The organism is Paenibacillus beijingensis, assembly GCF_000961095.1.
Lineage (GTDB): Bacteria > Bacillota > Bacilli > Paenibacillales > Paenibacillaceae > Paenibacillus_O > Paenibacillus_O beijingensis.
Genome location: NZ_CP011058.1, coordinates 3,740,243 through 3,855,585 on the forward strand (window position 1 = coordinate 3,740,243; position 115,343 = coordinate 3,855,585).

Below are 115,343 nucleotides of genomic sequence, written 5' to 3' on the forward strand. Positions count from 1 at the left end.
TTCCACTTTCGCTTCCAATTTAGCTTTCGCTTCCATTTCCACTTCTTCACCCCGCTTACGCATAATGGAGTACATGCATACATTGAATTTGTAAGCTGCTGCAAGCCCGCCTTCCCGGGAAGTTTTACTTGCTTGATCCCATTGTATAGCTCATAATCGATAAATAAAAATATATCTTAATCTATATCTTATATGCCTTTAAGTATATAAGCCTATGCTTACGAAGTGGTTTTGCCATTCGGCAAAACCTTTAGGAGGAAAAGACATGGAACTGCTGCAGCTTGAGTATTTTCGCACGGTTGCGAAACTGGAGCATATGACGAGGGCGGCGGAGCAGCTGCGGATCGCGCAGCCCGCTCTCAGCAAGACGATCGCCCGGTTGGAGAAAGACGTGGGCGTACCGTTGTTTGACCGCCAAGGCAGGCAAATTCGGCTCAATACGTTCGGCAAAGCGTTTTTGGATAAAGTGGAAGCGGCGCTCACCTTATTGGAAGAGGGACGGAAAGAAGTATCCGAGCTCGCCGGACTGGAGCATGGGAGCATCCACCTGGCGACTTCGACCCTGGAGCGGCTGTCGGAGCCTTTGAGCGCTTTCCTATCCCTTCACCCGAATGTCAACTTTCGGATCACGCAGGCTTCAATGGAAGAAATGGCGGATCTCCTTGAAGCTGGAGAGGTGGACGTCTGTTTTACGGCTTTGCCCATTGAAAAACCGGAATTCAGCGCATTGTCCGTCATGAACGAAGATGTTTATCTGGCCGTTCCTGCGGGACATCGCTTGGCCGGGCGTCACAGCATTTCCTTAATCGAGGCGGCGGGTGAACCGTTTATCGGATACAAAGAAGGTTTTCCTTTCCAAAAAATGAACGATGCTTATTTCCGTGAAGCGGGGTTTACGCCAAATTTCGTCTGCCGGGTAGACGAACCGGCCGCCATTGCCAGTCTTGTCCGCGCCGGGCTTGGCGTCGCGCTGGTCGGAGGATGCGGAAGGGACGGGGCTTCTCCGCTTACGCTGCTGTCCATTGAATCCCCCGTCTGCCAGCGCCAATTTCAAATCGTATGGCATAATAAACGTTACCTGTCTTTGGCGGCCCGCAAGTTTCGCGATTATTTGGTTCAATATTTTGCCGAACACCTCCAAAGTGACAAAAACGTCACTTCTCTTTCTGTAACATCGATGGATCGTCAGTCGAACGCGGTCTATAGTTGAGGTAACAGAAGAGGGAGGGAAAAAACATGCAGGCCGTCATTCAAACGAGAAATCTGACGAAAAGCTATGGCAAAACACCGGTCTTGAAAAATATCGACTTGACGATTGCAGCGGGCGAATTTACCGCCATTATGGGACCGTCCGGCTCGGGCAAATCGACGCTGATGAATGTGCTGTCGACGATTGACCGGTTTACGGGCGGAGACGTCTTGCTGGACCGGCAGTCCTTATTGGATCTGAACAAGAAGGCGCTGCGGCGGTTTCGCCAGGAGCGTATGGGTTTTATTTTCCAAGACTACAACCTGCTGGATACGTTAACGGTGAAGGAAAATATTTTACTGCCGCTCTCCTTGCGCAAGTTTGCAGCAGATGAGATGGAGAACCGATTAAGACCGATCGTGCGGACTCTCAATATCGAAGAAATTCTCGACAAATATCCAAGCGAAATTTCTGGAGGCCAGAAGCAGCGTGCGGCATGCGCCCGGGCGATTATTACGAAGCCGGCAATCGTGTTCGCGGATGAGCCGACGGGCGCGCTCGATTCCCGGTCTGCGACACAGCTGCTGGAAGAGCTGGCGAGCTTGAATAAAGCGTTTCAAACAACGATTCTGATGGTCACCCACGATGTCTATGCGGCGAGTTACTGCAAACGGGTTATTTTTCTCCGCGACGGGGCGATTGTAAACGAGCTCTACGCCGGCGAGCAACCGCAGAGCGCGTTCTATGGCCGCATTCTTGAAGCGCAGAGCTTATTAGGGGGCAAGCTGCGATGAGCCTTCTTGATTTAACGCTGCGAAATGTCCGCCGCAACTTCCGCTTGTACACGATTTACCTGTTTTCCATGATCACGGGGGTCGTCATTCAATTCACGTTTTCGTCTCTTATGTATAATCAAGATATTTTGGCTGCGCTTGAAAATCGCCAAAACTTTCAAACCGGTGTCAGAATTGCGTCCGTTGTCATGTTTCTCTTTATCATCTTGTTCATCTTGTATGCCAATTCATTTTTTATGAGGCAGCGCAAAAAAGAGTTCGGCATGTATTTGCTGTACGGCATGAACGAGAGACAAATTACGCGGATGTTTTTCTATGAAACGTTATTCATAGAGGCGGTTTCACTGCTCGCGGGGATGATACTCGGAGGCTTATTATCGAAATTATTCGGCATGCTGCTCATGAATTTGATGCGGTATGACCAAGTCATCTCCTTGTCGTTCCCGATCCAGGCTGTCGGTTCCACGGTTGCGCTATTTTTGCTGCTTGCAATCATCATCAGCATCCAGACTTATTTCGCCGTCCGCCGCGTGCAGCTCATCGAATTGTTCCGCGCCAAGGAAAAGATGGAGAAGCCGATTCCGTCTTCGAAGGCGATGGCGCTGCTTTCCTTATTTCTGCTCGGTTTGGCTTTTGTCCTCATCGGCAGCGGCAAAGGTTCGGCAGCATGGCAGGAGTATACGACGGCCAGCCTGATTGCTTGCACCGTCGGAATTATCGGCGGAACTTATTTGTTCTTCCGGCAGTTTGCCGGCTGGCTGCTGCAGGCTGTAAACCGGCGCAAGCGATACTATGAAGGCAATACGCTGCTCTGGACCTCTTCGCTTCGTTTTCAAATGCGGAGCAATACGTTGAATTTAACATTTATTTTGTTGTTCAGCTCCGTCATTGTGTTGTTAACGTGTTTTGTCGCGATTAACTATGCGGTTCAATTCGAAGCGGTTGGGAAAAATCTGCCCAACGACATTGCTTTCGAGTCCAGGGAAAGCGCAACGAATGAGAAAATTAACCGCATCATCAACGATTCTGGGCATGACATTCAATATCATCGCACCGTGGAAGGTTTGGCGGCTGAACCCCGATCCGCGATGGATGAGGCCTTTGAAAATCCTGACTATTTCACGCCGGATATATTGCTCGTTGCGGAACGAACGTATAACGAGATCGTCGCCCTGCGCGGCGACAACCAGCGTGTGCAGCTTGAGCGGAATGAAGCGGTGGCTCTGTCGCAAGGGACGGATTTCGCGAAAACGTTTGAGCCCGGCCGGCAGACAAAGTTCAACGTGATGACCGGGGCGGAAACGGGGTCTGAAACCGCATTGCATCTTATCGAGCAAAAAGATTACGCTTTTCTGGGCTGGGCCACCGACCCTGTAACTTCGATGGTGAAAAAACCGGCTGTACTTGTCATTTCGGACGAGACCTATCAGGGACTGAAGGGTAAAGCGGACGTAAAATCTTTCGAAATCTACCAGATCCGGGATGCCGAAAGGGCGGAAGAGTTGTCGAGGCAGCTGCATGCGCTTGTCACTGCGACTCCGGAGACGTACTACTCTTCTTTCGCGGACGTCTATTCCAAGCAAATTGAAGGGTCCGCCTTGATGCTGTTCGCAAGCGCGTTCCTTGCGTTAATCGCGCTTTTTGCTCTCGCCAGCGTGATCTATTTCAAGCAGCTGCGGGAAGCGACGGAAGCCCGGCACCAATATGCGACGCTGCGTAAAATCGGTGTGGGGAACGGGGAAATGAAAAGCGTGATCCGCAAGCAGTTGTTGTTCGTATTCTCACCGCCGCTGGCGCTGGGGCTGATGAACAGCTGGTTCATTATCAAAACATACATTTTGGATTCCGTAAAGGACTTCCCGAATCTGACCGGGATGGTCTGGGGCATTATGGCCGTCTATTTTCTGATTTACACTTTGTTCTACCTGTCTTCCACCAATCTTTATTATAAAATCGCAAGCGGGGAGCATGCATGAGCAAAGCCAAACGCAGCGGCCGCCGGGGGTCACTGCGTTTGGCTTTGCTGCAATATATTCAAATAAGGATCGTTATTTTTAGGGAAATGAATGACCATCTCGGTAAACGAACCGACCTCGGAGGTACACGTAATATAGTGCCCCAGCTTCCTCGAAAGCTCCTGCGCCAAATACAGCCCCATTCCCGTCGATTTCATATGGGTTCGGCCGTTGGTTCCGGTAAATCCGCGGTTAAAAATACGGGGGAGATCCTTGCGGTCGATGCCGATTCCATTGTCCCGGATGACGAGCAGTTTTTCCTGCGGGGTTACCCGTGTCACAATCGATACTTCCCCGTGATTTCCCGTGTACTTCAAGCTGTTCGTAACGAGCTGGTGGACGATATATTGCAGCCATTTCGAATCGCTCTGCACGACCGCCCGCTCTACGTCAAGCGAGATCCGGATTTTTTTGGAGATGAACGAACGGGAATGACTTTTGACGACTTCTTTAATTAAAGGCTCCAGGTCGCAGTTGATCAACTCGTAGTCTTGATTGAAGCTGTCGAGCTTGGCGTAATACAACGCCTGATCCACGTAATGCTCCACTCGTGAAAGCTCTTCTTCCAGGCTTTTGGCGTCTACTTCCGTTTGCCGCATCAAGCGCATGACGGAAATCGGAATCTTAATCTCATGGAACCAGGAAACAATAAAATTATAATATTCATTCTGTTTGGCCTGGACTTCATTCAAGGCCCGAATATGAGCCTTCTCCATCTTTTCCATTGCCTGATGATAGGCTTCGGCTTCAAGTGAGAGCTGCTCGCTGTCCTCATCGTTCATATGCCGGATCGCATGCACATTTTTTCTGTAACGATGAAAGAAGAACCCGGCCACCAGCAGCAGATGGAGGATCAGGGCATACCCAATACTGTCCCAATGCCACCACATGTGGGACTCCATATAAAAAACAGCTGTTGCAATCAGGAAGCTTGCCGCATACAAGAGGAGATAGGATTGCTCGTATTTGAGAAAACGCCAAAATCTCATTCGATGATATACCCCATTCCTTTGCGGGTGACGATAAAATCATCGAGCCCAATGTCGGCGACCTTGCGCCGCAAGCGGTTTACATTGACGGTTAACGTATTGTCATCGATAAACTGCTCATCATGCCAGAGCGCCTGCATCAAATCGTCCCTTGAGACGATCTTGCCGATATTGCGCATCATAACCTGCAGAACGATAAATTCATTCCGCGACAGCTCCGTCGTCCTGCCCCCATATTGAACGGAGGAGTTCGACAAGTTGAACGTCAGTTCCCGGTGCTTCAATTGCAACGTTTCATCCTGATACGTATAGTTGCGCCGCAACAGCGCGTTTACTTTGGCTACGAGGACATCTAAATCGAACGGCTTCTGCACGAAATCGTCGCCGCCCATGTTGATCGCCATAATGATATCCATATTTTGATTTCGGGAAGACAGAAAGATAATCGGCACCTTCGACACCGACCGGATTTGCTGGCACCAGAAAAAACCGTCATATACCGGCAAGTTGATATCGAGCAGTATCAGGTGGGGCTGATATTTGACAACATCGTCCTTCACCTGTTCAAACGCCGTCAATTCAATGACCCCGTACTGCCATTTTCGAAGCGTGTCCGCCACGATCGTTCTGATTTTCTCATCGTCTTCGACGAGCATGATTTGAAACAGAGCAACTTCCCCCTTTCGAAGGGAGACCGAATTTTTTCCAGTATAGCATCTAAAGCAGGCGGTTTTCTAGCAAGAGGGCACGGGGGCTGCGGACATCGCGCATACCGGTCTGAGCGGCTCTACTCGAAGGGAAAAAATGGTTGACATCGAAAATGGCAAAAGCTATATTGGGCCAAGTACGATCCTGCACTTGAAGCCCGAATCTCGGGCATTGAAACACAACGAATCGATTATATGGCGGCCTTGCATCGCACGGAGGGGATGGAAGAGTCTGAAGCGGTGGGCCGGGCCCGGTTGATCTACTTGGCTTATTTGGGCTAAAGAAATGAAATTTGCAGGTTCAGCGATTATGGGAGGTAACCGACATGGCGGGATTCATGATGTTCTCTTCTGCTATTATTCTCGGATTGATCAGCCTGCTCCATTATTATTGGGCTTTTGGAGGAAGATGGGGCGTTCACGTCGTCATGTATGCAAGGGAGGGGGAACATCAGCCCGCCCATTATCCCGGAGCGGCCGCAACGATCATCGTGGCGACGCTTATTTTGCTCGCCGGTTTCCTTCTTCCGATACAAGGCGGGTATGTTCCATCCATCGAAGCAAACCTGTGGACGCGCTCGGGCTGCATCGTCTGTGCTTTCGTATTTGTCGTCCGGGCGATTGGGGAATTCAAGTATTTAGGTTTTTTCAAAAGAGTCAGGCATTCGGCCTTTTCCAAGTACGATACATGGTTGTACAGTCCGCTCTGTCTCTATCTCGGAATAACGTTCGTGTTGATTTTGGTCTAACAAAGAAGTTTTCGCTGCAGGTTCGTTAATTTGCTATAACAGATGCTATAATAATAAGAAATTCAAATGAGGAATGTTGAAGCCCGTGAAATATTTCTGTGAAACAGGTGATCGAACGATGGAAAATGACCCGAATAATCGGCTTATCACGAGCTGGCTAACTTTAACGCAGATCCAAATGAACATTGCAAATGAACTGGAAGCCGCCTTGCAGGAGGAATATCATCTATCGCTAAAAGAGTTTTATTTGCTTTTATTTTTATCCGAGGCTCCCGATAAAAAGCTGAGATTGCAGCAGTTGGAGACGATGGTCGGGTTAAGCCAGAGCGCCATGTCCAGACTTGTCAGCCGATTTGAAGCAAAGGGCTGCGGAGCCTTGCAACGGCACATTTGTGACGATGACCGCAGAGGCGTTTACACTTCTTTGACCCGAATAGGGGAAGAAAAGCTCGAAAAAGCTTTAGTTACCTTCAAAGCGGTCCTTGAAAAACAGCTGTCGGAAGTCGAGATGCAAAGCCTGCTGCAGCAGTTCATCCATCTGAACAGCAGATAGTCGCTTTTGATTCGGCGTTTCGGTAAGCGTCTCTCTTCCTTGACCTTGACAACAATGAGCCCAGTCCACGCTTGACGGGTAAATTGAACTATGCTAATTTATATGCATGTGCATACATTATTTAAGTGTATGAATCGAATCCATGGAGGTTTCGCTATGAACCATTTATTTACCCCTTACAAGTTGAAAGGATTGGAACTGAAAAATCGGGTCGTTATGCCGCCGATGTGCCAATACTCCGTCACAAGCAAGGACGGCATCGCGACGGATTGGCACTACCAGCACTATGTAAGCCGGGCAATTGGCGGAGCGGGCCTTATTATAATCGAAATGACGGATGTGGAGCCTGACGGCCGGATTACCGACTTTGATTTGGGATTATGGTCGGACGATCATATTCCGGCATTAGCCCGGATTGTGGAAGCTTGTCATCAGTATGGAGCCAAAGTCGGCATCCAAATCGCTCATGCCGGCCGTAAAGCGGAAGATGCCGCAGTTCCGGTTGCACCGTCGGCCGTACCTTTTAACAGTGAATTCAAAACCCCGAGAGCTCTTACGACAGATGAAGTAAAGCAAATGGTTGAAAAATTCCGCCTGGCCGTCGAGCGTGCCGTAAAAGCCGGAGTGGACGTGATCGAGCTTCACGGTGCGCACGGATACTTGATTCATCAATTTCACTCCCCATTAACGAACCAAAGAACCGATGAGTACGGTGAAGACTTGACGAAATTCGGCAAAGAAGTCATTCAAGCGGCCAAAAGCGTCATGCCGGCCGATATGCCGTTGATTATGCGCGTTTCCGCCCGGGAATATGTAGAAGGCGGATATGGAATCAAAGAGAGCACCGCATTTTGCAAGGAATATCAAGAAGCCGGTGTTGACATGTTGCACGTCAGCGCGGGAGGAGAGGGAGCAATCGCCGCTCATGGGAAACCGGGAACGCATGTCGCTTATCAGGTTCCGCTTGCAAGAGAATTAAAGCAATCGCTGCAAATTCCCGTTATTGCGGTAGGAAGATTGGATGAACCGGTGCTTGCGGACGCTGTGATCGGCAACGAAGATGCCGACCTTGTCGCCGTCGGCAGAGGGATGCTGAGAAATCCATACTGGACCTTGGAAGCGGGGGTAGCACTTAAGAAAGAAACGAGCATACCGAAGCAGTATGTGTTTGGCTTCCCAAAAAATTGACGGAACGAACCACAAATTGACAGCTTTGCAGTAAACGTGTAAGATTAAATTGTATTATTCCAACCGGAGAAATAAGGAAAAAATTTTCGGCTGACCAGAACACTGGAGACTGAAAGGACCCGCCAAGGGATCCTGCAGTCTCTTTTTTGCGTTGGACGATAAAGGAGAGAGTCTATGACCGATCGGCAGGAGAAAGAGAAGCGGTGGAGATTCGATACGAAGCAGGTGCATGCCGGTCAATTGGCCGATCCAGTGACAGGCGCGCGTGCGGTTCCCATCTATCAGAGCACGTCGTTTGTTTTCAAAAATACGGAGCATGCGCGTGCGGTGATCAACTTTGAAGAGCTCGGCAACACGTATACGCGGATCAGCAACCCGACGAATGAGGTGCTGGAGCAGCGCATCGCGGCTCTGGAAGGAGGCGTGGGAGCGCTGGCCGTCGCATCCGGTTCTGCGGCCGTTACCTATTCGATCTTTAATATCGCCGGAGCCGGCGACGAAATCGTTTCTGCCAGCACGCTGTACGGCGGCACCTTCAATCTGTTTGATGTGACGCTGCCGAAGCTCGGCATTACGACGCGATTCGTCCAACCCGATGATCCGGAAAATTTCCGCCGTGCGATTACGGACAAGACGAAGGCGCTGTTCGTCGAATCGATCGGAAATCCCGGGCTCAATATCGCGGATATCCGCAAAATCGCCGATATCGCGCATGAGCACGGCATTCCGCTGATCGTTGACAATACGTTCGGGACGCCATACCTGATCCGTCCTCTCGAGCATGGCGCGGACATCGTCGTCCATTCCGCAACGAAGTTTATCGGCGGACACGGGACGTCCATCGGCGGCTTGATCGTGGATGGGGGCACGTTCGACTGGACGAACGGCAAGTTTCCGGGCTTTACGGAGCCTGACAAGAGTTATAACGGCATCCGGTATGTGGAGAAGTTTGCCGAGCTTGCCTTCATTACGAAGGTAAGAGTGCAATTTCTGCGCGATATCGGCGCGGCGATCAGTCCGTTCAACTCGTTCCTGCTGCTGCAGGGACTCGAAACGCTGTCGCTGCGGGTGGAGAAGCACCTTGCGAATACAAAGCGCATCGTGGCGTATTTGGAGCAGCATCCGGATGTGGCCTGGGTCAATTATCCGGCTCTTCCTTCCAGTCCTTATTACGCACTCTCGCAAACCTATTTTCCTAAAGGCCCGGGCTCCATCTTCACGTTCGGGTTGAAGGGCGGTTACGAGACGGCCAGCCGCTTTATTAACAGCCTGGAGCTGTTTTCCCATCTTGCGAATGTCGCGGATGCCAAGTCGCTGGTTATTCATCCGGGCAGCACAACCCATGCGCAGTTGACTCCTGAAGAGCAGGCCGCCGCAGGCATTTCACCGGATTTGATCCGGTTGTCCATCGGCATCGAGGATCCCGACGACCTGATCGACGATCTGGAGCAAGCGATCCGCAAAGCAGCTCTGCCCGTTGAAGCAGCAGGCACCTAACACGGACCAAGCGCCTCCCGCATCATCGTTTGCGGGAGGCGCTTGGTGTTTACCGGGTCAGGCTGCCGGCGGAATTTCGGTTGACGGGAACCGGGAGCCCGATATGCTCCCGCAGCGTGCGGCCTTCGTATTCCGTGCGAAACAGTTCCCTCTCCTGAAGAAGAGGAACGACCTGATTGACGAACTGGTCGAGCCCTTCGGGGAGGACGGGAGCCATAAGCATGAAGCCATCCGCCGCTCCTTCCAGAAACCATTGTTCGAGCGTATTGGCAATTTTCTCCGGTGTGCCAACGAGATGATCTCCGCTGAAGGAGCCGATTATGAGGGAGTAGAGTTCGCGAAGCGTCGGATTTTCTCTGGCGATGACCGGCTGGTGCTTGCCGTAATCGGGGTTCGCCGCCCGCAGCGTATTCAGTCCGGCCTCTTGGGCGGTCGTTTCGGGGTTGAAGCGGCTGAAGTCCACCTCCTTGAAATAGTCCGCCAGGAAGCCGATGATCGTTTCCTCCGGCAGAAACGCTTCGATCCGCTTCTGCTTGGCCTTTGCTTCTTCTTCCGAAGCGCCGATGACCGGTGAAATGCCCTGCAGGACGTATACGTCGCCTGGATTGCGCCCGGCCGCGGCGACCTTTTCTTTGAACTCTTTGTAATAGGCACGCGCATCCTCAAAGTTGTATTTGATTGCAAAAATAACTTCCCCAACCCGCGCCGCAAAAGCTTGACCGGACTCGGAATTCCCTGCCTGGACGAGCACGGGGTGGCCCTGCGGCGAACGGGCGATATTGAGCGGCCCTTCCACCGCGAAAAATTCGCCTTTATGGCGGATGCGGTGAAGCTTGGCCGGGTCGAAGAAGCGTCCGCGCGCTTTGTCGAATACAAAGGCGTCATCCTCCCAGGAATCCCATAGGCCGCGCACAACGTCCACAAATTCATCCGCTCTGCGGTAGCGGTGCTCCAGCTCAAAGTGGGTATCCGCTCCGAAGTTCCGTGCCGTATTGCCGGACAAGTCGCGCGTGGTGACGATGTTCCAGCCGGCTCTGCCTTTGCTGATGCGATCGACGGACATGAACTGCCGCGCGAGATTGAAGGGCTCGATATACGAGGTTGAGGCTGTAGCGACCAGACCGATGCGGGAAGTGGCGCCGGCCAGCGCCGCGATCAGGGTGATCGGCTCGAACCGGTTGAGGATATTGGGATGAGACTGTTCATTGATGGCAAGGCTGTCGGCCAGGAAGGCCATATCGAATTTGCCGCGTTCGGCGGTTTGGGCCAATTTGGAGTAGTATTCGATGTCAATGCTTGCGCCGGGATCGGCCTCTTCCAATCGCCAGGAAGAAGCATGCATTCCGGTGCCTACCAAATAAGCTGATAATTTCATTTGTCTCTTGCGTGCCACGTTGAACACTCCTATCAGGCGGGATGATTACAAAAGAAAAGGAGACACTCTCCGCAGCATGCGCAATCGAAAGTGTCTCCAGTTCCTCTGGTCGGACCTAATTGTCACTGTAAGAGTTAAATCCGATCTTGTCAACCGGAATTATGGAAAATGGCGGTTGACGAGTAAGAAAGTAATATGTTAGTATAGCTAGCATAAAAACCCATTAATCTAGTCGGGATAATACAAATTGCATTGACCAGATAACTGGAGATGTCGGATGCTGATGAGCGCTCATTAGCCCGGCATCTTTTTTTTGTGATTGTGTTGCAGTTATGCCCGCAGTAAAAAAAGCTTGGGAGGGTGGAGAAAGCGAGTACGTTCGATCATTCCGTTCATGTCGAAAGAAATGTGCCTGTACCTATGCGTGACGGCGTCAAGCTGTACGCGGATATTTATCGTCCGGCAGCAGACGGATCTTATCCGGTGCTGCTGCTGCGGACGCCCTATAACAAAGAAGATGCGCAAACGATGAATTTCGCGCATCCCGCCTGGTACGCCCGGCACGGCTACGTCGTGGTCGTGCAGGATACGAGAGGACGCTGGAGCTCCGAGGGCGACTTTCATCCTTACGAGGCCGAAGCCGAGGACGGATACGACACGATCGAGTGGGCGGCGAAGCTGCCTGGCGTCGTCCCGAAGGTTGGCATGTACGGCTTCTCCTACGCCGCGGCCGCCCAGTGGCAAGCGGCGATAACGAAGCCGCCTCATCTGCGCGCCATTGCGCCCGCAATGATCGGCTCGGATTCGTACCAGGGCAAAGCATACCGCAACGGCGCGTTTGCGCTGGCACTGACGCAGTCTTGGGTGCTGTTCGTGGCCCAGGATACGGCGCTAAAGGCTCGGCGCACCGATTGGGCGTCGGAGCTGTCCGCGCTCTATACCGGCATCCATGCTTTCTACAAGAGGCTTCCGTTAAATGATCCGCCGGAAGCGGTCAAGGCGCTGGCTCCGTACTATGAGCAGTGGCTTGAACACAGGACGCGCGACGATTTCTGGAAGAGATCCTCCTTGAGCGATCATTATGACTCGATTAACGTGCCGGCGCTGCATGTCGGCGGCTGGTACGATATTTTCATCGACGGAACGATTGAGAATTTCAACGGGATCCGCAGGTACGGGACGGACGCGGCAAAAGACGGCCAATATTTGTACATCGAGCCGTGGTTTCATATGCCATGGTCCCGCTATGTCGGGGAACTGGATTTCGGTCCGGAAGCGGTAAATCGCATTGATGAGCTGCAGCTGCAGTGGTTCGGCCGCTGGCTGAAGGACGAGGAGCCCGAGGCGCCGGCAGCGAGGGTCCGCTACTTCCTGATGGGGAGCAATACATGGAAGGAAGCCGAGACGTGGCCGGTTCCGGGTGCGGAGACGAAAGATTATTATCTGCACAGCCTTCGTAAAGCGAACTCCGTCAACGGCGACGGTTCGCTCAGTCAGGAGCCGCCAGGAGAGGAATTTCCCGATCTGTACGTGTACCATCCATCCATCCCGGTACCCGCGCTCGGCGGCCGGTCGGGCGCCGTGCCCGATTTGACGCCGATGGGACCGAGAAACCAGCTTCCGATTGAAGTCCGCAACGATGTGCTCGTCTATACATCGGCTCCCCTTGAGCATGATCTTATCGTCACCGGCGAGGTTACCGTTCAGCTGTACGCCGCGACGACGGCGGAGGACACCGATTTTGTCGCCAAGCTGGTCGACGTTTATCCGGACGGGAGGGCGGTCAATATTGCCGAAGGCATTGTCAGAGCCAGCTTCCGGAGCGGGCTCGAGCGGCCGGAGGCGGTGCCGCCGGATCAGGTTCTGATCTACACCATCTCGCTCGGTCCAACGGCCAATGTATTCAAGCAAGGCCATGCGATCCGGCTCGACGTGACCAGCTCGCTGTTTCCGACCTTCGACCGGAACCCCAATCGGCTGATGAATCCCGACGAGGCGACGGAAGCGGATTTTGTAACGGCCACCCAAACGATTTATCATGACGCCCGTTATCCTTCCAAGCTTCAATTACCGGTCATCGCAGACTTTAAAGGGGGTGAAGAAGGGGGATGACGGTGTCTTTTATCTGGTTTGACCTCGGTTATACACTCGTCTATCAAGAAAGAGAAGCCGTCTACCGGCGTTTCCTCCTGGAGCAGGGCATCGAACTTTCATTGAATCAAATCGAACGGGCGTACCATGAGACCGACAAGCTGTTCATGCGGAAATACCCCGGCGCGCTCGGAAAGGAGCTGAGCAGCTTTTATCCGTGGTACCTCGGCGTGCTGAACTACAGGCTGGGCTTAAGCTTTCCGCTGCAGGAGCAGGTTTCGCGCCTGTCTCAGCTGCAGGACGGGCATGCCGGCTGGCGGGCGTACCCTTTTTCCTTGCAGGTGCTGCAGGCGTTGAAGGAACGCTCGCTCGGCATCGGACTGATCAGCAATTGGGATGGAACGGCGAGAACCGTACTCAAGGAAACGGGGCTGCTGCCCTATTTCGACCATATCGTCATCTCTTCGGAGGTACATAAAGAGAAGCCGGACGAAGCGATCTTCCGCATGGCGCTGGAAGAGGCGAAGCTGCCTCCGCAGGCATGTCTGTATGTCGGGGACAACTACTACGACGACGTCGTCGGCAGTGCCAAGGTCGGCATGTCCAGCTTCTTGATTAACCGGTTCGGCGCCCTCGGCATCGAAGAGCTGGATGGAGTGAGGACAATTGCATCCATCCAGGAGCTTCCGCATTTGCTTGATTCGCAAACAAAAATTATTTCCTGACCACGCGCGTATGAAGCGTGCACTTTATTTTACGGAAAAGGAAGGAACCAACCATGAAACCTATCGTCAACACAAAAATGTTCTTTACTGCGCTTACGATCGCGCTCGTCGTTCTCGTGCTCTCTGCCTGCGGCGGCAATACCGCAACGAGCGGCAATAATGAAAAGCCGAGCACGGATACAGCTGCATCGAATACGAACGCAAAGTCCGGGAATGAAAGCACGGCCGAACTTGTCAAATCGGAACCCGGCGGAAAGAAAGAGGGCGGCAGTGTCGTCGTTAATATTCCGCAGGACCTGGATTACTTGGACCCGCAGCTTGCCGTAGCGGCAGGGACGTCCGAAGTGCTGTTTAACGTCTTCGAAGGACTGCTGAAGCCAAACGAGAAGGGGGAGCTGTATCCGGCCGTCGCCGAATCGTATGACGTTTCGCCGGACGGATTGACGTATACGTTCAAGCTCCGCGGCGGCGTCAAATTCCACAACGGCCAAACCGTTACATCGGCGGACGTCAAATTCTCGTATGACCGGCTCGCTGGAACCGGAACCGGGAAACCGCTCAACCCCGCTTTCGGCAGCGTGCAGTCGATCGAGGCGCCCGATGCTTCCACCGTCATCATCAAGCTGAAAGAGAATAACTCCTCGTTTCTGACCGCCCTGACCGCCGCCATCATCCCCAGCGGCTATGAGGACAGCAACAAAAATCCGATCGGCACGGGACCGTTCAAGTTCAAGGAATATCTTCCGGGCCAGCGGCTCGTCGTGGAGAAGTTCGCCGATTATTACGTCAAAGGCGTGCCTTCGCTCGATCAAGTGGAGTTCCGCATCATTACCGATCCTGAGGCTTCGCTGCTTGCGCTCAAATCCGGCGAGGCCGACATTTATCCGCGGATCGGCACCGAGAAGCTGGAGGAGCTCGGCGACAAATTCACGGCGCTGAGCGCTCCGCAAAACTTGGTGCAGTTGATGACGTTTAATATCGACCGCAAGCCGTTTAACGACATTCGGGTCCGGCAGGCGATCAACTACGCGGTGGATAAGGATGAAATCATTCAAGGGGTAGCGCTTGGCAAAGGGACGAAGCTCGGCTCCAATCTCAGCCCGGTGCTGGCGAAATATTACCAGGAAGGGCTGGAGAACACCTACGCCCCCGACATTGAGAAGGCGAAAAGCCTGCTTCTAGAAGCCGGCTTCAAGGACGGTTTCGAGACGACGCTGTCCGTGCCTTCCAACTACCAGTTCCATGTCGATACGGCGCAGGTCATCGCCCAGCAGCTGGAGAAGATCGGCATTAAAGTGAAGATCGAGCCGGTCGAATGGGCGGTTTGGCTGGACCGGATTTACAAGGGGCGCGACTACGATTTGACGATTATCGGTCTGGATGGCAAGCTGAACCCTTACGACATTTTGAACAAGTATTTATCCGATGCGCCGAACAACTTCTTCAACTATAAGAACACGACGTTCGACCAGACGCTTAAGGCTGCGGTTACGGAGGTCGATGACGCCAAGCGGGTGGATCTCTATAAAAAAGCGCAGACGATTTTGACGCAGGACGCGGCGGCTGTGTACATCATGGATCCGAATCTGAACGTGGCGCTTAATAAGAAGCTTGCCGGCTATAAGCAGTATCCGCTGTACGTACAGGATCTGTCTACCGTGTACTTCACGGAGTAACGGGCCAGCAAAGGAGAACCGGATGAATTATTATGTACGCCGCCTGCTGACGCTGCTGTTGACCATCCTGTTTGTGATGCTGCTAACGTTTGCCGCATTCCGTATCATTCCCGGCAATCCGGCGTTGGCGATTCTCGGGACGGAAGCGACCGACGCGCAGATTTCCCTGCTTGAGTCGAAGCTGGGAACGGACCGGCCGCTTCCCGAACAGTTCGCGCAGTGGGTGGCCGGCGCTGCCCGGCTGGACTTCGGCGAGTCGCTTCGCTTTTCGAAGCCGGTGACGGAATTGATCGCGAGCCGTCTGCCCGTTACCGTTTCGCTGGCTGCGCTCGCACTCCTCATTACGGTAACCGTCGCCGTTCCGCTTGGGATTGCCGCTTCGCGGGCACGGGGCAAAGCGCTCGATATGCTGATCTCGATCGGCTCGCAGCTCGGTCTTGCCGTTCCGTCGTTTTGGATGGGCATCCTGCTCATTCTCGTTTTCGGACTCTCGCTCAAATGGTTCGCCGTCAGCACCTATGTTCCGTGGTCGGAAAATCCGATCTTGGCTTTGAAATCGTCCGTTCTCCCTGCCGCCGCGCTAGCTATTCCGCAAATCGCAATCGTGGTCCGCTACCTGCGAACGACGATGCTGGAGGAGCTCAGCCTTGATTATGTCCGAACGGCAAGAAGCAAAGGGCTTAAGGAGGCGGCCGTAATGTATCGGCATGTGCTCAAAAATGCCCTTCTTCCCGTCATTACGGTGATCGGCATTAACTTCGGGGAAGTGCTGGCGGGCAGTCTGGTCATCGAGCAGGTATTTACGTTGCCGGGCATCGGCAGCCTGCTCGTTACGGCGATCGGCAACCGGGACTATCCGCTTGTGCAGGGACTGGTCGTGCTCATTGCCTTCATCGTCATTGCGATCAACTTTGCCGTCGATCTTTCCTATCGCTGGCTTGATCCGAAAATACGCTTAAAGTAGAGGCACGCCATATGAGAAACAAAAGCTACAGTCTTGTGCTCGGGGTTGTGCTGATCGCAATCCTCGCCGTCATGATGCTGATCAGCCTCATCTATACGCCCCATCCCGTGAATGGGATGAATATCCGGGAGCGGCTGCAGGCGCCGAGCCTTCAACATTGGCTGGGAACCGATAATTTCGGCCGAGACGTCTTCAGCCGCGTGATGGTCGGCGCACAGACCGCTTTCGAAGTAGGCGCCGTATCGGTCTGCATTGGTCTGGCGGGCGGCTTCCTGATCGGGACGCTTGCCGGCTACGCCGGAAAATGGGTCGATGAGCTGCTGATGCGCGCAACCGATGCGCTGCTCGCATTTCCCGGAATCCTCCTGGCGCTGCTGCTCGTCACGATATCAAAGCCGAGCCTGTTCCAGACGATGCTTGCGATTGGCATTTTGTCGGTCCCATCGTTTGCCCGCGTTATCCGAAGCGGCGTGCTGCAGCATAAAGAAGCGGAGTACGTCAAAGCGGCGCGGGGTCTTGGAGCCGGCCACGCCAACCTGATCTGGATCCAGATTGTGCCGAATATCGCGTCCTCGATCGTGACGACCGCGGCGCTCAGTTTCTCGACGGCGATTCTGGTCGAAGCGGCGCTCAGCTATTTGGGCCTTGGCGTACAGCCGCCCGATCCGAGCTGGGGCCGGATGTTAAATGAAGCGCAGAGCTACCTCGCCAAAGCGCCGTGGTTTACGCTGGCGCCGGGACTGCTGATTACGCTGACGGTGCTCGGCTTCAACCTGCTCGGCGACGGGATTCGGGATCTGAGGGACAAAAGGAGCTAGAAGGTGATTCATATGACAGATGTGACTGATGTGACAGATGTGACAGATGCGGCGGCAACCGAAACGGAAACACCGCTGCTCGACATTCGGAATTTGCAGCTTGAGCTGCAGCGGACCCGAGGTGCGGATGTTGCGGTGCTGGATAGGGTATCGCTTACTGTCGGCCGGGGCGAAACGGTCGGCATCGTCGGCGAATCGGGCTGCGGCAAAAGCGTGCTGTCGCTGTCGGTTCTCGGCCTGCTGCCGAGCGCCATGCGAATCAGCGGCGGGGAAATCTGGTACGAGGGGCGGCATCCGCTGCACCGTATGACCGATCGGGATATTCGGGCCTTTCGCGGCAACGAAATCGCGATGATCTTCCAAGATCCGATGAGTTCGCTCAATAACGGCTTAACGGTAGGCTATCAAGTAACCGAAGCGCTGCGGCTTCATCTGCGGTATTCGCGGAGGGAAGCAAAGGAACACGCCGTCAGGCTGTTCCGTAAAGTGGGGCTGCCGCGCCCGGAGTCGCTGCTGCATGAATATCCTCATCAGCTTTCCGGCGGTATGCGCCAGCGGGTCATGATTGCCATCGCCATCGCCTGCAATCCCGGCCTGCTTATTGCGGATGAGCCGACGACGGCGCTCGACGTGACGATTCAGGCGCAAATTCTTGACCTGATGCGTCAAATCCGGGAGGAGGACGGAACGTCGATCCTGCTGATCTCCCACGATTTCGGCGTCATCGCCGACATGTGCGACCGGATTCTGGTCATGTACGCAGGGCAAATCGTGGAGGAGGGAACGGCCCGCGATCTGTTCGACCGGCCGCTTCATCCGTATACGATCGGCCTCCTGCAGTCGATTCCGACGCCCGCGAAGAAAAACCGGCCGCTCCATTCCATCGAGGGAACCGTTCCTGCGCTGCACGAAAGAGGAACGGGCTGCCATTTCGCTTCCAGATGTGCGCATGCGACGGAGCGCTGCCGGACGGAGCAGCCGGAGCTTGTGTTCGATCGGGACGGCCATGCCGCGCGCTGCTTCCTCGTTGCAGCGGAAGGAGGGAATCGCCATGCGGCAGTCTGAGCCGCTGCTCGAGCTGAGCGGCATTACGATGTCGTACACGGGATCGGCTTCGCTGCGAAAGCGGCAGGTGCTGCGGGCGGTGGACGACGTTTCGCTCACGATACACGAAGGCGAAACGTTGGGGCTCGTAGGCGAGAGCGGATGCGGAAAATCGACAACCGGCCAAATCGCCGCCAGGCTGCTGCCCCCAAGCGGCGGCAAGCTGCTGTATCGCGGCGAGGATGTGTCCAAACCGGCAGCGGGGGCTGCTTCGCGGACGCTGCGCCGGCGGATTCAATATGTATTTCAGGACCCGTACACTTCGCTCAATCCTCGCTTTACAATCGGCCGGCTGCTTGGAGAACCGCTGCAGATCAACCGGCTGTGCAGCAGGAAGGAACGGCTGCGCAGAGTGGAAGAGATGCTGGAGATAATCGGGCTGGACGCCTCCTACATAGGCCGTTATCCTCACGAGCTGAGCGGCGGCCAGCGTCAGCGGATCGGCATCGCCCGCGCCTTGATGCTGAATCCCGAATTGCTTGTGCTGGACGAACCGGTATCGGCGCTCGACGTATCCGTCCAAGCGCAAATTCTCAACCTGCTCAAGAAGCTGCAGCGGGAGCTGTCGCTTACCTATCTGTTCATTTCGCATGATCTGAACGTCATTCACTATATGAGCGATAAAGTCGCCGTCATGTACTTGGGCAAAATCGTCGAGATCGCCGATGTCGACTCCCTGTACAGCGATCCTCTGCATCCTTATACGCAGGCGCTCGTGTCTTCCATTCCGGCGGACGACCGGCACGCGAAGCGGGAGAAAATCATTCTGAAGGGCGATTTGCCAAGTCCGCTCGATATTCCGGCAGGCTGCCCGTTCCAGACCCGGTGCGCGCATGTCCATGAACGCTGCCTCGCGGCTGCGCCTTCATTGAAGGAGACGGCGCCCAGCCATTCGGTCAGCTGCCATTTATATGGTTAAGCATCGACGGAAAAAGGAAGGGCTGGACCCTAACAAGGTTTTAGCGGTATCAATCAAGCCCTTCAGCTTCAAAAGCGAAAAACGAACCGATCAAGGGGTATCCTTGGTCGGTTCGTTTTTCGTCTACTGTCTGCTTTTTATCGCACATCGTCCATACATACCCGAATTTCACGCCTCTTATTTGGGACTAGCTCGTTCATGTGAACAGTTATTAGATAGTCACTTTTTGGTTCATCAATAGAGCGTCTTTGTCGATTCCAGCGTGAAGGGCAGCAGTTCGTCCGTGCGGCCATCCCGAACTTTGGCGGCCCAGGCGGGATCGTGCAGCAGTGCCCGGCCGACGGCTACCAGGTCGAATTCGCCGCGTTCCAACCGCTCGAGCAGGCCCCCAAGATCGGCTGGATCGGCGCCCGCTCCTTGGTACATCTTCGTGAATTCGGCATCCAGTCCGACGGAGCCTACGGTGATCGTCGGTTTGCCCGTCAGCTTCTTGGTCCAGCCTGCGAGATTCAGGTCGGACCCGTCAAACTCGGGCTCCCAGAAACGGCGGGTCGAGCAGTGGAACAGATCGACGCCGGCTGCGGCGAGCGGTACCAGGAACTGCTCCAGTTCATCCGGCGTGTTCGCTAATTTTGCTGTATAATTGTTGCTTTTCCACTGGGAAAAACGAAGCACGATCGGGAATTCGGGACCTGCGGCTCTCCTGCATGCTTCGATGATTTCGACCGCGAAACGGGTGCGGTCGGCCAAGCTTCCGCCGTAACGGTCCGTGCGCCGGTTCGTTTTCTCCCAGAAAAATTGGTCGATCAAGTAACCGTGTGCGCCGTGCAGCTCAATGCCGTCGAAGCCGATCCGTTTGGCGTCGGCAGCCGCCTGCGCGAAAGCGGCGACGATATCGGCGATTTCCGTTTCGGTTAAAGGCTCGGATACTTTCCCGCCCGTCAGATCGAGTCCGGACGGACCGATTGGAGGCGCTTCGGGATTCGGCTGGCTTCCGACTTTGCGGGTCGTGCCCACATGCCACAGCTGCGGAATGATGCGGCCTCCCGCCTCGTGAACGCCGGCTACGACGCGTGCCCAGCCGTTCAAGGCGGCTTCCCCGTGAAAATTCGGCCAGTTCGGGCTTGCTGCCGCAGCCGGATGATTGATCAGCGTTCCTTCGGTTACGATGAGACCGACACCGTTCTCGGCACGGCGGCGGTAATAATCGGCTACGTCCGCTCCCGGCACTCCGCCGGGAGCGAAGCCGCGGGTCATCGGCGCCATCACGATCCGGTTGGCCAGTTCCAAACGGCCTGTCCGGAATGGCTCGAACAACGGACGAACCGAAACGGCGCTATTCGAGCGGTCTAGGTTAGACATGTGTATCCTCCTTTTATGACGCGTTCACCTCGAAGCCCTGTCCTCCATTACGATACCGATGCAGAAGAGAACTCTGTTGCAGACATGAATCACAGCGGTGATAAAGTTAGATTACCACGAAACCATACCAAATTAATAGGATTACATGGTGAAATATAATAGAAGCCATCGGGCGGTTAATCGTATCGCTAATCGTATCGTTGGATTGGAACTAGATTGGAACTGCAGGTGACAGGCAGCTCCTTTTTCCAACACGTCCGATTTATAAATATATTTATAAATAGTCCGAAATAATCTAATTTGATTTATAGAAAAGCAATAGATACGATAGGGTTGTTGAGACAAATCCGTTTCTTCATAAACCTATTTTGAAAGCGAGCTGTTTAAAATGGAATTAAACTTAAAAGATAAATTAGTTCTTGTTACAGGATCGACTGCCGGAATCGGCAAAGCGATCGCCATCAGTTTTCTGAAGGAAGGAGCCAAAGTAGTTGTTAACGGCCGATCTGACGAAAATGTAAATGCAACGGTAAGAGAGCTTTCTGCACTTGGAACTGTTTATGGAATAAAAGCAAACGTCGCCGATAAAGCGGAAAGTGATGAACTCATCCGCAAAGTGGACGAAATCGGAAATTTGGATGTGCTCGTCAACAATACAGGCGTTTTTACCGTAAAGCCTTTTGTCGATGTGACGGATGAGGAATGGCTCGAGTACTATCAAATCAATGTCATGAGCGCTGTCCGGTTGTCCAGGGCTTTCCTGCCGAAAATGATCGAGCGCAATGCCGGAAGAATCATTAACATTGCAAGCGAAGCCGGAATCAAACCCTATCCGGAGCTCGTTCCTTACGGCGTATCCAAAACGGCCCTCATCACCTTGTCCAGAGGTTTGGCGGAAGTGGCAAAAGGGACAAATGTCACGGTCAACTCCGTTCTTCCGGGCCCGACGTGGACGGAAGGGTTCGGCACATTCATTACGGATCTTGCCAAAGAAAACAACAAAAGCCTCGATACCTTTATTGAAGAATACTTTAGAAACGACCAACCGTCTTCGCTGATTCAACGTTACGCAACGGTGGAGGAAGTCGCCGATACGATCGTCTTCCTCGCTTCCGATAAAGCATCGGCCATCAACGGCGCAGCTCAAAGAGTCGAGGGAGGAATTATCCAAAGTATCCTATAATCAGGAGGATCACCGATGAATACATTTCAATTTATCAATCCTGCGAAAATTCTGTTCGGCCGCGGCCAGGTGGCCAAAATCAAAGATGAGATTCCGGAGTACGGCCGGCGCATTTTGCTTCTTTATGGCGGAGGAAGCATTAAGAAGAACGGTCTCTACGATCAAGTAACTCGCGCTTTATCTGAAATTCCGGGCGCCCATGTGGTGGAATTGAGCGGAGTGGAGCCGAATCCGCGCCTGACAACGGTAAACAAGGGAATTGAACTTATCAAACAAAATGATTTGGATTTTATTCTCGCTGTCGGCGGGGGAAGCGTAATCGATTGTGCCAAAGCGATCGCGGTCGGCGTCCACTACGAAGGCGATGTATGGGATATTGTGACGAATAAGGCAATCCCGACGAAAGCCGTTCCGATCGGCACTGTCCTGACCATCTCTGCGACCGGATCTGAAATGAATGGCGGTTCGGTTATTACCAATTGGGCGGAAAATGACAAGCGCTTTTTCGTCTCCAATCATACGTTTCCCAAATTCAGCGTGTTAGACCCGGAGATCACCGCTTCCGTGCCGAAGGACCAAACGGTATACGGCATTGTAGATATCATGTCCCATGTTTTTGAACAATATTTCCATGATTCATCCAAAGCCCCGTTGCAGGAACGCTTTGGCGAGTCCATCCTGCAGACGACAATGGAAGCTGCGCCCAAACTGATCGACGACCTTCATCATTTCGAGTACCGGGAAGTCATCATGCTCAATGGAACCTTCGCACTAAATGGCATTTTATCCATGGGCATTGAAGCGGATTGGGCCACTCATATGATCGAGCATGCGGTCTCGGCCGTTCATGATATTCCCCATGGCGGCGGATTGGCGATCTTGTTCCCGAATTGGATGGAATTTGTCGCTGCGAAAAAGCCGGTAAAAGTCGCTCAACTCGGGATCCGAGTGTTTGGGATTGAAGCTGAAAACAGAAAAGATTCCGACTTGGCAGCTGAGACGATTCGCAAACTGCGCGAGTTTTGGAGTTCGCTGGGGGCTCCTTCCAAACTGTCCGATTATGGAATTAATGATTCGGAGATCGATTTAATGGCCGAAAGAGCGATGGTAGCCGAAACAATAGGGAACTACGTCCCTTTAACAAAAAAAGATGTAGAGTCGATTTTACGAAATTCCATTTAATCCGGACAAAAAAGCTTTAAGTCCTTGACGGGACTTGAAGCTTTTTTTCTTTTTTTCACGTCGTATCACCGATTATAAGTTCAACATCAACGATGGCATTATTCAAGAGGTTGTCGTTTTTCCCTTCGATCATCTGAATAATTTTGGAACAAAGTGCATTCCCGATCCGGTCGATCGGCTGCTTGATCGTTGTCAGTTTGGGGGTTTGCAGCATGCGCGTGAAGCTGTGGTAATCGTATCCGATAATTTTGAGATCCTCGGGGACGCGAATGCCGTGCCTTGTGGCATAGATATACAGCGCATAAGCCAATATATCGTTGCTGCAAAAGACGCCGTCGGTTTCCGGCAAATAGTTGGACACTTCTTGTTCAATGAAATCCCAGTAATAGTCGAACGTCAGCTTGAAGGGCTCGCCTTCGATTACCCGGCACGGAGTATCGTGCTTCATGCAGGTCAGACGAAAAGCGTCGCTTCTTCGGTTCGGAAGCAGATCGATCTTCAGCGGGCCCGAAATATGCAGCAGCCGTTTGCAGCCCCGCTGAATCAGATGCTCGGTCGCAAGCTCTCCCCCTCGGAAGTTATCGGCTCCGACATACGGGATGGTTGGAGAGATGATGCGGTCAAACGAGATGACGGGCAATTTGACTTTTTTGTACTCGTCAAGATCGAGCGTGTGGCTGCACATGATGATGCCGTCGACCCGGTTCTGGCGCAGCATACTGATGTAATTGGCTTCTTTCTCGGAGTTGCCCAGCGAATTGCAGATCAAAATTTTGTAGTTTTGATCATTGGCGTACGTCTCCACACAACGGATCAGTTCCGAAAAGAACGGGTGATTGGAGTCGGGGACGATGACGCCGAGCAAGTAGGATTGACTCTTTTGCAATGCGCGGGCGATTTGATTGGGATAGTAATCGATCGCCGTCATCGCTTTCTCCACTTTCTGGCGTGTTTCTTTGTTTATATATCCCCGGTTGTTAATGACTCTCGAGACGGTCGTTATAGATACGCCAGCAATTTTGGCGACTTCTTTAATCGTGGACATATGGCAGTTCCTCCCTCGGAAACTCGAAGCGAATGAACGCAATATTGAAAGCGCTTATATCGTAAGTATATCACGATTTCTATGAATGGAAACCCTACCAAGAATTATTTATATGAAAACCTTCACATGTTTGAAAAATAGCAAAAAAATGCTGTATTGGCAGCACTTTTTTGCTTTCGGTAACTTGTAAAAAAGTTCATATCGGAGTCAGATATGAAAACGATTGACATATCGTTTTTAAAGGTCTAAAATACCCAATGTAAGCAATTACATTAAGGGGAACAATATTACCGGTTGAGAGGAAGGATCCGAATGAGAAAGTGGATGCTATTTATGATAACGCTTTTATTAAGCGCTGCCATAACGGCATGCGGTAGCGGCAGAAACAACGAAAGCGATACGCAGCCGATGGGAGAAAGCGCTTCCGTAACGACCGGCGGCAAGTCGAATATTACGATTCTAATCGGAAAGCCGGAAATCGCAAAGCAATTCGAGCAGATGGCCGGCGAATACAGCAAGATGTATAAAACGAACATTACGCTCATCCCTTTGGGCGGGCAGACGGCTTATGAGAAATTGGCCACTCTTTACGCTTCCGGCAATGCGCCGACGATCATGATGCTCGGCTCGGAGCTTCCCAGCATGAAAGGAAAGCTTCTCGATCTGTCGAATCAGCCGTGGGTAAAGCATGCGCTTCCGGGAACGCTCGATTACGCGAAGGACGGCGATAAAGTGTACGGCATGCCGGTCAACGTGGAGGCGTTCGGAATGATGTACAATAAAGCGGTTCTCGACAAAGCGGCAGGCGGTTCGTTCGATCCGTCATCCATCAAGACGCGCGACGATTTGAAAAAGCTGTTCGACCAAATTACGGCTTCCGGTGAAAGCGCCTTCCACTTCTCGCCGATGGATTGGTCTCTTGGCGCCCACTTCACAAACATGATGTTTGGGACGCAGTCCGACGACCGCAGCCAGCGCCATCAATTTCTGGCCGATCTGAAAGCCGGCAAAGTAAAGCTGGCGGACAATCCGGTTTTTAACGGCTGGCTGGACACGTTCGATATGCTGAAGGAATACAATCAGTTCAAGAAAGCGCCGCTCGCTCCCGTCTACGATGACGGTACGCTGGCGCTGGCCAACGGCAAAGCGGGATTTTGGTTCATGGGGAACTGGGCTTACCCGCAGCTGAAGGAAATCAATCCGCAAGGGCAGTACGGTTTTTTGCCGGTCCCGATCAGCGATAACGCCGGCGATTACGGCAACACGCAAATTTCGGCGGGCGTACCATCCTACTGGACCATCGACGCGACCAAGTCGACGCCGCAGCAGCAGAAAGCGGCCAAAGATTTTCTGAACTGGATGGTCAGCGATCCGCAAGGGCAGGATTATTATGTGAATGAATTCAGCTTCATTCCGGCCTACGACAATTTCACGGTCAAACCGGACGATCTGCTTTCGCGAACCGTGATGGAATACCTGGCATCGGGCAAGACGCTCGAAGCGGTGGGATCGTACTTTCCGGCTGACGGCTGGCCGAATATGGGCGCCACTTTGCAGAAGTATTTGTTCGGCATCATCGACAGGGCCGAGGTTGCCAAAGAATTTGAAGCATACTGGAAAAACGCGAAATAATACGATTTTCACCGCGGAGGTGTTCCTATGTACAGCGAGGATAAACGGTTGGATAAAATGAAAGCGTTTCTCATGTTTGGCTTTGTGCCCCTGCTCGCATTCGCGGCGGTCGTCGTCATTCCTTTTGCGGTCGGGGTATACATGACATTTACGCAAACCGACGGCGGCGCGATTACATCGAAATTTGTCGGCGTTGTCAATTATGCACAAGCTTTTACCGATCCGCTCTTTTGGAAATCGATGGGCTTCACGCTTGAATATGTCGTATGGAGTCTTGTGCTCACCAACGTCGTCGCATTTCTGCTGGCGCTGCTCGTGACGAGCGGAATCAAAGGGCAAAACTTTTTCCGGCTCGGCTTCTTTACGCCCAATCTGATCGGCGGTATCATTCTCGGCTTTGTATGGCAGTTCATGTTTTCCCGGGTTCTCGTTCAAATCGGCAGCGTGCTCGGCATCGAGCCGCTTTCAACGACGCTGCTCGGCGATCCGGATAAAGCGTTCTGGGCTTTGCTGATTGTCGGCGTTTGGCAAAATTCCGGTTATATGATGATTATTTATATCGCGGGACTGCAAGGCATCGACAAATCGGTGCTGGAAGCGGCCAGCATCGACGGAGCCGGGGCGTGGAGACAGCTGATCGGCGTACGCATTCCGCTCATGATGTCGGCTTTCACGATCAGCCTGTTCCTGACGCTTCAGCGCAGCTTCATGGTGTACGATACGAACCTGTCGCTGACGCAAGGGGGGCCGTTCCGTTCGACGGAGCTGATTTCGATGCACGTCTATAACGAAGCGTTCAAAAGTTTCAATTACGGAGTCGGCCAAGCGAAAGCGATCGTCCTGTTCGCGGTCGTGGCTCTCATTGCAATCATTCAGGTCAGTGTCATGAAAAGAATGGAGGTCGAGTCCTGATGACCCTAGTACAGAATACGCGAAAAACGGTCCTGTTTCTGCTGCTCAGCGTCATGTTTGTCCTTTATATCGTTCCCTTTTTGCTCATTCTGCTCAATTCGTCCAAGGAGCGGCTGAATGTCATCAGCAGCCCGCTCTCGCTGCCGGCGCAGTTTAATCTGGACAGCTATATCAATGCGTTCCGGGAGATGAATTTCCTGAGCGGATTCGCCAATTCGCTGCTCATTACGGTCGTATCCGTCGTTCTTATTATCGTTTTCTCTTCCACGCTGGCGTATTATCTTGTCCGCTGGAAATCGAGAACGAACAACGTCATTCTGCTTACGCTGGTCGCTTCGATGATCGTTCCTTTTCAGGCGCTCATGATACCGTTTGTGACGATTTACGGCGGTTTGAACATGCTGAACAGCCCATGGTCGCTCTGCTTCTTTTATTTGGGCTTCGGGGTCAGCCTGGCAACATTTATGTACCACGGCTTCGTCAAAGGAGTGCCGAAAGATCTCGAGCAAGCCGCTTTCGTCGACGGTGCGACCCGGCTGCAAGTATTTACGCGAGTCGTATTTCCGATTCTGGCACCGGTGACGACAACCATCGCGATTTTGGACGTGCTGTGGATCTGGAACGATTTCCTCTTGCCTTCGCTGGTGCTCGTGTCGCAGGATCACCGGACGCTGCCGCTGTCGACGTTTTATTTCTTCGGAACCTATACGTCCAATTATAACGAAGCGATGGCCGCACTCGTGCTGTCGATCATTCCGATCATCGCGTTCTATCTTGCGATGCAGAAGAAGATTATCAACGGTGTCATGGAAGGAGCGGTGAAATAATTGGCGGAAGGGGAAAAGCTTGATCAGCATCGGCAGCAAATCGCAAAGGCGACCCGTTCGGTGATGAACGTCCGGGAGATGGTCGCCCGGGATTATTGGCGGCCCTTATACCACCTCTCTCCGACGGCTAATTGGATGAACGATCCGAACGGGTTTTGTTACTTTCAAGGCTGCTACCATTTGTTTTACCAGCATCATCCGTATTCGCCTTTGTGGGACAATATGCACTGGGGACATTTTCGCAGCCGCGATCTCGTGACATGGGAGGATCTCCCCATCGCTCTTGCACCGGGGAACGATTACGACCGGGACGGCTGTTTCTCCGGCAGCGCCATGGAGAAGGACGGCAAGCTGTATTTGATGTATACCGGCAATGTATGGACCGGTCCCGATCGGGATAAGGATTTGGCGCAGGTTCAATGTCTTGCGGTTAGCGGTGACGGCGTCTTTTTCGATAAATGGGAAGGAAATCCGGTGATCGCGCAAGCGCCGGAAGGGGAAAACATTCATCCGAATCATTTCCGCGACCCGAAAGTATGGAAGCATGGGGACGACTATTACTGCGTGCTCGGTTCGCGGACGCTGGAGCATCGGGGACAGATTGTTCTTTACAAGTCCGCGGATATGATGAACTGGACTTATCTAGGCGTTGCGGCCGGAAGCGAAGAAAACGGGGGCTATATGTGGGAGTGCCCCGATCTGTTCGAAATGGGCGGACGCGACGTGCTTGTATTGTCGCCGCAAGGAGTGAAGCCGGAAGGGGACAAATACCATAACCTTCATCAAGCGGGGTATATGATGGGCAAGCTCGATTACGAGAGCGGCAAGTTCGAGCACGGCCCGTTCAAAATGCTCGATTACGGCTTTGATTTTTACGCGCCCCAGACGATGGAGGATCCCGAGGGACGGCGCATTCTGATCGCCTGGATGGCGATGTGGGAGAGCGCCATGCCCGAGCAGGCCCGTCAATGGGCAGGAGCGATGACGCTTCCCCGCCAGCTCGTGATGGAGGAAGGGAAGCTTCGCTGCCGGCCTGTCCGGGAGCTGAGCCGGCTCCGCCGCGGCGAAACGGCTTATGAAAATGTGGTCGTTAAAGGTGAGACGGAACTGGACGGAGTGACGGGCGATTGCTTTGAAATGGAGCTTCTGCTCGACGTCTCGGAAGCGGACCGGGCCGGGATCAAGCTCCGGGTCGGTGAAGCGTCGCAGGAAGAAACCGTCCTCACTTATAACAAGGAGGAGGGCAAGCTTATTCTCGACCGGAACCGGTCCGGCCAAGGTCCCGGAGGCATCCGGAAAGCGCCGGTGGAGCCGGATGGAGGCTTGCTGCGCCTGCACCTGTTCGTCGACCGTTCTTCCGTTGAAGTGTTCGTTCAGGACGGGGAGAAAGTGATGACGGCGCGCATCTACCCCGATGAACGGTCGAAAGGAGTAAGTTTTTTTGCGGAAGGATCGATGAAGATTGTCCGGTTGCAGAAGTGGGATTTGGAGCGGAGCGTCGGCAATCCGGCACCGGAGACGAATGATGCGACCCGGCTTGCGTAAGTCAAGCGGACGGCGTGAAGAACGGAGGCAAGCGGGAGATGGGAAATAACGCGGTGATCGAAAACAACGGTATGGCGGAAAACGATCATTGGTGGAAAGAAAGCGTCGTCTATCAGATCTATCCGCGGAGCTTCCAGGATACGAACGGCGACGGAATCGGAGATTTGCGGGGCGTCATCAGCCGTCTGGGCTATTTGCACGATCTCGGTATCGATGTGATCTGGCTCTGTCCGGTATACGATTCGCCGAATGACGACAACGGCTACGATATCCGTGATTATGAGCAAATATTGGATGAATTCGGCACGATGACCGATATGGACGAGCTGCTGACGGAAGCCGGGAAATACGGCATCCGCATCATCATGGACCTGGTGGCCAACCATACTTCGGACGAGCATGCCTGGTTTATCGAATCCCGGAGCTCGCTGGACAACCCGAAACGCGACTGGTACATTTGGAAACCGGGCAAGGACGGGAAGGAACCGACGAACTGGGAATCCATCTTCGGCGGATCGGTTTGGGAGTATGACGAGCGCACCGGCGAGTATTATTTTCACGCTTTTTCCAAAAAGCAGCCGGATTTGAATTGGGAAAATCCCGAGGTCCGGCAGGCCATATACCGGATGATGGAGAGGTGGATCGACAAGGGGATTGCGGGTTTTCGTGTGGACGCGATTACGTTCATCAAGAAGGACCAGATGTACCCGCAGCTGCCGGCGGATGAAAACCGCGCGCTTGCTCCGCTGAATGCGGGGTGCCTGAACCAGCCGGGCATTCTCGATTTTTTGCGGGAGATGAACCGCGAGGTGCTGAAGGCCCGCAACGTCATGACGGTGGCGGAGGCGCCGGGCGTTCCGGTGGAGCAGGTGCCGGAATATTTGGATGAGAACAGCGGCGTGTTCACGATGCTGTTCCAATTCGACCACGTCGATCTGGATATGAAACCGCACACGAAAGCCGTGTACCATCCTTGGAAGCTGACCGATTTTAAAAGGGAGCTGTCGAAGTGGCAGGCCGAGAACGGCAAATACGGATGGCTGGCGTTATATTTGGAAAATCACGATCATGTGCGCTCGGTATCGAAATTCGGAAACGACGGGGCGTATCGCGTCCAATCGGCCCAAATGCTGGCAGCTTACTATTTTCTGATGCGGGGAACGCCGTTTATTTATCAGGGACAGGAAATCGGCATGACGAACGGCCCGTTCGATTCGGTCGATGAATACCGGGATATCCAAAGCCTGCAAATTTATCGCGAAGAGCGGGCGCTGGGGCGGCCGGAGCAGGAGATCATGGACTATTTGGCCAAAAGGAGCCGCGATCAAGGCCGCACGCCGATGCAGTGGAACAGCGGACCGGAGGCGGGTTTTACGACCGGCAAGCCGTGGCTTAAAGTGAATCCGAACAGCCGGACGATCAATGTCGAATCGGAATTGGCGGATGAGCATTCCGTGCTTCATTTCTACCGCCGGCTGATCAAGCTTCGCCGCGGCAGCAAAGCGCTTGTTCATGGCGGTTATGAGGAAATCTTTGCGGATTCCGAACAAATCGGCGGATATAGGCGGTCTTACGGCGGCGAACGCTGGACGGTGCTGTGCAATTTTACGGATCAGAAAGTGCCGGTACCGATGCCGGATGCGCAGCATCTGGTGCTCTCCAACGTGACGGGTGAGCGGGAAGCGGGCGTCATGCAGCCGTACGAGGCGTCGATCTTCAAGGAAACGCTGTAACGTTATCGGGGGCCTTTTCCGAATGGATGTTTCATCCGTTGGAGAAGGCCCCCTTTTTCGATGTTGATCGGAGAAAGGATTGGGTATCCTATTGGGGGTTTTTCCGCAAAAATATAGAAAATAAACTTATTGCAAGAAAATATTGAAAACGCTAGAGGTCTGTGGTGGCGATTTGCTCCCGCGCCTTTACCCGCTTTGAGTGGCAAGGAGTGAACGGCTTGATGAAAAAAGCGGTCGAATCCCGGATCGAACTTTGGAAATTTCCTTCCATCCTATTGGTTGGAATTGGAATTTCAAACATTGGGGATTGGATTTATTTGATTGCACTTAATTTAATCGTATTAGATAAAACAGGCTCGCAATTGGCGGTTGCTGTGCTCTATATTATTAAACCTACGGCTTCGTTAGTAACGAATTTTTGGACCGGAAGCTTGATTGACCGAATAAATAAGCGCAAACTGATGATTGTGCTGGATATGATTCGAGCATGCTGCGTTTTTGATCGGACCCGCTGTAGCCGGACTGCTTTTCTTAATTGGCACCCCCATATTTGCAATCTATATAACGGCACTAGCCTTTTTTCTATCGGGTATTGCTATCTTTTTCATGCCGAATGTGGAGGGACAAGAAGCTGCTGATTGGACAAAGGGGCGTTCCACCCTTGACTTATTAAGAAACGATTGGAATGAAGTGATTCGGTTTAGCAGGCAAAACAAATATGTGATGTCCATTTATTTTTTGTTTGCGTTTGTCATGGTGATGGCCTCGGCAGTGGATTCGCTTGAAGCTGCTTTTTCCAAACAAGTTCTTGGTCTGTCCAACAGTGAATACGGCTTTCTGGTAAGTATAGCAGGAATAGGCATCATAAGCGGTGCGATAATCAATACAATCATCGTGAAGAGAATGCCGGTTTCCATTTTAATCGGGATCGGTTCGTTATTTGTGTCGATCGGTTATCTCATCTATGCATTTTCCGCTTCATTTTCAGCCGCTGCAATCGGGTTTTATGTTCTTGTCTTTTTTCTTTCATTTGCCAACACAGGATTTTCAACCTTCTATCAAGATCATATAACCGCCGGCATGATGGGGCGAGTGACCAGCATTTACGGGCTGATACAATCGGTATTTACTGTTATCGTTACGATGGCTTTTGGTTTCGCTGCTCAGCTTATGCCGCTTCAGCATGTTGTCCTTGCAGGCGTTCTGATGATGCTGATGATCAGCATTGCGTTGTGCGTCTGTAACTTTCAGCCCACCAGAAGCTCCTTCTATAGAAGGAATGAAACCGCTAACTCAATCATTGAAGAATAGCCGCAGCATGCCCGTCCCAATTCCGGGAGAAAGAGAGGGTCAGATCCAGGAGGCCGGACAAAAGAAAGAGCGCCGTTCCCGGGCCGGGCAAGCTTACAGCGAAATCGAATAAAAGAATTCTCGAAAGGGGAATCCGAATGATCGTTATCAGCTCCTGTTTGGCGGGACTCACCACCCGGTACGATGGACGAGACAACGGCCGCCCTGCTGCGGCGCCACGGCATCGAGGTGTACTCGGAAAATAACTTTCCGGAGCTCCTGGAGCGGTTGAGAGCGGAGCAGTGAGATCCGTTTGCGAGTCGCGCCAACCATCACCTCCTGATGATTCAAATCCGGCATCATGCTATAATTCGACTAGAGGTGAGGGATATGGCCAAGAAAAAGGGACGCCAGCAGGCTCCGCAGCCTGCCGAACAGCATAAGCCTGCTACGCTGAAGGATTTGCTCAGCTCCGAGACGCTGGATAAGCTGAAGAATCAGGCAGCTTCAATGAAAGCGGAGGAAGAGAAGCGCAAGGAGGAAGCCCGGCGAAAGGCAGAGGAAGCCCGGGCGGCGGAGCAGAAACGGCGCGAGAACGATTTTGCCTATTTGCTTGAAAACAGCGGTATGGACTGGAAGAAATATAAATAACAATCAAGCATCAACCATTGTACCGCCGCCGAAAGCTGCAATCGCTCCGCACGAAGGGTAATTTTTGAAAAACCTGCGTTTGTACATCTTTTTTCTTTTTATTTATCGATTATGTTAAAATTCCTGCAAAGATACATTTTTTTGCCGGCCAAATCTCGGTTCAGGCAAAAAATGCCCGGAATTCCTGTACAATTGCAGGTTTTCCCTCGACATGCGATTTCGACCGATAATACCTGCACATTTGCAGGTTTGCGAGGAAGGACCTCCAACTCCGCTTTGCCAGCGGCGAACTGGAGGTCCTTTTGCGTCACATTTCGGACGAGCTCATTCATGTGAACCGTTATGAGACTGCCTCTTTCCGATAGCTCTTGCATCCTCGTTGAATAAGAAGCGGATTCCAGGAGCGGCAGCGGGAAACCGGGCTCCTCGCGAGGTGCGACGGCGCGTGATGGCTGTGAGCTGTTTCAAAGCGCAGTCGGGATGGTTATGTAGAAAGGGAGCGCGGCGGAGCGGGCAAATGAAGCGGCGCGAAAACGCCGTCACACCGTCACAATAGAAGCAACAGGAGGATGACAATGTCTGCAATCGAGCAATGGTTTCAATACAGTTATATGACCGGTCTGAGCGAGCTTCATGAGATTGATTTTGCGCTGACGGAGCTGCGGATTTATTTGAATCGCACCCCCGAAGACGATATGGCGATCCGGCAATTGAAACAATTGACGGAGAAAAGAGAGCAAATTGCAAGCAAGCTCGCATCCGACTGCAAAAGTCTTCAACAGGCTGCTGTAAATGAAGCGGATGTTCCGCCGGACAGTCGGATATGATCGATGCAGCCAGCGCTGACGTCCAGCCGATCTGACATCCAGCCGACGCTGACGTCCAGCCGGCGCTGCCGTCATCCTGATTTAACGTCCAGCCGACGCTGACGTCCGGCCGATCTGACATCCAGCGGGCGGATAGCGGATTACGCCTTGATGATGCCTGACAGACATGAAGCTTGATCATACGACAGCGAACCTAAAACACCCCTGAAGCCGCTTTTGTCTTCACATTGGCGGCGCAGGGGTGTTTTAGGTTTCTTTTGTTACTCGGCAAAAACGATTTGCCCGTCCGAAAGGGAAGCGATACGGGCCAGCGAATCGACGCGGTAGCCTGCCGCCGCCAGCCTGGAGGCGCCTTCCTGAAACGACTTTTCGATGACGATTCCGAATCCGGCAACGACCGCTTCCGCCCGTTCCACAAGGCGGGCCAGTCCGGTTGCCGCTTCGCCGTTAGCGAGAAAATCGTCGATAATGAGCACGCGTTCCCCCGGTGCCATGAACTGGCGGGAAATCGTAACCTCGTTTTTTTGCTGCTTGGTGTACGAATAGACCGTCTCGGTCAGCAAATCCTGATTGAGCGTCAGCGATTTTTGCTTGCGCGCGAAAACGGTCGGAACACCGAGCTGCAGCGCCGTCATGACGGCGGGCGCAATCCCCGACGATTCCAGCGTCAGCACTTTCGTCACGCCTTCTTTGGCGTACATCCGGGAAAAGGTTTGTCCGATTTCCCACATCAGCTGGGGATCGATCTGATGGTTCAAAAACGCGTCCACCTTCAATACTCCTTCTCCCAGCACGCGTCCTTCCTGCATAATCTTTTCTTTGAGTCGATTCATCGTTAGCCTCCTGTAACTTATGTTGCTGGTCCCGGTCGTTACCGGGATGTTGCCGTGTAAGGGTCAACAGTGATTATACTTCAGATAAGGCTGTCCGAAAAGAGAAAAAATGGGGAATTGGAACAAACGGAAGGGATTCGGCCAGCCCTACAATAAAGGAGCCTACTCATAACGGGCTGCCGTACCGGCGCTCATACATTGCGAGCACCCGCAAAGGCCAAATATAGCGGCTGCTGTGGTAATGAATATATAAGCTGCCGGCTAACCCGCCGCCCGTCGGGTAGGAAGAACGCCAATCTTCCGCTTGCAGCAGTTCGATCAGCCTGACGATCCCATTGTCGATCGAAGCCGTCGGCGCAGAATGGACGGCGATTAACGCCTCCAGCGCCCATGCGGTCTGGGAAGGGGTGCTGCCTTGAAGCGGCACATATTTGCCGGCTGCGTCGCTTGCGCACGATTCGCCCCAGCCGCCGTCGGGGTGCTGGACGGAGAGCAGCCAGCGCGTTCCCCGGGCGACAGCGGAGGCCCGGCCCCCCGCCCGTATGGCGCTCAGTCCCGACAGTGCCGCACCCGTGCCGTGAACGTAGCAGATGCCCCAGCGCCCGAACCAGCTGCCGTCCTGCAGCTGGCGTTCCAGCAGCCAGCGCGCCGCTTTCGCCGCCGCACCAGCGGCACCGGGGGCAATAGAGGCTCCGGCGGGATCGCCTTTGCTTAAAACGTGCAGCGTGCGCGCGGTCAAATCGACGGTCGACGGGTCCGTTACGATGTGGGCGGCGCTCTCGAATTGAAGGAATCCGAGCAGCGGACTGTCGGATTCCTTTTCAAATGCGGGCCAGCCGCCGTCCGGATTTTGCATGGACAGCACCCACGCTAATCCTCTTTCCCACTGCCGCCGCAGATTGGCGTCGGTTTTGGCGAAAGGCCGAAGAAGATGAAGAGCCGCCATAGTGTCGTCCACATCGGGATAAAGCGTATTGACATCCGAAAATCCGAAGCCGCCCGGCGGCGTATACGGATTGCGGATACTCCAGTCCCCTTTGCGGTTATGCTGCCGCTGCGCGACATAGTCCGCAGCCCGCCTCACAGCGCGGTCGGCTTCGTCCCGAAGCGGTCCGCTCTCCAAACCGCCTGCCGCATCGCGCAGGGAGCATCCGATCATCGCGGTATCCCACAAGGCGGAGGAAGCGACCTGCAGATGAGCCGTATGATCGCGTTCCCACTGCCAGACAAGGGACTTGATTCCAGCCAGCGCACGCTGGATAATGTCCGAACCGGCTTCGTATCCGATTGAAAGCAGCGCGGCAATCATGAGCATCGTGGCGGTGGAATAAGTAAGCAGCGTGCCGTCCGGCTCGATCCGCTCGAGCAAAAATAGTTCCGCCTTGCGCAGAGAGGGCTTGTGCAGCAGGAAAGAAGCGGAGGACAATCCTTTAAACAGCGCGGACAGCGAAGGAGGAAGCGAAGCGTCGTCGTCAAATGACCGCTCTCCGCCCACAAACAGTCCGGATAAATCGGGGGTCTCGCCGCTGTGAAGCGCAAAGCCGGTGGAGGCGATCATCAGAATCGGCACGAGATGTACGCGGGCATGGCCGGACAAATCGAACAAGTTGACCGGAAACCACAGCGGCGCCAGCAGCGTTTCCACCGGAATGCGCAGCGAGCCGGGCCACTCGGCTTGCCCGGTCATGCACAGCAGCGCCTGGGTGAGCAGAGTGCGTACGCGGCAAAGACCGCCCCGGGCGAGGATGAACGAACGGGCCTGCTCCATTGCCGGATGATCCGGGTCGTAATAACCGGAATACAGCAGCGCATAATAGGCTTCCACCGTTGCTTCGAGCTGACCGTCCGGCTGGTCCCGGTACAGCTTCCAGCCTCCGCCCGGCTCCTGACGGGAAGCGATTCTTGCCGCCAGCTTGCGGATCAGTCCGGGGTCCGGGTCTTTGAGCGAGCAGAGCAGCACAATGAGATAAGCATCCGACGTTATTCCTCCTTCAAAGCATAAGCGCCACGAACCGTCACCCGACTGGCTGTTCAGCAGCTCGCGTACAAGCGTTTCCTTCATTTGCCGCACCTGATTTCGCAGCACAATCATTCGCCCCTTCCCGAATACCTGCCTATATATATGCGGGCTGGGGCCGGATGAATACGCCGCGGCTGCAGGGGAAGCAAGCGTGCGAAGAGCGGGTTCGAAATAAGGTTGCACGGGAAGGAGATGTGTGCGAAGAGCAGGTTCGAAGTAAGGCTGCAGGGAAAACAATCATACGAGTAACGGGTTCGATTTAGGCGGCAGCGGGAAGAAAGCGTACAGGAGCGGATCCGGGTATGTACCTGCGAAAGGCATTTACACAAGATGGGCGGCGGCGGTGGGCGGGTGTCCAATCTTCAGGGGGCCTTTCACCATACGATAGAGTAATCTCTACAACAAGGAGTGATTTACTGATGTCCTACCCAGTTGGAGGAGCAGGTTACAGCCCTTTTACAAGCACCGGCGCTATTCTTGTTCTGTTCATTCTGCTCGTAATTATCCTGAAAGCTTGGTGCTATTAATAGTCTGCCGGCTGCGGGCGGAGTAACCGACCGCTAACGCGAAAAAAGAGGCACACGGGCAGCGCATTTTGCGCCCCGTGCGCCTCTTTTTTTCACCCGGCCGATTTTGTGAAAAACCGTTTCAACGCGTGGTACACTTCGCTTTTGTCGCGAATGACGGAGTAAAGAAACTTTTTGTTTTGGATATGCTTGTAGGCGGACATGAGCGTGCTGCTGCGGTTATACTGGTTCACTTCTCCGTATCCGAACAGATTCGTCCGCTTGAGCATCTCTTCGATCAGCTTCACGCATTTCTCATTGTCGGAGGTCAAGTTGTCGCCGTCGGAGAAGTGGAAAGGGTAGATGTTCCAATTTACCGGCGGGTATCGGCTGTCGATGATGTCCAGCGCCTTGGCATAGGCGGAAGAACAAATGGTGCCCCCGCTTTCGCCTCTTGTGAAAAACTCCTCTTCGGTCACTTCCTTGGCTTCGGTATGATGAGCGATGAACACGATTTCCACGTGCTCGTATTTACGCCGCAGAAACTTCGTCATCCAGAAAAAAAAGCTGCGCGCGCAATATTTTTCGAACGAGCCCATACTTCCGGAAGTATCCATCAGCGCCAGCACGACGGCATTGGAGTGGGGACGCATCACATCCTGCCATGTTTTGAACCGCAGATCCTCGGGCGAAATGCCGGAAAACCCCGACTTGCCCGCACTGGCGTTGCGCCTCAAATTCTCAATCAAGGTCCGTCTCTTGTCGATATTGGACATAATGCCTTTTTTGCGGATATCTTGGAATACAACGTCCGGCGACTGCACGTTTTCCTTCTGCTTTTGCTCCAGATGAGGCAGCTCCAGCTCTTCGAACAGCATATCTTCAAGCTCGGCCATGCTGATTTCCGTTTCCAGGTATTCCTCGCCGGGCTGATCGCCGGCACCCTGTCCTTTGCCCGGCCCTTTGGCCGCCGAAGGATCGACGCCAAGCACATCGCCGACTTGGGAGTCGCCGTCTCCTTGTCCGACATGCTGCTGCTTGTTGTAATTATAAATGAAGCGGTATTCATCGATGCTCTTGATCGGTACTTTAACCGTTTGACGTCCGTCTGACAGGACGATGCTTTCGTCGGTTACAATATCCGGAAGATTCTGCTTGATGGCTTCCCGGACTTTCTCCTGATGCCGCGTCTGATCCTGATACCCTTTGCGGTGCAGCGACCAGTCTTCGCGCGATACGATAAATAATGGCTCCGTCACGGAACTCACCCCTTAGCAGTTGGCTTAATGAGCTATGTTCCATCTATATTCGGCCGCTTTGCGGGTTATGTGGGCGGAGCATCCGTTTACAAGCCATTTTACTTGTTTGACAATCTCCGTAACTTCGTTTGTAGGCTGTCTGCGCTATGCTATAATTAGCAGAAGGTTTACACTCCTGCAAGCAGGCCGATTGCGAACAGGCCGAGGACGGCAAGCAGCGGCAGCGCATTCAGGACGATTCCGGTAACGGCCATCGCTTTGCGCCGTTTCCGGGAAGTGGCGCCGGCAATGCCAAGGCTTAAACCGGCAATGCTCGCCAGAATCGAACCGACCAGAACGAGCGTCGAGACGATGATCGCGCCTGCTCCCGGCCTGGAGTCTCATGGGCCGATGTCAATTGATGTTCTTCACTCAACGAAGGACGACTCCTTTTCGCGAATTGTGCTACTATTATACCCGTTCGGGAAAGGGGTGAAAACGAAATGATGCGTAAATATATGTCCTACGGGGCGCTGCACGCGCTGCTGGCGGTCGTACTGGGCGCCTTTGCCGCCCACGGCTTGAAAAGCCGCTTGACGACGCATATGCTGGACGTGTTCGAAACAGGGGTCCGGTATCAAATGTATCATGCTTTAGGACTTATTCTGGTCGCGATTATGTCCGAGAAGCTTGGCCAGAAGGGCGGGGCGCTGAGAACGGGAGGCAAGCTGCTCCATATCGGTATTTTTTTATTTTCGGGAAGTTTGTATGTGCTCAGCTTGAGCGGGATCGGCTGGCTCGGGGCGATTACGCCGCTGGGCGGTCTTTGCTTTATCGCGGGATGGGCCTTAACGGCATGGGCCGCCTGGAAAGCGCGGAACTAGAAGCGCTTTTCGGGCGGCGGGGATGCGGCTATACGGTAAAATCATCGATTTCATGGAGATGAAAGGTATAGACTTGTTTTTCGTCCACGTGGTAAACCGTCAGCAGCTTTGTTTCCTCATCGAAATGGATCATCCGCGCCGGCACGTCAAGCTTGACGCCTTTGCCCTTATTGACGCTCAGGCGGATCAGCTTTTTTTCCTCGATACCACTGCGGATAATTGCGGTTAAAGGAACAGCCGATAACGATGCTTTGCACGCGGCCGGGTCATTCGACCTGGTTTTTTCGGCTGGAATCGGCACGCCGGGCAGCTCCGTCTCGGGCGCTGCCGTTCCGGCAAGCGTCTCCGCCTTCAAACGATCGATCAGAAATCCGAGCCTGCTGCCGGAAATAATGCGGTAATCCGGAACATTGGCCCGGTTTAACAGATGAAGCAGCGCCTCCAGAGCATGTGCGTTCGTTTCGCCCTCCATCAACACTTCGATATTAAATAAATAGGTATTTTGGCCTCTATTCGCTGTATTATCCATAGTTCCTCCGAACCTGTAAAGTACTACTAATATACCACCAAAACGGCTTCGTTTCATAGCCTTCCCAATCAAGCAGAAACAGCTGTCGATGTCAGCGTGAAACTTTATCTTTTTGCCACAGACACGAACTTCCACTGACGCATATAGTGAATTAGTGTTCGGAAAGGAGGTGTGCCGATATGATGCGTATGGTACCGCTGGAGCTTGAAGGCGGAGCTACGGTGCTCGGCATTGAGGTGAAGCTGCCCAAAACAACGCTTGTCGCCGTGACGACCGACAAAGGTTATATCATGTGCGGGGCGCTTGATGTCGCTTTGCTGAATACAAGGCTGAAGGACCGAGGAATTATTGCCGGCAGAGCGGTTGGCGTGCGGACGCTTGAGGAATTGATGGCGGCGCCTATGGAGTCGATTACGGAACAGGCGGCGGCGCTCGGTGTAACGGTGGGCATGAAAGGTTCGGACGCGGTGCGGCTGATGCTCTGACAGAAGCTTCCTGTGCTGGGCGGGATCTTGAATTGTGCTTTTGATGAAAAAAGAAGCTTCCAGCACCGCATCAAGTGCGGTTTTGGAAGCTTCTATGGCTCAATTATGGGGTTACAGCTCGAACAGTTTTTTTAGATTGACATCATATGGCGCCTTAACAACGCCTTTCTCCGTAATAATCGCCGTTACATATTCGGCCGGCGTTACGTCAAAGGCCGGATTAAACACTTTCACGCCATGAGGGGCCGTACGTTTGCCGAACGCTTCCGTCACTTCCTCGGGGCTGCGCTCCTCGATCGGAATCAAGTCGCCGGTCGGCGTCTGCAGATCGATCGTAGACATCGGACAAGCGACATAAAATGGAATGCCGTGCGCTTTCGCCAGAACAGCGACGCTGTAGGTGCCGATTTTGTTGGCGACGTCTCCGTTGGCGGCGACGCGGTCGGTACCGACGATGACCGCCTGCACCCACCCTTTGGACATGACCATTCCGGCCATATTGTCGCAGATCAGCGTTACATCGACCCCGGCCTGCTGCAGCTCAAAGGCGGTCAGGCGGGCGCCCTGCAGCACCGGCCGCGTCTCGTCGGCAAATACTTTCAGGGAAATGCCGCGTTCCTGAGCCAGGTAGAACGGGGCGAGCGCGGTTCCGTATTTTGCGGTCGCAAGACCGCCGGCATTGCAGTGCGTCAGCACGCCCATGCCGTCCTTCATCAGCTCGAGCGCATACTCACCGATCAGGCGGTTCGTCTCTTCGTCTTCGCTCTGGATGGCGATCGCCTCTTCGAGCAGCGCCTTTTGGCACGCTTCGAGAGAGAGCCCGCTCCCGGCCGCGCTTGCCGCCTTCGCTTTCATCCGGTCCAGCGCCCAGAACAGGTTGACTGCCGTCGGACGCGACGTTGCAAGATAATCGGCAACCCGCTCGACTTCCGCGAGCCATGCTTCCTGATCGGAGCCTTCTCCGCCTGCGCCTGCGGTGCCCAGCACGAGGCCGTAGGCGGCGGCAATGCCGATCGCCGGAGCCCCGCGCACCTTCATGTGGCGAATGGATTCCCATACTTCTTCCGCTGTAGTCAGCGGCAAATAGACCGTTTCCTCAGGGAGCAGACGCTGATCGAGCAGCTCGAGCTTGTCGCCTGCCCAAATGAGGGATTGCAATCCTGCATAAGAGGAAGTTGATGTATCTGTCATCGTGGTGCTCCTTTCATTTAGACGGGCTGCTCTGGCAGCCCGCACCGGAAAACTGTTATTGTGCCGTCTCGGAGACGGCGATGTCGACGATTTGCTCAATCGATTCCGTCTGGCGGCCGCGCTTGATGAGCGTTTTACCGATGGCGAGCGCAAGCCGCTGCGTCCGCTCGCGGACGGCGGCATCCGGGATCGTATCGATGTCGGCTACGTGCGCCAGACCGACGATGCGGCGGACCATCTTGGCCCCGGCAAAGCCGGCCGTATCCTGAAGCAGCCGCTTCATATACAGATCCTGGAATCCCGGAGCGCGCTGCAGCATCGGGTCGGAGCCGTGCTCGTTCCACAGCGCGCGGAATTTGCTCTCGAAGCCGCTCCATACGCCTTGCACCGCTCCCGTCAGGAAGGTACGGTATTCCTTCCTGGCCGCTTCGTCGCCGCTCCAATGCTCCTGGGCCGCGAAGCTGAGCAACAGATTGGCGATGACGGCGCCGATGTCGAAGCCCATCGGACCGTAATAAGCGAATTCGGGATCGATCACCTTCGTGGAGTCAGGGCGGGCGAAGATGCTGCCGGTGTGCAAATCGCCGTGCAGCAGCGCTTCGGTGCTTGTCAGGAACTTCTCGCGAAGAAGCGCGACTTCCAAATGCAGCGCGCCGTCGCTCCAGAGCGCCTCCGCCTCGTCGCGGATGCTTTCTTCAAAACTGTTCGTATCCGCATCCCGGTACGGGTCGCAGAAAATGAGATCTTCGGTTATCTTGCACAGATCAGGATTAATAAAAGACTTCAGCTGCAGTTTTTTCTCCTGCTGGTTCATGCCCAGATCCGATGTGAAGAAGAGCGTATTGGCCAAAAATGTGGAAATATCGTCGGCAAATCGCGGATAAACAATCCGCTCGATCAGCCCTTTTCGCATAATCGTATGATCGCTTAAATCTTCCATAACGGTCAGTGCGAGGTCGGGGTTGTACAAGTACACTTCGGGTACAAGCCCCGGAGCAAGCCGGCCCTGCACGATCAGCGCTTCGCTTTCGATGCGGGCGCGGTCAAGCGAGAGCGGCCACGATTCGCCCACGACTTTGGCATAAGGAAGCGCCTGTTTCAATATAACGCTTTTTCCGGTTGCGGGCTCCGTTACGTGGAAGACGAGATTCAGGTTGCCGTCGCCGATTTCGTTGCACGTCAGCTCGGTCCCCGGAGAAAACAGATTGTCCAAGGAACGGGCGATATCGACCGCTTCGGCTTCGGTCAATGGATGATAGGCTGTCATGGATAGTGGGTCCACCTTTCGGCTTAATTTTTGCGTTATAGTTATAATATAAGGCTCCGCTGGACGGGTGCCGGTATATCCGCCGTATGTCTCAACCATTTATTATAACGGATATTTTTTCGCCATGGAATACCTCTTTTGATATAATGAAGCAACAGGCGAAATTTGACGATCAGACAGGAGGCTGGAAACATGGAGGAACACGGCCGAAATCAGCCGGTGGCCTTAAAGGAATGGGCCGTAACGGTAAATGCGCTTGCGGAAGGGAAATTGATCCTCGTCATGCGCAAGGGCGGCATTTCTGAGGAAACGAGAGATTTCCAGCTGCGGGATCACGCATTTTATTTGCTGCCCGCCTACGAGCACCAAAGACGGGAACTGCTCAAGGAAGCGTACCGGGGCGAGCTGGACCGCGTGCTGGCCGATTGGCGTCCGGACGCCGCAACCGTCAAGCTGGAAGCGTACGCCGAAGCGGTGGACGATATTTTGATCACGGATCAAGAAACGCTTGACAAGCTGCGCGGGCTCCATATATGGACCGACACTTTTGCGGAGGAACGGCTGAAATGGAAGCGGACTAAACCGCTGCATGTGCTGCTGCTGCGGGTTTACCGGCTGGAAGAAGCGCTTGAAATTCCGCTGACGAGCGCTTATATGGGGTGCAAATCATGGGTAGAATTGAAGGAAGCGACGGACAGGCCGGCGATGAAACCGGTGCTGGACGATGAAACTTTCGCTGCGGAAATCGACAAAATTCGAGCTGCTTTGGACGGGAGTTACGCATCCGTCGATTGATTTATAATTAGTTTTATACTAGAATTGTTATTGAGAATGACTGAGAATCAGTTGATTGAGAATGGCCTCTTTGCAGCTGAAACATTGCAGTGAAACGCGGGAAACCATTACCCGCTGCAGAGATAAAACGGCAGTCGTGATTTGGGGTCGAACATTTGTCTATCCCGGGCGCGCCCGGGCCGCAATAACTGCTTACAGCTTAAGCGGACATCTGAAGGGAGCATGCTTATAATGGCAACGCAATTCGTCGTCGACGGTCTGAAAGCGACTATCGAAGGAAAAGAAATATTGAAAGGGATCAACCTGAGCATGAAGGGCGGGGAAATTCACGCCATTATGGGGCCGAACGGAACGGGGAAAAGTACGCTTGCCTCCGCTCTGATGGGTCATCCGAAATATGAAGTTACGGCCGGATCCGCAGTGCTCGACGGCGAGGATCTGCTGGAGATGGCGGTCGACGAGCGCGCACGCGCGGGTCTGTTTCTGGCGATGCAGTATCCGAGCGAAATTACGGGGGTTACGAACTCCGACTTCCTGCGCAGTGCGATTAACGCCCGCCGCGAGGAAGGCAAAGAAATATCGCTGATCAAGTTCATCCGCCAAATGGAAAGCAAAATGAAAGAGCTGGATATGAATCCGGAATTCGCGCACCGTTACTTGAACGAAGGCTTCTCCGGCGGAGAGAAGAAACGGAACGAAATTTTGCAGATGATGATGGTTGATCCGAAAGTTGTCATTTTGGATGAGATCGACTCCGGTCTGGACATCGACGCTTTGAAAATCGTGTCGAACGGTGTAAACGCAATGCGCTCGGAAGACCGCGCATTTCTCGTGATCACTCACTATCAGCGGCTGCTGAACTATATTACGCCGGATTTTGTGCACGTCATGATGCAGGGACGTATCGTCAAATCGGGCGGTCCGGAGCTGGCCGAGCGTCTTGAGAACGAAGGTTATGATTGGGTAAAAGAAGAACTGGGTATTGTAGACGAAACCGTCGGCCAGGCGTAAACAGGAGGGGATCAGGATGAGTATACAATTAACGAACCCCGTTAACCGGACGTTTGCGGAGCAGCTGTCGGCATCGAAGGGAGAGCCGGCGTGGCTGACGGCGCTGCGCGGCGAAGCGGCGGAGGCGGCGGAATCGCTGGAGTGGCCAAAGCCGGAAAAAACCCGTATCGACCGCTGGAACCTGACGGCATTCGGGCAATACAAGAAACCGGAGGCACTTTCTTCAACGGCCGAGCTGCCGGCTTCCGTTCAGGCGCTGCTCCCGCAGGACGGCGCGGCTCCGCTGCATGTGCAGCGCGGGTCCGGTGCGGCATTTACCCGCATTTCGGAAGAGCTGAAAGGAAAAGGCGTTATTTTCACCGATCTGGAATCGGCGGCGCGCGACCACGCGGACCTGGTGCAGAAATATTTGTTCCAGGCGCTGCGCAAGGATGAAAACAAGCTTAACGCGCTGCATGCGGCGCTTTGGAACGGCGGCGTATTCGTGTACGTTCCGAAAAATGTCGAAGTCGACATCCCGCTGCAGGCCATCTATTACAATGACGATGAAGAGGCTTCGTTCGCTCCGCATATCGTCGTTGTGGCGGAAAGAGGCAGCAGCGTCACTTACGTCGATTATGTCGTGACGACTGAAAGCTCGGGCCAGACGCCTTTGGTGCATCATTCTGCCGTGGAAGTTTACGTTGGAGCGGGTGCTCAGGTGCGCTTTGCTTCCATTCATCATATGAACGATTCCGTCGTCGATATGACGATCCGCAAAGCGGTTGTGGAAAACGACGGCCGCATAGAATGGATTATCGGCGACCTGCACGACGGCAACACGCTCTCAGATACGATTTCCCTGCTCAAGGGCAACGGCTCCTCATCCGACGCGAAGGTGATCAGCATCGGCGCAGGCGCGCAAAAGATGAGCCTGACGACGCAGGCGGTTCACGTCGGTCGCAGCTCCGAGAGCGCAATGGTGACCCGCGCGGTTATGCGTGATGAAGCGACGGCGATCATTAACGGTGTAACCAAAATTGAAAAGGGCGCTACTAAAGCGAACGGAGAGCAAACGGAAAAAGTGATGATGCTCAGTCCTAAAGCGCGCGGCGATGCGAACCCGATCCTGCTCATTGACGAGGACGACGTAAAAGCGGGCCATGCGGCCAGCGTCGGCCAAGTCAATCCTGAACAGGTGTACTACCTGATGTCGCGCGGTATTTCCAAATCGGACGCAGAGCGCCTTATCATTTACGGATTTCTTGCTCCGGTCGTATCGGCCATTCCGCTTGACTCCGTTCGCGAGCAGCTTCAGCGCCTGCTCGAAAGGAAGCTGGAAGCATGAACATTCAAGGAATCAGGGAACAATTCCCCATCCTTCATCAAGAAATAAACGGGCATCCGCTCGTATATCTCGACAGCGCGGCGACTTCGCAGAAGCCGCGTTCCGTCATTGAGGCCGTCAAACGCTATTATGAGCTTGACAATGCCAACGTGCACCGCGGCGTACACACGCTCGGCTCCCGGGCGACGGACGCTTACGAAGGCGCCCGCGCGCGGGTGGCCGAATTTCTGAACGCTGCAGGTCCGGAGCAGATTGTGTTCACCCGCGGCACGACAGGCGCCCTCAATCTGGTCGCTTCCAGCTATGCGCCATCCGTGCTGCAGGAAGGCGACGAAATCGTCATCACGCCGATGGAGCATCACAGCAATCTCATCCCGTGGCAGCAGGCTGCGCGCCGCAGCGGCGCCGTTCTGAAATATATCCCGCTGCAGCCGGACGGCACCATCTCGCTTGAAGATGTGGAACGGACGGTAACGGATAAAACGAAGATCGTTTCCGTCACTTACGTCTCCAACGTGCTCGGCACAATCAACCCGGTTAAGGAAATTGCGGCAATCGCTCACCGTAGCGGCGCCGTGATCGTCGTGGACGGCGCGCAGAGCACGCCTCATATGCGAATCGACGTTCAGGATCTGGATCTCGACTTTTACGCGCTGTCGGGCCACAAAATGTGCGGACCGACCGGCATCGGCGCCCTGTACGGCCGTAAATCGCTGCTTGAAGCGATGGAGCCGGTGGAGTTCGGCGGCGAAATGATCGACCATGTCGACTTGTACGAATCGACGTGGAAGGAAATTCCGTGGCGCTTCGAAGGCGGCACCCCGATTATTGCCGGCGCGGTAGGGCTTGCGGCGGCGATCGATTTCTTGGAAGAAATCGGGCTCGATACGATCGACGCCCACGAACGGCAGCTGGCTTCGTACGCATATGACAAGCTGTCTGCGATCGACGGGCTGACCATTTACGGTCCGAAGCAAAACCGGGTCGGACTCGTGACGTTTAATCTCGACGATATTCACCCCCACGATGTGGCAACCGTGCTGGATTCCGAAGGGGTGGCGGTAAGGGCGGGCCATCACTGCTGCCAGCCGCTGATGCGCTGGCTGGATGTGACGGCTACCGCTAGGGCAAGCTTTTATTTATACAACACCGAAGAAGACGTGGACCGGCTTGCGGCCTCGCTTCTGAAGACAAAGGAGTTCTTCGGACATGCAATTGGATGATTTGTACCGCCGTGTCATTATGGATCACTACAAAAATCCGCGCAACCGTGGTACGATGGACGAAGAAGCCGTTACGATCAATTTGAACAATCCGACGTGCGGCGATCGCATTTCCTTGCAGCTGGAGCTTGAAGAAGGCAAAGTGAAACAAGCGAAATTTACCGGCGAAGGCTGTTCGATCAGCATGTCCTCCGCATCGATGATGACGGAAGCCGTGAAAGGGAAGACGCTGGAGCAGGCTTACGGGCTTGCCGACAAATTTTCTTCCCTGATGAAGGGCGAGCCGGTCGAGTTTGAAGAATACGAAGATATTGAAGCCTTGTCGGGCGTGAATAAATTTCCCGCGCGCATCAAGTGCGCCACACTGGCATGGAACGCGCTGCGCAAAGGCGTGGAATCTCAGCAAAAGGACTAAGGTTACGTCTAGCGTCGGCGGCTTGATTATGCGCAAGTAATCATAAAACAAAGGAGCGTGATTTCAGATGGCCAAAAAAATGCCGGAAATGGAAGAGTACAAATACGGTTTTCGCGATGAGCATAAAGCGGTATTTCAAAGCGGCAAAGGTCTGACTCCGGAAATCGTGCGCACCATTTCGGAAATGAAGAACGAGCCGGAATGGATGCTGGATTTCCGTTTGAAATCGCTGGAGCAATTTAATAAGATGGCGATGCCGCGTTGGGGCGGCGATCTTGACGAGCTTGATTTCAACGATATCCAGTACTACGTGAAGCCTTCCGAGAAACAGGGCAAGACGTGGGAAGAAGTACCGGCTGAAATTAAGGAAACGTTCGACAAGCTCGGCATTCCGGAAGCGGAGCAAAAGTTTCTTGCCGGCGTATCGGCTCAATATGAGTCGGAGGTCGTTTACCACAGCATGCAGGAAGATCTCGAGAAGCAGGGCGTTATCTTTATGGATACCGATACGGCGCTGCGCGAGCATCCGGAAATTTTCAAAGAGCATTTCGGCACCGTCATTCCTCCGGCTGACAATAAGTTCGCTGCGCTGAACAGTGCGGTATGGTCGGGCGGCAGCTTTATTTATGTACCGAAAGGCGTGAAATGCGAAGTTCCGCTGCAGGCATACTTCCGCATTAACTCGGAAAATATGGGCCAGTTCGAAAGAACGCTCATCATCGCCGACGAAGACAGCTTCGTCCATTACGTGGAAGGCTGTACGGCTCCGATTTACAGCACCAATTCCCTGCACAGCGCAGTGGTTGAAATCATCGTGAAGAAAAATGCCCGCGTCCGTTACACGACGATCCAAAACTGGGCGCCGAACATTTACAACCTCGTTACGAAACGCGCGGTTGCCGATGAGAACGCGACGATGGAGTGGGTTGACGGCAACATCGGCTCCAAGCTGACGATGAAATACCCGGCTGTCGTACTGAGAGGCCGCGGAGCGAAAGGTATGGTTCTTTCGATCGCCGTTGCGGGCAAAGGGCAGCATCAGGATGCCGGCGCGAAGATGATTCACCTGGCTCCGGATACGACGTCGACGATCGTCTCCAAATCGATCAGCAAGCACGGCGGTAAAGTAACGTACCGCGGTCTGGCATCGTTCGGACGTAAAGCGGAAGGCGCAAAAGCGAACATTAAGTGCGACACGCTTATTCTGGACAATGAGTCCACGTCGGATACGATTCCGTACAACGAAATCATGAATGACAACATTACGCTGGAGCATGAAGCGACCGTCTCCAAAGTGTCCGAGGATCAGCTGTTCTACCTGATGAGCCGCGGACTGACGGAAGCCGAAGCGACCCAGATGATCGTTATGGGCTTCATCGAGCCGTTTACGAAAGAGCTGCCGATGGAGTACGCGGTCGAAATGAACCGTCTGATCAAGTTCGAAATGGAAGGCTCGATCGGTTAAGCTTAAGCGGCTTTATTGCAGCATATCTGCCTTTGGCGGCGTGCTTATACGCCACCTTTACAAATGTGTGTCCGGTTTTCCCGGGCACGCATTTTTTTTATTGCGCCCAGTTCAAGCAGATGATCCATGGATGAATGCCACGGTATTAGCCGGCAGTCGTCATACTGTACAACAAATGATTTTTCTCTGCTCGGTCTCAAAATACGCGCTTGTACCTACCGGCCTCTGCCGCTCAGACATATAAATGATAAAAAGTTCATATCGCAATCGGGAGATAAGCATCACGCTTCAATGCGTGTACCGCTCATCCTTTCGCCGCAGAAGATTTGCTCGCAAAAGATGCAGACAGGTTATCAGAAATTTTACAAAATACCCGGATTATGGAGGAGACATTGTGGAGCTATATCGTGTTGAGCCGTGGGATAACATGGATGTGACCGCCTCTCCAGGCATCGTACTTGAGCAATACGTCCCCCCTGAATTGGAAGAGCTTGCACGGCAGGTGTCGGAGCTCTACGAGATGCGAGTTAACGCCATGACGCTTATTACATCAAAGCCGGATAAGGGCGGCGCGATCTGGAAAATTGAAACGGACCGCGGGCCGCGCAGTCTCAAAGTGCTGCACCGCAAACCGCCGCGCAGTTTATTCAGTGTTGGCGCTCAGGAGTATCTGGTCAATCAAGGGGCCAAAGTGCCCGGCCTGATCGCGACCAAAGAGGGCAGCCTGTATGTGGAAGCCGGCGGCAAGCTGTGGATTGTAACCGATTGGATCGAACCGCTTGCGCCGGTTTCCAAGATCGACCTGGAGGGAGCGGCCGCTCTATGTTACGGTCTGGGAGAGTTTCATCGTTTTTCCAAAGGGTATATCCATCCCCACAGCGCCCAAAAGTCTTCCCGTGTTTATGGCTGGCCCAAATATTACGAAAAAATAATCGCTAAAATCGGATGGTTTCGCGACATTGCGGAAGCTTATCGTGAATTTCCGGCGAGCAGCCGGCTGCTTGGCGTTGTAGATGAATTTGAAAGACAGGCACGCGAAAATTACGGCAGGCTGCTGGAATCCGGTTATTCGAAAATTATTTCGATCGGCGAGCCCTACCTGGGACTGGCGCATCAGGATTACGGCTGGTCTAACGGCCAATTAGGTCCGGGGGGAATTTGGGTTATCGACTTGGACGGCGTTTCTTACGATTTGGTCATCCGGGATTTGCGGAAATTGATCACGAGCACAATGGATGACATGGGAACTTGGGATATCGGCTGGATCCGCGGAATGATTGATGCCTATCATCAAGCGAATCCGATCGATAGGGAAACGTTTGAGGTTTTATTGATCGATATGGCTTTTCCCAATGAATTTTACAAGCATGTGAAAGAAATCGTATTTGATCCGGAAACATTTATTTCAATGGAACTCGACATGGTTCTCGATCGGGTATTAATGGCTGAGAGCACCAAGATGCAGGTTCTCGCCGAGCTGGCCGGAGATATCATGAAATACGAACCCGGCCAATACGATCTGGAAGGCGTACAAGTATTTGATCGTCTTCGGGCGCCGGACAGAACGCTTCAGGGCAGCTATCTGGCATTGGAAAGAGCGGCAGGGGACCGTTCTGCATTTGTGATCCCATCTGTGGGATCGGCTTTTTCGGCTTATGCGGCACAGAACCCGCCTAAGCATCAACCCCAGGCTGTTCCGGCGGTTGCCCAGGACGGCAGCGGCGCCGCGGCAGTACCGCTGGAAGCCGTTCCGGCCGCCGTTACTCCTCCCGTTTTGCTGCCTGTTGCTGCTGGACCGAGACGTTCTTCATTAAAGCGGCGCAAGCAGAAATCAAAGCGTTCCCTGTTGGCGCGCAGATCGTTGAAATCACGGCGCAAGAAGGGAACGCCCGGAAGAAAATCAAAGTTTAAATCAATCAAAAAACAGCTGTCTCCCGCGAAGCATAAAAAAATCAATCGGCGGCTTTCATCCGTTAAGTCAAAACAAAGAACCGTCAAACCGCTGCTTTCACCGGCGAACAAGGCCAATAAACGCTTCAAAGGCTTGATAAAGAAACCTGCAGTACCGAGATTGCAGCAAAGAGCGATTAATAAAGGCAAGAGCCGTAAATCTTCCCGCCGCAAAGCGGTTATGTAATCATGCCGGAAGCCTGACGCTTGCCGTTTCACAGCTTAACGCCCGGAGGAGAATGCAGCATGAACATCTTGATGATTTGTACGGAGAAACTCCCCGTACCTAATATTCGAGGCGGAGCCATACAAACTTATATTGGCGGCATTATCGATTACTTAAGCCGATGGCACCAAATCACTCTCCTGGGCCGAACGGATCCCGAATTGCCGGGCGAAGAAGTGCGCGACGGAATTCGATACTTCAGGGTTCCATCCGACGGCCTGTTTGAAACTTACTCCATCAATGTCATCGATTTTTTGAACAACAGCCAAGAACATTATGACATTATTCATATTTTCAACCGCCCGAAGCTTGTGCTTCCGGTTCGCCAAATAATGCCTTATTCGCGTATTTTTCTCAGTATGCATAACGATATGTTCAATCCTCTCAAAATATCCGCTGAAGAAGGCGCAGCCGTTATCGAAACGACGGAGCGGATCATTACGATCAGCAATTATATCGGTGCGGAAATATGCCGCTACTATCCCCAAGCGGAGTCTAAAGTCCGCACCGTATATTCCGGCGTCGATATATACCGTTTCGCGCCATGGACCGAGTCCGATGCCGCACGCCACGCCAGAGATCAAATACGTGAGCAATATCAGCTGCATGGAAAAAAGGTTATCTTATTTGCAGGCCGATTATCACGTAATAAAGGACCGCACGTACTTATTCGCGCCCTTCACCATCTGCAGCATTCCGATGCGGTGCTGGTTATTGTCGGCGGAGCTTGGTACAGCGATAATACGATCAGCGATTATGTGGCTTATGTGCGGGCTTTGGCCAAAAGATCCCACCTCCCGGTAGTGACGACAGGATATGTTGATGCCCATGATATCCACCGGTGGTTTTGCGCAGCCGACATATTCGTATGCACCTCCAATTGGGAGGAACCGCTCGCACGGGTTCATTATGAAGCTATGGCATCCGGGCTCCCTTTTCTGACCACTCAAAGAGGAGGAAATCCTGAAATTGTCATGGATAATAACGGGATGCTGGTGTTCGACCCTGACAATCCGATGGAATATGCGGAGAAGATCAATTATTTGCTGTCTGATATGGAGCTCGGCCGGCAGATGGGCATTCGGGGAAGACGATTAACAGAGCGGATGTTTACGTGGGACCGGGTCGCGAATGATATTTTGGCCCACTGGGGATAGGTGCAGAACGTTACCTCACCCACCAAAAGCAACCTTGGTTCGGTACTTAACCGGACTCAAGGTTGCTTTCGTTTGTTCGGAGTGTTTGTTCATAGTTTTTCCAATAGATTCGTATACCTGCCGGGGGATGCCTGCCTGGTTATCGGTTGGCATTACTATTTTTTGAGTTTCCGCTCTATTTGCCCGGACAAAAAATTCGCTAATCTCATAGAGTACATATAAACCTGCAGAGGTTCTAAATCAGAATAGGGAGTGGGATGGCCGAATGGAAAAAGTGGATAAGCTGAAAGCGGCTTTAGAAGATTTGGAATATGACGAAATCGAAATTGAGTATTACAGCGGCGAAAAAGTATCTTATGTATCCGAAGATTATGAAGACGAAGAGTCGCTCTATGATTGGCTGGAAACGATCGACTGGGATGAAGTCGATGATGTCGAAATTGAACTGGAGGATGGCTCAAAATCTGCGCTGAATCTGTCTGAAGATGAGGATGAAGACGAAGACGAGTATGTAGATGAAGAGGAGTCCTCGGTAGACGAAGAAGACGAAGAATATGAAGAAGAAGACGAAGAAGACGAAGAAGACGAAGAAGACGAAGACGAGAACTGAGAAATAGATTTAGAAGATGATAAGAGCCATATAAACAGGATCATGAACTCGGACAAGGCCGCGCTCTGCTTATAGGAGCGGCGGCCTATGCCCGTCGTAGCCAGGCGGAGCCTCCTCTTGAGCAGCGCTTCCGGCGATCACCGTTTGCCCAAAAAAAAGACCGAAGCACCGTGATTGACGGCGGACTCTTCGGACTTGCGCTTATTTCACATATAAACTTGGGTAATATCGAGCTCCGGTTCCAACGTCAAATCAACGAAACGTTCGTCCAGCTTGACAAGCGGACGGAAAAATTCGGTCGGGTGCGTCATCACGATAAGGCCGGTATCGCCGGAGGACATCTCCACCCGTTTGCCGATAAAGTTCGGAATCATATGTTTAATAAAGGTTTGAACGGTGTGCGGGTCCAGCTGAGTGGCGCTCATCCGGTACAGTTCCTTCAGCACAAACAGCAGATCGCGTTTCTTCTGATAAACGCGGGTGGAAATCATCGCGCTGTAGACGTCTGCGACGGCGACGATGCGGGACACGGGTTCGATTTCATCCCCTACGAGCCCGTGCGGATAACCGGAACCGTCCATTCGTTCATGGTGCTGGAGGGCAGCGACGGATAATAAAGGATCTTCGAACGAGGCCAAAATAATTTCTTCGCCGTACAGAGGATGGCGTTTAATTTCGGCAAATTCTTCCTTGGACAGCTTATCGGGCTTGTTAAGCACTTCCTTCGATACGCGGCATTTGCCGATGTCATGCAGAAAGCCGGCTTTGCCGATTCGGACCGACTCCCTATCGGGGTAGCCGAGCCAAGAGGAGAGGTAGTATGCGAGCATGCCGACCTGTACGGAATGCTGATACGTGTAGTCGTCCTCGCTGTTCAGCAGCAGCAGCATCGAAACGACGTCTCTTTCACTTTGAAAGCTGCCTACGAAAGGCTGGAACATCGCGTTGACGTCGAATTCTTCGATGCGGCCTTCCTCAACCGCTTGCCGGAACAAAGATTCGCAACCGTTTACGACGGATTTATACAGGGGCTGCACCGATGAGATCCACTTTGGGCTTATGCTCGATTCAATCGTACGGATGGTTGAGGCGGGAGCCGAATCCTGACGCTCCTCAATGTCCACATAATCGATCCTATGCTGGGTTAGCTTCGTGATATCATACGTTCTGAGAACCGTACCTTTAGCCATCACATGCAAGCTAAAGTCGTTGAAGGCGTCGCTTGCCAAGCGGTCGCCTTCTTTCAGTTCCGTAACATGCACCCTCATGCCTGCACCTCGAAATGGAAATTGTAAGAAATTTCAGCTTTTTGTAGTTCTATCGTAACAAGTTATATCTACATTAGCAATAATAGGAATAAAAAATAAGGCTAATAGCCCATTAATTCCGCGTAAACGGCTTTGGCTTTTATCGGGTCTTCCGTGCCCTGCACAAGCGCTCTCCCATCTTTGAATAAAAGAAAGGACAAGCCGCCGGTGAGCTCCAGCCGCAGCAGAAACGGATTTACGGTGACCGGTCCGATCTTCTGAAACGCTTCCGCAACCTGATCGAGCTCAAGCTTGACCGGACGAGCTGGCGTTATCTGCACCGAAGAGCGGCCGCACAGCGCGCTGCTTACGGGCTCTTCGGATCCGTCCAGAAACGGAAACCTTCGCTCACCGCAGCAGGGGCAATCCGCGCGGCGCGACCGGCCGACAGCAACCGGGAACCAGCTGTGCCGCCAAACATCAAGCTGAACGATCGTACCGTGAAGGGCGTCACGGTTGCCCGACAGCCACTTGATCGCTTCCGTCGCCTGCAGGGAGCCGATCATATCGATAATGGTCGGCAGCACGCCCGCCGTTTCGCAGGTGTCCGTCGTACCGACTGCGGGCGGCTCCGGGTAGAGGCAGCGGTAGCATGGGGTTTGGCCGGGGACAATCGTCATCGTGACGCCTGAAGCGCCGACGGCTCCGCCATAAATCCATGGAATGCCGGACGATACGCTGTAATCGTTGAGCAAATAGCGGATCGTATAATTATCGGTTCCATCCATGATCAGGTCCGCTCCGGCAAGAAGGTCCGAGACATTGCCGGATGTGACGTCGGCGACAACCGGTTCAATCTCCACGCTGCCGTTGACCGACCGCAAATAGCGGGCGGCCGCTTCCGCTTTAGGCAGCATGCCGCGCACATCGTCTTCCCGGTAAAGCATCTGCCGCTGCAGGTTGCTCCATTCCACAATGTCCCGGTCGATCAGACGGACACGCCCGACGCCGCAGCGGACCAGATGCTGGGCGATTACGGAGCCGAGCGCGCCCATGCCGACGACGACGGCATACGATTGTCCAAGCTTTGTCTGGCCGCTCTCTCCGAGCGGCGAGAAACGGATTTGACGGGCGTAGCGAAGCGAAGAGGAAGGCATATCGGTCATGACGATACGGAGCCTCCTTCATCCGTCGGCGGAGCTACGGGGTTCCAAGGGCCTTGCTGATGCCCGACCCATTCCGTACCGTCCTCCCAAATTTCCTTTTTCCAGATCGGGACGATTTGTTTCAGCCTTTCGATTGCGTAACGGCTCGCCTCGTAGCAAGTGCCGCGGTGCGGGGCGGAGACGGCGATAATGACGCTTGCTTCGGCGATTTCCACCACGCCGGTACGGTGGGAGATGGCGCACAGCGCGCCGGGCCAGCGCTCAGCGATTTCATCGCCGATTTGGCGGAGCGTACGGATGGCCATCGGCTCATACGCTTCGTATTCGAGCTTCAGCGTTCTTTTTCCCTTCGTCCACTCCCGGGTCGTACCGACAAAAACGAGCGATGCCCCATTTTCGGGGACGATGACAAGCTGCGAAATCGCATCTGCGGACAGCGGCTCCCGCGTAAGCGTGAAACGGCGGGAGGCGTCATCTTCCGCGCTGCGCTCTTGCTCTTCGCCTTGTTCCTCCCCTCCGGAAACGGGCGGAAGCAGCGCCAGCTCGTCCCCGCTGCGCACCGTGTCGCCGTCGGCGGCGTATGCCTGATTGCAGGCGACAAAGGCGGCGGCCAAAATGGCGGCATGAGCGGGAAAGCGCTGTGCCACGGCCGCTTTCAACTCAGCGGCGGTCATTTCGCCCGCAGGCAGTTCCAGCTTCAGGGAAGAGGAGCCGAAACGTTCCGGCAGACCGGCAAAGAGGGATAATGTCCAAGTATGTGTTATCATGTCGGTTTACCTCACATCGAATAGTATTGAATCGCTTCATGTACATTGTTTTCAGCATACCATAAAGAAGTGAAAAATGTTATGCTATGGAGAATCGCAAACGGCAAGAATCGTCTGAATGATCCGATGAACAACGGTCTCTTTCATAAAAATAACCAATTTTAGCGGCAGATGGACGCCCGATTTAGAGGGATCGTTTCGGCAGGGCGCACGATTATTGGGCGGCCGGTTAGGGAGGTTTACATGACGCACAACGAACAATGGCAGCCGGAAGCGGTTCTGCTGCACAGCAACGATCTGCACAGCCGTCTGGAGGAAGCGGCCAGAATGGCAACCTATATCGATGACCAGCGGCGCATCCACGGATCGGGCCGCGTGCTGGCGGTCGATTGCGGCGATCATATGGATCGGATGCGCGTGGAGACGGAAGGCAGCGGCGGACTTGTTAATGTGGAACTTTTGAACGCAGCAGGCTATGAAGCCGCCACCCTTGGCAACAATGAAGGTCTGACCTTTACGGCGGAGGCGCTTACCGACGCTTACCGCGGGCATGCCCGGTTTGCGGTGCTTGCGGCCAACATGACGGAGCGGGACTCCGGGCTGCTGCCGGACTGGATATTGCCGCAAACGGTTATTGCCAAAGGCGGGCTTAAAATCGGTCTGATCGGCGTAACGGCTCGTTTTAACGATTTTTATAAGCTGCTCGGCTGGAATGTTCTCGATCCTATGCCTGTCGTGGAGCGGGAAGTCGCTCAGCTGCGGGCGAAAGCCGACGTCGTGGTCGTGCTCTCGCATCTTGGCCTGCCGACGGACCGCAGGATGGCGGAGGAAATTGCCGGCATCGACCTCATCCTTGGAGGCCATACCCATCACTTGCTGGAGGAGCCGCTTCTAATCGGCGGCACGACCGTTTGCGCCGCCGGCAAGCACGGCGAGCGTCTGGGACGGGTGGAAATAGGCCGCGACCCGGTTTCCGGCCGTCCGCTGCTGCGCGCATCCTGCGTATCGGTCGCCGATTGCGCGCCTCATCCGGAAGCCGCCGCCATTATCGGCGGCTATCTGGAGGCGGGCGTGCGCGCCTTGAGCCGGACGGTGGTCCGGCTGGAGCGGGAGCTGCCCGCCGATGCCGAGCGGGAATCGCCGCTCGCCAGCCTGCTTGCCGCCGGCCTCAAACGGTGGACAGGCGCGCAGATCGGCATCGTCAACGCGGGACAACTGCTCGGCGGCCTCTTCCCGGGCGGCGTGACGGAGGGGCTGCTGCACGCCCTCTGTCCGTCGCCGATTAATCCGTGCCGATTAACGCTGCGCGGCCGCGACATCCGGCTTGCGCTGGAGCAGTCGCTGCTGCCGGAATATACGGGCATGGAAATACGCGGCTTCGGGTTTCGCGGTCTGGTGCTGGGCACGCTTGCGGTGGACGGTCTCGATATTCACTGGGACGAGGGGCAGCCCGAGGAATCGAAAATTGTATCGATCCAGGTGGCGGCTGATGGGCAGCCGCTGCAGGATGAAGAAGAGTACGAGGTCGGAACGATCGATATGTTTACGTTCGGCATCGGGTATTTGTCGCTACAGCAGGGCAAGAATGTCCGTTACTACTTGCCCGAATTTTTGCGCGATGTGCTGGCGGCGGAGCTTCAGAACAGCGAGGCGGTAGCGGAGAGCTTCCGCCCCCGCTGGCACCGCGCCCGCTGATGCGAAAGGGCAGGCGAACCGCTGTCGGTATCATCCATATTTTTCCGTCGAAACGGCTGCCGCTCTCTAACAAAACAACCTGCTTTTGCCGATAATCTTTATAAACTTCAAAAACGGGGCAGGGATCGATTAAGAAATGATTTTGATGCCCATTAGCATGTGCAGGCCCGGCATGAGGCTTGCCAAAAAAATTTTTTCCGAAGACGGGCTCGTTTTGTTGGGAGAGCATGTCGAGATTACGAAGCGGATGATCGTCCGGCTGGCGGAATGCGGCATCCAGTTCGTCTATATTCAAGATTCCCGGACGGCCGATATTACTTTGCCTGAGCTGATCAGCGACGAAACGGTGCGTGTCGCGCTGGGAGAGATCCGTTCCCATTTCCGCACGATGATGGATCAGCCGCCGCGTAAGAAGGGCGTGATGTATCCCTATGTCGGCAAACAGTTCAGGGATGTGTTAAACCGGGTGATCGACGATCTGGTTGCGGTCAAAGAAACCGTCATTATGATGATGAATATCGGATCGGTGGACCATTATTTGTATCAGCATTCCCTTAATGTGTGCGTCTACACGACACTGCTCGGAATCGCCTCCGGTTATTCCAGGGATGAACTGATGACGCTTGGACTCGGCGCCCTCCTTCATGATATCGGCAAGACGCAGGTGCCGGCCGGCGTTCTCAAGAAACCGGGCAAACTGACGGACAGCGAATTTGAAGAAATGAAAAAGCATACGGAATACGGCTTTAAGCTGTTGAAGGACGAGCCGGGCATTCCGCTGATTGCGGCCCACTGCGCCTACCAGCACCACGAGCGGCTGAACGGCAGCGGTTATCCCCGCGGCCTGCGCGGCAATGAAATTCATGAATATGCGAAATGGATCGGGCTTGTCGACTCCTATGACGCCATGACGACAAGCCGCATCTACCGCCGTCCGATGCTGCCGCATCAGGCGGTAGAATCGCTGTATGCCGGGACGGGCACGCTGTATGAACAAGAGATGGTACGGCTTTTTCGCGATAAAGTCGCGATTTATCCGCTCGGCATGACCGTCCGCATGAATACGGGAGAGTCCGGCGTCGTGGTCGGCATTACTCCGTTATGTCCTCACCGGCCGGTCGTACGGATCCTGGCCGATTCCGACGGCATACCGCTGAAAAGCCCGTATGAAGTTGATTTGTCCACCCAGTTGAACGCGATGATCGTCAGTACGAATGATGTCCAAACGGCGCCTCCGCTTCTTTCAATTATGTGACCGGTCCTTAAGCCTGATGCGGCCGGAATGACTGAAGAAGCCGGCAGGCTCTTTTTTTTACCCAGGAAGTTATCATGCAAACTCCTTTGTTGGATTTCATCGCAAGAAATTTTGTTTAACAATAATGAAAGCAGCGGCCGCTTGCCGCTTGTAAGGAAAAAAAGGATCTGTATTTGATTCCTTGCCCTGTGAACAGTAAAATAAATAGAAAGCAAAATCTTAACAAGTCAGGTGCTGTTTACATGAATACCGATTTAAGCATGGCGGCTTCGCTTGACGCATTGTCGCCGCAATACGATCCATGGGACCCGATCCGGTCGCTGTCCGCATACGGAAGGCATAAGCTGACAAGCGTCGAAATGAGCGTTACGAATTTATGCAATATGCGCTGCGAGCATTGCGCGGTCGGGGATTCGCTCGTATTCCGCGAACCGGCCAAAATACCGCTTGAGCTGATGCTGCGCCGTCTCGACGAGGTGGAGCATCTGGAGACGATCAGCATTACCGGCGGCGAGCCGTCTTATTCGGAACAGACCGTCCGCGAATATATTGTGCCGATTCTCCAGTATGCGCGCAGCCGCGGCATCCGCTCCCAGCTCAATTCCAATGTAACGCTCGATTACGGGCGCTACGCACTTATCGCACCTTATTTGGATGTGATGCATATTTCGTTCAATTATACGTCGGCCGATGACTTCCACCAGGTCGGCTTTGCCAAATCCGGACATGATATTCCGCGCGCCGCGGCTGTCCGCATGTATGAACGGATGATGGAGAATGCGCGCCGGCTGAGCGAGGAAGGCGTGCTCGTATCCGCCGAATCGATGATTAATTTCCGCACCCACCGCAAGATGAAGGAGATCCACCGGCTAATTGCGGAGATGGGCTGCGTCCGGCACGAGGTCCATCCGATGTATCCGAGCGCCTTTGCCCGCGATTTGCCCGTTATTTCGAAAGCGGAGATGATGGCGGCCGTTCACGATCTGCTGGATGCCCGCGAGAATTCGATCTGGATGCTGTTCGGAACGCTGCCGTTTTTCCGCTGCAGCGAGGATGAAACGGAGCGGGCCCTTATTGCCCGCCTGGCGGCCGAACCGAATGTGACGGTTCGCAACGATCCCGACGGCCGCAACCGGCTTAACGTCAACATGTTCACCGGCGAGGTGTTCGTAACCGACTTCTCGGAGGTGCCGGCATTCGGCAACATTCACTCCGAAAGGCTTGACGACGTATTCGGGCGCTGGCTGTCGCATCCGCTGTTTCGAAGCGTCGACTGTCATTGTGCGGCTGCAGCTTGCTGCGGACCGAATTTGCTCGTGAAGGATATGTACTACCGTGACGTTGATTTTAACAGCAGACAAGCGATCCTGTAACCGGCCCCTGCCGGGTGCGGATATTCCGGCGCGGATTGCTGCCGATCCTTCAGAAGCAGCCCTTGTCTGTTAGCCGCTTGTTGCAAAGGAGAGTCGATCGCAGTGACACAGGTTGTTTTTGAACCCGGAAGCATTATATTGAATTTAGTTATCGTCATGGTTTTGGTCTTGCTGAACGGCTTTTTTGTGGCGGCGGAGTTTGCGCTCGTCAAGGTCAGGCAAACGCGGCTGACGCAGCTTGTAAACGAAGGAAATGTGAAGGCCAAATACGCGCTGAGGGTGAACAATAAGCTTGACGCGTACTTGTCGGCTACACAGCTCGGGATAACGCTCGCTTCGCTCGGTTTGGGCTGGGTCGGCGAACCGGCGGTGTCCCATCTGATCGTGGAGCCTTTGATGTACGCTATCGGCTTCGAAGACGAAACGCTGATCAAGAGCATTTCCTTTGCGATCGGTTTTATCGCCATTACGTTTCTGCACATCGTGTTCGGGGAGCTGGCGCCCAAATCGCTGGCGATCCAGAAGTCCGAAGGTGTCTCGTTATGGCTCTCGGGTCCGCTCATGGTGTTTCATAAAATTTTTCTTCCGGCGATTGTCGTCTTGAACGGGACGGCGAACCGGCTACTGCGGATGGCGGGCATTGAGCCGGCCAGCGAAACGGAAGCGGCGCATACGCAGGAAGAGCTGCGGATTTTGATGAGCCAAAGCGCGAAGAGCGGTATTATCGATAAGGACGAAATGAAGCTGTTTGACAACATTTTCGAATTTTCCGACCGTCTGGCGCGCGAAGTGATGCTTCCCCGCACCGATATGGACTGCTTGTACTCCAGCCATTCGTTCGAGGAAAATATGAAGTTAGTTTACGAAACGAAGCATACGCGCTATCCGGTCGGAATCGAAGATAAGGACCAGATTATCGGGTTTGTACATATTACCGACTTGCTCACGGCTGATCCGGACGAGCCGCACGAGTTGGATCATTTTATCCGTCCGATCCTCAATGTGCCGGAATCGATGGAAATCAGCGTCGTTCTGAAGCTGATGCAGCGCAAGCATTCGCAGCTTGCCATCGTCGTCGATGAATACGGCGGAACGGCGGGAATGCTGACGACGGAGCTGATTCTGGAAGAGATCGTCGGTGAAATCCATGACGAATTTGACACCGAGCTGCCGGATATCGTCGTGAAAGGCGATGTAACGACGGTCGGCGGCCGCATGCTGATCGACGATGTAAACCATATGTTCGCGCTGGAAATCGAAGACGAGGATGTCGATACGATCGGCGGCTGGATGTTTTCGCGGCTTGAAGGCAATCCGGCCAAAGGCGATAAAATCGAGCATGAGGACTATATTTTCGAAGTGGCCGAGTGCCAGCGATTGCGCGTGCTGAGGGTAAATATCTACCGCAATCCCGACAAAGACGCCGCGCAGGAGGGTGAAACCGGAACGGACGAAACGGCGCTTTGGAGAGAAAACGAATAGCAGTATGTATCGGTAACCGAATAGAACAAGCAGCACTCCGCTTATGATGAAGGCGGGGTGCTTTTTTGTTTATTCATCGCGCTCCGGATTCATCGAATATGAGCGGCGAGCGGTGGTGACGGACGTCGGCACGCCGTATTCGCAAGAAGCTCGAGGCAGCCGCGGGTTAATCTACGGAAAAATCGTTTATTTAACCGGCGGATGTCCAATATTTTCGGATATTCGGAAGCGGAATTCCGGAACGACGAGTGCTGAAGGCTTTTTTCGCGCATCAACGAAAGATCTGGGAATCGGACTCAGCCGGAAGGCTTCGAGCAGCGCTGCAAAGGTCCGGACGTCCTCCGGGTTGTCTGCCGTCAGTTTCGCGAGATAAGTTATGTCTTCGCCTTTTTATTTTTATCGTCCCTGGTCCGGCAGATCGCTGCTGTACGTCGTAACCCCAATAATAATGTTTTCCTTTGGAAAATATTTCGGGAGGATTTCCCTGCTGCAGATTTCGTTTTGCAGGGAGACGACATAGGTATCGGGACCGAATCGGCCGAAATCGCTTAATGGCGTCTTCCGTGTGATGGATTTTGTGAATTTGCGCGACATTCTCCTTCCATGTGTCGTACAACGTGACGGCAAAGTCCGCCTCCGTAAGACGCGCCCCCAAAAAAGCCGCCCATTGCGCCCGCGCCTACAATGGCGACGGATACCGGTCCGTCCATTTTTCTCCCTCCCTATCCGCTGCTGCTTTGTCACTCAACAGATACACAACGGTTTTAATACATTTTTTCATTCGTGTCAACTATCTTTACATAAAAACGAATGGTATGTGTTATGGAAATCGATTAAACAATGAATCATACGGAAAGTTAACCTAATTACCATATGATTTAGTCGTTTAAAAAAACTGATAATTCAGATACAGTTAACGTAACCCAAGCAAAACGGCGGAAGGTAAATTTTGAAGGAAGGGGATGTTCTATGACATATGTATTACATATTATGTAACAGATAAAAAGAGCTCAGATAAATGCGCTGTAAGCACGCCGGAGAGCATCGAAGAAAAAGTGGCCAGGGCCATCGAACAATGCCCCAGCCTGACCGAAAATCAGCCTGCTGTGCACCTATGCCGGAATCGAGTAATGGATGGTAGTCGGATGGAACAGATAGACCAAAAAAGGATGGAGAGATTCTATGAGAAGAATGTGGATGCGCGTTTTATCCGTGAGCTTGTTGATTGTGCTGGCGGCTTGCGGGGGCAACACCGGTTCAGCTCCTACCGGAAATGAAGGAGAAAAAACTTCCGCACAAGAAACGGCATCGACAGGGAAAACGGCATCCGCGGAAGAAACGGCATCAAGCGAAAAACCGATCAAGCTCACCTACGCTTTTTTTGCACCGGCGAGCACTTTTCCGGCGAAGCAGATGGAGAAGTGGAAGGAAGAACTCGAGAAACGCACGAACGGAAAGGTAGACGTCGAGCTGTTTTTCGGAGGCACGCTGCTGACCGACAAAAACATGTACGACGGGGTCAAGAACGGAGTTGCGGATATCGGCTCCTCGGTTACCACCTATGAGCCGGGCAAGTTTCCCTTATTAACCATCGCCGAAGCACCCACGATTTTTCAAAATTCATTGGTTGCGAGCAAGGTCGTTTACGATCTGATCAAGGAATTTCCCCCCGATGCGTTCAAGAATGTCAAGCTCATCACCGCGTTTACTTCGGAGCCTTCCTTTATCCAAATGAAAGATCCGATAACCGGCTTGAAGGATTTAAAAGGAAAGCAGGTACGGGTTCCGGGCGCACTTGCGCCGGTATTAAAAGAGCTCGGCGCCTCTCCGGTCGGGATGTCGCAGAGCGAAACGCTTGAAGCGATACAAACCGGAGTGGTTGAGGGGTATGTATCCTCCCGCGAAGTACTGATGGATTTGAAATTCGCGGAAATGGTCAAATACCTGACGGATTATCCGCTGACCGTATCGATTCATGCGGCGGTCATGAACATGGATACCTGGAATTCGTTGCCGCCGGACGTACAGAAGGTTATCGACGAATTGGGACCCGAGATGGCAGCCTGGACCGGCAATTATTTGGATACTCATGTGAAAGAAGCGGTCGACTGGTCCATCAAGGAACAAGGTTTGCAAATCGTTTCGCTTACGCCGGAAGAAAAAGAAGCCTGGGATGCAAAAATGAAGCCGTTCCAGGATAAAACGGTAGCGGACCTGAAAGCGAAAGGACTTCCGGCTGAAGAATTCAAGCAACGTCTGGATGAACTAAAGGCCCTATATTCGAATTAACTAACCTACAAGCTTCGTTCGTTATCACGGTTTCTCCGAAGACGATAATCGTCCGCTTGCAGCCTGATTTGTTGGATTAAACGTTTATTCAACCAACACGAGCGGAGGAGGCGAAATGGAAATCGCAGTATTCGGCGGAGGACACTGTTCATACGCCGCCGCGGCGGATCTGAAAGCCAATCCCTGTTCCTGACGCTAGACGGCTTGATAAGCTAGAACAATACGCCGTCCAATTGCTGGGCGAATTGCATGATTATGATCAAAAGTACGACACCGAATTAGTGAAAACGATCTACAACTAGATTCGGCCTAAGAAGACAGGAGGTATTCGCTATGCAGCCACTGGAAGGCATGAAGGTGCTCGATTTGACGCGCGTGATGGCCGGTCCTTATTGCACGATGGTGCTCGGCGATTTGGGTGCGGAAGTCATCAAGGTTGAAAAGAGTTCCGACGGGGACGACACGCGGTCCACACCGCCCTTTATTAACGGGGAAAGCGCGAATTTTATGCAAATCAACCGCAATAAGAAAAGCATGACACTCAATATGAAGTCCGGGAAGGGAAAAGAAATCTTTTTCCGTTTGGCGAAGGAAGCGGATGTTATTGTCGAAAATTTCAAACCGGGTGTCATGCGCAAGCTGGGCCTTGATTATGAAGCGGTGAGCGCTCTCAATCCCGGCATTATTTACTGCTCAATCTCGGGCTACGGGCAAACGGGTCCTTACCGGGATAAAAGAGGCTTTGATATTGTCGCTCAAGGCATGAACGGCCTGATGAGCATGACCGGGGAGCCGAACGGACGTCCGGTAAAGCTCGGCATCGCGATCAATGATTTGACGGGAGGCGTGACGGCGCTTTATTCCATTCTCGCTGCATATATCCACAAACTAAAGACCGGCGAAGGGCAGTACATCGACGTGTCCATTATGGAGTCGGGGCTCGCATGGACGATTTGGGAAGCGGCGGCTTTCTTTGCCGACGGAACCGTGCCGAAGCCGAGCGGGTCCCGCCACAGAATTATGGCTCCCTATCAGGCATACCGGTCGAAAGACGGTTATGTGCTGGTCGGCGGAGGCAATCAGAGCACGTGGGAAAGGTTTTGCACGGATGTTGTCCATAAGCCGGAATGGATACAGGACGAAAGATTCGCGCGGCCCCGGGACCGTATCAAGAACGTGGATATTTTGGAGCAGTTAATTGAAGAAATTTTCGTGCATGAAACGAAAGCTTACTGGGTGGAAAAGCTGGAACAGGCCGGCGTGCCCGGCGGACCGATCAACACGTATGATCAGGCGATCAATGATCCGCATGTGCTGGAGCGGGATATGGTGATGGAAGTGGAGCACCCGGCCGCCGGGAAAACGAAAATGCTCGGCATTCCGGGCAAAATGTCCAAAACGCCGGGGAAAATCCGAAGAACCGCGCCGCTGCTAGGCGAGCACACCGAAGAGATACTTGGGCAATATTTGGGATTGTCCGAGGAGGATATCCGGATGTTGCGGCATGAGGAAGTGATCTAGGAATGGCTCATCTGGAGGAAGACCGCCGGATATACTTGGAGCGTGATGGAGAAATCGCCACAATCGTCATCAACCGGCCCGAAAAACGAAACGCCATTTCGCTTGACATGTGGCGCCGTCTTTACGATCTGCTGAAAGAAGTGGAGCAGGACGGGACGATTAGAGCGCTCGTTCTTCGAAGCGATGATGAAAAAGCCTTCTCGGCGGGAGCGGACATCGGCGAGTTCGATTCCGTCCGGGCGAGCGCCGAATCCGCCAAACGGTACAATACCACGGCTCATCAAGTGGAGGAGACGCTCGCTCAGCTGGGCATCCCGACCATCGCGATGATCCGGGGGTTCTGCATTGGGGCGGGATGCGAGCTGTCCCTTATGTGCGATTTTCGTTTTGCCGACACCTCGGCTGTTTTCGCCATTACCCCCGCCAGGCTGGGGATGGTCTACCAGCTATTTGGTATCCGACACCTGGTGAGGCATGTCGGACCGTCGGGCGCCAAAGACATGCTGTACTCCGCGAGAAAGGTTTCGGCCGAAGAGGCGTTCCGGATGGGGTTGATCGATCGCCTGTACGACCCCGGGCGGCTTGAAGCCGAAGTTTACGATTATGCTCGGATGCTGACCCGAAATTCGCTGCTCGCCATTAGCGGAACGAAGCGGATCATTCATGAGGTGTTAAACGGCATGACTGAAGAAAATGAAGAGGTCGCCGAGCTTGTGCTTTCATCGTACGAAAGTCCGGATTATCAATCGGGGGTCGCAGCTTTTCTGCGGAAGAAAAATACTTGATGGTGAATGGAAGGCTAGAGCTATGGAAGCTTCAAATACGACGCTGTTCGATCTGCTTGGATTTGAAATCTCTTATAATCAAGAAATGAAAACGTGCGGGATCGCATGTTCCGTCCATCCGCTTATGCTTAACCCGCTCCAGATCGTGCACGGGGGGATTCATGCCTATCTCGCGGACACCGCCTTCGGCTATTTGACAATGAAATATAAAGACGCTCCTTATGTTTCGCTCGAGATTAAAACCTCTTTTCTCAAAGCGGAGAATAAAGGCCGGCTGCTGGCGAACGCCCGCTTTGTGAAAGACGGGAATAAAGTGGTTTTCCTTGCCTGCGAGGTCGAAAACGAGCAGCACGAGCTGTTAAGCGTAACAACCGGGACGTTTCTGCGGCTTGGCAGCGGCTGAGAAAGGAACATGAAGAGCTTATTCGCGCTTGGCTGCGAATAAGCTCTTTCATTTTCAGAAACGTCAGAAAACCTTACATATAGTTGTTGACTTAAAGGACGCCAGCAAGAACCCGGAAGCCAAGGAGAGGCTGCAAAAGGTTTGGGACGAAACGCTGGCGTACTGGAAGGAGCATCAAGAGGAAGGAAAAAAGTCGACCTGAACGCTATTATCCAAGTCAAAACGGACGGCTCCGCAGCGGAAATACACAGGAAACAGGACCTACTCGAGTATGATCGACAAATTGTTCCTGCCTACGCCGCGAGATACGTTTAAGGCATTGGTCCAAGAAAATGAGGACCGGATATCAATGGGTTTTTCCTGATCTCCTCCGCGTTTGCCGTCCCGACTCGATTTTGCCTTTGGCGACGGAAGCAAGGGGAAGCTTTCTTTTTATCAGGTCAGCCAGAGCTTTCTGGTTGGCCTTTTTCATTAGGCGCTTTATGATGGCGGTAGCCGGGAGGACGTGGGTGCTTTTGGGGGAAGTCGTGCACTTGGCTGGCATGTACTACTGTGGAGAAGTGCAACCACATCGGATCTGGGAAGAGCAGCATGTGGAATTGCAGCATGTAACGCGGCAACATGAATTTATCACATCGCTTTAGGTAAAGGCCAAATTAAACGAACCGACATTGGTGGATCAAGTGTTTCCGGAGTATGAAGGAGTCTTCTAGCAATAATTTTTCCTTAATCGAAGAACGTTAGAGTTGATAAACATTAGCTAGTTTTTCTGCATCGAAATAAACCGGAAAGTTGGATAAGCCGTTGATCATAGGCATGAGAGTGGAAATGGGAAAACGACAAGGAGGGAACGCAAGTGAACGTTAATCCTGGCTTACGGCATTGGTATCCTTATATCGGCCCGTTCGACCCGTGTCCGCCGATGCGGGTCAAAACCTATATTGTGCCGCCGAACAAATTCATTACGTATCAGCCGATGAATCTGCCGCAGTTTCCGCTGCCGGAGGCGCTGAAGCTCGGAACGCTTTGGCCGGCACTGTACAGTCCGTATGAGTCCAAAAGCGGTAAAGGGAGGTGAATGCGGGTGAGCGAAAATGTGAATATCGTTTATTACGAGAAGCTTGAGGAACTTCAGCAGCTCGATTTCGCCCTTGTCGAGCTTAATTTGTACCTCGATACACATCCCGGCGACCTGCAGGCGCTGCAGCAGTTTAATCAGCTTGCTCAGAAGTACAAGGAATGCATGCAGCAGTTCGAAATGCAGTTCGGACCGCTGATGAACTTCGGTCACAGCTACTCCCGCTACCCGTGGCAATGGAACGACACGCCATGGCCGTGGCAGGTGTAGCGGATTCGGATGATCCGGTCGATCCGGTCGATCCGCCGATCCGGGAGGTTCAGAGCGGGTGACCGGAAAAATCACTTGATGGAGGTGCTGCTGACGATGTGGGTATATGAAAAAAAACTGCAATATCCGGTTCGGGTTAGCAAGTGTGATCCGAGAATGGCCCGTTATTTGCTGGAGCAGTACGGCGGAGCGGACGGTGAGCTTGCGGCGGCACTTCGTTACTTGAATCAGCGGTATTCGATTCCCGATCAAGTCATCGGCCTGTTGACCGATATCGGGACAGAGGAATTCGCCCATTTGGAAATGATTGCCACAATGGTGTATAAGCTGACCAAGGACGCCACGGTCGAGCAGCTCGAAGCGGCGGGACTCGGGCCGAACTACGCCCAGCGGGACCATGCATTGTTTTACGCCAATGCGTCCGGCGTACCGTGGACAGCCGCATACATTCAGGCGAAGGGTGATCCGATCGCCGACCTGTACGAAGATATTGCCGCCGAGGAGAAGGCAAGAGCCACCTACCAATGGCTGATTGATATGACCGACGACGTCGATTTGCAGGACGGGCTGAAGTTTTTGCGCGAACGGGAAGTCATCCACGCACTGCGCTTCCAGGAAGCGGTGGAGATCATTAAGGCCGACCGGGAGCAGAAGAAGGTGTATTAACCGGATCAAATCCATTTTTATCCAAAAATAGCCGTTTTCGAAACTTTTCGTATGCTGCTGTCGTCTACTCTTTCGTACAACTTAATGCGAGAGTAGAGGAGCGGTACAACATATGAGCATGAAAGCTTCGCAGACGGTTCCATCTCCGCGTGATCAAATGGCTGCCGCACGAAGGGCCGGCAAGCGCAGGCCGCGCCGCCGCAAACTCCGTTTTTTACGTCTATTGATGTGGATGATCTGCCTGTTGTTGATTATAGGAGCTTTAGGGACCGGCTGGCTGTTCTTGACGCCATCGGGAAATAACTACCGTTACTTGGCCGCCGATACGATCATTACGACGCAGCACCGCGTATGGGCCAAATATTTAATCGGCCAGGATGAGCTGAACCGCCGCGTCGCGGAGTATCAAAAGCAGTTCAACGATATGGGATCCGAGAAGGATACGCATCAGATCGCATCCGGCGCCGACGATTCGGGCGGTCCGCTCGTGCAGATCGAACCGATTTCCGGCGCCAGCTACAAAGGTTATGTCATGACGGTCAAAGATCCGACGAAAATTCGTCTGGGCGTTCCCGCCGTCGCCGGCAAAGGCGAGAAAGTGACCAGCATGGTCCGGCGTTACGGCGCGGTCGCCGGGGTCAATGCGGGCGGCTTCGCCGATCCGAACTGGAAGGGCAACGGCTTCCAGCCGATTGGCGTCGTCATTTCGCAGGGCAAAGTCTATTATGAGGACCTGGATAAAAAGGGCGAGACGCAAATCGTCGGCATCGATAAGCAGGGCAAAATGGTTGCGGGCCATTATTCGTTGAAGGAATTGATCGCCATGGGTGTGCAGGAAGGAGTCACCTTCCAGCCGCGCATCATTGTGAACGGCAAAGGGCTGGTGAAAAATCACGCCGACGGCTGGGGCATTGCGCCGCGTACCGCAATGGGGCAGCGCGCCGACGGAGCGATCATTTTCGTCGTGATCGACGGCCGCCAGCCCGGCTACAGCATCGGGGCCGACCTGTACGACGTTCAGAAAATTATGCTGGACCACGGCGCGGTCATTGCCGCCAATCTGGACGGCGGTTCATCGAGCGTTCTGGTTAATGAAGGCGGTATCGTCAATAAACCTTCGTCCAAACACGGCGAGCGGTATTTGCCGACGGCATGGCTCGTCTTCGACCATCCGGAGGAAGCGCAAATTCCGAATGTTTGGGAAGGTTTGACCGCGAAAGATATCGACCCGGCAAAATGGTAGGATAATAGCTGAACGTGCGAGAAGGACCATTCCGGATTGCGGAGTGGTCCTTTTTTTCGGTATGATGATGTCAAAACTGGAAGGGAGATTATTCATTTGTCCTCTGTTGAACTCATTTATCCCGAAGCAATTCTATTTGATATGGACGGAACCTTACTCCAGACCGAAACGCTGCTCATTCATGTTCATCCCCGTTTGTTCGCTGCATTAAGGGAAGAAGGGCTGTACACGGGTGAAACCCCGCCGGTCGACGAACTGATCGCATGCCTCGGCATGCTGCTGGAGGAAATTTGGAAGAAAGTGATGCCGGATGCTTCCGAAGCGGCCCGCCGCCGCGCGGACGAGCTGATGCTGCAGTACGAGCTGGAAGAGCTGGAGGCCGGCAACGGCTCCCTGTATCCGAAGGTGGCCGAAACGCTGCGGGAGCTGAAAGCCCGCGGCATTAAGCTGTTTGTGGCAAGCAACGGTCTTGAGCATTATGTGAAAGGAATCGTCAAAGTAAAAGGAATGGACGATCTGTTCGACGATCTGTACAGTGCGGGCGAGTACGAAACCGCAAGCAAGGTCGAGCTTGTGGCCCTGCTGATGGAGAAGCACGGCATTAAACAAGGATGGATGGTCGGTGACCGCTCCTCCGATGTCGAGGCGGGCAAAGGCAACGGCCTTGCTGTGATCGGCTGCGCTTACGCCGGTTTCGGCGGCAATGCCGAGCTGGCCGGCGCGGACGTATGCATCGAACACTTCGAGCAGCTGCTCGCGCTTCTGCCGAAACCGGAAGCTGCAAAAGAAGATCTCTCATCCGAAATCACCGGCTGAACCGGCATTGCGCCCGCTTCGCGGCGAAGCGGCTTTAGATTTTTACGGCCGGTCTGGAAAACTTGCGTACGGTGCCGCCTGTGATGAAATGCACCGCATTGCGGCCGCCGCGTTTCGAACTGTACAGCGCCCGATCGGCTTCGCTCAGTACGGATTCGAGCGCCATTATGTCCGTATGCGGCGCCGCTTCGGCAGCGCCGAAGCTGGCGGTTGGGGCAAGCGGGCCGAATGCGGTCGTTATCGGGCTTGTTTCAATATCGCGCCGGATCCGGTCGGCGATAAGTGCGGCCTGCTCCACGGTCGTATCCGGCAGACAAAGGACGAATTCTTCACCTCCGTACCGGCCGATCAAATCCCGGGTCCGCAAATTTTTTTTGCATATACTCACAATGTGCTTCAGCGCCTGATCGCCTGCGGCATGACCCAAGCGGTCGTTAATCGATTTGAAATGGTCAATGTCCAGCAGCAAAAACGACAGCGGGGCACGGGAGGAACGGGCCTGCTCCAGCAGCCTGCGGCTCTCGTGCATAAAGTGGGTCCGGTTGTAAATTTGCGTCAACCCGTCGTAGTTGGCCAAATAAAGGAGCCGCTCCTGCAGCCTTTTTTTCTCGGTGACGTCGATCAGGACGACGATTGTGCCGACGGCAGCGTTTTTCGGCTTCAGCGTGGAGAACCGAATCTCGTAATATAAATGCTCGTCCCCGTTTATCCATTCGGCTTCGACCTCATCGGGAAGCGACTTGTCCGCACCTGCGGTGGCTGCTCCGAAAAACCCGGGCTGCAGCTTCCAAACGTTCCCGATCGGCTTGCCGATCACCGAAGCGTCGAGCGTGGGCAGCATCCGAACGGCAGCCGCGTTATAATCGACGACTCTGTCCGCGTTATCCAGTACAAGAACCCCGTCCCTCATACTCTCGAATATATACTCCCGGGCGACAGGAGACACCGTAAGCATGTTCGCCGATAAAATCGCCCAAATATAGAGCGCGGAAGTCACGCTTAGCAGTACCGGGACGGGATCCATCCCGTAAGGAGACAGTCCCATCAAATACAAAAAAGACCCGACAATCGGAATTAAATGTCCGGCTAGCCAAATGACGATTTGTTTGCGGAAGGCCGGAAGCGTCCGGTTCCACTTCCATACAAGCAGACAGACAGAGGCAAATAAACACCCGAACGTGTAGCTGCCGTGCACGATATACCATTCCCCGCGCACAATGTCCACCAGCGGCGAAGGTCCGTCCTGGCGCAAATAGATCGAGCGGTAAAACAGATGATGCAAAGGATTGGTCGTCACCATGATCAACGTTGCGGAGGGTATGAGAAACAGTCCCCACATTTTTTTTCGCGTCAAAAATTTATCAAGCCCGACATAATAAAGCGTCATGATCAGGCTGCAGGGAGCTGCGAAAGGCATGCCGACATATTCGATGTTGATCCAGAACTGAATCTCTTTGAGCGATGAGCTCGCCAGCTCCATGGCAAATCCGAAGGCATAAACAGCCGAAGTGAACGATGTCCAGACAAACGCCCGCATTCCGGAGAAGGACGTCGTGCGGAAATAAGCGTAGACGCCAAGCAGAACGTTGAACACGCCGGCAATTGCGACAATGACGACATAATTGGAAATGATGTTATTCATTCTCTTCTTATTCCGTACGCACGCAGGAGGAGACTGAAGATTTGTGCGAAATTCACGAGCTGCGGCCCTTTCTTGTCATCGTATCTTGAACTTTGGTTCAGACAATTGATTGTAACCCGTAATGGAAGGATAGGGAATAGGAAACTTTAGAAGGCGGGGGCCGCGCCGTTATGGAACGAAAAAGAAAACCTCCGGCGCCCGAAGTCGGGCGTCCGAAGGTCAAGCCGGTTGGACAGGGGCTATATGCTCGAACGGCCATAACGGCTTCCGCTCGTCTTCCGTATTTTTTCGGCCGTTCGCGAACCGGCAGCACGGCCCCGGGCGGAGTGCCGTCTGCCGCCGTTCGTCCGGCTGCTCCGCTTCTTGCGTTCATACAGCCACATGGCGTATTCCAATGGCCGCGCGATCGCCCGCTGATACGTTTCGGTGTCGCCTGTTTTGGCGAATACTTCGCGCGCGGGCTTAGGGTTGACTTCGAGCAGCCAAATGCTGCCTTTGCGGTCGATCGCAATATCGAGCGCAAGCTCGCACAGGCGGCCGTACTGCCGCTCCAAATAAGCCGCCACCTCGATGCCGAATTTCTCGGTCTCCAGGCGAATGGATTCCGCTTTCACATCATCGCCGATCCATTTCCCGAGCAGCTCTTTCATCGTCACCGCTTTGCCGCCGCCGTGCAGATTGGACGTTACGCTGCGGGCGGCTCCGATCCGTCCGGCACCGCCGGTTGCCGCCCATTCGCCGCGGCTGTTCTTCTGGACGAGCAGCCGGTAATCGTGAACTCTGCCACTGGACAGCTTCAGCTGAATGCCCTGCTGCACCACATAGCGCCGGCCGTTCAGATCCCAGGAAGCCAGCCGCTCAAAGAGCGTTGATGCATCGGCTTTCTGGGGAGGAATAATACGCCGCGCCTGGTCGCGGCCCTGGATAAGGTAGCCGCCGTTTTTCTGTTTCTCGATCCGCAAAATGCCGCGCCCGCCGGTGCCGTTAATCGGCTTCACATAAACGAGCGGATATTTGCGGAGCATATCGGCAAGGTCCTGCGGCTTCTCGTAAATGTCGGTTTCGGGCAGCCGTTCGCGAAAGCGCGCATCTTCCTTGAGCGTCAGGTATACCGTCCATTTGTTGCGCAGCGGCCGGTTCAGAAACGTCAGGTGCCCGTAACGGGCCCGGAACTTCTTCAGCTGCTCGAACCGGTGGCTGCGCTGGATTCGGCAGCGGTCGTAAATGAGATTGGGAAACGGTCTCCATTTGCGGCTCCAAGTCTCTTTGTCGGGATCGTACATATGGGCGTGAATGCGGTTCGACGAATAGTTGACGTCCTGAGGAGTGAAGACGAACACTTCCAGTCCCATCTTCCTTCCGGCAACCGTCATCCGCCGATAGATCGTTTTTTCTTCCAATAGGCCGTCGTCATTGAGGTATAAAGTTAGAATGCCAAGTACGGGCTGCGTCAATTTCGCCACTCCTTAAGGTTTTGCCGGAGGCAAAACCGCTTCGTAAGCCAGAGCTGCAGGTTTTGCCGGAGGCAAAACCACTTCGTAAGCCAGGGTCATCGGTATTGCCGGAGGCCGGTCTGTTCCGCAAACCGGAGCTTGCCGGCCGTTGCGATAGCGGCGAGAGCTGTGAGGGCGTCTTCCGATCGCCGGCCGCGACGCCGCTTCCTGCCGGAGAGGGGGGGCCGGACTTAAACAGCAGCGTCGGCTTCCCCGTTGGCCCCTCGGTTAAGGCGACAGCGGTCATGCCGGCCCGGAAACACATCTTCAGGCTTGCCGTGTTGTCCGCGGCAACTTTGCACTGCAGCCGGCCCCAATTCCGCTGCAGGCGCTCAAGCAGCAGACTGCCGAGTCCGCGGCCGCGAACCTTCGGATGAACGGCCACGATGCAGGCCGTCTCGCCGGCGTCGCGGGCGAATGCGGCACCGGCCAGTCTGCCGCCTACAAATGCCGCCGCGATCGCAGCCGCAGGCGCCGGCTCCCCCGGAACGGGCGTCAATTCGGCCAAGCGGGCAGAAGCCAGCATCTCCATGCCGGCTTCGGTCAGGCGCCCTTCGCTCCAGCGCTCCAGCTCCCCGAGCAGCTGCGTCCGCAGCACCATCCACTCGCTCCCGGACAATAGCTTAACCGTCAAACGGCTGCGGCTTTGCTCTTGCAGGCTCTTGTTGTTGTCCATGCTTCTCGCGCCTCCAGCTCCTGCCTTAACTCTTGTCGGTTATTCTTGCTTTTTGCGGATCAGATAAGAACCGTATTGAAAAATGCGTTCCAACGATTTGCGGCGGATATGGGGCTCGTCAAATTTCATCGGCTTGGCGTTCGCTTCGAAAAACCATAAATTTCCTTCGTGGTCGATGCCAAGATCCATCGACATTTCTCCAAGCAGGTATCCGGATCCGCGCTCAATCTGTCTGGCCAGAACGATGGCGGTCGTCCGTGCGCGCCGCAGCATTGCGCCTGCTTTATCCGGACCAAAAAAATGGTTAATCAGCTTCTCCGGCTCTTCAATGGTCCCTCCGCGCGGAACATGGGTCGTAATGCTCAAGCTGCCCGCGACGCGCGCCCCGATCCCCGTCAGATCCCAATGACCGCTGCCGTTCTTCTGCAGCAGCGCGCGCAGGTCGAACTGGCGCTCGTGGTAAGAGGCAAGCTGAATGCCCTGCTGCGCAATATACGCTTCGCCGTTGCTTTCCTGCTGGATGCGCGACCACAGCTTGCCGAGCGAAGAACAATTGAAGGTGCTGCTTTTGCGGCTCTCCTGAATTTTCAACCGGTAGGGAAGCGGCTTATCCGGCTGCAGGCGCAGCGTCATAATCCCTTTGCCGGCCTTGCCGCTCACCGGCTTGAGATACAAGTAAGGATGCTTGCGGATCATCCTGTCGAGTCCGCCTTGTGAAATCAGTCTGCGGGTCGAAGGAACGTAAGGTTTGGTCACCTTCGATTGCTTGAGCCACTCGAACAGCTGCCATTTGTTAAAAAAAGACGGATTAAACAGTCCTTTGATGCGCGGATGCTCCATGCAGGCGGCGAGCTTGCGCTGCACGTCCGGCTGCAGTTCGTCCTCCCGCTGCGGAATCCGGTTATAGATGAGATCGGGAAAAGGAAACAGCTTCTTTTCCCATACGTTCGACTTATCCTTCGGGAGGTAGCCATACAACATTTTACGCGTCAGCTTTAAATTTTTGACCGTTAAAACGTAAACGATATAGCCCATATCCTGTCCGGTGTGGATCAAATCGGAAAAATTGCCGCGGTTGCCGCGAAACTGCAGCGCCGCGTCATCCATCGTAAGGATGGCAAGCACCGGACGTTTGGCGGTCAGTTCCGGGGTCGGAGATGCTGTAGTGAGATTAATCTCCATCAGCTGCCCCTCCCCTGAAACGGCTCAAATAAAGGCAGTGCTCCAGTATATATTCCAGCGATGCGCGCCCCTCGGCCTTAAGCGACGGATGCTTGAAGATGGACCGTCCAGGCTTGGCGTTCGCCTCAAACATCCAAACTTCGCCGTCCTTATCGATGCCGATGTCGAGGCCAAGCTCGCCGAGCCGGTGCGGATAATTGCGCTCGATCGATTCCGACAGCCGGATGGCGACCTTCTTCGCTTTTTCCAGCACATCGGAAGCCTGGTTGCCGAATGCGCGGCTGAGCGCGCTTTCCGGCGTCATGAGCGACCCTCCGTTCTTAATATGGGTCGTAACGCTGCCGCGTCCCGCTTTTTTGGCGCCGATTCCTGCCGGAACCCACTCGTTCTTGCCGTTTTTGTGCATATGAAAGCGGAAATCGATCGGGCAGCCGTCGATTTCGACGAGGCGGATGCCCTGCTGGACCACATACCCGTTCAGCGAGCTGCCGTGGCGGGAGTGCAGCATCCGCATCAGGCTCTGGAAGCTGTTAAAGCGCAGCAGCACATTTTTGCCGTTGTTACGGTAGCGGGCGAAATAGCCTTTATTCGGCTGGTAGGTCAGACGGTAGATCCCGATGCCGAGGCTGCCGCCGGTCGGCTTGAAATAAAGAAAATGGTGCCTCTCGAGCAGCTCCTTGATCTTCTCGTTCGAAGGAGCGGAGATCGATTCGGGAAGATGGCGCAGCGCCTCGGTATCTTTGTCGAGCATCCGGTAAACGTCGGACTTGTTGAAGAAGCTCCAGTTGAAGAACGGAATTTTTTTGCGGACGAATCGCTCCCGGAGCGTTGAAATATATTCGGTCGTCTCGGCTTTGCGGCTCGGGAGACGGTTATAGACGACGTCCGGCAGCGGGACGATTTTGCGGTACCATCCGCCTTCGGCGTTCAGAAAATGGCCGTTTACCGTCTCCTGCTGCCAATTGATGTCGCGGGGCGTAAAGGCGAAGAAATACGCTTTTTTCTCCCCCAAGCGAATCAGTTCCTTAATAAACCCGGTGCGCGGTCCAAAAGGAACGGAGGCGGAGCGGAGGATTCCGGGGGAATCGGTCAGGACGCCGACGAGCGGACCGAGCTGAACCTCGTCGTCAGACGAGTTCAGGACGTACACATTGCCCGTTTTGGGCACCCGGATCGATTGTCTGACGCCGGCCGACAAATATATATGGTTGCCCTGCCGTTTGATCGGACGAACCGATGCTTGGATGGACTCCTTGCCCAGCTTGATTCTCATTCTTTTCTTCCCGGATAGCTTCAACGAATGATAGAGCTGCCCCGACAAATAAATGACGTTGTCGGCGGCTTGGGAGAAGTGCACGTTGCAAAGTTTTAAACTCATGGATGAACCTCCTGAACGTTCTCCGTGTGGTGGTTTCGTGTAGAGTTGCCGTCTGTTTTCCGATTCGGTTGCGGCACAGGCGGTGCGGCGGCAGCCGATGAACCGCGGCTGGACAGCAGCCGCGCGTAAAGCAGCGGCTGACGCACCGCTTTGATGGAGATTGGGCTGCCCGGATGTTCCAGAAAGCATGCGCGGCCGGGTTTGGAGTTGGCTTCAAGCAGCCACAGCCGGCCGTCCGGCTCGATGCCGAAATCAAATCCGAGCTCGGCAAGCCGCCCGCAGCGGGACTCAAGCGTCTGCGCTGCAAGGAGAGAGGCACTGCGGATCCGCTTAAGCAGCGATTCCGCCAGCTGGCCGCCGAACATCATGGACAGCGATTCAGCCGCTTCGGCCGGCTCGCCGCCGCCGTGCAGATTCGATGTGACGCTGCCGGGAAGTCCTTTGCGAACCGAGCAGCCGGTAAGCGACCAGCGGCCTTTGCCGTTCTTTTGAACGAGTGCCCGGACATCGAACGGGCGGCCTTCCGGATCATATAAGTTTAGAGCGGGCTGGAGCAAATAAGCGGTGCGCCCTGCAAACCGCGCCGCGCGCCGGACGCATTCGTCCTCGCCGGCAATTACGGTGCTGAAGGTCCGGTTGCTGCCGGTGCGGCCTGCCGCCAGCCAGCTTCCTTTCTCCGGCGCAGGGGTAATACGAAGCACGCCCTTGCCCTGCATGCCGGCGTCAGGCTTGATGAAGAGCGAACCTCCGAACCGTCGAAGCGCGGCGCGAAGCGATTGCACTCCTTCGCAGCGCAAAGTATCGGGAAGCAGAGGGGCAAGCTGCTCGCAGCCTGCAAGCAGCTCTTGCACATGAAGCTTGCCGGGCAGCGGTCGGCTTAAGCGCGAAAACGGTTTGCACCGGTGCATCTGGGCCAGCATCGCCGCGCCGGCGGCCTGCTCCTCGGCGCTGCCGTAATGGCTGCGGTCGTACACGACATCGGGCAGCGGAACTTGCTCCTGCAGCCAGCTTCCGCCCCGCCCGGGCCGGTATCCAAGCAGGCGCCGTTCGTGGGGATCCCACAAGTTTGGAGAAAAGACGTAGACGGTCATGCCAAGCGCCGCCCCGCTGCTGCAAAGCGCGAGCAGAAACGGCGCTTCGGGAAGACGGAGCGGGCGTGCGGAAGCAATGGAAGCGACAAGGACGCCAAGAACGGTGTTGCTAGGGCGCATACGTTTCACCTCTCAAAGCCCGACAAGTAACGGGCATATTGAATCATATTGCGGACGGAAGGACGGACCTTGTTTTCCGTAAGCGGCGTATTATCGTTTTTGGATGGCTTTGAATTCACTTCGAGCAGCCATACTTTTCCATTTTTGTCGAGCGCCAAATCGATTCCAAGCTCCCCAAAATGCGCGGGAATATGGGCTTCAATCCCTTTGGCAATTTCCAGCGCCGCCTTTTGCAGCCGGATGAAGGCATCTCCCCGTCCGGATGGCGGCAGGCTGCACTTGGCCAGCGCATCCTTTACTTTGCTGAGCGTGCCACCCCGCGCCAGATTGGATACGAAATGGTTGCTGCCCGCCGTTCGGGCCACGATCGACGTAATGCCCCATTTGCCGGTTGCGTTCTTCTGCACGAGCGCGCGGAAATCAACCGGCCGCTTCTGGATTTCAATCAGCTGCAGTCCCTGCTGGAGCTGATAGCGGACCGATTTGACTTTGCCGGAGAGCGATGCGAACAGCTTGGTCAGATTGGGATAGACCTGCCGGCGCGAACCGGCGGCAGTGGAATACGTCGCTTGAAATTGCTGCCCATCCAGCCGGTTGATCCGGATAATTCCTTTTCCCAGGCTGCCGCGCACCGGCTTCAGAAAGACGACCGGATAGCGGGCGCACATCGTTTTGAGCGTTGCAAAGCCGAGCAGCAGATGAGATTCGGGCAAATATTTGCTTAAACTGGGATCGCGCCCGAGCGCATCGAACACATCATGCTTATCCAGAAACTTCTCGTTGAACATATACGTCTGATGGCGGGACTTCGCCATGCTGATAAATTGCCTCACCGACGGCAGATTTTCCAGCTTGCGCGAGGTGAGCCGGTTGTTGACGACATCGGGCAGCGGCATCGTGACGCGCGTCCAGCCGTTGTGGTACACCCAACCGTCAACGCTGTCCGCGTCTGTGCCAATTCCCCCAGGAGTGAAAAAGTAAACATAGGCTCCCTGCGCCGCGCACGCCTCCACAAGCTCTTTGCAAAAGAGCGTGATGGAGCCGAAGGGACGATCGGGCTGCTGCGGATAATCGCGGCTGACGAGCACGCCGATAAGCGGACCAAGAGCGAGCGTCGCCATTGCGGCGCGGTACTGCAGCCGAAGCGCCGCGCCTTCCGCTATTCCCATCAGCCGCGCCAGACGCTGGTTGATCCGCAGCCCGTCGTAACGGGGTACGGGGACGACTTTGACATGCTGGCGAAAAGCGCCGAATTTCAATACAACCGACTGGCCCTGCGGAATTTTCCACCGCTTCAGGTACGTTTCGCCCAGCATGATCGCGTCATCGGCTAGCACGCCGGAGCCGACCACCTGAACGGCGATTTTCGTTTTGAGCATCGGTAATCTCCTTCCGTGCCGGAGGATGTCGGAACGGGCCTTGTGAAAGAGGTCGGTACCTTAGCGGAGCCGCCGCGCGGGATAATCCCCTGCAGGAGCATCGCCTGCTTAGGTAACCGGGCTCTACGAACAATTTCCTTGAAATGATTACTCCATCATATGAGGACATCTATCCCTTGGTGATTAGTGGATAGGCGTACTTTTCAACAATGGGCGGGCAAATGGGCGGGCGGTTGGCGAGCCGAGACGGCCCGTGGTATGATCAAGAGAGAAGAAAGGAGTGGAGGCCGAGTGAATGTATACGATAAGACGTACGAGCTCGCCAAAGCGCTCAAGGAGAGCCCGGAGGCGCACGATTTGAAAGAAGCCAGACGCCAAGCCGAAGCGGACGCGGATGCGAAGCGGATGCTAGACGACTTCCGGGAACGGCAAAACGGTTTTCAGCAAAAAATGATGTCGGGCGAAGAGCCGACCCCCGAAGAAATAGATAACCTGAACAAATTGTACGAGGTGCTAAGCCTCAATCCTGTTATCAGCCACTACTTTGAAGCGGAACGCCGGTTCGCCGTCGTGTTCGAGGATGTGAACCGCATTATTTCCGATTCGCTCAAAACGGTTTTGGAATAGTCGGCTGTGCATATTGACCGGGATCGGCGCATAGGATGAATGGCGGACAAGCAAAGTGCATGAGAGCGCTGCGCAAAGGAGATGAAGCCGTATGCAATCCGGAAAATGGCGCCATTTGCTGTACCTGATCGGTGCGCTGTCGATGCTCGTTTATGCAGCTCCGAAGCTGGAGTTTGGGCTGCCGTGGACGGCAGCTGCCGTGTTTGGTACGGCGTGGACCGCCCTGGCGGTGATCGTCATAGCGGCGAATGTATGGGCGCTGCTGGATCTGAACGAGCGGACGAAGAAGCGGCTGGCGCGGGTGAAACGGGCGAAAGCGCTGCAATGGCAGCGCGCGATGGACCGCGCGACGCTGCCTCGCCGGGCGAAGAACTGACGGCTGGAGGCGCATGTAGCGCGCCGGCGGGCGCCTGCTCGCTGGAGGCGAGGCCTTGCCGGAGCTGGACGCCTAGCTGGAACCTGACGTCTGGCTGGAACCGGGCGCTTTCGTTCAGGAAGCCGGACGCAGGCGCCCTGGAGCTTGATCGTTCGAGGAGCCGCCGCTGAACCGGCGCGACTTACCAATGGCGGTTGGCTTTCCGCTTCCGTCCCCAAGCAGGGCAAAAGCCGCAGCCAAAAAAACCGATCCGCGTGCGCTCGCGGATCGGTTTTTTTTTGAATAGATTTTATAAATTTTCGGGGCGGAAGCGGGTCTCCCGCTTTACGGGCGGCATTTCGTGCACACTGCCGCACGGATGACGGTGCAACTTGCAGCACACCGTGCGCATACGAGCCGGCTTTCTGCTGCCGCCCGAGTGAAAGGCAACCATGTCGTGCAGCACGATCAGCAGTTTTTGAAAAACATGCGTTCGTACATCTATTTTCTTCTCTATTTACCCACCTCGTATAAATTCCTACGAAAATACATTTTTTTCCCGTCAAAGCGCATGTTCAGGCAATAGGAGCTTGGAATTCCTGCGCATTCGCAGGTTTCTCACCCGATAAGCGAGTTTGACCGATAACAACTGCACATTTGCAGGAATACAAAAGCTCGTCCGCGCGAACGCCCCCGGGGTTTGCCCGCATGACTCCGTCAGGAGTTTTTTTCGCTTATGCTAGCGGCAGTTTATCCCTCGACGGAGCTAACCGGCTTGTTCATGCTGATACGGAAGCTGGATCGTAAAGATAATGCTGTCGCCTTCCGTATCAACCGTTAAGCTGCCGTTGTAAAACCGGACACGCTCGGCGACGATGGAGAGGCCAAGACCGGAGTGGTTTCCCTGCTTGGTCGTATAGCCCGGGGTGAAAAGCCGATTCTTCATTTCCTCGGTCATAAACCGGCAGCTGTTGGACATCCGCAGCGTAAGATTGCCTTTCTTGGCCGTAATGAGCAGATTCACCTGCCGGTCGCATTCGGGCAGCTGCAGCACTTCGTCGAACGCATTGTCGATCAGGTTGCCGGCAATCCGCACCAGATCGATATTTCGGATCGGGTGGAAGGTGCAGGAACCGGCTGTAATATCGACCTGGAATAGAAAGGCGATCCGGCGCAGGACGGACGTCTCGTACTTGGATTCGATTAGCGCAGCCAGCGGATGGGTTTGCAGCTGTTCGAGATCCAAAGAGGCCTTGCTGACCGAAAGCACTTCATCTACAAGCTCATCCATGTACTCCCGCAGCGCATTGTATTTTTTCAGCTGCAGCATGGAGTACATAACCTGAACATGGTTTAGAAAATCGTGCCGCTGTCCGCGAACCGTCGTCAGCATTTTCACAAGATCGCCCACGTAAACGTCCTCCGTCTTTTTCACCGCTTCCTCACTCGTCCGGGAAAGGAGCCGCAGCATGAAGTAAGTGACGAGAACGATGGAAATCATTCCCGCCCCCAGGAAAATCTGCAGTTCGTCTTCATTGCCGGCGTTCACAAAACGAATCATGTACATGCCGCTGAGCACGATCAATTGAATAAAGACCAGCAGCAGCACATACGGCAAGGACGACGAGCCGGAGCTGTTCTGAAACATGAACCGGATTCGTTTCGCCGGATAATATTTGTACTTGCTCATCAATAGGATCAAGATTGCGGTGACAGCGAATCCAGGCCAGAAAACCATCATTTTAACAGCCGGCGAACCGTCAATAACGGCCTGGTAGGAAATAAACCCGGAAGCGGCGGTGGTTACCGCAAGATCTGTTATAATCGTGTATATAAAGGTGACCGCAAAGATGAGCAGCGCCGTCTTTTTGCTGAAGGACCGGAAAAACAACCGGAACAAAATATAAAACGACAGCAGCGAATTGATCAGATGCGCCCACTTGGGCAGGGTCAGGAAAAACAAGTCCACATACAGCGAGCTGACGAAGCAAAAAGCTGCAATACGCCGCCAATAAAGCTGCGGCTTGATACCAAGGAACAAAAAACCGAACGTTACGTTCAGCAGCGACTGAGGGATCGATAAAAAAACAAAAACGGTTAGCGAGTTCCAAAGCAGATTCACGAGCCAGACTCCTTTATGATAGGTAACTATACTTTACTGTCTTTCGGGAGAAATGAAAATGATTTTTTTGACATGAGGTGGAAGGATGACAAAGGAAGGCGCCGAAACTGAAGCGATTACAAAACATGAGCAGATCATCCACTATATTAAAAGTTTGAGGCTCGGCACGCGCATTTCCGTTCGCAGCATCGCCAAGGAACAGAAGGTAAGCGAGGGCACAGCGTACAAAGCAATGAAGGAAGCGGAGCAGCTTGGCATTGTCAGTACGAAGGAGCGGATCGGAACGGTCCGGATCGAGAAAAAAAAGCGCAACTCGCTGGACCAGCTGACGTTTGGGGATGTGGCCGAAATCGTTGAAGGCCAGCTGTTCGGAGGGGAAGAAGGACTGAAGCGGACGCTGCATAAATTTGTCATCGGGGCGATGGAGCTGGACGCGATGCTGCGCTATATCGACGAAGGCAGCCTGCTCATCGTCGGCAATCGCGAAGAGGTGCACCGCCGCGCGCTGGAACAGGGAGCGGGCGTGCTTATCACGGGCGGCTTCAACACAAGCCCGGAAGCAAAGCGGCTGGCGGACGAACGCGGGCTGCCGATTATTTTGTCCAGGCACGATACGTTCACCGTGGCCTCGATGATTAACCGCGCCATGTACGACAGGTTGATCAAGCAAAAGATCGTGCTGATCGAAGACATCGTCACGTTCGGGAAACCGGCCGACGTGCTGCGGCTCGGACAAACGGCCGCCGATTTCTACAAGCTGTCCGTTCTGACGGGACTGACCCGTTTTCCCGTCATCGACGACCGCGGCCGGGTAGTCGGCATGATGACCGCGAAGGATGCGGCCGGATCGCCGCCCGGTGAGCCGCTCGGCAAGCTGATGACGCGCCATCCGATTACGGCCGCGCCGAACATTACCGTCACCTCCGCCGCCCATACGATGGCGGCCGAAGGCATCGATCTGCTTCCGGTCGTGGACCGCAGCCGCAAGCTGCTCGGCGTAATCAGCCGCCAGGAGGTGCTGGAGGCGATGCGCTTCACCGGCAAGCAGGCGGAATCCGGCGAGACGTTCGATGATTTGATGGGTACCGGTTTTGAAATGAGCAGGGAGGACGATCAAGGCAGCGGGATCGGATGGAAGTACAGGGGCAAGGTGACGCCCCAGATGTCCGGGCCGCTCGGAACGGTATCCGAAGGCGTGCTGGGCACGCTGATGATGCAGGCGTCGCGCCGCATGATCCGCGAAAGCGGCCGCCGCGACCATATGCTGGAGAGCATTACGACGTATTACGTAAGGCCGGTGCCGATCGACAGCGAAATCGCGATCGTCCCCCGCGCACTGGAGATGAGCCGCAAAGCGGCCAAGCTGGAAGTCGAGCTGAGCGACGTCTCCGGTCTGGCCGCCAAGGCGATGGTCAATTTTCAGCTAATCGATACGTATTAGAAAAAGGAGCGCTGCGCGGGCGGGGGAAAAGGAAGGTCGCTCCGCGGGCGGGTTTGATCTTCCGATCGCCACCGTCCCCGGATTCTCTTTGATTCTGTAAACCCTTAACAGGGTTAGAATCCGGGGACAAAAGCGAACGCTAACGCTTCTCCAGATTCAAACCCGCCCGCTCCGCTTTCCTTTTTCACGGGGGTGAGAGCAAACGCGGCTGCGCGATAGGCTCGCGCTTGCTGTCTGAACCGCGAAAACCCGAAAGAGCGAAACTCGAAAGAGCGAAACCGCAAAGAGATAAACCCGAAAGAGATAAACCCGAAAGAGATAAACCCGAAAGGGATAAACCCGAAAGAGATAAACCCGAAAGGGATAAACCCGAGCGGCAAATCTGAAATCTGCGAAACTTGAACCTTCCTTCGAAAGAATCTAGTAGAACGATCCTGAAAAACCGTTACCATTATGGTTGTTCTTGGATGCTAACGGAAGCAGTTGACGTTATTCAGCTCATTTTGTTCGATTAGAAAATCTAACGGAAGTATTGGAGCTTATTTCTGTGTTTCTGTCTGCAAATATACCCTTTTAAATAGAATAAGAGCTGTGAGTTCCGTTAGATATCCAAATGGGCTCATAAATGCAAAATAAGAGCACTGAGCTCCGTTAGATCATCGGATGGTAACGGTACATGTGGTCGACCGACCGCCGTCATGCTCCGAAACACCACGCGCTGGGAGCTGCGCGCGGTGTTTCGGAGCGATCTAATAGCTTGAGCTTTGAAACAAGACTAATCCTTTATGCCGCGGAAAGCACTCAGGCTGCGCAAGCCGGCGAAGATGTTGAATAAGCCGAGCAGCATAAAGACAGCTCCGACAACGACGCGGATGGAGGAAGCGGTGAACAGAAACATTTGAATGAAGGCGATCAGCAGCAGCATGAAGCCCATCGAGACGTTCATTTTCGCCGCAGCGGCGCCTTTGTCACGGTAGCCGGCTGCCCGGCGCGATTTGAAGCTGAAATAAACGGACAGTACGGAAGTGACGCAAATGCCGGCAATGAGAACCCATTGAATGATTTGCGGTGCGGACATGGCGGAAGGAGCAGCTCCTTTTTTTGGCTCCATTATAGCACGGGAGTTTGCATGTTTGGTAAAGAAAGAGTTTTCAATCGATATTGCTGACCGAGACCTTTACCCATACTTGAAGCACATTGTCGACAACAAGCACCGTCTTCATTTCGACAACGTAGCGCTTGCTCCCGTCATTGTAAACTTTGCCGGTCAAAAGCTGGCGGGCAAGCTTCGCTTCGCGGTCGATATCGTAAATGCTGCTGCCGATAAATACATTCAAATCCGCCTTCAGACTCTCCCTCAATCTGCCCTTGGTCGGCTCGTCTAGGGAGCCGGCCGTACGGCCGGAGGCATTTTCCTCAAATTTGATCTGAATGCTCTTAATGACCGTATGCTTGTCGCGGAACTGGTTCAGCTGCTTCAAATCGTTTTCGTGCTGGTCGAGCTTTTGCTCCAGCTCGCTCTTCAGGTTTACGAGATGGTCGAACTGCGTCTGAAAGAGAGCGTGATAGATTGCGGCGCCGATAATCATGCCCATCAGGGCGAATCCGAATCCATGCAGCAGCGGGCCGTAGCGTTCGAAAGGCGGCACGCGCATAGGCTTCAGCCCGCTCCCCGGCAAATAAGCTTGATCAGCTCCGTGCCTGTGTGGGCGCCGAGAAAGGCGCACAGAATAAACAGCAGCTGCTGGGCAACAGGCGACAGATGCCCTTCCAGCATGTTGCTTTCAATGACCCGCATCGGATCGATCGTGCCGCCGACGGAGGCGACGAGCGCCCAGATTTTGAGGCGGGAGGCCGTATCCATCATGATGGAGGAGGGCGGCGAGAGCACAAGCACCGAGCCGATGCCCGCCAGCATCGCGCCTCCGACGACCACCCCGAATGCGATAAAAAAATCCAGCAGCGCCTTGCTCAGCATCATATTCATTCTCATCCGCCTCACCTTTATCGTTCATTAATGAAAAAAAAGCGAGCTAACGGCGATGATCGGCAATGCGTCTTGATCTTACCGGCAGCTGATACGGCAGGCTAGACAACGAGCAGCGCCAGCGTTCGGAAGAATAATTAGTCCAACGCAGCGACCCTCTTCACCGAACTCAGTAAATCCGTCTGCGACAGCGATCGTAAGATCTAATGAACCCGCGCAGCGCCCTTTTTCCCCTTCCCTCTATTGTATGGGCCTTGTCCGGCCAAATATGATACAATTAAAGGTAAAACGAAAGTTACAGCGGCGGCATTTGTTTGCGTCCAAGGAACGGTTGCGGCCGGGTTTGGAACGGGGCGAACCGGGAAAGGAATCTTTCGATGAGCGGAAACAACCCTTTCGTGCATCTGCACGTTCACAGCGAATACAGCCTGCTCGACGGCGCGGCCCGCATCCGGGATTTGACGGCGCGCGCGGCGGAGCTTGGCATGGGGGCGCTGGCATTGACTGACCACGGAGTCATGTACGGCGCCGTCCCTTTTTATAAATCGTGTCTGGAGCACGGAATCAAGCCGATTATCGGCTGCGAAATGTACTTTACATCCGCTTCGCGGTTCGACAAGGGGACGCGTAAGGACAATCCGATCTACCACCTGCTGCTGCTGGCGAAAAACGAGCGCGGCTACCGGAATTTAATGAAGCTGATCTCGATCGGCCATCTGGAAGGCTTTCATTATAAGCCGCGCATCGATTCGGCGGCGCTTCGGGAGCATGCGGATGGGCTCGTCTGCCTCAGCTCCTGTTTGACGGGCGAAGTGTCGCAGCATTTGCTTTATGACCGCAAAGAAGAGGCGAGGGCGGCGGCGCTGCGGTACCGGGACATTTTCGGGGACGATTTCTATCTTGAAATTCAGGACCACGGCATGACGGAGCAGAAAAAGGTTGCGCTTGCCATGATCGAGCTTGCACGGGAGACGGGGATTCCGCTCGCGGCGACGAACGACGTCCATTATTTGCGGCAGGCCGATGCGGCGGTGCAGGAGGTGCTGATTTGCATCGGTACGGGCACCCATGTCGAGGACGAGGGCCGCATGAAGATGGCCAGCGACCAAATGTATTTGAAGAGCGCCGAGGAGATGGAGCGGCTGTTCCGGCATGCGCCGGAAGCGCTGGCGAACACGGCGCGCATCGCCGACAAATGCGAGCTGAAGCTTGAGCTCGGGCGTGCCGCGCTGCCGGTATATCGTCCGGTCCCGGACGGGTACACGTCGGCGGCGTATCTGGAGCGGCTGTGCCGCGAAGGGCTGCGCAGCCGGTACGAGACCGAGCCGCAGTGGACGGCGGATGCCGGCTTCCGGGAGCGGGCCGAGGAGCGCCTGATGTATGAGCTGTCCGTCATCGAGAAGATGGGATTCAGCGATTATTTTCTGATCGTGTGGGATTTTATCCGTTTCGCCCACAGCAGGGGCATCCGCACCGGGCCGGGCCGGGGGTCGTCGGCGGGCAGCATCGTCGCGTACTGCCTGCGCATCACCGACGTCGACCCGCTGAAGCACAAGCTGCTGTTCGAGCGCTTCCTGAATCCGGAGCGGATTTCGATGCCGGATATCGACATCGACTTCAACGACGAGCGCCGCGACGAAGTAATTGCCTACGTCGTGGAGAAGTACGGCGCCGAGCACGTGGCGCAAATTATTACGTTCGGCACGATGGCGGCCCGCGCCGCCGTACGGGACGTCGGCCGGGCGCTCAATGTGCCGCTGGGCGAAGTCGACAAAGCCGCCAAGCTCATTCCCGGGCAGCCCGGCATGACGCTCGAAGCGGCGCTGCGCGGCGTGCCGCAGCTGCGCGAGGCGGCGCAGCGCCAGCCGAAGACAGGCGAGCTGATCGCGATGGCGCTCAAGGTCGAAGGCATGCCGCGGCACGCCTCGACGCACGCGGCGGGCGTCGTCATCTCGAAGGAGCCGCTGACGCATTACGTTCCGCTCCAGGCGGGGAGCGGAGGAACGCCGCTCACCCAATATTCGATGGAGAACGTGGAAGCGGTCGGTCTGCTGAAAATGGATTTTCTCGGGCTGCGCACGCTATCGATCGTCGAACGGACACTGGAATGGATCCGGCAGTCGGAGGGCAGGCAGATCGACTTCCAGCAGGAGGCGGACGACGATCCGAAGACGTACGCGATGCTCGGACGGGGAGAGACGACCGGCATTTTTCAGCTGGAATCGGCGGGTATGCGGCGCGTGCTGCGGGAGCTGAAGCCGAGCGTATTCGAAGATATCGTATCGGTGCTGGCGCTGTACCGGCCGGGACCGATGGAGTTTATCCCGAATTATATCCAGTGCAAGCACGGGCTGGCGGAGGTCGAATATCCGCATCCGTCGCTTGCGCCGATTCTCTCCGACACGTACGGCATTATCGTATACCAGGAGCAAATTATGCAGATCGCTTCGCGGATGGCCGGGTTTTCGCTTGGGGAAGCGGATCTGCTGCGGCGGGCCGTGTCGAAGAAAAAGCGGGAGGTGCTGGACGAGCAGCGCGCATTCTTCGTCAAAGGGAGCGTGCGGCAAGGATATACGGCGGAGGAAGCGGACCGCGTATACGACATGATCGTCCGCTTCGCCGACTACGGCTTCCCGCGCGCGCATGCCGCCGCTTACGGCGTGCTTGCCTTTCAGACCGCCTGGCTGAAAGCCCATTATCCGGTGCCGTTTATGGCGTCCATGCTGGCGTCGGTCACCGGCAATCAGCGAAAAACGGCGGAATATATCGACGAATGCCGGCGGATGGCTATCGAGGTGCTGCCGCCGGACGTCAACGAAAGCGGCGTCACGTTTGCGCCGGCCGGGCCTGCGGTGCGCTTCGGCCTTGCCGCAATTAAGAACGTAGGCACGCAGGCGATCGAAGCGCTGCTGAAGGAGCGCGAGGAGAAGCCGTTCGCCAGTCTGCTCGATCTGTGCCGCCGCGTCGACCTGCGCGTGTGCAACAAGCGGGTGCTGGAGTCTCTGATCCAGGCCGGCGCGACAGAGTCGCTGCCCGGCCACCGGGCACAGCAGCTTGCCGCCCTCGACGAGACGGTGGAAGCGGCGCAAAGATGGCGGAAGGAGCGCGAGGAGCTGCAGATCGAGCTGTTCGGCTTCGACGAGGTGCAGAACTGGGACGTGGAGATGCCGCAGGCGCGTCCTTTCACAACCGGCCAGCAGCTGGAGCTGGAGCGCGAGCTGCTCGGGCTTTATTTGTCCGGCCATCCGCTCGACGAGACGGAGCGGGCGCTTGAACCACTGGGCCTCGACCGGATGGTCGAACTGGCCGAGGCCCAGGACGGGACGCAGGGCGTGGCGGCGGTGCGGATCGTGTCGCTGAAGCCGTACATGAACCGCAAAGGGCAGGCGATGGCGTTTCTGGAGCTGGAGGACCGCATCGTGCGGGCGGAAGCGGTCGTGTTTCCGTCCGTGTGGCAGCGCGTCGCGGACAAGATGGAGAAGGGCGGCCTGGCGATTGTGCAGGCCGCCGTACAGCAGGGGGATGACGACTTCAAGCTGCTCGTCGAAGACGTCATCCCCCTGCCGGCCGCGGACCCCGACCTGGCGGAGGGGGTCCGGCGGCTGCGCCGCCAGGCGCGCGCGCGGGCTGCGCGCGCCGGGGCGGCCGCAGGCGCCGCAGCCGCAGCGCGCAACGCGCCTGCGGCGCCTGCGGCGCGCGGCGGCAATGCCGTGCCGGGCGAAGCGGCACGGCGGCCGCCGGAGCGGGGCGCGGCGCAGGCGCCGGCCGCGCCGCCGCGGCGCAGCGCACCCGCTGAGCGCCAGGCGCAGCGGGTGTACGTCAAGATCGCGGCGGAGCGCGAGCATCCCGCCGCGCTCGCCCGCCTGAAAAAGCTGCTCGCCGACCACCCCGGCCCGCTCGCGACGGTGCTGTTCTATGAGCGCGAAGGCAAAACGCTGGCGCTCAGCGACAGCTATCGCGTAAAGCCGTCGCCGCAGCTGTTTGCGGCCATCGAAGGGCTGCTCGGCAAAGGAGCCGCCGTCGTCAAGTAGCGGACCGCCCGGAATCTGCAAGCGCCATGTTTCCTAACGCCAGTCTCTCCCGGCGCGCTTAACAGCGGATCGCCTGCACCTGTCACGCCGCCTCGTACCGGGAGCCGCGCGCGGCGCGGATAAGCTGCACGGCGTCTGTCCAAACGACGAATCGAATCGAACCGGCCGTCCCGATCATTCACGCGAATGTGAACGGGGCGGCTCTCTTTTTATCTTTCAGTTTGCGCCAGATTGGCACAATTTGTACCGCCGCCGCATACATTAAGACTCACAGCACAACGATGGGACCCAAAACACGGCGCTTATAATTGGACAAGAATGGTCCCGTGCGTTGTCGATCGTCCGGCCGGCTGCAGCCGGGCTGTATTTGCAAAGGAGATTTCCGTAAAGCGGCTGGGCGAGTGTGGTAGAAGCAAATGCGGGAGGAATGAACATTGATGACGGCAATGGAGCAATGGCTGACAAGACGCGGCGTTACGCTTGAAGACGTGGCGGAGATCGTATATACGCTGCAGCGGCCTTACAATGGGCAATTGACGATGGGAGAATGCCGCGAAAGCGTGCTTGCCGTGCTTAGCAAACGGGAGGTCCAATATGTGCTTTATACGGGCATCGCGCTGGATGAATTGGCCGAGAGGAAACTGCTGCCGCAGCCGCTGCAGGCGATGATGGAGAACGACGAATCGCTCTACGGCGTCGATGAAACGCTTGCGCTCGGCATCACGAACGTGTACGGCATGATCGGCCTCACCAGCTTCGGCTATTTGGATAAAATGAAGCCCGGCATTATCCGGCAGCTGAATGAAAAAGGGAAAAAAATACACGTCTTTCTAGACGATCTTGTGGCGGGTCTTGCGGCGGCGGCTTCGGCGCGCATCGCGCATCAGGATCCGAAAGCGCAGCGCTACGATGTTCCGGATCCGGGAATCTTCTGAAGCGGCAGTGCTCGCTCTGCCTATTTCGGCGCGCGGGAGGCCGGTCTGCAGCCGATAATCCATTGGAAGGCGCAAGCCGCTTGACAGCCAGCCGCCGCGCTTTCCCCCTTTCTTGCGGTGAAAAGCGATCGTATGTTATCATTATGACATCATGTGGCCTGATACCGGGATTTAGGGGGTACCTTTCATGTGGACGGTCATCTATATCGCGCCAACGGCAAAAATCGCGGAGAGTATAAAGAGGCGGTTAACGGAGGAAGGGTTTCTCGTGCAGACGCGCCCCATCAATCTCTCCAAACAGCAGTTTGAGATCCTGGTTCCCTCCGGTGAATTGGAAGAAGTGCAGGAAGTATTGAACGCTATTCTTCACTCATAATGGCCGCCCCATACTTTTGCGCCTTGAGAGGTGTCACTCGTGTTTAAGGACTTATTCCATAAAAGAAAATACGCAACCATTCCATCGGAACGCGAACGGGCGCAGCAGCAGGACCGCCCCAAACGCGATATTCCGGAAGGACTGATGAATAAATGCCCGAAGTGCGGCACCATTCAGTTCAGCAAGGAATTGGAGAAAAATTTGAAGGTCTGTCCGTCTTGCGGGCATCATTTCCGTCTGAGCGCTTGGGAAAGAATCGGAATGACGCTTGATGACGGACGTTTGTTTGAATTCGATGCAAACATGGTTTCCGAAGATCCGCTCGGGTTTCCCGGTTATGCGGCCAAGCTGGAGCAGCAGAAAAAAAATTCCGGCCTGAAAGACGCCGTCGTTACCGGCGAAGGCGAGATCGGCGGCTTCCCCGTCATCGTGGCCGTTATGAGCTGCGATTTTTTTACGGGCAGCATGGGGTCGGTCGTCGGCGAAAAAATTACGCGGGCGATCGAGAAGGCGATGGAGCGGAAACTGCCGGTCATCATTTTCTCCACTTCGGGAGGCGCCCGGATGCAGGAGAGCATTCTCAGCCTGATGCAGATGGCGAAGACAAGCGCCGCCCTCGCCAAGTTCCAGGGAGAAGGCGGACTGTATATATCCGTCATGACCGATCCGACGACAGGAGGGGTGACGGCCAGTTTCGCATCTTTGGGCGACTACAATTTGGCCGAGCCCGGCGCGCTGATCGGATTTGCGGGCCGCATCGTCATTGAACAGACGATCCGCCAGAAGCTGCCGGACAATTTTCAGACAGCCGAGTTTAATATGCAGCACGGGCAGCTGGACAAAGTCGTGCACCGCAAAGATATGAAGTCCACGCTGACCAAGCTGCTCGATATGCACAGCGCAAGGGGGGAAATGTCCAATGGCGGGTGAACTACCGTTTGAGAAACCGCTTGTCGATCTTCGCCGCAAGGTTGAAGAGCTGAAACGATTCGGCGAAGAGAAGGGCATCGACTTCTCGGATGAAATCGCGCGCCTTGAGGCCCGCTGCAAACAGCTGGAGGAAGAGCTTTACAGCGATCTTACACCGGCCCAGAAGATGCATCTTGCCCGGCATCAGCAGCGCCCCACGTCGCTCGATTTCATCCACGCCGTCTTTACGGATTTCCTGGAGCTGCACGGCGACCGCCTGTTTGCGGACGACCTGGCGGTCGTCGGCGGACTGGCCAAGCTGAACGGTGTGCCGGTGACGGTCATCGGCCACCAGCGCGGCAAGGATACGAAGGATAATATCGCCCGCTTCTTCGGCAGCCCTCATCCCGAAGGCTTCCGTAAAGCGCTGCGCCTCATGCAGCAGGCCGACAAATTCGGGCGTCCGATCATTACGTTTATCGATACGAAGGGCGCGTATCCCGGCAATACGGCGGAAGAACGCGGCCAATCCGAAGCGATCGCCCGCAATTTGCGGGAGATGGCTATGTTTGGCGTGCCGATCATCTGCGTCGTTATCGGCGAAGGCGGCAGCGGCGGAGCGCTCGCGCTTGGCGTGGGCAATCGCGTTCTCATGCTCGAGAACGCCATTTACTCTGTCATTTCGCCTAACGGAGCGGCGTCCATCCTCTGGAAGGACGCTTCCAAAGCCGACCAGGCCGCCGAAGCGATGAAGATTACCGCGTCCGATTTGTACGCTTTCGAAATCGTGGAGGAAGTCATTCCGGAGCCGCAGGGCGGGGCTCACCGCGATTTGCAGCAGCAGGCGGAGTGGATTAAGGAAGCGGTATGGCGCCATCTGCAGGAGCTGTCCGAGATGACGGCGGAGGAGCTTATCCAGGACCGCTACGATAAATTCCGCAAAGTAGGGCGTTTCACATTTGCGGCTGAGGGCGGTGCGGAAGAAGGCGATTCGGTATCCGGTTCTTCGGGCCACGCGGAGCCGGAGGCGAGCGGGGTTAATTCCGCCGCCGGAAGCGGCGAAGAGCCGTTCCGTGGAAACGGGGCCGGACCTGCGCCAGGCGGCAGTGATGCCGGTACGCCGGGGGCGGGGGGAGCAAACGCCTCGCAGCCGGAAGGCCCCGCAGACGAATTGACGCAATCGGCCCGGATTTAAGACGTCTGATGCAAAGCGGCACAACGCGCAGGCGGACAATGCCGCTTTCGCAGCGTTTTTCTTAACATAGATGTTAGATTGGCGAACAGCCGCACTGAAAAAGATGAGCACATTAACGGAGGCTAATGAACAATGCGTAAAACGAAAATTGTATGTACGATCGGTCCTTCCAGCGAATCGCTGGAAAACACGAAGAAACTGATTATGGCCGGCATGAACGTCGCCCGTCTCAACTTTTCGCACGGCGACTTTGAGGAGCATGGCGCGCGTATCGCCAACATCAAGCAGGCAGCCGCCGAGCTTGGCAAAACCGTAGCCATTTTGCTCGATACGAAAGGTCCGGAAATTCGTCTCGGCAAACTGAAAGAGGAGCCGATTGAGCTTGTACAGGACGATTACATCGTTCTTACAACCGAAGAAATTCTCGGCGACCGCAACCGGATTCCGGTAACATACAGCAATCTGACGCAGGACGTTTCGGTCGGTTCCACCATTCTGATTGACGACGGCCTGATCGGACTGACGGTCGTCGATGTTCAAGGTACGGAAATCAAATGCCGCATCGTGAACAGCGGCCCGATCAAGAGCAAGAAAGGCGTTAATGTACCGGGCGTACATATTTCGCTTCCGGGCATTACGGAGAAGGATGCGGGCGATATCGTATTCGGCATCGAGCAGGGCATCGACTTCATCGCCGCTTCGTTCGTGCGCAAAGCAAGCGACGTGCTTGAAATCCGCGAGCTGCTGGAGCGCCACAACGCCAGCCACATTCAAATCATTTCGAAAATCGAGAACCAGCAGGGCGTGGACAACCTGGACGAGATTCTGGAAGTGTCCGACGGCCTGATGGTTGCGCGCGGCGACCTCGGGGTGGAAATACCGGCCGAGGAAGTGCCGCTCGTGCAAAAAGAAATGATCGCCAAGTGCAATCGCGCCGGCAAGCCGGTTATTACCGCGACCCAAATGCTGGATTCCATGCAGCGCAACCCGCGCCCGACCCGCGCGGAAGCGAGCGACGTGGCAAACGCCATTCTCGATGGAACGGATGCGATCATGCTGTCCGGCGAGACGGCTGCCGGCAAATATCCGGTGGAATCGGTTCTGACGATGTCCCGTATTGCTGAGCGCGCCGAGTCTGCCCTTGACTACCGCGAAATTTTGACGAAGCAGGCGGATGCGCAGCAGACTTCGGTTACGGAAGCGATCAGCCAGGCGGTTGCCAACTCTGCGCTCGATCTGAAGGCGAAAGCGATCATTACGTCGACCGAAAGCGGCTTTACCGCGCGCATGGTATCCAAATACCGTCCGCTTGCGCCGATTATTGCCGTTACGCCGAATGAATACGTGATGCGCCGTCTTTCGCTCACGTGGGGCGTTATTCCCGCCCACGGCGAATTTGCAAACACGACCGACGAAATGTTCGATATCGCCGTTAACGGAGGCATGGACACAGGCCTGCTGAGCCTTGGAGATACGATTGTCATTACGGCCGGGGTGCCGGTAGGACGCGCAGGAACGACCAACCTGATCAAGGTGCATCACATCGGCGAGCTCGTGGCCAAAGGCCAGGGCATCGGCAGCCAAATGGCAACCGGCAAAGTCGTCGTTGCCCGCACGCCGGAAGAAGCGATTGCGAAGACGGCGAAAGGCTCGATCCTCGTTACGGTAAGCACCGACAAGGAATATATGCCGGCGTTTGAAAAAGCGGCCGCCGTCATTACGGAGCAGGGCGGAATTACGAGCCACGCGGCCGTCGTCTCTCTTAACCTGGGCATCCCGTCGATTATCGGCATTGCCAACGCGACGGAGCTGTTCACCGACGGCATGGAAGTGACGGTATACGGCGAGACGGGCGTCATTTACACCGGCCAATCCAAGGTACTGTAAGGAACTGCAAACAGGACAAGCTATTGTCTAAGTGATAGAAGCGCACAGAAGCGATGGTGAATTCACCGTCGCTTTTGCTGTATAATGGTATTTTATTGAAGTTGCAACATGAGTAAGGGGGATGTATTCAGATGAAGCAAGCACAGTGGCATCTGCATCCGCTGCGCGTCCGTTATGAGGAAACAGACCGGATGGGGGTCGTCTTTCATGCCAACTATGCGACCTGGTTCGAGATCGGGCGGACGGAACTGGTGCGCAGCTGCGGATTTCCTTATGCGGACATTGAGAAGAACGGGCTGCTGCTGCCGGTGGTGGAATTAAACTGCCGCTTTGCGGCGCCCGCAAGGTACGACGATGAAGTGATCGTGTGCACGCGGATTGCCGCGTTTTCGCCGTCGCAAATTCAGTTTCAATCGCAGGCAAGAAAAATTTCCGGACCGCTGCAGCTTCCCGAAGGGGGCTTTACTAGTGTCCGTTCGGAGGATGAGCTGCCGGGCGAGCTGCTTGTCAGCGGCGGCACGAAACATGTGTGGATCAATTCGGATTGGAAGCCGGTACGGCTGCAAAGAACGATACCGGAGCTGTACGATGTGTTGAAAACGCTTAGTAGCGAGGAGGAAGCCGGATGAAACGCAGGGGAAGGGTGCTGCAAACGATTGTGCTTGCGGTAATCGTTGCGGCCGTTTTGGAGATCGGCGGCATTATGATTGTCAGCCATTGGATCGGGGGCGCGGCCACATTCGGCCTGATGCTGGCCACGGCTGTCGCCGGGGCTCTCGCAGCGAGATCCGAAGGACGCAAGGCGCTTACGGAAGCAAAGCGGCAGATGCAGACCGGCCAGCCTCCGGGCAGAGCGATACTGGACGGTCTGTGCATTTTGGGAGGCGGCCTGCTGCTCATGCTGCCGGGATTCATTTCGGATCTGGTTGGACTTACACTGCTGCTTCCGCCGACCCGCCTCTTTTACCGGCAATTGCTGCTCCGGTGGTTGGAAAAGGTGATGCGTGGTGGCGGGAGCGGCCCTTTTATTATCGGAAAGTGGCAGGGGCGTCACTAGTTCTCTCGCGCGCCCCTAGCGTCAGCGGCTGCCCTTCATCACATACCGGTACAGATCCCGGAATACGTTCGCCCGGTGAAACGCCGTTAAAATGACAAGGGTGACGGGGCCGATAATAAGCCCGATTACCCCGAACAGCTTCAGTCCGACGAACATGCCGATCAACGTTGGAAGCGGGTCGAGCCCGACGCTGCTTGACAGCACTTTCGGTTCAATCATTTGCCTTGCGACGAGTATGATGATGTAGAGGACCGACATCCCGACGCCGAGCGTCCAGTCGCCGTACAGAAACGTATAAGCGATCCACGGTATAAACACGGCTCCGACGCCCAAGTACGGAAGCAAATCGACGAGTCCGATCAGCAGCCCGATCGTGATGGCATAGTTCACCCGTAAAATTAAGAGGCCCGTAATGACGACGGCCGCCGTAATGGAGATCATAATGAGCTGGGCGCGCACATAACCGAACAGCGCTTTGCGCAGATCTCCCCAAATAACGGATGTGGTTCTGCGGATGCCCGGGGAAAACCAGCCGGAAATGCGTGTAAAATGTTTGTACCAGTCCTTGCTGATAAAAAAGCCTGCCAGCGCCACGACAATCAGTATCGTTGCAACGTTCGGCAGCGAGGTGAGCGTGTTTTTGATCGCGTTCAGGAAGAAGGTGAGCAGATCGCTGCTCGCGCCGGCCAGTAGACCGGCCGTGTCCGAAATTTGGTTTTTGATCGTATCCTGATAATCCGGATTTTGCTGGTAAAAAGAGTTGATCCGGTTGATGAAATCTTGAAATTCCGGAGAATCGGCGATTTTTTGGAATTCATTTTTCCACCATTCGATCGTTCCGTTCAGCGAGCTGGTCAGATTGATAATTTCCATGACGATGCGGGTTACGGCCGCAGTTACGATCGTAAGCAGCGCGGTCACGAACAGCAGCAGCGTAATCGTAACGGCCAGCCATCGCGGTAATTTGACCTGGCGCTGCAGCACATTGACCAGGGGGTTCATCGCGTAGGCGAGCAGCCAGCCGATCAGAAACGGATAGAGAAGCGGCGTCAAATATTTGACCGCCATGTAAAGAAGGACAATGCAGATGAGCACGAATAAGCCCCGCATCACCCGATGCACAATAATACGGTCCAATGATGGTCCCCCTTCTTAAAGCTGTATCAGTTCAATAAACCGCCTAAAGATGATTTTATCATGCAGTGACTATTTATTACCAGTTCCGCGAAGTAAACGTCCGGCTTAACACTGCAGTAAAGAAAGGACGGCCGCGTTTACATCACGTTTACAAATCTTTAACAAATTCCGAATTATCATCTTATATAATAGGGACAACATTAGGGGGAGGCACAATAAACAATGATGAAGCAATTGTCTCGTTATGTAAATCGGGATTTGAGCTGGCTTGAATTCAACCGCAGAGTCATGGCGGAAGCAAAGGACCATTCCGTGCCGCTGCTGGAAAGGGCCAAATTTTTGGCGATCGTCTCGTCCAACCTTGATGAGTTTATGAGCGTGCGCGTGGCAGGCATTCAAGACCAGTTGAAAGCCGGATTTACGAAGATCGACTTTACCGGCTACTCGCCGGCCGGCCTGTGGAAACGACTGCTTAAACGGACCGGGCAGATGGTCGGGGAACAGTACCGCACCTACCGCGAAGTGATGCGGGAACTGTCCCGCAAAGGCATCGTGCTGACGACGGTCGCCGAGCTGAACGCCAGCCAGTCTGCCGCGATGGACACTTATTTTCGCGAAATCGTGTTTCCCGTGCTTACGCCGATGGCGGTCGATCAGAGCCGTCCGTTTCCGCTTGTACATACGAAAGAGCTTTACTTGGCCGTGCTGCTGCGCGGCGAAGGCGAAACCGAGGCGGATGAGCCTTATTTCGCGATCGTGCAGGTTCCTTCCATTCTTCCTAGGTATGTCCGGCTTCCGGGAAGAGCCAACAGCAAGAAGGCGACCTTTATTTTGCTGGAAGATTTGATCCAAACTTATATCGATACGCTCTTTAACGGTTATACCCCATTTGCCGTCCATCCGTTTAGGCTGACGCGCAACGCGGATTTGACGCTGAATGAAGAAGGGGCGGAAGATTTGCTGGAGGAGATCGAAAAAGAGCTGAGACGGAGGCGGTGGGGCATTCCGGTGCGGCTGGAGACCGGCGCTTCGTTTCATCCTTACGCGCTGGAGCGGCTCAAGGAGGAGCTGGAAATTGACGATCATGTCATCGAAATCGACGGCCCGCTCGATCTCAGCTTTTTAATGAAATTCGCCTCCGCGCTGCCCGGCTTTGACGATCTCCGTTACCCGCGGCTTGAGCCGGTCTATCCCGCGGAGCTGGAAGAGACGGACGATATGTTCGAGGTGATCCGCCAGCGGGACGTCTTGCTGTATCATCCGTACGAATCGTTTGAAGCGGTCACCGATTTTGTGCAGCAGGCCGCAGCCGATCCCGATGTGCTCGCAATCAAAATGACAATGTACCGCGTCAGCGGACAATCGGCGCTCGTCCAGTCGCTCGCCGAGGCGGCAGGAAATGGCAAGCAGGTGACGGTTGTCGTCGAGCTGAAGGCCCGGTTCGACGAGGAGCGGAACATCGCCTGGGCAAGACAGCTGGAGAAGGCGGGCTGCCATGTCGTTTACGGGCTTGTCGGTTTGAAGACGCACGCCAAAATTTTGCTCGTCGTCCGCCGGGAGGGAAATACGCTCCGCCGCTACGTCCATGTGGCGACCGGCAATTATAACGATATTACGGCCAAACTGTACACCGATATCGGTTTGTTTACCGCCCATCCCGTCATCGGGGGGGACGCTTCGGCGCTGTTTAACGAGGTGACGGGGTACTCCGCGCCCTATGAATGGCAGGCGTTCGGCGTTGCGCCGGCCGGTCTGAAGGAGATACTGCTGGATCTCATCGACCGCGAGAAAGAGCATGCGCTTGCCGGCAGGCCGGCCCATATTATTGCCAAAATGAATTCCCTGTCCAATCAGGAGATGATCGACAAGCTGTATGAAGCGTCGAAGGCCGGCGTTACGATCGAACTGATTGTACGCGGAGTCTGCTGCCTGAGGCCCGGCGTGCCGGATTTAAGCGAGAACATCCGCGTCTTCAGTATCGTAGACCGGTTTCTGGAACATTCACGGCTGCTGTATGTACGCAACGGCGGGGATGAGCAGGTATATATTTCGAGTGCGGACTGGATGACGCGCAACCTGACCCGGCGCATCGAGCTGATGTGCCCCGTGTTCGATCAGAGGCTGCGCTCAAGCCTGATTAATGTGCTGCAGCTCAGTCTGCAGGACAACGTCAAGTCGCGCGAACTGAAGTCCAGCGGCTTATATGAGCCGACGGTCGGCGGTGCCGATCCGGTGCGAAGTCAATTCCAGGCCGAACGGATTCATTCCTGGAAAATTCAGGGGTAGCTCGGATCGAGCAGCTCCGGCTGAAGTCCCCAGCATTTGCGGAATTCTTTGGCGATGCTCTCGACTTCCGCTTTCTCAAGCACAAGCGGGCCGGCGCTGCGCAGCGGCTTCAGCACGAGCGCGCCTTCCTTGACGAAGGAGACGATGCGGCTGATGCTCTGCGTTTGCCCGCGGTCCAGCGCGGCTGCAAGCAGCAGCAGCGAGCCGAGGCGGTAGACCGTTTCCATGTCTTCCTCGCTCAGCAGGTCCTCGTACGGCTCCAGCTGGCGGCGCGTGCGGCTGCGGGTTTTAAAGGAGGCGATGGCCGCCGTCATCATAATTTCACGGTGGGTCATCCCGTTCAAATACGAATGGGTAATCAGGTAGAACGTATGCTGCGCATATTGATTATAATCGATGGAGGCGCCGATTCGGTACAGGATCGAGGAGGCGTCCAGCATCGTGCGCGCCCGTTCGGGAGCCTGCCACTTCCCGCCGAGCTCGTCCAGCAGCTGCAGCGCCAGCCGGTTGACCTGGTTGACGTGCGGGAGAGGCGCTTCGGGATACAGCGCATACAGATTGTTCACGCTGTAACCGATAATATTGTCAAGACGCGGCCGCTGCGGAAAAGACGCCTGGAAAAAAAGACCGTCTCGAAGCCCCGCTCCGCATACGAGGTAACCGGATGCCCCGGTGAACCGGAACAGCACTCTCAGTATGGCGATTCCGGGAACGATCAGATCGACCCGGTCTTTGGACAGACCGGGAAATTTGCGGCGCTTTTCCATCGGCAGCTTGCGCAGCGTATCGAACAGCCGGTCTATACCGGCCTCCTCCATCGCGTAATTGTGCGTCTGCGGAAACGGATATTTGCGCACCGCCTGATGAATTTTGCCGGCGGCGCGTATCGTTCCGCCAACCCCGACCATCGGCAGCCCGGGGGCCGAGCGCAGCCAAGGCTCGCGGGCTGCCGCAATCTCCACCAGATCTTCAAGCTCTTTCAGCGCTATTTCGTCAAGCATCCCTTTGGGCGCGAACCGTTTCGTCAGGCTGACGCAGCCGAACGGAAAGGAGACGCTTTTCACAAGGGTCCGGTCCCGGAACAGCGACACTTCGGTGCTTCCGCCTCCAATATCGATTAGAAAACCGTCGCTTACATCCATTGAGTTAATCATGCCGAGGAACCCGAACTTCGCTTCCCGTTCGCCGGACAGAATCTCGATGCCTAGTCCTGTCTCGGCGTTAAGCTTGGCGATGACTTCCTTGCCGTTGGCGGCGTTCCGTACGGCCGCCGTGGCGACCGTACGGATGCGGCCTACTTTATGATTGACGCAGAGCAGCCGGAAATGGTTTAAAATATTAATAAGCTCGGTTACGGTTTTGTCGCCGATGCGGCCCCGCTCGTCGATCTGATCGCTCAGCCGCGCAGGATGCTTGCTGCCGTCAATGACGCGGTGCGCCCCGCTCTCGGTCTGTTCGTAAACGACGAGACGGATAGAGTTTGACCCGATATCGATTATGCCGATGCGTTGTTCTGTCATAGGTTCCTCCTGACATTAAGTCTGCCTGCGAGCGTGGACTCTTTTTCGATATTTTACCACTTTGATCGTCTTAATCCTACTGAAGCATGCTGTTATTATCGGATGAATTTCGAGCAGATGAGCCCATCCATGCTATCCTGCAAAATTAAAAGAGCGCAGCGGCAGCCTCATTTATGAAAAAACAAAAATTTATGAAGCCGATAAAGCATTTTTATGTCCGTTGCAGTTTCTTTCTGAACTGAAATAAACTATGATTAAAATGGTCGATTGAGTAAAGGTATCCGATTAAGGGGCAATAGTTCGGATTGTGCGCGCCTTCTATCCAACCTAAGGGGCTGCGCATCGATAACGCCAGTTGAAGCCAAAGGAGAGATAGTCCATGACAGCAATCAAAGGTCTTGAGGGCATCGTCGCCACGACTTCGTCCATAAGTTCGATTATCGACGGTATTTTGACTTACCGAGGCATTAATATTGATGACTTGGCTGAGAACGCTTTATTTGAGGAAGTTGCCTACTTGCTCTGGTATGGCAAGCTGCCGACAAAGACCGAATTGGACGGTCTTCGCAAACAGTTGGATGAATTCGCTGCCATTCCCGCAGAAGTAATTGAAGCGATCAAACTTTATCCCAAACATACAAATTCAATGGCGGCCCTTCGTACGGCGATATCCAGCCTTGCCCTGTATGACGAGGAAGCGGGGGATATGTCGCCCGAAGCGAATCAGCGCAAAGCGATCAGGCTGCAAGCCCAGCTGCCCGCCGTCATCGCCGCATTTGCCCGGATCCGCGAAGGCAAGGAACCGGTGGCGCCGCAAGCGGGAGGTTCCGTCGCAAGCAATTTCCTGTACATGTTAACGGGAGAGGCCCCGGACTCCGTTGCTGTGAAAGCGCTTGACCAAGCCCTTGTGCTGCATGCCGACCATGAGCTGAACGCTTCCACGTTCGCCGCCCGCGTTACGGTCGCTACCCTTTCCGATATATATTCCGGCGTTGTCGCCGCTATCGGAGCGCTCAAGGGACCGCTGCACGGCGGAGCCAACGAAGCCGTTATGGTCATGCTGGAGGAGATCGGATCGCCTGCCAACGTGGAAGCTTACATTAACGGGAAGCTGACGAACAAAGAGAAAATTATGGGCTTCGGCCACCGCGTTTACAAAGACGGCGATCCGCGCGCCAAGCATCTGCAGAAGATGTCCCGCGAGCTCGGCGAGCGCATCGGCAATATGGATCTGTACAATATGTCCGTCAAGATCGAAAGTCTCGTAACCGGGCAAAAAGGGCTGAAGCCGAACGTCGATTTTTATTCGGCATCCGTCTATACGACGCTGAAAATTCCGCGCGATCTGTTCACGCCGATCTTTGCCATCAGCCGCGTATCGGGATGGACGGCGCATATTTTGGAACAGTACGAGAACAACCGTCTCATCCGCCCGCGTGCGGAATACACCGGCCCGGCTTCCGCCAAGTACGTTCCGATCGACCAGCGCTAACGAATGCTGGACGCGCGCGTCTGCCGATGTGCGCGTCTTTGTGCGTGCGCTTGGGACATTCGTCAGTATATAATAAGATGGGCTCAATCATTTCATCAAAATTCTAACCGAATTCAAGGAGGACTAGAACAAATGCCGCAACTCGAAAAATTCGCGCTTCCGACCGAAGGGGAGCAAATTACGATTCAAGATGGCAAGCTGCAGGTGCCGGCCAACCCGATCATTCCGTTTATCGAAGGTGACGGAACGGGCCGCGACATTTGGCGCGCCTCCAAACGCGTTCTCGACGCGGCTGTCGAGAAAGCTTACAAGGGCGAGAAGAAAATCGCCTGGTACGAAGTGTTTGCCGGCGAGAAAGCGTTCAACGAATACGGCGAATGGCTGCCTGCGGATACGCTGACGGCGATTCGTGAATATATCGTCGCGATTAAAGGGCCTTTGACGACGCCGATCGGCGGCGGCATCCGTTCCTTGAACGTGGCGCTCCGCCAGGAGCTCGACCTGTACGTCTGCCTGCGTCCGGTCCGTTACTTTGACGGCGTGCCTTCGCCGGTGAAGCATCCGGAGCTGGTCGACATGGTTATTTTCCGCGAAAATACGGAAGATATTTACGCCGGCATCGAATATCAGGAAGGCTCCGAAGAAGTGAAAAAGGTGCTTGCGTTTCTGCAAAACGAAATGGGCGTCAAAAAAATCCGCTTCCCGGAAACGTCCGGCATCGGCGTCAAGCCGGTTTCCTCGGAAGGATCGAAGCGTCTTGTGCGCGCCGCGATCAACTACGCGATCCAGCACGGCCGCAAATCGGTTACGCTTGTGCATAAAGGCAACATCATGAAGTTCACCGAGGGCGCGTTCAAAAACTGGGGCTACGAAGTGGCCGAGCAGGAATTCGGCGACAAAGTATTCACCTGGGGACAATACGACCGCATTAAGGAAGCCGAAGGAACGGAAGCTGCGAACAACGCGCAGAAGGAAGCCGAGGCAGCGGGCAAAATTATTATCAAAGACGCAATCGCGGATATCGCGCTGCAGCAAGTATTGACCCGTCCGACCGACTTCGACGTCATCGCGACGCTTAACCTGAACGGCGACTACCTCTCCGACGCGCTGGCTGCGCAAGTCGGCGGCATCGGCATCGCTCCGGGTGCCAACATCAACTACCTTACCGGACATGCTATCTTTGAAGCGACGCACGGCACCGCTCCGAAATATGCCGATAAAGACGTCGTCAACCCGGGTTCGGTTATTTTGTCCGGCGTTATGCTGCTCGAGCATCTGGGCTGGCAGGAAGCGGCTGATCTGATCTACAAAGGCCTGGAAACGTCGATCAACAACAAGACGGTTACGTACGACTTTGCACGTTTGATGGAAGGCGCTACCGAAGTGAAATGCTCGGAATTTGCGGATCACGTCATTGCCAACATGTAGCAACCCGAGACGGAACCGGCGCTCGCTTTATTGCGGCGGCCGGTTCCGCCCCATTTAAATATTTGGGAGGTAGTTCGAACAATGGCAATCAAACGCAAAAAAATTACCGTCGTCGGAGCCGGCTTCACGGGTGCTACGACGGCGCTTATGCTTGCGCAAAAAGAGCTTGGCGATGTTGTGCTCGTCGATATTCCGCAGCTTGAAAATCCGACGAAGGGCAAAGCGCTGGACATGCTGGAAGCTTCGCCGGTTCAAGGGTTTGACGCCAACATTACCGGAACCTCCAATTACGACGATACGAAGGATTCCGATGTCGTCATCATTACGGCGGGCATTGCGCGCAAACCGGGCATGAGCCGCGACGACCTCGTAAGCACGAATGCCGGCATCGTGAAATCGGTCTGCGAAAATATTAAAGCGACGAGCCCAAACGCTTACGTCATTATTCTCAGCAACCCGGTCGACGCCATGACGTACGCCGCGTTCCAAGCGCTCGGTTTTCCGAAAAACCGCGTCATCGGCCAATCCGGCGTGCTCGATACGGCCCGCTACTGCACGTTCATTGCGCAGGAGCTTAACGTATCCGTTGAGGACGTGCGCGGTTTCGTGCTTGGCGGACACGGCGACGACATGGTTCCGCTCGTCCGTTATTCCAATGTCGGCGGCATTCCGATCGAGAAGCTCATTCCGGCAGACCGCATCGAGGCGATCGTGCAGCGCACGCGCGTCGGCGGCGGCGAAATCGTCAACCTGCTCGGCAACGGCAGCGCTTACTATGCGCCGGCGGCTTCGCTTGTGCAAATGACGGAAGCGATTCTGAAAGACAAGAAACGGATTATTCCGGTAATCGCGCTGCTGGAAGGCGAATACGGCTATGACAATCTGTTCCTTGGCGTTCCGGCCATTCTGGGCGGCGACGGCATCGAGAAAGTGTTCGAGCTGGAGCTCACCGCCGCAGAAAAAGCGGCGCTCGACAAATCGGCCGATTCGGTCCGCAGCGTCATCAAGGTCGTTGCGGGCGTCTAAGCGGCAAACGTACTTCAATAAGGGGTTGTCCCCCGCGTCATCACGGATGGCACAGGGACGACCCCTTTCGCATGTTCGGGGGGCCGGTAAAAAAGGATAATGTTTCTCGTCCGGGACGCCAAGTGGACACCTGCAGCCGATCATGAGACAATAACGTTGTGCGTTTTGAACGGAAGCTGCCGGCGGCTCCCACGCGGAGACTGCCCGGCGGCGAGAAAGGGGACCAACAAAGAGAATGCTGGAGAAGGCGCGGGAGCTGCTGAAGCGCGTATACGGTTACGACACGTTCCGTCCGGGGCAGGAAGACATTATCGGCGGCATCCTGGACGGGAGCGACACGCTTGCGATTTTGCCGACCGGCGGCGGCAAATCGGTCTGCTATCAAATACCTGCGCTGACGCTGACGGGAACGACGCTTGTCATTTCGCCGCTTATTTCGCTGATGAAGGACCAAGTCGATTCGCTGCTGCGGCTAGGCGTTCCGGCCGCTTATTTGAACAGCTCGCTTGGCGCGGCGGAATACCGGGAGGTTCTCCGGGGTGCGATGGACGGGGAGTACAAGCTGCTGTACGTGGCGCCCGAGAGGCTCGATGCGCCGATGTTCGGCACATTGTCCGAGCGGATGCGCATTCCGCTCATCGCCATCGACGAGGCGCACTGCGTGTCGCAGTGGGGTCACGATTTCCGCCCAAGCTACCGCCAGCTTGCCGGCTGGATCGGCCGGATGGAGGATCGCCCGCTGGTGGCGGCGTTTACCGCGACGGCCACCCCTGAAGTGTCCCGCGACATTGCGGACATGCTTGCCCTCCGCCGGCCGCGGATTTATGTTACGGGCTTCGCCCGTCCGAATCTGTCGCTGTCGGTCGTGAGCGGCACGGACAAAAAAGCGTTTCTGAGCCGGTTTCTGACCGAGCGCGCCGACCAGTCCGGCATCATCTATGCCGCGACCCGCAAAGAAACCGAGGCGGTTCACGCCGAGCTGCTGCGCCGGGGCATTCCGGCAGGCAAATATCACGGCGGGCTCGGCGACGCGGAACGGGCCGAAGCGCAGGAGAAGTTCCGCTTTGACGACTACCGGGTCATGGTGGCCACCAATGCGTTCGGGATGGGCATCGACAAGCCGAACGTGCGCTTTGTGCTGCACTGGCAAGTTCCGGGCGACCTCGAATCGTATTACCAGGAAGCGGGGCGCGCGGGCCGCGACGGGGAAGAGAGCGAATGCATACTGCTGTTCGAGCCGCAGGACTTGCAGGTGCAGCGTTATTTGATCGAGCAGGGGACGGGCGATGATGACCGGAAGGCCGTGCAGCTGTCCAAACTGTACGCGATGATGAATTTCGGGAGGACGGAGAGATGCCTGCAGCAGTTCATCGTCGATTATTTCGGAGAAAAAGGGGTCGAGCCGTGCGGCAAATGCAGCAACTGCCTCGATAAGAGCGAACGCGTCGACCGGACGGCGGAAGCGCAAAAGGCGCTTAGCTGCGTCGGCCGGATGAAAGGGAAATTCGGCGTTACGACGGTAGCCAAAGTGCTGAAAGGCTCCCGCGACAAACGGGTGATCCAGTTCGGCCTTGACCGCCTCTCCACATACGGACTGCTGCGCAATTGGCCGGAGAAAGAAATTGCCGACTGGCTGTATTGGCTTGTGGCGGAAGGTTATTTAAAGATGAGCGAAGGAGCCTACCCGACCGTTTCGCTCACCGCCGCTGCGCTGCCGGTGCTGGAAGGAAAGACGAGCGTCGTCCGGCGCCAGCGGACGAGCGTCCGCCGCAGCGCGGGAGCGGCCGCTGTCCACGATACGCCGCTGTTCGAAGCGCTGCGGCAGTGGCGGAAGGAGACGGCGGCCGCAGAAGGCGTGCCGCCGTTCATGCTGTTCTTCGACGCGACGCTGCGCGAGCTGACCGATGCGAAGCCGCTGACCCAGGACGCGCTGCTGCGGGTCAAAGGAATCGGCGCCGCCAAAGCGGATAAATACGGTCCCGATCTGCTGCGCATCATCGCGGAGCATAGCAGTGGGGCCGGGCGCGGCGTAGGCGCGGAAGCGGAGCGCTTGGTAAGCGGCGCGGGAGCAGCGGCGGTAAAAGCAGAGGCATCGCGCCGCATAAGGCCGGATGCCGTCATTAGCGGCGGCGAACCCGGCGACAAGCAGGAGAGCTTTCTTATCTCTTACGCCCTTTTTTGCGAAGGCCGGACCGCTGAAGATATCGCGGCCGAGCGCGGACTGAGCAAAGTGACGGTCGAGGGCCATTTAATCCGCAGCGCGGGGGAAGGCCATCCGCTCGATTGGAGCCGGATCATTCCCGAAGAGCAGGAGCAGCCCATCCTCGAGGCCGTCCGGCGGCTGGGGGCGGACAAGCTGCGGCCGATCAAGGACGAGCTCCCGGAAGACGTAAGTTATTTTGCGATCCATGGCGTCATATGCAAATACGGGTTAAAGTGACATCCACACAGCCGATATGCTGAAAACGGTGTACAGCGACTTCCAAACAGCCATATAGCGAAACAGGTTAACGTGGTGTCCACACAGCCGATGTAGGCGGAAACGGGAGCATAGCGGCGCATAATGCCGGAAACAGGGGAAAAACGGCGTTATTCGCTTTGTATTTACAAGATTATCTAGTATACTAGTAGAACGACCCTGAATAACGTTACCATTATGGGTTGTTCTTGGATGCTAACGGAAGCAGTGGACGTTATTCAGCTCATTTTGTTCGATTAGAAAATCTAACGGAAGTATCGGACCTTATTTCTGTTTTTCGGTCTGCAAATATACTATTTTAAATAGAATAAGAGCTCTGAGTTCCGTTAGCTATCCAAATGGGCTCATAAATGCAAAATAAGAGCACTCAGTTCCGTTAGATCATCGGAAGGTAACGGTATTTTCGGAACGATCTACTAGTAACAAATTGCCGGAGCCTAGCATTCGAAGGTTTTTGCTTCGCAAAAACCAGGCTTAATCATACGAAGGTTTTCGCTTCGCAAAAACTAAGCATATGCTTACGAAGTGTATTTTCTTGGAAAAACCTGGGCATATGCTTACGAAGCGTATTTGCTTCGCAAAAACTGAAGGAGGATGACGATGTACAAAATGATGTTGTTTTTGCACGTGCTGGGAGCGGTCGGCATGGGATTTTATGTGGTGCTGCCGTTTTTGACGGCGCGGGCGTCCAAACTTGCGGGAGGCGGACAGGAAGGGCTTGCGGAAGGACTGCTGCTCGGCAACCGCATCGCGCAATATTTTCTGATCGTGCAGCTGCTCACGGGAGGCTATCTCATCTCGCAAGAAGAATACAGCGTGGCATGGATTGTCATCGTCCTCGTGCTGTTTCTTGCTATTGCGGCACTTTCGGGCATCTCGGGTAAGCCGCTGAAGCGGATCATATCCTCGCTCCGGTCGGGACAAAGCGCAAGCGCATCGATTGCCAGAGTACGTATGTTCAGCATTTTGATTCTCGTTATTTATATCGTCCTATTGTACTTGATGACATCTCCGATGATGAGATAACTTTGCTGTTGTCCAATAAGCAATGGGTGGAGCGTTGATAGTATTATGACGGAGCAACCGAATAAAGGCGCGCGCCGCCGCGACGGCATTATGAATGTGCTGAAGCAGCAGGGACGGATCACAATCGCCGAAATTGTGGACCGGTTCGGCTGTTCGGAAGCGACGGCAAGACGCGATCTTGAGCTGCTGGAGCGGACGGGGCCGCTGGTGCGCACGATCGGCGGCGCCATGTATGACGGAATGGGAACGGTGCGCGACAGCTCGTTCGCGGAACGGCAGGGCATTTCGCTCCTGGAAAAAGAACATATCGCGCAGGAAGCGGCCCGGCTTGTCGAGGAAGGCGACGTCATCGGGCTGTCGGGGGGGACAACCAACTATTTGATCGCCAAGTCGCTCAAGATGCGCAAAGGCATCACGGTCGTCACCAACGCCGTTAATATCGCGATGGAGCTCGCTGGCAGCGATATTCATGTCGTGGTGACCGGAGGCATGATGCGCCATAACAGCTTCGAGCTGTGCGGGCCGCTTGGAGCGGAAATGGTCGCTCACCTGAATATCGGCAAAATGTTCATCGGCGTGGACGGCATCTCGGCATCCGGCGGCATTACGACCTACTCGGAGCAGGAGGCGCAGATTGCCAAAGCGCTCATCGCGCGCTCGGAAGCGACGTTTGCCGTATTCGACGAAAGCAAGGTGGGAAAGACGTCGCTGTTCAGCATTGCCGCCTTGCCGGAGCTGCACGGCCTCATCACCGACCGGCCGCTGCAGGAAAGTTTGCGGGAGGAAGCGGAACGTCACGGAATTACCGTTTATGTAGCGGGCGGGGAGCGATAACGCCGTTATATATCATATTGAGAATGAAAAAGAACCTTCAGTTCCCGCTTTTACAGTGGGATTTGAAGGTTCTTTTGCGCTTGTTTCGGGATTGTCCGGTTTGGGGTTACCCTTCTGAGATATTCGGATTGGTATAAGTCGGCGAAAAGCGGTTCAGGCGGTGAACACGGGACGTCCTTCCACCCATGTCGTCCGGATTTCAAACGAGGCGTCCGTCCAAACGAGATCGGCCCACTTGCCCGTTGCAATTGTGCCTGTCCGGTTATCGATGCCGAGCAGCTTGGCCGGGTTGCCGCTGAGCAGACGGCTGATGGCGGGAACGGTCCAGCCGGTCGCCTGCTTGAATATTGTTAACGCATCGATCATCGTGAGCGAGCTGCCGGCAAGGCTGCCGCCCTCGGTGAGCCGGCAGACGCCGTCCTTCACGGTGACGGCTTGGCCGCCGAGCTCATATTGACCGTCGCCCATTCCTGCGGAAGACATCGCATCCGTTATGAGCACGAGCTTGTCCGCCGGTTTGGCGGCGGCAAGGATCCGCATCGCGGCGGGGTGGACGTGATGGCCGTCGGCAATGAGCTCGGCGCTGATCCGGCCGTCGCTCATAACTGCGCCTAACGTGCCGGGATTGCGGTGGTGCAGGCCGGTCATGGCGTTATACGTATGAACGGCGCTTCTTAGCCCGGCATCTGCAGCTGCGATAATTTGTTCATAGGTCGCATCCGTGTGGCCGCAGGCGGCGACTATGCCCTGTTCGGCGAGCCAGCCGATCAGTTCCGCAGCGCCCTCGGTCTCGGGCGCGAGCGTCAGCTGCTTGATGAGGCCGGGATGGTCCTCGTTCCACCTCTTCACCCACTCCACATTCGGAGGAACGACAAAAGCGGGATTTTGGGCGCCGATCCATTTTTTGCTAATAAACGGGCCTTCCAAATGGACGCCGCCAAGTCTGGCATACGGCATGCTGCCGCTTGTGTAGCTGTCTGCGGCAGCGAGCACGGCCTCGATCGCTTCCTTGGGGGCGGTCATGGACGTCGCCAGCATCGTCGTCGTTCCTTTTGAAGCGTGAAATTTGGTAATCGTATCGTAAGCATCGCGGCTTGCGTCCATAAAGTCAGCCCCGAAACCGCCGTGCACATGCATGTCGATGAAGCCCGGCAGCAGCCAGCCGCCTTCGCCGTCAATGACTTTCAGCTCTTCGCCGTTGTCGCCGTTCCCGGTGCGAAAAGCTTCTTCGCCGCTGCGGCCGGCCCCCGTTTCCGTAATCGAAACGATGATTCCGTCTTCCACAAGCACGCTGCCTGTAAGCAGCGTTTCTCCGGTTACGATGTTGACGTTGTCGATCCGCCACCGTCCGTTTGTTTCGTTCATGTTAATTCATCATCCTTCCCGCTTCGCGGTCCAGAAGTACGATCACGCGGGGATGAGTCTGCAGCAGGGAGGCGGGGCACTCGGTCGTAATCGGACCGGTCAGCGCCCGTTTGACGATAGCGGCCTTGTCCGCTCCGCGCACGACGAGCATAATGGCTCTTGCCTTCAAGATGGAACCGACGCCCATCGTGACCGCCTGCTTTGGCACTTCATCCAGGGAGGAGAAAAACCGCGCATTCGCTTCCCGCGTCGCTTCCTCCAAATTCACCACATGCGTTCCTCCGCTCAGCTCGGGTGCCGGTTCGTTAAAGCCGATATGTCCGTTATGGCCCAGTCCCAGCAGCTGAACGTCGATCCGCTGTTCTTCCAGCATCCGGTCGTACGCTTTGCAATCCGCTTCCAGATCAGCACTCCGTCCATTCGGCAAATGGGTCATCTGCTGCGGGATGTCGATATGGGAGAACAAATGATGATTCATATAATAAGCGTAGCTTTGTTCATCGTCTTTCGTCAATCCGACGTATTCGTCCAGGTTGAACGTGGTGACATCCCGGAAAGAGACGTTTTGTTCTTTCGAGAGTTTAATGAGCTTACCGTAAATGCCGATCGGCGTCGAGCCGGTTGCAAGTCCAAGCACGGCGTCCGGCTTCCGGGTAACCGTATCGATAAAATATTGCGCCGCAAAAGTGTCCAGCTGCGCATTGTCATCAAAAATATGAATCTCCATGAGCGTAAAACCTCCTCAAGTTTGGAAATGCAGCGAACCGGCCAACCCGCGGCCGCGTGCGCTTCCTTCGTTCCTGACTTCATTTTATGCCAATATTAAAGAAATGACAATTAAAATGATTAAAACAAACAATAAAATGATTGTAAAAATCATATCGCATTGATTTGAGTTGCCCCTGTCACGCGGCTGCGATATGATGGACAAAACGATGCAGAGTACGGGAGGTAAGCAGGTGGCTTCAACATCAAACGGAGGCGACTCCGGCGCGTTAACCTCGGCGCGAAAAGGCGAACATATCCGCATCTGTCTTGAAGAAGAGGTGCAGGGATCCGGGATCGAAACGGGGTTTGGCGAATACCGGTTTCGGCATAATGCGTTGCCGGAGCTCAATTTTGAACAGATTTCGCTGCAAGCGGAATTTCTCGGACGGCCGCTGCGCGCGCCGTTTCTGGTCAGCTCGATGACCGGCGGCACGAACGAAGCGGAGACCATCAACCGCAGCCTTGCGGAGGCGGCCCAGACGTGCGGCTGGGCGATCGGGCTTGGTTCGATGCGCGCCGCGGCGGAAAATCCGGCGCTGGCGTCGACATTCCGTATCCGCAAAGATGCGCCTAGCGTGCCGGTCATCGCCAATCTGGGGGCGGTTCAGCTGAATTACGGCTTCGGAGCCGATGAATGCTTGCGTCTGGTGGAGCTTGCGGAGGCCGATGCGCTCGTGCTTCATCTGAACAGCATGCAGGAAGTGTTTCAGCCGGAAGGCGACACGGATTTCAGCGGGCTGCTGAAGCGGATCGCGCAGCTTTGCCGCAGCATGCCCGTTCCGGTCGGCGTCAAGGAAGTCGGCTGGGGCATTACGGCGGAAACGGCGGAGCTTCTCGCCGGAGCGGGAGCCGCCTTTATCGACGTCGCCGGAGCCGGCGGAACGTCGTGGAGCCAAGTTGAGAAAAAGCGCGGCGGCGACGCTGTCAGGCGGCAGGCCGCAGACGCTTTTGCCGATTGGGGCGTTCCGACGGCGCAGTGCGTGCGCGAAGTGAGACAATGCTTGCCCGGGGTGCCTCTCATCGCCAGCGGCGGTCTGCAGAGCGGCGTCGACGCGGCGAAAGCGATCGCGCTTGGCGCCGATCTTGCCGGCTTCGGCAGGGCGCTGCTGCCGCGCGCCGTTCATGGATCCGCCGCATCCGAGGCGCTGATCGAGCAGTTCCGGCGAATCGAGTTTGAACTGCGGGCGGCCATGTTCGGGATCGGCGCAGCCGATCTGGGCGAGCTAAGGAATACGGACCGTTTGGTGCGTAAGCAATAGGATACGAGCCGCCGCGGTGTTCTTTTTTGTTGGAGCTTAAGGTGATCTCTTGTTGGATCGAAGCTCCTATGAACGAGGAGCTTCGGCTTAACGCGGCACTGGAAACACCGCACTGTGGGATGAGGGGGAAACATAAATGACGGAAACAAAAGCAACGCCTTGGTACGAGCAAAGCTTCGGGGCGGACTATATGGTCGTGTACAAGCACCGGAACTGGAAGCAGGCGGCTAAGGAAGTGGAGACGATGGCCGGATGGCTGGGCTTAAGCGAAGGAGCGCGGGTGCTCGATGTCGGCTGCGGCATGGGACGCCATTCGCTCGCGCTGGCCGGACTCGGTTACGGTGTAACGGGCATCGATTTGTCGGAAACGCTGCTGCAGGAGGCGCGCGCACATGACAGGGATGACCGGGTGCAGTGGGTGCAGGGAGATATGCGGAAGCTGCCGTTTGCGGACGGTCAGTTCCAGGCGACGGTCAATCTGTTCACTTCATTCGGATATTTCGAGGCTGAAGAAGACAACGTCAGGGTGATCCGCGAGCTGCGGCGCGTATTGAGCGAAGGCGGCGTTTTTTTGATCGATTACTTAAACCCCTCCTATGTTGAGCGCCATCTTGTGCCTCTGTCGGAGCGGACAGACGATGAGACCGGCTGGAAGATTACCGAGAGCCGGCGCATTGAAGACGGTTGGGTGAAAAAAGATATTACGGTCGCGAAGGAAGACGGGGAGCGGCGGTATGCGGAACGGGTGCGGTTATATCCGCTCTCCTGGTTCGAACGGCGGCTTGCGGATGCCGGCTTGACGCTGCGGCACGTATACGGCGGCTATGACGGCTCCGCTTACAGCGCAGCGGAATCCGCCCGCATGATTATGATCGGAATAGCGGACCGATGATGGGCAAGGATAGCGAATCCGAGCGGCTGTTTAACGGGTGGATCCGGGTAAAGGTGCCGCTTCCTTTTGCGCTTAAATGGGTGAACAGCTACCTTATTCCGGAGCCGGATCATGCTGCTTATACGCTGATCGACCCGGGTCTGCATACCGAAGAGGCGCTGCGCGCGTGGGAGAGGGCGCTATTTCGCCACGGAATCGGTCTATCGGATATCCGGCGCATTGTGCTTACCCATTCCCATCCCGATCATTACGGGCTTGCAGGCTGGTTCCAGGAACGAACCGGCGCGCCCGTGCTGCTGACGCGCGAGGCTCACCGGTTCGCGCAGCGGCTATGGGAAGGCGAGCGCGTTTCCGCATCGGCGCTGACGGAGCTGTTCCGGCGGCACGGTTTGCCGGACGAACTGGCTGAGCAAATGGGACCGCATCAGCAAAATTTCGTCGCCCAAGTGAGTCCGGGGCCGAATCCCGTTTATATTGAGCCCGGGGACAAGCTTGAGATGGGCGGCGGGCTGTGGCAGCTCATCGCGGCTCCCGGCCATGCCAGCGGCGGGCTGTGCCTGTATGAGCCGGACAGACGCTGGATGATCTGCGGCGACCAGGTGCTGCCGCGCATTACGCCAAACATCAGTCTCCATCCCGGCGAAGACCCGGATCCGCTCGCATCCTTTATGGACAGTATGGAGCAGCTCTCGCGCTTTCATGTGGAGATTGCTTTCCCCGGACACCGCGACCCTTTCGCAGGTTTTGCGGCCAGAGCGGCAGAGCTGCATGCCCACCATGTGCGGCGTCTTAACGAGATGGAGCTGCTGCTGGAAACCGAAACGGATGCGTTCGGCGTCTGCGAAGCGAGCTTCGGCGCCCGCTTGCACGGCAATATTCACAACCTGCGGTTCGCTATGGCGGAGACGCTAGCCCATCTCGTGCATCTGGTGCGCACGGGCAGGGCGGAGGAAGCGGCGGTAGGCGGTCGGATAACGTTTCGCCGTGCGAAGGGAAGACGAACAAACGGCTGCTGACGCTTCCCGGCCCTCGCTTACATGCGCGATGCTTTGAACAAAAAAACGAAGGAAGGCTCGCGCCTATCCTTCGTTTTTTTTGTTCCCAAGCCGCGCCAGTTCCTCGCGCTGCTCCTGCTTCCGGTGTGCGAACCGGCTCGCCGCGGAAGCGGCGATCGCGCCGACAATATCATCGAGAAACGTATGAATTTCGCCGTCGGTC

General features: G+C 55.0%; 102 protein-coding genes and 1 pseudogene (2 of these 103 running past the window's edge). 71 read left to right on the forward strand and 32 right to left on the reverse strand.

What is annotated here, in order from left to right; genetic code table 11:
* On the reverse strand, positions 1-36 hold the 5' portion of the coding sequence (locus tag VN24_RS16885) for an MFS transporter (protein WP_045673405.1). 1,359 nt of this gene lie to the left of the window's left edge; the window shows 36 of its 1,395 coding nt (coding positions 1-36); its start codon is at positions 34-36; the stop codon falls past the left edge of the window.
* Between the two features lie 229 nt (positions 37-265).
* Here VN24_RS16885 and VN24_RS16890 point away from each other — a divergent pair, with 229 nt between their 5' ends.
* Genes VN24_RS16890 through VN24_RS16900 form a run of 3 tightly spaced genes read left to right on the forward strand, consistent with a single transcriptional unit; the run spans position 266 to position 3,959 of the window.
* Positions 266-1,210, forward strand: a complete 945-nt coding sequence (locus VN24_RS16890) for a LysR family transcriptional regulator (protein ID WP_045671347.1) — start codon at positions 266-268, stop codon at positions 1,208-1,210.
* 26 nt (positions 1,211-1,236) lie between these two features.
* Positions 1,237-1,983: an ABC transporter ATP-binding protein gene (locus VN24_RS16895; protein WP_045671348.1), complete on the forward strand. Its 747-nt coding sequence runs from the start codon at positions 1,237-1,239 to the stop codon at positions 1,981-1,983.
* A complete protein-coding gene (locus VN24_RS16900; protein ID WP_045671349.1) occupies positions 1,980-3,959 on the forward strand; it encodes an ABC transporter permease in 1,980 nt (659 codons plus the stop codon). The genes VN24_RS16895 and VN24_RS16900 overlap by 4 nt, the downstream gene beginning before the upstream one ends.
* 29 nt (positions 3,960-3,988) lie before the next feature.
* Here VN24_RS16900 and VN24_RS16905 read toward each other — a convergent pair whose 3' ends face one another.
* Entirely contained in the window at positions 3,989-4,987 is a 999-nt protein-coding gene (locus VN24_RS16905; RefSeq protein ID WP_045671350.1) for a sensor histidine kinase, read from the reverse strand.
* Positions 4,984-5,643 carry a response regulator transcription factor gene (locus VN24_RS16910; protein ID WP_338012185.1) on the reverse strand — a complete coding sequence of 220 codons (660 nt, stop codon included), beginning with the start codon at positions 5,641-5,643 and terminating at the stop codon, positions 4,984-4,986. Before VN24_RS16910 ends, VN24_RS16905 begins: the two co-directional genes overlap by 4 nt.
* A gap of 377 nt (positions 5,644-6,020) precedes the next feature.
* Between VN24_RS16910 and VN24_RS16915 the strand changes: the two genes are divergently transcribed.
* The 4 genes from VN24_RS16915 (at position 6,021) to VN24_RS16930 (ending at position 9,681) form a co-directional block, all read left to right on the forward strand.
* Entirely contained in the window at positions 6,021-6,443 is a 423-nt protein-coding gene (locus VN24_RS16915; RefSeq protein ID WP_045671352.1) for a DUF3995 domain-containing protein, read from the forward strand.
* Positions 6,444-6,561: 118 nt separating this feature from the next.
* Positions 6,562-6,996, forward strand: a complete 435-nt coding sequence (locus VN24_RS16920) for a MarR family winged helix-turn-helix transcriptional regulator (protein ID WP_045671353.1) — start codon at positions 6,562-6,564, stop codon at positions 6,994-6,996.
* Positions 6,997-7,152: 156 nt separating this feature from the next.
* Positions 7,153-8,184 carry an NADH:flavin oxidoreductase/NADH oxidase gene (locus VN24_RS16925; protein WP_045671354.1) on the forward strand — a complete coding sequence of 344 codons (1,032 nt, stop codon included), beginning with the start codon at positions 7,153-7,155 and terminating at the stop codon, positions 8,182-8,184.
* 174 nt (positions 8,185-8,358) lie between these two features.
* Positions 8,359-9,681, forward strand: a complete 1,323-nt coding sequence (locus tag VN24_RS16930; protein WP_045671355.1) for an O-acetylhomoserine aminocarboxypropyltransferase/cysteine synthase family protein — start codon at positions 8,359-8,361, stop codon at positions 9,679-9,681.
* 49 nt (positions 9,682-9,730) lie between these two features.
* Here VN24_RS16930 and VN24_RS16935 read toward each other — a convergent pair whose 3' ends face one another.
* Positions 9,731-11,074: an LLM class flavin-dependent oxidoreductase gene (locus VN24_RS16935; RefSeq protein WP_045671356.1), complete on the reverse strand. Its 1,344-nt coding sequence runs from the start codon at positions 11,072-11,074 to the stop codon at positions 9,731-9,733.
* Between the two features lie 342 nt (positions 11,075-11,416).
* On the opposite strand from VN24_RS16935, the gene VN24_RS16940 reads away from it, so the two are divergent.
* The 7 genes from VN24_RS16940 to VN24_RS16970 are packed head-to-tail and all read left to right on the forward strand — an operon-like array spanning position 11,417 to position 19,353.
* Entirely contained in the window at positions 11,417-13,168 is a 1,752-nt protein-coding gene (locus tag VN24_RS16940) for a CocE/NonD family hydrolase (RefSeq protein WP_238590716.1), read from the forward strand.
* The gene (locus VN24_RS16945) at positions 13,165-13,872 is read left to right on the forward strand and encodes an HAD family hydrolase (protein ID WP_045671357.1); all 708 of its coding nucleotides are present in this window, start codon (positions 13,165-13,167) and stop codon (positions 13,870-13,872) included. The genes VN24_RS16940 and VN24_RS16945 overlap by 4 nt, the downstream gene beginning before the upstream one ends.
* 53 nt (positions 13,873-13,925) lie before the next feature.
* Entirely contained in the window at positions 13,926-15,548 is a 1,623-nt protein-coding gene (locus VN24_RS16950; RefSeq protein ID WP_045671358.1) for an ABC transporter substrate-binding protein, read from the forward strand.
* 22 nt (positions 15,549-15,570) lie between these two features.
* Positions 15,571-16,512, forward strand: coding sequence for an ABC transporter permease (locus VN24_RS16955; RefSeq protein WP_045671359.1), 942 nt, complete (start codon positions 15,571-15,573; stop codon positions 16,510-16,512).
* Between the two features lie 11 nt (positions 16,513-16,523).
* The gene (locus tag VN24_RS16960; protein ID WP_045671360.1) at positions 16,524-17,330 is read left to right on the forward strand and encodes an ABC transporter permease; all 807 of its coding nucleotides are present in this window, start codon (positions 16,524-16,526) and stop codon (positions 17,328-17,330) included.
* A 12-nt stretch (positions 17,331-17,342) separates the two neighbouring features.
* Positions 17,343-18,395, forward strand: coding sequence for an ABC transporter ATP-binding protein (locus VN24_RS16965; RefSeq protein ID WP_045671361.1), 1,053 nt, complete (start codon positions 17,343-17,345; stop codon positions 18,393-18,395).
* Positions 18,382-19,353 (forward strand): ABC transporter ATP-binding protein, encoded by a 972-nt coding sequence (locus VN24_RS16970; protein ID WP_045671362.1) that lies wholly within the window; start codon positions 18,382-18,384, stop codon positions 19,351-19,353. Before VN24_RS16965 ends, VN24_RS16970 begins: the two co-directional genes overlap by 14 nt.
* Positions 19,354-19,587: 234 nt before the next feature.
* Here VN24_RS16970 and VN24_RS16975 read toward each other — a convergent pair whose 3' ends face one another.
* Positions 19,588-20,715, reverse strand: coding sequence for an NADH:flavin oxidoreductase (locus VN24_RS16975; protein WP_045671363.1), 1,128 nt, complete (start codon positions 20,713-20,715; stop codon positions 19,588-19,590).
* A 388-nt stretch (positions 20,716-21,103) separates the two neighbouring features.
* On the opposite strand from VN24_RS16975, the gene VN24_RS16980 reads away from it, so the two are divergent.
* Complete coding sequence (locus tag VN24_RS16980; RefSeq protein WP_045671364.1) at positions 21,104-21,898, forward strand: SDR family NAD(P)-dependent oxidoreductase; 795 nt, start codon at positions 21,104-21,106, stop codon at positions 21,896-21,898.
* Positions 21,899-21,913: 15 nt separating this feature from the next.
* A complete protein-coding gene (locus VN24_RS16985; protein WP_045671365.1) occupies positions 21,914-23,080 on the forward strand; it encodes an iron-containing alcohol dehydrogenase in 1,167 nt (388 codons plus the stop codon).
* Positions 23,081-23,135: 55 nt separating this feature from the next.
* Here the strand turns inward: VN24_RS16985 and VN24_RS16990 are convergent, their stop codons facing one another.
* Positions 23,136-24,125: a LacI family DNA-binding transcriptional regulator gene (locus tag VN24_RS16990; protein ID WP_045671366.1), complete on the reverse strand. Its 990-nt coding sequence runs from the start codon at positions 24,123-24,125 to the stop codon at positions 23,136-23,138.
* Positions 24,126-24,437: 312 nt separating this feature from the next.
* On the opposite strand from VN24_RS16990, the gene VN24_RS16995 reads away from it, so the two are divergent.
* From VN24_RS16995 to VN24_RS17035, 8 genes and pseudogenes are all read left to right on the forward strand, one after another.
* The gene (locus VN24_RS16995) at positions 24,438-25,757 is read left to right on the forward strand and encodes an ABC transporter substrate-binding protein (RefSeq protein WP_045671367.1); all 1,320 of its coding nucleotides are present in this window, start codon (positions 24,438-24,440) and stop codon (positions 25,755-25,757) included.
* 27 nt (positions 25,758-25,784) lie between these two features.
* Positions 25,785-26,669, forward strand: coding sequence for a carbohydrate ABC transporter permease (locus tag VN24_RS17000; RefSeq protein ID WP_045671368.1), 885 nt, complete (start codon positions 25,785-25,787; stop codon positions 26,667-26,669).
* Complete coding sequence (locus VN24_RS17005) at positions 26,669-27,496, forward strand: carbohydrate ABC transporter permease (RefSeq protein WP_045671369.1); 828 nt, start codon at positions 26,669-26,671, stop codon at positions 27,494-27,496. Before VN24_RS17000 ends, VN24_RS17005 begins: the two co-directional genes overlap by 1 nt.
* A complete protein-coding gene (locus VN24_RS17010; RefSeq protein ID WP_238590717.1) occupies positions 27,497-29,041 on the forward strand; it encodes a glycoside hydrolase family 32 protein in 1,545 nt (514 codons plus the stop codon).
* Positions 29,042-29,079: 38 nt separating this feature from the next.
* Positions 29,080-30,774 (forward strand): alpha-glucosidase, encoded by a 1,695-nt coding sequence (locus VN24_RS17015; protein ID WP_238590718.1) that lies wholly within the window; start codon positions 29,080-29,082, stop codon positions 30,772-30,774.
* Between the two features lie 221 nt (positions 30,775-30,995).
* A pseudogene (locus tag VN24_RS26995) lies at positions 30,996-32,085 on the forward strand (MFS transporter).
* A gap of 369 nt (positions 32,086-32,454) precedes the next feature.
* A complete protein-coding gene (locus VN24_RS17025) occupies positions 32,455-32,715 on the forward strand; it encodes a YqkE family protein (RefSeq protein ID WP_045671370.1) in 261 nt (86 codons plus the stop codon).
* Between the two features lie 575 nt (positions 32,716-33,290).
* Entirely contained in the window at positions 33,291-33,542 is a 252-nt protein-coding gene (locus VN24_RS17035; protein WP_045671372.1) for a spore coat protein CotJB, read from the forward strand.
* Positions 33,543-33,802: 260 nt separating this feature from the next.
* On the opposite strand, the gene VN24_RS17040 is transcribed toward VN24_RS17035, so the two are convergent.
* Both VN24_RS17040 and VN24_RS17045 read right to left on the reverse strand, forming a co-directional pair.
* Complete coding sequence (locus VN24_RS17040) at positions 33,803-34,375, reverse strand: xanthine phosphoribosyltransferase (RefSeq protein WP_045671373.1); 573 nt, start codon at positions 34,373-34,375, stop codon at positions 33,803-33,805.
* 166 nt (positions 34,376-34,541) lie between these two features.
* Positions 34,542-36,467, reverse strand: a complete 1,926-nt coding sequence (locus tag VN24_RS17045) for a prenyltransferase/squalene oxidase repeat-containing protein (RefSeq protein WP_045671374.1) — start codon at positions 36,465-36,467, stop codon at positions 34,542-34,544.
* A gap of 347 nt (positions 36,468-36,814) precedes the next feature.
* Between VN24_RS17045 and VN24_RS28235 the strand changes: the two genes are divergently transcribed.
* Positions 36,815-36,922 carry a sporulation protein YjcZ gene (locus tag VN24_RS28235; RefSeq protein ID WP_082083826.1) on the forward strand — a complete coding sequence of 36 codons (108 nt, stop codon included), beginning with the start codon at positions 36,815-36,817 and terminating at the stop codon, positions 36,920-36,922.
* A 92-nt stretch (positions 36,923-37,014) separates the two neighbouring features.
* Here VN24_RS28235 and yhbH read toward each other — a convergent pair whose 3' ends face one another.
* Entirely contained in the window at positions 37,015-38,160 is a 1,146-nt protein-coding gene (yhbH, locus tag VN24_RS17050; protein ID WP_045671375.1) for a sporulation protein YhbH, read from the reverse strand.
* Positions 38,161-38,448: 288 nt separating this feature from the next.
* Here yhbH and VN24_RS17055 point away from each other — a divergent pair, with 288 nt between their 5' ends.
* Both VN24_RS17055 and VN24_RS17060 read left to right on the forward strand, forming a co-directional pair.
* Complete coding sequence (locus VN24_RS17055; protein WP_045671376.1) at positions 38,449-38,646, forward strand: hypothetical protein; 198 nt, start codon at positions 38,449-38,451, stop codon at positions 38,644-38,646.
* Positions 38,643-39,023: a DUF423 domain-containing protein gene (locus VN24_RS17060; RefSeq protein WP_045671377.1), complete on the forward strand. Its 381-nt coding sequence runs from the start codon at positions 38,643-38,645 to the stop codon at positions 39,021-39,023. The genes VN24_RS17055 and VN24_RS17060 overlap by 4 nt, the downstream gene beginning before the upstream one ends.
* 28 nt (positions 39,024-39,051) lie before the next feature.
* On the opposite strand, the gene VN24_RS17065 is transcribed toward VN24_RS17060, so the two are convergent.
* A complete protein-coding gene (locus VN24_RS17065) occupies positions 39,052-39,552 on the reverse strand; it encodes a hypothetical protein (protein ID WP_045671378.1) in 501 nt (166 codons plus the stop codon).
* A gap of 179 nt (positions 39,553-39,731) precedes the next feature.
* Between VN24_RS17065 and VN24_RS17070 the strand changes: the two genes are divergently transcribed.
* Positions 39,732-40,037, forward strand: coding sequence for a YunC family protein (locus VN24_RS17070; RefSeq protein ID WP_045671379.1), 306 nt, complete (start codon positions 39,732-39,734; stop codon positions 40,035-40,037).
* A 111-nt stretch (positions 40,038-40,148) separates the two neighbouring features.
* Here VN24_RS17070 and mtnA read toward each other — a convergent pair whose 3' ends face one another.
* Together mtnA and mtnK are read right to left on the reverse strand one after the other, a co-directional pair.
* Complete coding sequence (gene mtnA, locus VN24_RS17075) at positions 40,149-41,228, reverse strand: S-methyl-5-thioribose-1-phosphate isomerase (protein WP_045671380.1); 1,080 nt, start codon at positions 41,226-41,228, stop codon at positions 40,149-40,151.
* Between the two features lie 55 nt (positions 41,229-41,283).
* On the reverse strand, positions 41,284-42,495 hold the full coding sequence (gene mtnK, locus VN24_RS17080; protein WP_045671381.1) for an S-methyl-5-thioribose kinase: 1,212 nt from the start codon (positions 42,493-42,495) through the stop codon (positions 41,284-41,286).
* Positions 42,496-42,687: 192 nt separating this feature from the next.
* Here mtnK and VN24_RS17085 point away from each other — a divergent pair, with 192 nt between their 5' ends.
* The 9 genes from VN24_RS17085 to VN24_RS27780 all read left to right on the forward strand — a co-directional run bounded on the left by VN24_RS17085 (position 42,688) and on the right by VN24_RS27780 (position 52,674).
* Positions 42,688-43,290 carry a DUF1802 family protein gene (locus VN24_RS17085; RefSeq protein ID WP_045671382.1) on the forward strand — a complete coding sequence of 201 codons (603 nt, stop codon included), beginning with the start codon at positions 42,688-42,690 and terminating at the stop codon, positions 43,288-43,290.
* Between the two features lie 231 nt (positions 43,291-43,521).
* Positions 43,522-44,301 carry a Fe-S cluster assembly ATPase SufC gene (sufC, locus tag VN24_RS17090; protein ID WP_045671383.1) on the forward strand — a complete coding sequence of 260 codons (780 nt, stop codon included), beginning with the start codon at positions 43,522-43,524 and terminating at the stop codon, positions 44,299-44,301.
* A 16-nt stretch (positions 44,302-44,317) separates the two neighbouring features.
* Positions 44,318-45,628, forward strand: coding sequence for a Fe-S cluster assembly protein SufD (sufD, locus tag VN24_RS17095; RefSeq protein ID WP_045671384.1), 1,311 nt, complete (start codon positions 44,318-44,320; stop codon positions 45,626-45,628).
* A complete protein-coding gene (locus tag VN24_RS17100) occupies positions 45,625-46,851 on the forward strand; it encodes a cysteine desulfurase (protein ID WP_045671385.1) in 1,227 nt (408 codons plus the stop codon). The genes sufD and VN24_RS17100 overlap by 4 nt, the downstream gene beginning before the upstream one ends.
* Positions 46,838-47,266: a Fe-S cluster assembly sulfur transfer protein SufU gene (gene sufU, locus VN24_RS17105; protein WP_045671386.1), complete on the forward strand. Its 429-nt coding sequence runs from the start codon at positions 46,838-46,840 to the stop codon at positions 47,264-47,266. The genes VN24_RS17100 and sufU overlap by 14 nt, the downstream gene beginning before the upstream one ends.
* A gap of 67 nt (positions 47,267-47,333) precedes the next feature.
* The gene (gene sufB, locus VN24_RS17110) at positions 47,334-48,731 is read left to right on the forward strand and encodes a Fe-S cluster assembly protein SufB (RefSeq protein ID WP_045671387.1); all 1,398 of its coding nucleotides are present in this window, start codon (positions 47,334-47,336) and stop codon (positions 48,729-48,731) included.
* Positions 48,732-49,125: 394 nt separating this feature from the next.
* On the forward strand, positions 49,126-50,868 hold the full coding sequence (locus VN24_RS17115) for a CotS family spore coat protein (RefSeq protein ID WP_052703013.1): 1,743 nt from the start codon (positions 49,126-49,128) through the stop codon (positions 50,866-50,868).
* 59 nt (positions 50,869-50,927) lie between these two features.
* Positions 50,928-52,064, forward strand: a complete 1,137-nt coding sequence (locus VN24_RS17120) for a glycosyltransferase family 4 protein (protein ID WP_045671388.1) — start codon at positions 50,928-50,930, stop codon at positions 52,062-52,064.
* 265 nt (positions 52,065-52,329) lie between these two features.
* Entirely contained in the window at positions 52,330-52,674 is a 345-nt protein-coding gene (locus tag VN24_RS27780) for a hypothetical protein (protein WP_052703014.1), read from the forward strand.
* Positions 52,675-52,880: 206 nt separating this feature from the next.
* Here the strand turns inward: VN24_RS27780 and VN24_RS17130 are convergent, their stop codons facing one another.
* From VN24_RS17130 to VN24_RS28470, 3 genes are all read right to left on the reverse strand, one after another.
* Complete coding sequence (locus VN24_RS17130) at positions 52,881-53,942, reverse strand: HD-GYP domain-containing protein (protein ID WP_045671389.1); 1,062 nt, start codon at positions 53,940-53,942, stop codon at positions 52,881-52,883.
* A gap of 101 nt (positions 53,943-54,043) precedes the next feature.
* The gene (locus VN24_RS17135) at positions 54,044-55,087 is read right to left on the reverse strand and encodes a ThiF family adenylyltransferase (RefSeq protein ID WP_045671390.1); all 1,044 of its coding nucleotides are present in this window, start codon (positions 55,085-55,087) and stop codon (positions 54,044-54,046) included.
* A complete protein-coding gene (locus VN24_RS28470; RefSeq protein ID WP_045671391.1) occupies positions 55,084-55,854 on the reverse strand; it encodes a molybdenum cofactor biosynthesis protein in 771 nt (256 codons plus the stop codon). The genes VN24_RS17135 and VN24_RS28470 overlap by 4 nt, the downstream gene beginning before the upstream one ends.
* A 243-nt stretch (positions 55,855-56,097) precedes the next feature.
* On the opposite strand from VN24_RS28470, the gene VN24_RS17145 reads away from it, so the two are divergent.
* The 4 genes from VN24_RS17145 (at position 56,098) to VN24_RS17160 (ending at position 61,659) form a co-directional block, all read left to right on the forward strand.
* Positions 56,098-57,549 (forward strand): bifunctional metallophosphatase/5'-nucleotidase, encoded by a 1,452-nt coding sequence (locus VN24_RS17145; RefSeq protein WP_045671392.1) that lies wholly within the window; start codon positions 56,098-56,100, stop codon positions 57,547-57,549.
* Between the two features lie 136 nt (positions 57,550-57,685).
* Positions 57,686-58,804 (forward strand): HD-GYP domain-containing protein, encoded by a 1,119-nt coding sequence (locus VN24_RS17150; protein ID WP_045671393.1) that lies wholly within the window; start codon positions 57,686-57,688, stop codon positions 58,802-58,804.
* A gap of 242 nt (positions 58,805-59,046) precedes the next feature.
* Positions 59,047-60,177: a radical SAM/CxCxxxxC motif protein YfkAB gene (yfkAB, locus tag VN24_RS17155; protein WP_045671394.1), complete on the forward strand. Its 1,131-nt coding sequence runs from the start codon at positions 59,047-59,049 to the stop codon at positions 60,175-60,177.
* A 156-nt stretch (positions 60,178-60,333) separates the two neighbouring features.
* Positions 60,334-61,659 carry a hemolysin family protein gene (locus VN24_RS17160; protein WP_045673411.1) on the forward strand — a complete coding sequence of 442 codons (1,326 nt, stop codon included), beginning with the start codon at positions 60,334-60,336 and terminating at the stop codon, positions 61,657-61,659.
* A gap of 396 nt (positions 61,660-62,055) precedes the next feature.
* Here the strand turns inward: VN24_RS17160 and VN24_RS17170 are convergent, their stop codons facing one another.
* Positions 62,056-62,253, reverse strand: a complete 198-nt coding sequence (locus VN24_RS17170) for a ketopantoate reductase family protein (RefSeq protein ID WP_045671396.1) — start codon at positions 62,251-62,253, stop codon at positions 62,056-62,058.
* Positions 62,254-62,841: 588 nt separating this feature from the next.
* On the opposite strand from VN24_RS17170, the gene VN24_RS17175 reads away from it, so the two are divergent.
* The 9 genes from VN24_RS17175 to VN24_RS17215 all read left to right on the forward strand — a co-directional run bounded on the left by VN24_RS17175 (position 62,842) and on the right by VN24_RS17215 (position 70,730).
* Entirely contained in the window at positions 62,842-63,948 is a 1,107-nt protein-coding gene (locus VN24_RS17175; protein WP_045671397.1) for a TRAP transporter substrate-binding protein, read from the forward strand.
* 333 nt (positions 63,949-64,281) lie between these two features.
* A complete protein-coding gene (locus VN24_RS17180) occupies positions 64,282-65,469 on the forward strand; it encodes a CaiB/BaiF CoA transferase family protein (RefSeq protein WP_045671398.1) in 1,188 nt (395 codons plus the stop codon).
* A 2-nt stretch (positions 65,470-65,471) separates the two neighbouring features.
* Positions 65,472-66,254, forward strand: coding sequence for an enoyl-CoA hydratase/isomerase family protein (locus VN24_RS17185; protein ID WP_045671399.1), 783 nt, complete (start codon positions 65,472-65,474; stop codon positions 66,252-66,254).
* A gap of 22 nt (positions 66,255-66,276) precedes the next feature.
* Positions 66,277-66,657 carry a PaaI family thioesterase gene (locus VN24_RS17190; protein WP_045671400.1) on the forward strand — a complete coding sequence of 127 codons (381 nt, stop codon included), beginning with the start codon at positions 66,277-66,279 and terminating at the stop codon, positions 66,655-66,657.
* 922 nt (positions 66,658-67,579) lie between these two features.
* Entirely contained in the window at positions 67,580-67,735 is a 156-nt protein-coding gene (locus VN24_RS17195) for a spore coat associated protein CotJA (protein ID WP_082084236.1), read from the forward strand.
* The gene (locus VN24_RS17200; RefSeq protein ID WP_045671402.1) at positions 67,736-68,005 is read left to right on the forward strand and encodes a spore coat protein CotJB; all 270 of its coding nucleotides are present in this window, start codon (positions 67,736-67,738) and stop codon (positions 68,003-68,005) included.
* A gap of 96 nt (positions 68,006-68,101) precedes the next feature.
* The gene (locus VN24_RS17205) at positions 68,102-68,671 is read left to right on the forward strand and encodes a manganese catalase family protein (RefSeq protein ID WP_045673412.1); all 570 of its coding nucleotides are present in this window, start codon (positions 68,102-68,104) and stop codon (positions 68,669-68,671) included.
* Between the two features lie 112 nt (positions 68,672-68,783).
* Positions 68,784-69,914, forward strand: coding sequence for a phosphodiester glycosidase family protein (locus VN24_RS17210; protein WP_045671403.1), 1,131 nt, complete (start codon positions 68,784-68,786; stop codon positions 69,912-69,914).
* Positions 69,915-70,010: 96 nt separating this feature from the next.
* Entirely contained in the window at positions 70,011-70,730 is a 720-nt protein-coding gene (locus VN24_RS17215; RefSeq protein WP_082083832.1) for an HAD family hydrolase, read from the forward strand.
* Positions 70,731-70,764: 34 nt separating this feature from the next.
* On the opposite strand, the gene VN24_RS17220 is transcribed toward VN24_RS17215, so the two are convergent.
* From VN24_RS17220 to VN24_RS17250, 7 genes are all read right to left on the reverse strand, one after another.
* Positions 70,765-72,372 carry a histidine kinase N-terminal 7TM domain-containing diguanylate cyclase gene (locus VN24_RS17220; protein ID WP_045671404.1) on the reverse strand — a complete coding sequence of 536 codons (1,608 nt, stop codon included), beginning with the start codon at positions 72,370-72,372 and terminating at the stop codon, positions 70,765-70,767.
* A 239-nt stretch (positions 72,373-72,611) separates the two neighbouring features.
* Positions 72,612-73,826 carry a YheC/YheD family endospore coat-associated protein gene (locus VN24_RS17225; RefSeq protein ID WP_082083833.1) on the reverse strand — a complete coding sequence of 405 codons (1,215 nt, stop codon included), beginning with the start codon at positions 73,824-73,826 and terminating at the stop codon, positions 72,612-72,614.
* Positions 73,783-74,541 carry a GNAT family N-acetyltransferase gene (locus VN24_RS26460; protein WP_052703015.1) on the reverse strand — a complete coding sequence of 253 codons (759 nt, stop codon included), beginning with the start codon at positions 74,539-74,541 and terminating at the stop codon, positions 73,783-73,785. The genes VN24_RS17225 and VN24_RS26460 overlap by 44 nt, the downstream gene beginning before the upstream one ends.
* A gap of 39 nt (positions 74,542-74,580) precedes the next feature.
* Positions 74,581-75,723, reverse strand: a complete 1,143-nt coding sequence (locus tag VN24_RS17235; protein ID WP_045671405.1) for a YheC/YheD family endospore coat-associated protein — start codon at positions 75,721-75,723, stop codon at positions 74,581-74,583.
* Positions 75,713-77,101 (reverse strand): YheC/YheD family endospore coat-associated protein, encoded by a 1,389-nt coding sequence (locus VN24_RS17240; RefSeq protein ID WP_045671406.1) that lies wholly within the window; start codon positions 77,099-77,101, stop codon positions 75,713-75,715. The genes VN24_RS17235 and VN24_RS17240 overlap by 11 nt, the downstream gene beginning before the upstream one ends.
* On the reverse strand, positions 77,098-78,312 hold the full coding sequence (locus tag VN24_RS17245; RefSeq protein ID WP_052703016.1) for a YheC/YheD family endospore coat-associated protein: 1,215 nt from the start codon (positions 78,310-78,312) through the stop codon (positions 77,098-77,100). Before VN24_RS17245 ends, VN24_RS17240 begins: the two co-directional genes overlap by 4 nt.
* Positions 78,313-78,317: 5 nt before the next feature.
* Positions 78,318-79,691, reverse strand: coding sequence for a YheC/YheD family endospore coat-associated protein (locus VN24_RS17250; protein ID WP_045671407.1), 1,374 nt, complete (start codon positions 79,689-79,691; stop codon positions 78,318-78,320).
* 291 nt (positions 79,692-79,982) lie between these two features.
* Here VN24_RS17250 and VN24_RS17255 point away from each other — a divergent pair, with 291 nt between their 5' ends.
* Together VN24_RS17255 and VN24_RS17260 are read left to right on the forward strand one after the other, a co-directional pair.
* The gene (locus tag VN24_RS17255) at positions 79,983-80,318 is read left to right on the forward strand and encodes a YlbF/YmcA family competence regulator (protein ID WP_045671408.1); all 336 of its coding nucleotides are present in this window, start codon (positions 79,983-79,985) and stop codon (positions 80,316-80,318) included.
* A 91-nt stretch (positions 80,319-80,409) separates the two neighbouring features.
* Positions 80,410-80,694 carry a hypothetical protein gene (locus VN24_RS17260; protein WP_045671409.1) on the forward strand — a complete coding sequence of 95 codons (285 nt, stop codon included), beginning with the start codon at positions 80,410-80,412 and terminating at the stop codon, positions 80,692-80,694.
* A gap of 745 nt (positions 80,695-81,439) precedes the next feature.
* Here the strand turns inward: VN24_RS17260 and VN24_RS17265 are convergent.
* Entirely contained in the window at positions 81,440-82,795 is a 1,356-nt protein-coding gene (locus tag VN24_RS17265) for a sensor histidine kinase (RefSeq protein ID WP_045671410.1), read from the reverse strand.
* A gap of 85 nt (positions 82,796-82,880) precedes the next feature.
* Here VN24_RS17265 and VN24_RS17270 point away from each other — a divergent pair, with 85 nt between their 5' ends.
* Positions 82,881-84,236 (forward strand): DRTGG domain-containing protein, encoded by a 1,356-nt coding sequence (locus VN24_RS17270; protein ID WP_045671411.1) that lies wholly within the window; start codon positions 82,881-82,883, stop codon positions 84,234-84,236.
* A 775-nt stretch (positions 84,237-85,011) separates the two neighbouring features.
* Here the strand turns inward: VN24_RS17270 and VN24_RS17280 are convergent.
* The 3 genes from VN24_RS17280 to VN24_RS17290 all read right to left on the reverse strand — a co-directional run bounded on the left by VN24_RS17280 (position 85,012) and on the right by VN24_RS17290 (position 86,223).
* Complete coding sequence (locus VN24_RS17280) at positions 85,012-85,314, reverse strand: YtpI family protein (RefSeq protein ID WP_045671413.1); 303 nt, start codon at positions 85,312-85,314, stop codon at positions 85,012-85,014.
* 73 nt (positions 85,315-85,387) lie between these two features.
* The gene (locus VN24_RS17285) at positions 85,388-85,891 is read right to left on the reverse strand and encodes a sporulation membrane protein YtrI (RefSeq protein ID WP_045671414.1); all 504 of its coding nucleotides are present in this window, start codon (positions 85,889-85,891) and stop codon (positions 85,388-85,390) included.
* 5 nt (positions 85,892-85,896) lie between these two features.
* Complete coding sequence (locus tag VN24_RS17290) at positions 85,897-86,223, reverse strand: YtrH family sporulation protein (RefSeq protein WP_045671415.1); 327 nt, start codon at positions 86,221-86,223, stop codon at positions 85,897-85,899.
* A gap of 377 nt (positions 86,224-86,600) precedes the next feature.
* Between VN24_RS17290 and VN24_RS17295 the strand changes: the two genes are divergently transcribed.
* The 8 genes from VN24_RS17295 (at position 86,601) to VN24_RS17330 (ending at position 96,613) form a co-directional block, all read left to right on the forward strand.
* The gene (locus VN24_RS17295) at positions 86,601-90,254 is read left to right on the forward strand and encodes a DNA polymerase III subunit alpha (RefSeq protein ID WP_045671416.1); all 3,654 of its coding nucleotides are present in this window, start codon (positions 86,601-86,603) and stop codon (positions 90,252-90,254) included.
* 437 nt (positions 90,255-90,691) lie between these two features.
* Positions 90,692-91,189: a phosphatidylglycerophosphatase A family protein gene (locus VN24_RS17300; protein WP_045671417.1), complete on the forward strand. Its 498-nt coding sequence runs from the start codon at positions 90,692-90,694 to the stop codon at positions 91,187-91,189.
* Positions 91,190-91,376: 187 nt separating this feature from the next.
* On the forward strand, positions 91,377-91,565 hold the full coding sequence (locus tag VN24_RS17305) for a hypothetical protein (RefSeq protein ID WP_045671418.1): 189 nt from the start codon (positions 91,377-91,379) through the stop codon (positions 91,563-91,565).
* Between the two features lie 39 nt (positions 91,566-91,604).
* Positions 91,605-92,495 (forward strand): acetyl-CoA carboxylase, carboxyltransferase subunit beta, encoded by an 891-nt coding sequence (gene accD / locus VN24_RS17310; protein ID WP_045671419.1) that lies wholly within the window; start codon positions 91,605-91,607, stop codon positions 92,493-92,495.
* On the forward strand, positions 92,485-93,669 hold the full coding sequence (locus VN24_RS17315) for an acetyl-CoA carboxylase carboxyltransferase subunit alpha (RefSeq protein WP_082083837.1): 1,185 nt from the start codon (positions 92,485-92,487) through the stop codon (positions 93,667-93,669). Before accD ends, VN24_RS17315 begins: the two co-directional genes overlap by 11 nt.
* 132 nt (positions 93,670-93,801) lie before the next feature.
* Complete coding sequence (pyk, locus tag VN24_RS17320; RefSeq protein WP_045671420.1) at positions 93,802-95,556, forward strand: pyruvate kinase; 1,755 nt, start codon at positions 93,802-93,804, stop codon at positions 95,554-95,556.
* A gap of 131 nt (positions 95,557-95,687) precedes the next feature.
* Positions 95,688-96,185 (forward strand): acyl-CoA thioesterase, encoded by a 498-nt coding sequence (locus tag VN24_RS17325; protein WP_045671421.1) that lies wholly within the window; start codon positions 95,688-95,690, stop codon positions 96,183-96,185.
* Positions 96,182-96,613, forward strand: a complete 432-nt coding sequence (locus tag VN24_RS17330) for an FxsA family protein (protein ID WP_045671422.1) — start codon at positions 96,182-96,184, stop codon at positions 96,611-96,613. The genes VN24_RS17325 and VN24_RS17330 overlap by 4 nt, the downstream gene beginning before the upstream one ends.
* A 21-nt stretch (positions 96,614-96,634) precedes the next feature.
* Here the strand turns inward: VN24_RS17330 and ytvI are convergent, their stop codons facing one another.
* Positions 96,635-97,750 carry a sporulation integral membrane protein YtvI gene (gene ytvI, locus VN24_RS17335; protein WP_045671423.1) on the reverse strand — a complete coding sequence of 372 codons (1,116 nt, stop codon included), beginning with the start codon at positions 97,748-97,750 and terminating at the stop codon, positions 96,635-96,637.
* A gap of 222 nt (positions 97,751-97,972) precedes the next feature.
* On the opposite strand from ytvI, the gene ppk1 reads away from it, so the two are divergent.
* A complete protein-coding gene (gene ppk1 / locus VN24_RS17340; protein WP_045671424.1) occupies positions 97,973-100,036 on the forward strand; it encodes a polyphosphate kinase 1 in 2,064 nt (687 codons plus the stop codon).
* On the opposite strand, the gene VN24_RS17345 is transcribed toward ppk1, so the two are convergent.
* On the reverse strand, positions 100,027-101,556 hold the full coding sequence (locus VN24_RS17345) for a Ppx/GppA family phosphatase (protein WP_045671425.1): 1,530 nt from the start codon (positions 101,554-101,556) through the stop codon (positions 100,027-100,029). The genes ppk1 and VN24_RS17345 overlap by 10 nt on opposite strands.
* Before the next feature lie 379 nt (positions 101,557-101,935).
* Here VN24_RS17345 and citZ point away from each other — a divergent pair, with 379 nt between their 5' ends.
* From citZ to VN24_RS17375, 6 genes are all read left to right on the forward strand, one after another.
* Positions 101,936-103,048, forward strand: coding sequence for a citrate synthase (citZ, locus tag VN24_RS17350; RefSeq protein ID WP_045671426.1), 1,113 nt, complete (start codon positions 101,936-101,938; stop codon positions 103,046-103,048).
* 132 nt (positions 103,049-103,180) lie between these two features.
* Positions 103,181-104,476: an NADP-dependent isocitrate dehydrogenase gene (gene icd / locus VN24_RS17355; protein ID WP_045671427.1), complete on the forward strand. Its 1,296-nt coding sequence runs from the start codon at positions 103,181-103,183 to the stop codon at positions 104,474-104,476.
* Positions 104,477-104,557: 81 nt separating this feature from the next.
* Positions 104,558-105,502 (forward strand): malate dehydrogenase, encoded by a 945-nt coding sequence (mdh, locus tag VN24_RS17360; RefSeq protein WP_045671428.1) that lies wholly within the window; start codon positions 104,558-104,560, stop codon positions 105,500-105,502.
* 235 nt (positions 105,503-105,737) lie between these two features.
* Entirely contained in the window at positions 105,738-107,942 is a 2,205-nt protein-coding gene (recQ, locus tag VN24_RS17365) for a DNA helicase RecQ (protein ID WP_045671429.1), read from the forward strand.
* 639 nt (positions 107,943-108,581) lie between these two features.
* Positions 108,582-109,007, forward strand: a complete 426-nt coding sequence (locus tag VN24_RS17370; RefSeq protein ID WP_045671430.1) for a hypothetical protein — start codon at positions 108,582-108,584, stop codon at positions 109,005-109,007.
* A 45-nt stretch (positions 109,008-109,052) separates the two neighbouring features.
* The gene (locus VN24_RS17375) at positions 109,053-109,841 is read left to right on the forward strand and encodes a DeoR/GlpR family DNA-binding transcription regulator (RefSeq protein WP_045671431.1); all 789 of its coding nucleotides are present in this window, start codon (positions 109,053-109,055) and stop codon (positions 109,839-109,841) included.
* A 153-nt stretch (positions 109,842-109,994) separates the two neighbouring features.
* On the opposite strand, the gene nagA is transcribed toward VN24_RS17375, so the two are convergent.
* Together nagA and nagB are read right to left on the reverse strand one after the other, a co-directional pair.
* A complete protein-coding gene (gene nagA, locus VN24_RS17380; RefSeq protein ID WP_045671432.1) occupies positions 109,995-111,206 on the reverse strand; it encodes an N-acetylglucosamine-6-phosphate deacetylase in 1,212 nt (403 codons plus the stop codon).
* A gap of 1 nt (position 111,207) precedes the next feature.
* Positions 111,208-111,933 carry a glucosamine-6-phosphate deaminase gene (gene nagB, locus VN24_RS17385; RefSeq protein ID WP_045671433.1) on the reverse strand — a complete coding sequence of 242 codons (726 nt, stop codon included), beginning with the start codon at positions 111,931-111,933 and terminating at the stop codon, positions 111,208-111,210.
* Positions 111,934-112,129: 196 nt separating this feature from the next.
* Here nagB and fni point away from each other — a divergent pair, with 196 nt between their 5' ends.
* The 3 genes from fni to VN24_RS17400 all read left to right on the forward strand — a co-directional run bounded on the left by fni (position 112,130) and on the right by VN24_RS17400 (position 115,141).
* The gene (fni, locus tag VN24_RS17390) at positions 112,130-113,233 is read left to right on the forward strand and encodes a type 2 isopentenyl-diphosphate Delta-isomerase (protein WP_082084237.1); all 1,104 of its coding nucleotides are present in this window, start codon (positions 112,130-112,132) and stop codon (positions 113,231-113,233) included.
* A 136-nt stretch (positions 113,234-113,369) separates the two neighbouring features.
* The gene (locus VN24_RS17395; protein ID WP_045671434.1) at positions 113,370-114,125 is read left to right on the forward strand and encodes a class I SAM-dependent methyltransferase; all 756 of its coding nucleotides are present in this window, start codon (positions 113,370-113,372) and stop codon (positions 114,123-114,125) included.
* A complete protein-coding gene (locus VN24_RS17400) occupies positions 114,122-115,141 on the forward strand; it encodes an MBL fold metallo-hydrolase (protein WP_238590719.1) in 1,020 nt (339 codons plus the stop codon). The genes VN24_RS17395 and VN24_RS17400 overlap by 4 nt, the downstream gene beginning before the upstream one ends.
* Before the next feature lie 63 nt (positions 115,142-115,204).
* Here the strand turns inward: VN24_RS17400 and VN24_RS17405 are convergent, their stop codons facing one another.
* A protein-coding gene (locus VN24_RS17405) for a phosphatidylglycerophosphatase A family protein (RefSeq protein ID WP_045671435.1) crosses the window boundary here: on the reverse strand, positions 115,205-115,343 show its end. Its footprint extends 413 nt past the window's final position; only the last 139 of its 552 coding nucleotides appear in the window; its start codon lies off the right edge, out of view; it ends in the stop codon at positions 115,205-115,207.

Bases quoted from the DNA above. Each gene is read 5' to 3' on its own strand.
- VN24_RS16890 (WP_045671347.1), top strand. From the start codon at position 266: ATGGAACTGCTGCAGCTTGAGTATTTTCGCACGGTTGCGAAACTGGAG.
- VN24_RS16895 (WP_045671348.1), top strand. From the start codon at position 1,237: ATGCAGGCCGTCATTCAAACGAGAAATCTGACGAAAAGCTATGGCAAA.
- VN24_RS16900 (WP_045671349.1), top strand. From the start codon at position 1,980: ATGAGCCTTCTTGATTTAACGCTGCGAAATGTCCGCCGCAACTTCCGC.
- VN24_RS16905 (WP_045671350.1), bottom strand. From the start codon at position 4,987: ATGAGATTTTGGCGTTTTCTCAAATACGAGCAATCCTATCTCCTCTTG.
- VN24_RS16910 (WP_338012185.1), bottom strand. From the start codon at position 5,643: ATGCTCGTCGAAGACGATGAGAAAATCAGAACGATCGTGGCGGACACG.
- VN24_RS16915 (WP_045671352.1), top strand. From the start codon at position 6,021: ATGGCGGGATTCATGATGTTCTCTTCTGCTATTATTCTCGGATTGATC.
- VN24_RS16920 (WP_045671353.1), top strand. From the start codon at position 6,562: ATGGAAAATGACCCGAATAATCGGCTTATCACGAGCTGGCTAACTTTA.
- VN24_RS16925 (WP_045671354.1), top strand. From the start codon at position 7,153: ATGAACCATTTATTTACCCCTTACAAGTTGAAAGGATTGGAACTGAAA.
- VN24_RS16930 (WP_045671355.1), top strand. From the start codon at position 8,359: ATGACCGATCGGCAGGAGAAAGAGAAGCGGTGGAGATTCGATACGAAG.
- VN24_RS16945 (WP_045671357.1), top strand. From the start codon at position 13,165: ATGACGGTGTCTTTTATCTGGTTTGACCTCGGTTATACACTCGTCTAT.
- VN24_RS16950 (WP_045671358.1), top strand. From the start codon at position 13,926: ATGAAACCTATCGTCAACACAAAAATGTTCTTTACTGCGCTTACGATC.
- VN24_RS16955 (WP_045671359.1), top strand. From the start codon at position 15,571: ATGAATTATTATGTACGCCGCCTGCTGACGCTGCTGTTGACCATCCTG.
- VN24_RS16960 (WP_045671360.1), top strand. From the start codon at position 16,524: ATGAGAAACAAAAGCTACAGTCTTGTGCTCGGGGTTGTGCTGATCGCA.
- VN24_RS16965 (WP_045671361.1), top strand. From the start codon at position 17,343: ATGACAGATGTGACTGATGTGACAGATGTGACAGATGCGGCGGCAACC.
- VN24_RS16970 (WP_045671362.1), top strand. From the start codon at position 18,382: ATGCGGCAGTCTGAGCCGCTGCTCGAGCTGAGCGGCATTACGATGTCG.
- VN24_RS16975 (WP_045671363.1), bottom strand. From the start codon at position 20,715: ATGTCTAACCTAGACCGCTCGAATAGCGCCGTTTCGGTTCGTCCGTTG.
- VN24_RS16980 (WP_045671364.1), top strand. From the start codon at position 21,104: ATGGAATTAAACTTAAAAGATAAATTAGTTCTTGTTACAGGATCGACT.
- VN24_RS16985 (WP_045671365.1), top strand. From the start codon at position 21,914: ATGAATACATTTCAATTTATCAATCCTGCGAAAATTCTGTTCGGCCGC.
- VN24_RS16990 (WP_045671366.1), bottom strand. From the start codon at position 24,125: ATGTCCACGATTAAAGAAGTCGCCAAAATTGCTGGCGTATCTATAACG.
- VN24_RS16995 (WP_045671367.1), top strand. From the start codon at position 24,438: ATGAGAAAGTGGATGCTATTTATGATAACGCTTTTATTAAGCGCTGCC.
- VN24_RS17000 (WP_045671368.1), top strand. From the start codon at position 25,785: ATGTACAGCGAGGATAAACGGTTGGATAAAATGAAAGCGTTTCTCATG.
- VN24_RS17005 (WP_045671369.1), top strand. From the start codon at position 26,669: ATGACCCTAGTACAGAATACGCGAAAAACGGTCCTGTTTCTGCTGCTC.
- VN24_RS17015 (WP_238590718.1), top strand. From the start codon at position 29,080: ATGGGAAATAACGCGGTGATCGAAAACAACGGTATGGCGGAAAACGAT.
- VN24_RS17025 (WP_045671370.1), top strand. From the start codon at position 32,455: ATGGCCAAGAAAAAGGGACGCCAGCAGGCTCCGCAGCCTGCCGAACAG.
- VN24_RS17035 (WP_045671372.1), top strand. From the start codon at position 33,291: ATGTCTGCAATCGAGCAATGGTTTCAATACAGTTATATGACCGGTCTG.
- VN24_RS17040 (WP_045671373.1), bottom strand. From the start codon at position 34,375: ATGAATCGACTCAAAGAAAAGATTATGCAGGAAGGACGCGTGCTGGGA.
- VN24_RS17045 (WP_045671374.1), bottom strand. From the start codon at position 36,467: ATGATTGTGCTGCGAAATCAGGTGCGGCAAATGAAGGAAACGCTTGTA.
- VN24_RS28235 (WP_082083826.1), top strand. From the start codon at position 36,815: ATGTCCTACCCAGTTGGAGGAGCAGGTTACAGCCCTTTTACAAGCACC.
- VN24_RS17055 (WP_045671376.1), top strand. From the start codon at position 38,449: ATGCCAAGGCTTAAACCGGCAATGCTCGCCAGAATCGAACCGACCAGA.
- VN24_RS17060 (WP_045671377.1), top strand. From the start codon at position 38,643: ATGATGCGTAAATATATGTCCTACGGGGCGCTGCACGCGCTGCTGGCG.
- VN24_RS17065 (WP_045671378.1), bottom strand. From the start codon at position 39,552: ATGGATAATACAGCGAATAGAGGCCAAAATACCTATTTATTTAATATC.
- VN24_RS17070 (WP_045671379.1), top strand. From the start codon at position 39,732: ATGATGCGTATGGTACCGCTGGAGCTTGAAGGCGGAGCTACGGTGCTC.
- mtnA (WP_045671380.1), bottom strand. From the start codon at position 41,228: ATGACAGATACATCAACTTCCTCTTATGCAGGATTGCAATCCCTCATT.
- mtnK (WP_045671381.1), bottom strand. From the start codon at position 42,495: ATGACAGCCTATCATCCATTGACCGAAGCCGAAGCGGTCGATATCGCC.
- VN24_RS17085 (WP_045671382.1), top strand. From the start codon at position 42,688: ATGGAGGAACACGGCCGAAATCAGCCGGTGGCCTTAAAGGAATGGGCC.
- sufC (WP_045671383.1), top strand. From the start codon at position 43,522: ATGGCAACGCAATTCGTCGTCGACGGTCTGAAAGCGACTATCGAAGGA.
- sufD (WP_045671384.1), top strand. From the start codon at position 44,318: ATGAGTATACAATTAACGAACCCCGTTAACCGGACGTTTGCGGAGCAG.
- VN24_RS17100 (WP_045671385.1), top strand. From the start codon at position 45,625: ATGAACATTCAAGGAATCAGGGAACAATTCCCCATCCTTCATCAAGAA.
- sufU (WP_045671386.1), top strand. From the start codon at position 46,838: ATGCAATTGGATGATTTGTACCGCCGTGTCATTATGGATCACTACAAA.
- sufB (WP_045671387.1), top strand. From the start codon at position 47,334: ATGGCCAAAAAAATGCCGGAAATGGAAGAGTACAAATACGGTTTTCGC.
- VN24_RS17120 (WP_045671388.1), top strand. From the start codon at position 50,928: ATGAACATCTTGATGATTTGTACGGAGAAACTCCCCGTACCTAATATT.
- VN24_RS27780 (WP_052703014.1), top strand. From the start codon at position 52,330: ATGGAAAAAGTGGATAAGCTGAAAGCGGCTTTAGAAGATTTGGAATAT.
- VN24_RS17130 (WP_045671389.1), bottom strand. From the start codon at position 53,942: ATGAGGGTGCATGTTACGGAACTGAAAGAAGGCGACCGCTTGGCAAGC.
- VN24_RS17135 (WP_045671390.1), bottom strand. From the start codon at position 55,087: ATGACCGATATGCCTTCCTCTTCGCTTCGCTACGCCCGTCAAATCCGT.
- VN24_RS28470 (WP_045671391.1), bottom strand. From the start codon at position 55,854: ATGATAACACATACTTGGACATTATCCCTCTTTGCCGGTCTGCCGGAA.
- VN24_RS17145 (WP_045671392.1), top strand. From the start codon at position 56,098: ATGACGCACAACGAACAATGGCAGCCGGAAGCGGTTCTGCTGCACAGC.
- VN24_RS17150 (WP_045671393.1), top strand. From the start codon at position 57,686: ATGATTTTGATGCCCATTAGCATGTGCAGGCCCGGCATGAGGCTTGCC.
- yfkAB (WP_045671394.1), top strand. From the start codon at position 59,047: ATGAATACCGATTTAAGCATGGCGGCTTCGCTTGACGCATTGTCGCCG.
- VN24_RS17160 (WP_045673411.1), top strand. From the start codon at position 60,334: ATGGTTTTGGTCTTGCTGAACGGCTTTTTTGTGGCGGCGGAGTTTGCG.
- VN24_RS17170 (WP_045671396.1), bottom strand. From the start codon at position 62,253: ATGTCGCGCAAATTCACAAAATCCATCACACGGAAGACGCCATTAAGC.
- VN24_RS17175 (WP_045671397.1), top strand. From the start codon at position 62,842: ATGAGAAGAATGTGGATGCGCGTTTTATCCGTGAGCTTGTTGATTGTG.
- VN24_RS17180 (WP_045671398.1), top strand. From the start codon at position 64,282: ATGCAGCCACTGGAAGGCATGAAGGTGCTCGATTTGACGCGCGTGATG.
- VN24_RS17185 (WP_045671399.1), top strand. From the start codon at position 65,472: ATGGCTCATCTGGAGGAAGACCGCCGGATATACTTGGAGCGTGATGGA.
- VN24_RS17190 (WP_045671400.1), top strand. From the start codon at position 66,277: ATGGAAGCTTCAAATACGACGCTGTTCGATCTGCTTGGATTTGAAATC.
- VN24_RS17195 (WP_082084236.1), top strand. From the start codon at position 67,580: ATGCGGGTCAAAACCTATATTGTGCCGCCGAACAAATTCATTACGTAT.
- VN24_RS17200 (WP_045671402.1), top strand. From the start codon at position 67,736: ATGCGGGTGAGCGAAAATGTGAATATCGTTTATTACGAGAAGCTTGAG.
- VN24_RS17205 (WP_045673412.1), top strand. From the start codon at position 68,102: ATGTGGGTATATGAAAAAAAACTGCAATATCCGGTTCGGGTTAGCAAG.
- VN24_RS17210 (WP_045671403.1), top strand. From the start codon at position 68,784: ATGAGCATGAAAGCTTCGCAGACGGTTCCATCTCCGCGTGATCAAATG.
- VN24_RS17220 (WP_045671404.1), bottom strand. From the start codon at position 72,372: ATGAATAACATCATTTCCAATTATGTCGTCATTGTCGCAATTGCCGGC.
- VN24_RS26460 (WP_052703015.1), bottom strand. From the start codon at position 74,541: ATGGACAACAACAAGAGCCTGCAAGAGCAAAGCCGCAGCCGTTTGACG.
- VN24_RS17235 (WP_045671405.1), bottom strand. From the start codon at position 75,723: ATGGAGATTAATCTCACTACAGCATCTCCGACCCCGGAACTGACCGCC.
- VN24_RS17240 (WP_045671406.1), bottom strand. From the start codon at position 77,101: ATGAGTTTAAAACTTTGCAACGTGCACTTCTCCCAAGCCGCCGACAAC.
- VN24_RS17245 (WP_052703016.1), bottom strand. From the start codon at position 78,312: ATGCGCCCTAGCAACACCGTTCTTGGCGTCCTTGTCGCTTCCATTGCT.
- VN24_RS17250 (WP_045671407.1), bottom strand. From the start codon at position 79,691: ATGCTCAAAACGAAAATCGCCGTTCAGGTGGTCGGCTCCGGCGTGCTA.
- VN24_RS17260 (WP_045671409.1), top strand. From the start codon at position 80,410: ATGCAATCCGGAAAATGGCGCCATTTGCTGTACCTGATCGGTGCGCTG.
- VN24_RS17270 (WP_045671411.1), top strand. From the start codon at position 82,881: ATGACAAAGGAAGGCGCCGAAACTGAAGCGATTACAAAACATGAGCAG.
- VN24_RS17280 (WP_045671413.1), bottom strand. From the start codon at position 85,314: ATGTCCGCACCGCAAATCATTCAATGGGTTCTCATTGCCGGCATTTGC.
- VN24_RS17285 (WP_045671414.1), bottom strand. From the start codon at position 85,891: ATGCGCGTGCCGCCTTTCGAACGCTACGGCCCGCTGCTGCATGGATTC.
- VN24_RS17290 (WP_045671415.1), bottom strand. From the start codon at position 86,223: ATGAATATGATGCTGAGCAAGGCGCTGCTGGATTTTTTTATCGCATTC.
- VN24_RS17295 (WP_045671416.1), top strand. From the start codon at position 86,601: ATGAGCGGAAACAACCCTTTCGTGCATCTGCACGTTCACAGCGAATAC.
- VN24_RS17300 (WP_045671417.1), top strand. From the start codon at position 90,692: ATGACGGCAATGGAGCAATGGCTGACAAGACGCGGCGTTACGCTTGAA.
- VN24_RS17305 (WP_045671418.1), top strand. From the start codon at position 91,377: ATGTGGACGGTCATCTATATCGCGCCAACGGCAAAAATCGCGGAGAGT.
- VN24_RS17315 (WP_082083837.1), top strand. From the start codon at position 92,485: ATGGCGGGTGAACTACCGTTTGAGAAACCGCTTGTCGATCTTCGCCGC.
- pyk (WP_045671420.1), top strand. From the start codon at position 93,802: ATGCGTAAAACGAAAATTGTATGTACGATCGGTCCTTCCAGCGAATCG.
- VN24_RS17325 (WP_045671421.1), top strand. From the start codon at position 95,688: ATGAAGCAAGCACAGTGGCATCTGCATCCGCTGCGCGTCCGTTATGAG.
- VN24_RS17330 (WP_045671422.1), top strand. From the start codon at position 96,182: ATGAAACGCAGGGGAAGGGTGCTGCAAACGATTGTGCTTGCGGTAATC.
- ppk1 (WP_045671424.1), top strand. From the start codon at position 97,973: ATGATGAAGCAATTGTCTCGTTATGTAAATCGGGATTTGAGCTGGCTT.
- VN24_RS17345 (WP_045671425.1), bottom strand. From the start codon at position 101,556: ATGACAGAACAACGCATCGGCATAATCGATATCGGGTCAAACTCTATC.
- citZ (WP_045671426.1), top strand. From the start codon at position 101,936: ATGACAGCAATCAAAGGTCTTGAGGGCATCGTCGCCACGACTTCGTCC.
- icd (WP_045671427.1), top strand. From the start codon at position 103,181: ATGCCGCAACTCGAAAAATTCGCGCTTCCGACCGAAGGGGAGCAAATT.
- mdh (WP_045671428.1), top strand. From the start codon at position 104,558: ATGGCAATCAAACGCAAAAAAATTACCGTCGTCGGAGCCGGCTTCACG.
- recQ (WP_045671429.1), top strand. From the start codon at position 105,738: ATGCTGGAGAAGGCGCGGGAGCTGCTGAAGCGCGTATACGGTTACGAC.
- VN24_RS17370 (WP_045671430.1), top strand. From the start codon at position 108,582: ATGTACAAAATGATGTTGTTTTTGCACGTGCTGGGAGCGGTCGGCATG.
- VN24_RS17375 (WP_045671431.1), top strand. From the start codon at position 109,053: ATGACGGAGCAACCGAATAAAGGCGCGCGCCGCCGCGACGGCATTATG.
- nagA (WP_045671432.1), bottom strand. From the start codon at position 111,206: ATGAACGAAACAAACGGACGGTGGCGGATCGACAACGTCAACATCGTA.
- nagB (WP_045671433.1), bottom strand. From the start codon at position 111,933: ATGGAGATTCATATTTTTGATGACAATGCGCAGCTGGACACTTTTGCG.
- fni (WP_082084237.1), top strand. From the start codon at position 112,130: ATGGACAAAACGATGCAGAGTACGGGAGGTAAGCAGGTGGCTTCAACA.
- VN24_RS17395 (WP_045671434.1), top strand. From the start codon at position 113,370: ATGACGGAAACAAAAGCAACGCCTTGGTACGAGCAAAGCTTCGGGGCG.
- VN24_RS17400 (WP_238590719.1), top strand. From the start codon at position 114,122: ATGATGGGCAAGGATAGCGAATCCGAGCGGCTGTTTAACGGGTGGATC.